This window comes from Plantactinospora sp. DSM 117369, assembly GCF_053764795.1.
Window position 1 is genome coordinate 6179226 of the sequence record NZ_CM132446.1, and the last position, 115343, is coordinate 6294568.

Annotated in this window: 84 protein-coding genes (2 of these 84 cut by a window edge); 40 read left to right on the plus strand and 44 right to left on the minus strand. The window is 71.3% G+C overall.

Going from position 1 to position 115343, the window contains the following annotated elements:
• From ACSMXO_RS26480 to ACSMXO_RS26495, 4 genes are all read right to left on the minus strand, one after another.
• A protein-coding gene (locus ACSMXO_RS26480) for an asparagine synthase-related protein (protein WP_455414244.1) crosses the window boundary here: on the minus strand, positions 1-1767 show its 5' portion. 45 nt of this gene lie to the left of the window's left edge; 1767 of the gene's 1812 nt are visible here — the first part of the coding sequence; its start codon is at positions 1765-1767; its stop codon lies off the left edge, out of view.
• Between the two features lie 58 nt (positions 1768-1825).
• Entirely contained in the window at positions 1826-1960 is a 135-nt protein-coding gene (locus tag ACSMXO_RS26485; protein ID WP_346257024.1) for a keywimysin-related RiPP, read from the minus strand.
• Between the two features lie 74 nt (positions 1961-2034).
• A complete protein-coding gene (locus tag ACSMXO_RS26490; RefSeq protein ID WP_455414245.1) occupies positions 2035-3831 on the minus strand; it encodes an ABC transporter ATP-binding protein in 1797 nt (598 codons plus the stop codon).
• 764 nt (positions 3832-4595) lie between these two features.
• A complete protein-coding gene (locus ACSMXO_RS26495) occupies positions 4596-6488 on the minus strand; it encodes a rhamnogalacturonan lyase (RefSeq protein WP_455414246.1) in 1893 nt (630 codons plus the stop codon).
• Between the two features lie 676 nt (positions 6489-7164).
• Between ACSMXO_RS26495 and ACSMXO_RS26500 the strand changes: the two genes are divergently transcribed.
• Together ACSMXO_RS26500 and ACSMXO_RS26505 are read left to right on the plus strand one after the other, a co-directional pair.
• Entirely contained in the window at positions 7165-8631 is a 1467-nt protein-coding gene (locus ACSMXO_RS26500) for a glycoside hydrolase (protein ID WP_455414247.1), read from the plus strand.
• A gap of 317 nt (positions 8632-8948) precedes the next feature.
• Entirely contained in the window at positions 8949-10466 is a 1518-nt protein-coding gene (locus tag ACSMXO_RS26505; RefSeq protein WP_455414248.1) for an RICIN domain-containing protein, read from the plus strand.
• A gap of 67 nt (positions 10467-10533) precedes the next feature.
• Here the strand turns inward: ACSMXO_RS26505 and ACSMXO_RS26510 are convergent, their stop codons facing one another.
• The gene (locus ACSMXO_RS26510; RefSeq protein ID WP_455414249.1) at positions 10534-10827 is read right to left on the minus strand and encodes a hypothetical protein; all 294 of its coding nucleotides are present in this window, start codon (positions 10825-10827) and stop codon (positions 10534-10536) included.
• On the minus strand, positions 10824-11918 hold the full coding sequence (locus tag ACSMXO_RS26515; protein WP_346257032.1) for a type VII secretion target: 1095 nt from the start codon (positions 11916-11918) through the stop codon (positions 10824-10826). The genes ACSMXO_RS26510 and ACSMXO_RS26515 overlap by 4 nt, the downstream gene beginning before the upstream one ends.
• Before the next feature lie 275 nt (positions 11919-12193).
• Here ACSMXO_RS26515 and ACSMXO_RS26520 point away from each other — a divergent pair, with 275 nt between their 5' ends.
• Genes ACSMXO_RS26520 through ACSMXO_RS26530 form a run of 3 tightly spaced genes read left to right on the plus strand, consistent with a single transcriptional unit; the run spans position 12194 to position 15109 of the window.
• Positions 12194-13351: a sensor histidine kinase gene (locus ACSMXO_RS26520; RefSeq protein ID WP_455414250.1), complete on the plus strand. Its 1158-nt coding sequence runs from the start codon at positions 12194-12196 to the stop codon at positions 13349-13351.
• Positions 13344-14477, plus strand: a complete 1134-nt coding sequence (locus ACSMXO_RS26525) for a hypothetical protein (RefSeq protein ID WP_455414251.1) — start codon at positions 13344-13346, stop codon at positions 14475-14477. Before ACSMXO_RS26520 ends, ACSMXO_RS26525 begins: the two co-directional genes overlap by 8 nt.
• Complete coding sequence (locus tag ACSMXO_RS26530) at positions 14450-15109, plus strand: response regulator transcription factor (protein WP_346257035.1); 660 nt, start codon at positions 14450-14452, stop codon at positions 15107-15109. Before ACSMXO_RS26525 ends, ACSMXO_RS26530 begins: the two co-directional genes overlap by 28 nt.
• Positions 15110-15230: 121 nt before the next feature.
• Here ACSMXO_RS26530 and ACSMXO_RS26535 read toward each other — a convergent pair whose 3' ends face one another.
• Together ACSMXO_RS26535 and ACSMXO_RS26540 are read right to left on the minus strand one after the other, a co-directional pair.
• A complete protein-coding gene (locus tag ACSMXO_RS26535; RefSeq protein WP_455419313.1) occupies positions 15231-15845 on the minus strand; it encodes a response regulator in 615 nt (204 codons plus the stop codon).
• Positions 15846-15886: 41 nt separating this feature from the next.
• The gene (locus ACSMXO_RS26540) at positions 15887-17248 is read right to left on the minus strand and encodes a sensor histidine kinase (RefSeq protein ID WP_455414252.1); all 1362 of its coding nucleotides are present in this window, start codon (positions 17246-17248) and stop codon (positions 15887-15889) included.
• Positions 17249-17356: 108 nt separating this feature from the next.
• On the opposite strand from ACSMXO_RS26540, the gene ACSMXO_RS26545 reads away from it, so the two are divergent.
• Complete coding sequence (locus tag ACSMXO_RS26545) at positions 17357-18286, plus strand: ATP-binding cassette domain-containing protein (protein ID WP_455414253.1); 930 nt, start codon at positions 17357-17359, stop codon at positions 18284-18286.
• A complete protein-coding gene (locus ACSMXO_RS26550) occupies positions 18283-19071 on the plus strand; it encodes an ABC transporter permease (RefSeq protein ID WP_455414254.1) in 789 nt (262 codons plus the stop codon). Before ACSMXO_RS26545 ends, ACSMXO_RS26550 begins: the two co-directional genes overlap by 4 nt.
• Positions 19072-19229: 158 nt before the next feature.
• On the opposite strand, the gene ACSMXO_RS26555 is transcribed toward ACSMXO_RS26550, so the two are convergent.
• Positions 19230-19385 carry a hypothetical protein gene (locus tag ACSMXO_RS26555; protein ID WP_432882769.1) on the minus strand — a complete coding sequence of 52 codons (156 nt, stop codon included), beginning with the start codon at positions 19383-19385 and terminating at the stop codon, positions 19230-19232.
• Positions 19386-19473: 88 nt separating this feature from the next.
• Positions 19474-20490, minus strand: coding sequence for an alcohol dehydrogenase catalytic domain-containing protein (locus tag ACSMXO_RS26560; protein ID WP_455414255.1), 1017 nt, complete (start codon positions 20488-20490; stop codon positions 19474-19476).
• A 408-nt stretch (positions 20491-20898) separates the two neighbouring features.
• Here ACSMXO_RS26560 and ACSMXO_RS26565 point away from each other — a divergent pair, with 408 nt between their 5' ends.
• From ACSMXO_RS26565 to ACSMXO_RS26580, 4 genes are all read left to right on the plus strand, one after another.
• The gene (locus ACSMXO_RS26565) at positions 20899-21873 is read left to right on the plus strand and encodes a DUF5937 family protein (protein ID WP_455414256.1); all 975 of its coding nucleotides are present in this window, start codon (positions 20899-20901) and stop codon (positions 21871-21873) included.
• Between the two features lie 190 nt (positions 21874-22063).
• On the plus strand, positions 22064-23350 hold the full coding sequence (locus tag ACSMXO_RS26570) for an epoxide hydrolase family protein (RefSeq protein WP_455414257.1): 1287 nt from the start codon (positions 22064-22066) through the stop codon (positions 23348-23350).
• Positions 23351-23682: 332 nt separating this feature from the next.
• Positions 23683-24516, plus strand: a complete 834-nt coding sequence (locus tag ACSMXO_RS26575) for a hypothetical protein (protein ID WP_455414258.1) — start codon at positions 23683-23685, stop codon at positions 24514-24516.
• Positions 24517-24594: 78 nt separating this feature from the next.
• Positions 24595-25083, plus strand: a complete 489-nt coding sequence (locus ACSMXO_RS26580) for a hypothetical protein (protein ID WP_455414259.1) — start codon at positions 24595-24597, stop codon at positions 25081-25083.
• A gap of 124 nt (positions 25084-25207) precedes the next feature.
• On the opposite strand, the gene ACSMXO_RS26585 is transcribed toward ACSMXO_RS26580, so the two are convergent.
• Complete coding sequence (locus tag ACSMXO_RS26585) at positions 25208-25624, minus strand: MerR family transcriptional regulator (protein ID WP_455414260.1); 417 nt, start codon at positions 25622-25624, stop codon at positions 25208-25210.
• A gap of 79 nt (positions 25625-25703) precedes the next feature.
• Here ACSMXO_RS26585 and ACSMXO_RS26590 point away from each other — a divergent pair, with 79 nt between their 5' ends.
• The 4 genes from ACSMXO_RS26590 to ACSMXO_RS26605 all read left to right on the plus strand — a co-directional run bounded on the left by ACSMXO_RS26590 (position 25704) and on the right by ACSMXO_RS26605 (position 28463).
• A complete protein-coding gene (locus tag ACSMXO_RS26590) occupies positions 25704-26465 on the plus strand; it encodes a methyltransferase domain-containing protein (protein WP_455414261.1) in 762 nt (253 codons plus the stop codon).
• A gap of 140 nt (positions 26466-26605) precedes the next feature.
• Entirely contained in the window at positions 26606-26806 is a 201-nt protein-coding gene (locus ACSMXO_RS26595) for a hypothetical protein (protein ID WP_455414262.1), read from the plus strand.
• Between the two features lie 139 nt (positions 26807-26945).
• The gene (locus ACSMXO_RS26600) at positions 26946-27782 is read left to right on the plus strand and encodes a class I SAM-dependent methyltransferase (RefSeq protein ID WP_455414263.1); all 837 of its coding nucleotides are present in this window, start codon (positions 26946-26948) and stop codon (positions 27780-27782) included.
• A 42-nt stretch (positions 27783-27824) separates the two neighbouring features.
• Positions 27825-28463, plus strand: coding sequence for a TetR/AcrR family transcriptional regulator (locus ACSMXO_RS26605; protein ID WP_455414264.1), 639 nt, complete (start codon positions 27825-27827; stop codon positions 28461-28463).
• Positions 28464-28570: 107 nt separating this feature from the next.
• On the opposite strand, the gene ACSMXO_RS26610 is transcribed toward ACSMXO_RS26605, so the two are convergent.
• Entirely contained in the window at positions 28571-31432 is a 2862-nt protein-coding gene (locus tag ACSMXO_RS26610; protein WP_455414265.1) for a helix-turn-helix transcriptional regulator, read from the minus strand.
• Between the two features lie 305 nt (positions 31433-31737).
• Between ACSMXO_RS26610 and ACSMXO_RS26615 the strand changes: the two genes are divergently transcribed.
• The 4 genes from ACSMXO_RS26615 (at position 31738) to ACSMXO_RS26630 (ending at position 40584) form a co-directional block, all read left to right on the plus strand.
• A complete protein-coding gene (locus tag ACSMXO_RS26615) occupies positions 31738-35106 on the plus strand; it encodes a glycosyl hydrolase family 18 protein (RefSeq protein ID WP_455414266.1) in 3369 nt (1122 codons plus the stop codon).
• Between the two features lie 751 nt (positions 35107-35857).
• Positions 35858-37372 carry an MDR family MFS transporter gene (locus ACSMXO_RS26620; RefSeq protein ID WP_455419314.1) on the plus strand — a complete coding sequence of 505 codons (1515 nt, stop codon included), beginning with the start codon at positions 35858-35860 and terminating at the stop codon, positions 37370-37372.
• A 20-nt stretch (positions 37373-37392) separates the two neighbouring features.
• Positions 37393-39546: an RNA polymerase recycling motor ATPase HelR gene (helR, locus tag ACSMXO_RS26625; RefSeq protein WP_455414267.1), complete on the plus strand. Its 2154-nt coding sequence runs from the start codon at positions 37393-37395 to the stop codon at positions 39544-39546.
• A gap of 348 nt (positions 39547-39894) precedes the next feature.
• Complete coding sequence (locus ACSMXO_RS26630) at positions 39895-40584, plus strand: macro domain-containing protein (protein WP_455414268.1); 690 nt, start codon at positions 39895-39897, stop codon at positions 40582-40584.
• A gap of 431 nt (positions 40585-41015) precedes the next feature.
• On the opposite strand, the gene ACSMXO_RS26635 is transcribed toward ACSMXO_RS26630, so the two are convergent.
• From ACSMXO_RS26635 to ACSMXO_RS26675, 9 genes are all read right to left on the minus strand, one after another.
• A complete protein-coding gene (locus ACSMXO_RS26635) occupies positions 41016-41984 on the minus strand; it encodes an extracellular catalytic domain type 1 short-chain-length polyhydroxyalkanoate depolymerase (protein ID WP_455414269.1) in 969 nt (322 codons plus the stop codon).
• A 51-nt stretch (positions 41985-42035) separates the two neighbouring features.
• The gene (locus ACSMXO_RS26640; protein WP_455414270.1) at positions 42036-43772 is read right to left on the minus strand and encodes a hypothetical protein; all 1737 of its coding nucleotides are present in this window, start codon (positions 43770-43772) and stop codon (positions 42036-42038) included.
• Complete coding sequence (locus ACSMXO_RS26645) at positions 43769-44746, minus strand: hypothetical protein (RefSeq protein ID WP_455414271.1); 978 nt, start codon at positions 44744-44746, stop codon at positions 43769-43771. The genes ACSMXO_RS26640 and ACSMXO_RS26645 overlap by 4 nt, the downstream gene beginning before the upstream one ends.
• Entirely contained in the window at positions 44676-45458 is a 783-nt protein-coding gene (locus ACSMXO_RS26650) for an alpha/beta fold hydrolase (protein ID WP_346257076.1), read from the minus strand. The genes ACSMXO_RS26645 and ACSMXO_RS26650 overlap by 71 nt, the downstream gene beginning before the upstream one ends.
• Entirely contained in the window at positions 45455-45742 is a 288-nt protein-coding gene (locus tag ACSMXO_RS26655; RefSeq protein ID WP_346257077.1) for an acyl carrier protein, read from the minus strand. The genes ACSMXO_RS26650 and ACSMXO_RS26655 overlap by 4 nt, the downstream gene beginning before the upstream one ends.
• Positions 45743-45773: 31 nt before the next feature.
• Positions 45774-50312: a beta-ketoacyl synthase N-terminal-like domain-containing protein gene (locus ACSMXO_RS26660; RefSeq protein ID WP_455414272.1), complete on the minus strand. Its 4539-nt coding sequence runs from the start codon at positions 50310-50312 to the stop codon at positions 45774-45776.
• 2 nt (positions 50313-50314) lie between these two features.
• Positions 50315-57055 (minus strand): SDR family NAD(P)-dependent oxidoreductase, encoded by a 6741-nt coding sequence (locus tag ACSMXO_RS26665; RefSeq protein ID WP_455414273.1) that lies wholly within the window; start codon positions 57053-57055, stop codon positions 50315-50317.
• Between the two features lie 317 nt (positions 57056-57372).
• Positions 57373-58536, minus strand: coding sequence for a hypothetical protein (locus tag ACSMXO_RS26670; RefSeq protein WP_455414274.1), 1164 nt, complete (start codon positions 58534-58536; stop codon positions 57373-57375).
• 650 nt (positions 58537-59186) lie between these two features.
• Entirely contained in the window at positions 59187-60809 is a 1623-nt protein-coding gene (locus ACSMXO_RS26675; RefSeq protein ID WP_455414275.1) for a sigma-70 family RNA polymerase sigma factor, read from the minus strand.
• A 615-nt stretch (positions 60810-61424) separates the two neighbouring features.
• On the opposite strand from ACSMXO_RS26675, the gene ACSMXO_RS26680 reads away from it, so the two are divergent.
• Positions 61425-62825 (plus strand): non-reducing end alpha-L-arabinofuranosidase family hydrolase, encoded by a 1401-nt coding sequence (locus tag ACSMXO_RS26680; RefSeq protein WP_455414276.1) that lies wholly within the window; start codon positions 61425-61427, stop codon positions 62823-62825.
• A gap of 108 nt (positions 62826-62933) precedes the next feature.
• Here the strand turns inward: ACSMXO_RS26680 and ACSMXO_RS26685 are convergent, their stop codons facing one another.
• The 6 genes from ACSMXO_RS26685 to ACSMXO_RS26710 all read right to left on the minus strand — a co-directional run bounded on the left by ACSMXO_RS26685 (position 62934) and on the right by ACSMXO_RS26710 (position 71036).
• Positions 62934-63755 carry a hypothetical protein gene (locus ACSMXO_RS26685; RefSeq protein ID WP_455414277.1) on the minus strand — a complete coding sequence of 274 codons (822 nt, stop codon included), beginning with the start codon at positions 63753-63755 and terminating at the stop codon, positions 62934-62936.
• 27 nt (positions 63756-63782) lie between these two features.
• Entirely contained in the window at positions 63783-64808 is a 1026-nt protein-coding gene (locus tag ACSMXO_RS26690) for a hypothetical protein (protein WP_455414278.1), read from the minus strand.
• Positions 64805-65224 (minus strand): hypothetical protein, encoded by a 420-nt coding sequence (locus ACSMXO_RS26695; protein WP_455414279.1) that lies wholly within the window; start codon positions 65222-65224, stop codon positions 64805-64807. Before ACSMXO_RS26695 ends, ACSMXO_RS26690 begins: the two co-directional genes overlap by 4 nt.
• 8 nt (positions 65225-65232) lie before the next feature.
• Complete coding sequence (locus ACSMXO_RS26700) at positions 65233-68235, minus strand: ATP-binding protein (protein WP_455414280.1); 3003 nt, start codon at positions 68233-68235, stop codon at positions 65233-65235.
• A gap of 4 nt (positions 68236-68239) precedes the next feature.
• Positions 68240-70270 carry a hypothetical protein gene (locus ACSMXO_RS26705; RefSeq protein ID WP_455414281.1) on the minus strand — a complete coding sequence of 677 codons (2031 nt, stop codon included), beginning with the start codon at positions 70268-70270 and terminating at the stop codon, positions 68240-68242.
• Between the two features lie 73 nt (positions 70271-70343).
• Positions 70344-71036: a hypothetical protein gene (locus tag ACSMXO_RS26710; protein WP_455414282.1), complete on the minus strand. Its 693-nt coding sequence runs from the start codon at positions 71034-71036 to the stop codon at positions 70344-70346.
• Between the two features lie 191 nt (positions 71037-71227).
• Between ACSMXO_RS26710 and ACSMXO_RS26715 the strand changes: the two genes are divergently transcribed.
• Entirely contained in the window at positions 71228-73534 is a 2307-nt protein-coding gene (locus ACSMXO_RS26715; protein WP_455414283.1) for an ATP-binding protein, read from the plus strand.
• A gap of 88 nt (positions 73535-73622) precedes the next feature.
• Here ACSMXO_RS26715 and ACSMXO_RS26720 read toward each other — a convergent pair whose 3' ends face one another.
• Together ACSMXO_RS26720 and ACSMXO_RS26725 are read right to left on the minus strand one after the other, a co-directional pair.
• On the minus strand, positions 73623-73805 hold the full coding sequence (locus tag ACSMXO_RS26720) for a hypothetical protein (protein ID WP_455414284.1): 183 nt from the start codon (positions 73803-73805) through the stop codon (positions 73623-73625).
• 219 nt (positions 73806-74024) lie between these two features.
• Complete coding sequence (locus ACSMXO_RS26725; protein WP_455414285.1) at positions 74025-74528, minus strand: mycothiol transferase; 504 nt, start codon at positions 74526-74528, stop codon at positions 74025-74027.
• Between the two features lie 168 nt (positions 74529-74696).
• Between ACSMXO_RS26725 and ACSMXO_RS26730 the strand changes: the two genes are divergently transcribed.
• On the plus strand, positions 74697-75425 hold the full coding sequence (locus ACSMXO_RS26730) for a class I SAM-dependent methyltransferase (RefSeq protein WP_455414286.1): 729 nt from the start codon (positions 74697-74699) through the stop codon (positions 75423-75425).
• 96 nt (positions 75426-75521) lie between these two features.
• Here the strand turns inward: ACSMXO_RS26730 and ACSMXO_RS26735 are convergent, their stop codons facing one another.
• Positions 75522-75752: a hypothetical protein gene (locus ACSMXO_RS26735; RefSeq protein ID WP_455414287.1), complete on the minus strand. Its 231-nt coding sequence runs from the start codon at positions 75750-75752 to the stop codon at positions 75522-75524.
• An 89-nt stretch (positions 75753-75841) separates the two neighbouring features.
• Here ACSMXO_RS26735 and ACSMXO_RS26740 point away from each other — a divergent pair, with 89 nt between their 5' ends.
• Positions 75842-77191: an RNA-guided endonuclease InsQ/TnpB family protein gene (locus ACSMXO_RS26740; RefSeq protein WP_455414288.1), complete on the plus strand. Its 1350-nt coding sequence runs from the start codon at positions 75842-75844 to the stop codon at positions 77189-77191.
• 117 nt (positions 77192-77308) lie between these two features.
• Here the strand turns inward: ACSMXO_RS26740 and ACSMXO_RS26745 are convergent, their stop codons facing one another.
• Entirely contained in the window at positions 77309-80713 is a 3405-nt protein-coding gene (locus ACSMXO_RS26745; RefSeq protein ID WP_455414289.1) for a discoidin domain-containing protein, read from the minus strand.
• A gap of 380 nt (positions 80714-81093) precedes the next feature.
• Here ACSMXO_RS26745 and ACSMXO_RS26750 point away from each other — a divergent pair, with 380 nt between their 5' ends.
• On the plus strand, positions 81094-83079 hold the full coding sequence (locus ACSMXO_RS26750) for an outer membrane protein assembly factor BamB family protein (protein ID WP_455414290.1): 1986 nt from the start codon (positions 81094-81096) through the stop codon (positions 83077-83079).
• Between the two features lie 145 nt (positions 83080-83224).
• Here the strand turns inward: ACSMXO_RS26750 and ACSMXO_RS26755 are convergent, their stop codons facing one another.
• On the minus strand, positions 83225-85930 hold the full coding sequence (locus ACSMXO_RS26755; RefSeq protein ID WP_455414291.1) for a hypothetical protein: 2706 nt from the start codon (positions 85928-85930) through the stop codon (positions 83225-83227).
• Positions 85931-85997: 67 nt separating this feature from the next.
• Positions 85998-86321 (minus strand): STAS domain-containing protein, encoded by a 324-nt coding sequence (locus ACSMXO_RS26760; RefSeq protein ID WP_346261793.1) that lies wholly within the window; start codon positions 86319-86321, stop codon positions 85998-86000.
• A 199-nt stretch (positions 86322-86520) separates the two neighbouring features.
• On the opposite strand from ACSMXO_RS26760, the gene ACSMXO_RS26765 reads away from it, so the two are divergent.
• Both ACSMXO_RS26765 and ACSMXO_RS26770 read left to right on the plus strand, forming a co-directional pair.
• Positions 86521-86874, plus strand: coding sequence for a hypothetical protein (locus ACSMXO_RS26765; protein WP_346261794.1), 354 nt, complete (start codon positions 86521-86523; stop codon positions 86872-86874).
• A gap of 415 nt (positions 86875-87289) precedes the next feature.
• Positions 87290-87598, plus strand: coding sequence for a hypothetical protein (locus ACSMXO_RS26770; protein ID WP_455414292.1), 309 nt, complete (start codon positions 87290-87292; stop codon positions 87596-87598).
• Between the two features lie 135 nt (positions 87599-87733).
• Here the strand turns inward: ACSMXO_RS26770 and ACSMXO_RS26775 are convergent, their stop codons facing one another.
• On the minus strand, positions 87734-88813 hold the full coding sequence (locus ACSMXO_RS26775) for a glycoside hydrolase family 19 protein (RefSeq protein ID WP_346261796.1): 1080 nt from the start codon (positions 88811-88813) through the stop codon (positions 87734-87736).
• Positions 88814-89129: 316 nt separating this feature from the next.
• Here ACSMXO_RS26775 and ACSMXO_RS26780 point away from each other — a divergent pair, with 316 nt between their 5' ends.
• From ACSMXO_RS26780 to ACSMXO_RS26795, 4 genes are all read left to right on the plus strand, one after another.
• Positions 89130-90107: a hypothetical protein gene (locus ACSMXO_RS26780; protein ID WP_455414293.1), complete on the plus strand. Its 978-nt coding sequence runs from the start codon at positions 89130-89132 to the stop codon at positions 90105-90107.
• A 94-nt stretch (positions 90108-90201) separates the two neighbouring features.
• Entirely contained in the window at positions 90202-91527 is a 1326-nt protein-coding gene (locus ACSMXO_RS26785; RefSeq protein ID WP_455414294.1) for an MFS transporter, read from the plus strand.
• A 144-nt stretch (positions 91528-91671) separates the two neighbouring features.
• Positions 91672-91794 (plus strand): hypothetical protein, encoded by a 123-nt coding sequence (locus ACSMXO_RS26790; protein ID WP_455414295.1) that lies wholly within the window; start codon positions 91672-91674, stop codon positions 91792-91794.
• Positions 91795-91819: 25 nt separating this feature from the next.
• Positions 91820-93787 carry an ABC transporter ATP-binding protein gene (locus ACSMXO_RS26795; RefSeq protein WP_455414296.1) on the plus strand — a complete coding sequence of 656 codons (1968 nt, stop codon included), beginning with the start codon at positions 91820-91822 and terminating at the stop codon, positions 93785-93787.
• 354 nt (positions 93788-94141) lie between these two features.
• Here the strand turns inward: ACSMXO_RS26795 and ACSMXO_RS26800 are convergent, their stop codons facing one another.
• The 4 genes from ACSMXO_RS26800 to ACSMXO_RS26815 form a co-directional block, all read right to left on the minus strand.
• The gene (locus ACSMXO_RS26800) at positions 94142-94342 is read right to left on the minus strand and encodes a hypothetical protein (RefSeq protein WP_346261801.1); all 201 of its coding nucleotides are present in this window, start codon (positions 94340-94342) and stop codon (positions 94142-94144) included.
• Between the two features lie 163 nt (positions 94343-94505).
• Positions 94506-95993 carry a chitinase gene (locus ACSMXO_RS26805; protein WP_455419315.1) on the minus strand — a complete coding sequence of 496 codons (1488 nt, stop codon included), beginning with the start codon at positions 95991-95993 and terminating at the stop codon, positions 94506-94508.
• A 154-nt stretch (positions 95994-96147) separates the two neighbouring features.
• Positions 96148-96804: a maleylpyruvate isomerase N-terminal domain-containing protein gene (locus ACSMXO_RS26810; RefSeq protein WP_346261803.1), complete on the minus strand. Its 657-nt coding sequence runs from the start codon at positions 96802-96804 to the stop codon at positions 96148-96150.
• 155 nt (positions 96805-96959) lie between these two features.
• Positions 96960-98009: an LLM class flavin-dependent oxidoreductase gene (locus ACSMXO_RS26815; protein WP_346261804.1), complete on the minus strand. Its 1050-nt coding sequence runs from the start codon at positions 98007-98009 to the stop codon at positions 96960-96962.
• Positions 98010-98413: 404 nt separating this feature from the next.
• Here ACSMXO_RS26815 and ACSMXO_RS26820 point away from each other — a divergent pair, with 404 nt between their 5' ends.
• Positions 98414-99346 (plus strand): lysophospholipid acyltransferase family protein, encoded by a 933-nt coding sequence (locus ACSMXO_RS26820; protein WP_455414297.1) that lies wholly within the window; start codon positions 98414-98416, stop codon positions 99344-99346.
• 108 nt (positions 99347-99454) lie between these two features.
• On the opposite strand, the gene ACSMXO_RS26825 is transcribed toward ACSMXO_RS26820, so the two are convergent.
• Entirely contained in the window at positions 99455-100252 is a 798-nt protein-coding gene (locus ACSMXO_RS26825) for a CehA/McbA family metallohydrolase (protein WP_455414298.1), read from the minus strand.
• Between the two features lie 278 nt (positions 100253-100530).
• Here ACSMXO_RS26825 and ACSMXO_RS26830 point away from each other — a divergent pair, with 278 nt between their 5' ends.
• Positions 100531-100914 carry a cellulose binding domain-containing protein gene (locus ACSMXO_RS26830; RefSeq protein WP_455414299.1) on the plus strand — a complete coding sequence of 128 codons (384 nt, stop codon included), beginning with the start codon at positions 100531-100533 and terminating at the stop codon, positions 100912-100914.
• Between the two features lie 146 nt (positions 100915-101060).
• Here the strand turns inward: ACSMXO_RS26830 and ACSMXO_RS26835 are convergent, their stop codons facing one another.
• Positions 101061-103541, minus strand: a complete 2481-nt coding sequence (locus ACSMXO_RS26835) for a M14 family zinc carboxypeptidase (protein ID WP_455414300.1) — start codon at positions 103539-103541, stop codon at positions 101061-101063.
• 499 nt (positions 103542-104040) lie between these two features.
• Positions 104041-106230 carry a HEAT repeat domain-containing protein gene (locus ACSMXO_RS26840; RefSeq protein WP_455414301.1) on the minus strand — a complete coding sequence of 730 codons (2190 nt, stop codon included), beginning with the start codon at positions 106228-106230 and terminating at the stop codon, positions 104041-104043.
• Positions 106231-106623: 393 nt separating this feature from the next.
• Here ACSMXO_RS26840 and ACSMXO_RS26845 point away from each other — a divergent pair, with 393 nt between their 5' ends.
• Together ACSMXO_RS26845 and ACSMXO_RS26850 are read left to right on the plus strand one after the other, a co-directional pair.
• Positions 106624-107337: a hypothetical protein gene (locus ACSMXO_RS26845; protein ID WP_346261810.1), complete on the plus strand. Its 714-nt coding sequence runs from the start codon at positions 106624-106626 to the stop codon at positions 107335-107337.
• A 471-nt stretch (positions 107338-107808) separates the two neighbouring features.
• Complete coding sequence (locus ACSMXO_RS26850) at positions 107809-108045, plus strand: preprotein translocase YidC (RefSeq protein WP_346261811.1); 237 nt, start codon at positions 107809-107811, stop codon at positions 108043-108045.
• A gap of 68 nt (positions 108046-108113) precedes the next feature.
• Here the strand turns inward: ACSMXO_RS26850 and ACSMXO_RS26855 are convergent, their stop codons facing one another.
• The gene (locus ACSMXO_RS26855; RefSeq protein WP_455414302.1) at positions 108114-108911 is read right to left on the minus strand and encodes a nitroreductase family protein; all 798 of its coding nucleotides are present in this window, start codon (positions 108909-108911) and stop codon (positions 108114-108116) included.
• A 317-nt stretch (positions 108912-109228) separates the two neighbouring features.
• Here ACSMXO_RS26855 and ACSMXO_RS26860 point away from each other — a divergent pair, with 317 nt between their 5' ends.
• The 6 genes from ACSMXO_RS26860 to ACSMXO_RS26885 all read left to right on the plus strand — a co-directional run bounded on the left by ACSMXO_RS26860 (position 109229) and on the right by ACSMXO_RS26885 (position 113414).
• Entirely contained in the window at positions 109229-109351 is a 123-nt protein-coding gene (locus ACSMXO_RS26860) for a hypothetical protein (RefSeq protein WP_455414303.1), read from the plus strand.
• Between the two features lie 169 nt (positions 109352-109520).
• Positions 109521-111185: a glucuronyl esterase domain-containing protein gene (locus ACSMXO_RS26865; protein ID WP_455414304.1), complete on the plus strand. Its 1665-nt coding sequence runs from the start codon at positions 109521-109523 to the stop codon at positions 111183-111185.
• A gap of 804 nt (positions 111186-111989) precedes the next feature.
• Positions 111990-112367 carry a DUF2089 domain-containing protein gene (locus ACSMXO_RS26870; protein ID WP_346261816.1) on the plus strand — a complete coding sequence of 126 codons (378 nt, stop codon included), beginning with the start codon at positions 111990-111992 and terminating at the stop codon, positions 112365-112367.
• Between the two features lie 77 nt (positions 112368-112444).
• Complete coding sequence (locus ACSMXO_RS26875) at positions 112445-112624, plus strand: hypothetical protein (RefSeq protein WP_455414305.1); 180 nt, start codon at positions 112445-112447, stop codon at positions 112622-112624.
• Positions 112625-112637: 13 nt separating this feature from the next.
• Positions 112638-113060 (plus strand): SHOCT-like domain-containing protein, encoded by a 423-nt coding sequence (locus ACSMXO_RS26880; protein ID WP_455414306.1) that lies wholly within the window; start codon positions 112638-112640, stop codon positions 113058-113060.
• 231 nt (positions 113061-113291) lie between these two features.
• Positions 113292-113414, plus strand: a complete 123-nt coding sequence (locus ACSMXO_RS26885) for a hypothetical protein (RefSeq protein WP_455414307.1) — start codon at positions 113292-113294, stop codon at positions 113412-113414.
• A gap of 120 nt (positions 113415-113534) precedes the next feature.
• On the opposite strand, the gene ACSMXO_RS26890 is transcribed toward ACSMXO_RS26885, so the two are convergent.
• Together ACSMXO_RS26890 and ACSMXO_RS26895 are read right to left on the minus strand one after the other, a co-directional pair.
• Entirely contained in the window at positions 113535-114737 is a 1203-nt protein-coding gene (locus ACSMXO_RS26890; RefSeq protein WP_346261820.1) for a fumarylacetoacetate hydrolase family protein, read from the minus strand.
• A 408-nt stretch (positions 114738-115145) separates the two neighbouring features.
• Positions 115146-115343: the 3' portion of a GntR family transcriptional regulator gene (locus tag ACSMXO_RS26895; RefSeq protein WP_455419316.1), read on the minus strand. 198 nt of this gene lie beyond the right edge of the window; only the last 198 of its 396 coding nucleotides appear in the window; its start codon lies beyond the right edge, outside the window; its stop codon occupies positions 115146-115148.

Below are 115343 nucleotides of genomic sequence, written 5' to 3' on the forward strand. Positions count from 1 at the left end.
GCAGGCCAGAGTCTGGTCGAGGTCGTACCAGGTGCGGTCGTCCGGATCGCGAACGGCCGCGCGCAGTGCATCGGCGTCCACGAGGCCGTGTCCGGCCAGCCGCGAATTGTCGGCGAGTGCGAGCAGGTCGTCGCGGTACTGGTGGGCGCCACGGGCGGCGGCGATCGAGGTGTCGGCCTTGGTGTCGCGCGCCAGCAGAGCCGGTGACAGCACTCCCTGCATGGCGGCGCGGATCAGGGGCTTGTAGTCCCGGGGTGAGGTGATGTGTGCGGGGTGCGCCGCCAGGCATGCCTCAAGGACCTGGTCGTCGAGGTACGGCAGAGCCGCGGTCACCCCGGCCCGGCGGGTCGATTGGGCGAGGTGCCGGGCATTTGCCGCACCTGCGTACACCCCGGCGAGCCGGCCGTGTAGCCCGCGGTCGCCGGAGAGCGGCACTGCCGCGGCCGCCCGCTCGCGCAGTGCCTCGCCCAGCCCCGCCCTGGCATCCGCGGTGAGCCACGGCGCGGCCGCGACCGGTGCTCCCCAGCCGAGGAGCGGACGCACCCGTGCGATCTCGGCACCGTCAAGGTCCTCGCCGAGCGACGCCATCCAGCGGCCGTACGAGCGCCTGTCCACGACCGCCCGCAGCGTGTCCCGGCGTCGCCACCGGTATGCCGCGCGCAGCAGTCGCAGGTGACGAAGAGCCTGCCACGGATGCGTTGCCAGCAGGGTCAGTTGCATCATGGGGTCGGCGGTGAGCAGTTCGTCACCGCCGAACCCGGTGAGACGGGTACGAGCGCCGTGCGCGGCAGCCCGGCGGGACACGGCGAGGAAGCTCGCTCGGTACAGCACCGCGGCGGTCGGCTCGTCGAAGCGGTCCTCCGCCCGGAGGATGCCCTCGTACGGTAGGGGGTTCGCCTCGCCGTCCACCACCTCGTGGGTCACGGAGCCGAGTTCGGCGGCGGCCCGGCGGGCCCACGGCAGGTCGTCGTCGAGCGGGTCCGGGCTCACGCACGTCAGCCCGACCACCCGGCTGCCGCTGCCGACGGCCAGCGCGCACAGCGACGTCGAATCCATGCCGCTCAGGTCGCTCGCTATCACGTCGTGGGCGCCCGCGCGTACGGCCACGGCGTCGGACAGCGCCCGACGCAGCCGGTCGGCGGCGGTGGTCAGGTCGAGCACGGGTTCGGGAGCGCGCCATCGGGTCACGATGCGCGGTGCCGCGGCACGATCCAGAAGTAGCCGCCCGTCCGGAGGTACGGCGTGCACTCCGCGCCAGACCGGCTGCCAAAAGATCGGCCAGGGGGCGTACGGGGCAAGCATCCGCAGGGCAAGCGCCTCGTCGTCGACCTGCGCGCCGCCCAGCCCGGCCAGTACGTCGGCCCGGTCGCCGGCGGCGGTCTGCTCCCCCACGGAGACGAAATAGACCCGGCGGTATCCGGACAGGCTGCCGTGCACCGCCGTCCCCGCCGGGGTCGCGGCGAGCGCGTGGAAGCTTCCGGGCAGGCCCTGCAGGGCAGCGCACATCTGCGCGGCGTCGCGGGCGCCCGCACCGCGTCGTTCGAGGTCATCCGTTGAGAGACGGTGTTCGCCGAGCGCGACGAGGCGGCGGTCGCCCAACTCGGCCACCGCCACCTCGTCGTCCGTCCACCGGCCGAGCAGCCATGGGCGTCCGGAGGCATGGGTGAGCATCCGCAGCCCCGTGGCCCGCTGCCGGAGCGGCTCGGCGAGCGCGCGACCGGCCTCGGTGTCTGGGACGACCACGAACCACGAAAGCCCGGATGCCATGTCCGGAACGGCCACCATGGGCACTACCCCTCTGTCTCGGTACGGTGGGCTCGTGCCGTCAGCTGCAGATCGAACGCGGCTTCTGGGTGACGAACGACTCCCGGCAGCTGGTGAAAAGGCTGCCAGCCGTCTTGCGGGCGAAGCTGCCTTCCTTCGACAGGGTGGGCCGCTCGTAGGCCTTCTTCTTCACCATCTCGATGTACCTCCTCGGTGTGAGTCGGGCTCCGGCGTTCCGAGCCCGTCGTGCGAGCACTATCCGAGGTGGATCTATACTGCCGCGATATCGGAGCTTTGTTTCCGCACCTGCGCACCGGCTCCGGTGAGCAACTGGGTCGCGGCCAGCCCGCGGTAGAGCTCGCAGCCGTCCACGAGGTCGGCGTGCGTGCCTACCGCACGAATCCGGCCCGCGTCCAGCACGACGATGCGGTCGGCCCGGGTCACCGTGGACAGCCGGTGCGCCACCATCACCACCGTGGTGGTCCGCGAGACGGCGGCGACGATCTCACCGAGCGCACGTTCGTTCATGGCGTCGAGCTGCGAGGTCGGCTCGTCGAGCAGCAGCAGCCCCGGTCGGCGCAGCAGGGCACGGGCGATCGCGATGCGTTGCCGTTCCCCGCCGGACAGCGACGCACCGCGATGGCCGACCTCGGTGCCGAGGCCGTCCGGCAGCCGCCGTAGCAGCGGGACGAGGCGGGTCCGTTCGAGGACCTCCGCGAGCCACGGCTCCGGCACGTGTGCCGCGCCCATCGTCACGTTGTCCCGCAGCGTTCCGGACAGGACCGGAGCGTCCTGCTCGACGTAGCCGATCCGGGCGCGCAGGTTGGCCAGGGGCCATTCCCGTACGTCGCGGCCGTCGATCTCGACCCGACCGGTGGTGGGATCGTAGAAGCGCTCGATCAGCGCCAGCAGGGTCGTCTTCCCGGCACCGGAGGGCCCCACGATGGCGGTGAGGCCGGTCGCCGGCAGCCGCAGGTCGACGTGCTCCAGGATCGCCGGGCCGCCGGGCCGATGTCGCAGCGAGACGTCCCGGAACGTCACCGTCACGGGCGCCGCGGCGCTGCCCGCCGGGGCGTCCACGGGCCGGTCCAGGTCCTCGGCGGCGAGTTCGGCGATCCCGTCGATACGCCGGACCGCTGCGAGGCCCGCCTGTAGCCCGGTGAAGCCGCCCACCAGCTGGGTCACCGGGCCGCCGAGGTAGAAGAGGTACAGCAGGAAGGCCACCAGAGACGACACGGCGAGACCGCCGGCGGCGACCCGCGCCCCGCCCACCCCCAGCACCACGATGAAGGCGACCTGGACCGCGAGGCCGGTGGCGATGCCGGCCAGCGAGACCCACCGCGCCGCCTGCCGCCCGCGCCGCCACGCCTGCCGGGCCGCGTCGTGCACCGCGGCGGCCTGCCGCTCCTCGGCGCCGTTGGCCTTGACCGTCCGAAAGGCGCCCAGCGTACGCTCGAGGACCGCTCCCATCCCGCCGACCGCCTCCTGCGCCTGTTCCCCGGCGCTGCGGATCCGCGGGACCAGGGCCAGCGTCACCGCGGCGAGCATCAGCAGCACAGTCAGTACCACCGTGAGCAGGACCGCATCGAGCCGCGCCATCAGGACCACCGCGCCCGCGATCTGAAAGGTCCCCGCCACCAGGTCGATCACGTTGCTGGTGGCCGCCGCCCGCAGTTGCGTGGTGTCGCCCGTCGCCCGCGACAGCAGGTCCCCGGGCTCGGCGCCGTCCACGACCGCGACGCGCAGGCGCAGCAACCGGGTGACAAGCCGCCGGCGCGCGGTCAGCACGACGCTCTCGGCGGTCAACTCCACGAGGTACATGCCCCAGACCCCGACGATCACGCTGAGTACCAGCAGCGATACCAGCAGCAGCATCGGCTGGTGGTACGGGGTGCCGCCGGTCAGCGCGTCGATCAGGCTCTTGACCACCATCGGCTGGGCGAGATTGGCCAGTCCGCCGAGGAACATCAGGACCGCTCCGCCGAGCAGTCCACGGGCGTGCGGGCGGACGTAGCTCAGCAGGGACGCCAGCGGCGCCCGGCCGGCGGCACGGGTGATGGGAAGCATGCCGTCGTCCTCACCGGGTGTCGGAGGTGCCGGTCGGGATCGGCGCCGGCCCACCGACACCCTCCGGCGTGGCCCGATACTCCAGCTATATCGGAGCCTTGTGGCGGCGGACCGCAACCACCCGCCCGGCGATCACGCCGCGCGCCCTCCCAGCCTGATCACCATCTCGCGCAGCCCGGCAGGCAACCCTGCCGCCCGGATCCGTCGACCGGCCGACGGATCCGGGCGGGCGCCTGCCTGGCGGCGGCCAGGGCCAGGACGGGGTGGCGAAGTTGTACGACCCGGTGGTGTGCAGGACGGCCTTCTTGAGCATCGCCACCGGACGGCCGGTGCGCACCTTCCCACGCGGGCTGCCGTCGAGGTCGGTGGGCTGGAGCAGGCCGTCCCACTGGGGGATGCTGACGCACAGGGCATCCGTGCTGACGCGCAGCGGCGTGGGGGTGCGCCCGGCCAGGCGGTCGGTGATCGCATGAAGGCGCACGCCGCCGCCAGCCCACCGGGTCCGCAGCCCATCCGCAGCACCTGCCCGTCGCGGGTGTGCGGCGGCGCCATCCCCGATGCCGTAGACCTCCGGGTGCGACTCCGAGCGCAGAGTGCCTGCGGCCGCGCTCGTCCACGGCCAGTCCGGCCTCGCGCGCCAGCTCCGGTACCCGGAACCCGGCGGTCCACGCCACGGTTTGAATTCGGTGGAATGGCGCCAAGCGCGACCTGTGTTGACCGCCGGTGGCCGGTTCTGCCCGGTCACCGGCGGTCGGGGTGCTTCGCTACCCGATGGCGAAGCTGGGGTGCGGCGGTTGGTTGTAGGCGGTGTTCTGCCAGGCGACGGCGACCCGGTACTGCCGGTCCTGCATCAAGGAGGGCCGGGCGATGCTGGTGGAGTCGGTGGTGGAGTAGATGCGCAGCGCCGAGTTGTTCGACGTACGCCAGATGACCTCCTCCCGCCAGTCACCGAGGATGTCGGCGGAGAGTGCCGGGGTGGACTTGGTGCCGTTGTTCGAGGCGACCCCGGATCCGGTGAGCAGCCGGGTGTCGCCGCCGGTCCCGTACTTGTCGATGTGGGTGCCGTCGAGCAACTCCCGCTGCGCGTCGCCGTCCCACCAGATGACGAAGTTCGCCGAGGACGGGTTCCGGCCGATCGAGGCGCCGGAGCTGTTGTACAGGTTGCCCATCTGGGTGCCGGAGCCCCAGAACTCCGCGCCGGGGCTGCCCGCGTAGATGTCGGCGGCCACGCCACGGCCGGGTCCCTCCGCTCCCCCGTTGTTCGGCCGCTGCCAGATGACCTGGCCGTTGCTGCCGGCGTGCACGTCGGCAGCCGGCTGACTGCCGGACTCGTGGATGGTGAACACCTCAAGGCCGGCCCGGTTGGGGATCAGGTCGCCGACATGCATCGCGTCGCCGTGCCCGAAGCCGGTGGAGTACATCAGGGTGCCGTTGTCGTTGATGGTGGCCGCACCGTAGACGATCTCGTCACGGCCGTCGGCGTCGACGTCGGCGATGGACAGGTTGTGGTTGCCCTGCCCGTACGCACCGCCGCTGCCGGAGTCGTAGGTCCAGCGCCGGGTCAGACTGCCGTTGCGGAAATCCCACGCGACGATCACGGCCCGGGTGTAGTAGCCCCGCGCCATGATCAGCGACGGTCGCTGCCCGTCAACGTACGCGGTGCCGGCCAGGAACCGGTCCACCCGGTTGCCGTAGTTGTCTCCCCAGGAGGAGACGTTGCCGCGCGCCGGCTCGTAGTTCACGGTGGACAGTACGGCGCCGGTCTGGCCGTTGAACATGGTGAGGAACTCCGGGCCGGCGAGGATGTAGCCGCTGGAGTTGCGATGGTCGGCGTTGGCGTTGCCGATCACCTGCCCGGTGCCGGAGCGGGTGCCGTCGGCGGTCTTCATCGCCACTTCCGCGCGGCCGTCGCCGTCGTAGTCGAAGACCTGGAACTGGGTGTAGTGAGCACCGGCCCGGATGTTGCGGCCGAGATCTATCCGCCACAGCCGGGTGCCGTTGAGCTTGTAGGCGTCGATGTAGACGTTGCCGGTGTAGCCCGACTGTGAGTTGTCCTTGGCGTTGGACGGGTCCCACTTGAGCACGATCTCGTACTCGCCGTCGCCGTCCAGGTCCCCGACGCTGGCGTCGTTGGCCGAGTAGCTGTACGACTCACCGCTGGGCGTTGAGCCGCCGGGCGGGATCTGCAAGGGCACGTCACGTGAAGTGGCGAACGGTACGACCTCGGGCTCGGCCGCGGAGCGCAACTCCACCCCTGCGCTGATCGGGCGGACGGAGTAGGTCGCTTCTGCGGGCGCACCGGCGTCCAGGTAGCTGGTGGCCGTGGTGATCGGCGTGGGATTGATCCTGACTGAGCCCCGATAGACGTTGAAGGCGGTGCCGGGCGGATCGGTGCGCAGCAACCGCCAGGACACGAAGTTGCCCCGGTCGGAGCGGATGGCGATCACTCCGCGGTTCAGCTTCTCCGTCGTCGCGTGTGCGCCGGCCGGCGCGGAAGCGGCTCGGCCGGGGAACGGGCCGGTCGCGGCGTGCACGCCGCTCGGGGTGACGATGCCGGCAGCCGCGACGGTGATGGCGGTTGCCGCGGCGAGCACGAGCCGCGGAGCTGACCGGACCTGGCACAGACCGGTCGGGGGGCGGTGGTTGATACGTTTCATTGGGACCGTCCAGGTAAGGGGTGCACAGGAACGCGCACCGAGGGATGTGCGTGGCCTCGTACCGGGCGATGCTCGTGACGTTCGATGTTGCGCTGTTTACAGAGGACGACGGCCGGCGTTGACAAGAACGGCATCGTCCTTGAGCGGCGTCGGCCCACCGGCCACGACTGTTAGCGCTAACAGATGCGACGACGCTCCGGACGAGGCCGCCCCGCCCGCCGCGCACCCCGAGCCCGGTCCCGAGTCCCCCGCCGCCCCTGGGTCGGCCTACAGGACAGCCGCCACAAGATCGGTCAATACGCTTACATAGACGAATGTAAACATCGAGTGTATGCGCGTCAAGTGCTCTCCGGCGGACCAGCCAGGACAAACACCGCTCCTCCGCCGCCGGGCGGGGCACTTATGCCGGCACCCAGGAGCGAGCACCGTAACCGTTCACGATCACAGAGTCCCCTCCCCGACCGGCCCGAGGCGCACCGTCGTCAACCTTGACATCGCAGTTACAAGCGTCAACACTTCAGCACAAGCCCGAAACAACCGCCCCCGACAGAACCAGGCGAATGTGAACGCTAACATCAAATTGGCCTGATCCGCGGCCCGGCCGGGTCGGCGCCGACAGGCTCGCCACGTTCCCGTCTCGGCACCTGGCGGTGTCCCACAGCCTGCTGGAGGACCCATGATCAAGCGCAGGACGCTGCTCGTCGCAGCGGGCGCAGGAGCGATAGGTGGCGCGACCACCGGCGGCCCAGCCCGCGCCGACGCCACGATCGCGATCGATCCTCGCGCCGACCACGGCGGGTGGGAAGGTTGGGGCACGTCGCTGGCCTGGTGGGCCAACGTGTTCGGCGACCGGGACGACTTCGCGGACATCTTCTTCACTACCAGATCCGTGGCGTACAACGGCGGCACGCTACCCGGCCTCGGACTGAACATCGCCCGCTACAACCTGGGCGCCTGCAGTTGGAACAGCGTCGACGGCGAGACGATGGTGGCCTCCCCCAACATCCCCCGCTTCAAGCAGATCGAGGGCTTCTGGCAGGACTGGCACAACGAGGACCCGGCGTCGTCGGCGTGGAACTGGAACGTCGACGCCAAGCAGCGCGCCGCGCTGGCCAAGGCGGTCCAGCGGGGGGCGATCGCCGAACTGTTCGCGAACTCCCCGATGTGGTGGATGTGCCTCAACCACAACCCGTCCGGCGCTGCGGACGGCGGGTTCAACCTCCAGTCGTGGAACCACCGTCAGCATGCCCTGCACCTGGCGGTGACCGCACGCTACGCCCGCGACCGCTGGGGCGTCACCTTCCGCACCGTGGATCCCTTCAACGAACCGTCGTCGAACTGGTGGCGGGCCGACGGCACGCAGGAAGGGTGCCACATCGACGCCACCACGCAGCGCAGCGTGCTGGCCAACCTGCGCACCGAACTGGACCGGCAGGGCCTGACCGGGATCGCCATCTCGGCGTCCGACGAAACCAGCTACGACCTGGCGCGTACCACCTGGAACAGCTTCGACGCCGGCACCAGAGCAGTGGTACGGCAGGTCAACGTGCACGGATACCAGGGCGCCGGTGGTCGACGCGATCTGCTGTACAGCGACGTGCGCGCCGCCGGGAAGATTCTCTGGAACTCGGAGGCCGGCGACAGTGACGGCACCGGCATCACCATGGCCCGCAACCTGTGCCTGGACTGGCGCTGGCTGCATCCGACCGCGTGGTGCTACTGGCAGGTGATGGACCCGAGTGCGGGCTGGGCAGCCATCCAGTACGACTTCAACACCCTGCGCGCCGGCACCGTGCAGCCGAAATACTACGTACTTGCCCAGTTCACCCGGCACATCCGCCCCGGCATGCGGATCATCGACACCGGCGTGGACTACGCCGTCGCCGGGTATGACCCCGCCGCTCGCCGGCTGGTCATCGTCGCCGTCAACACGGGCGCCGCCCAGACCCTCACCTTCGACATGTCCGGCTTCGGCCAGGTGACCGGCGGCTCGGGCGGCCTGGTGCCGCGCTGGTCCACCGTGCCGGCCGGTGGTGACCGCTACACCGAACGCCAGGACGCCCGGGTCGACGGCAAACGGGTCAGTGTCGCCTTCCCCGCGGCATCGGTGCAGACCCTCCAGGTCGACGGCGTCACTGTGTAGCCCCGCGACCGGACCTCGACCGATCACCGGATCGCACCGCGACGAGATCTCAGGGATGGCCATGGACCAGTTGCAGCGGATGAGGTGCGACACCCGCGACGAACGGGCACGGTGCCTCGACCAGTACGCGACGTCGCCGTGGAGTGCCCGGATCCCACCGCCGGTATCGGCACCACGATGCCGGACGTCCGAACCCACCGACCATCGCCGTCGCACAGTCAGGGTTGACGCCGCCCTGCCGTTCTGTGCCGCCCATGACGCCCGGACCGGGCCATCGCAGCGCTCCGTTCGAAGCGTCCCGTCTCCAGGAGTTGAACATGTTCGTCGTTGACCGGCCCGCCGGCCTGGACCGTCGGCCACGTCGCCTCGGCGCCGCGCTGGCCAGCACGGTGCTCGTCGCCGGCCTCATCGCGCTCATCCCCGGCCAGCAGGCCAGCGCCGCCGCGATCGACCCGTTGGCGTACTACCAGCTCGTGTCCCGGCACAGCGGAAAGGCGGTCGAGATCGCCGGCCAGTCCACCGCCGACGGGGCGGCCGTTCAGCAGTGGGCCCGGACCGGTCTGACCAACCAGCAGTTCCAGTTCGTCGACGCCGGCGGCGGTTACTACAAGTTGCGTGCCCGGCACAGCGGCAGCCTCGTCGACATCTCGGGCGCCTCCACCGCCGACGGCGCCAATGTCGTGCAGTGGCCCGACAACGGCGGTACCAACCAGCAGTTCCGGGTCGTGGACACCGACAGCGGGTACGTCAAGCTCGTCAACCGCAACAGTGGCAAGACCCTGGAAGTGTGGGACTGGTCGACCGCGGACGGCGGCCGGATCTCGCAGTACACCGACACCGGCGGTGCAAACCAGCAGTGGCAACTTGTCCGCACCGACGCGCCCGTGCCCACCACCTACGCCGGCTACCTGTTCAGCTACATGACCGGCGAGGGTAGCGCCAACGGCGAGCAGATCTACTTCGGGTTGAGCCAGGGCAACGACCCGGTCCGGTGGCGCCAGCTCAACGGCGGACAGCCGGTCCTCACCTCCAACGTCGGCACCAGGGGTGCGCGGGACCCGTTCATCATCCGCTCTCCGCAGGGCGACCGGTTCTACCAGATAGCGACCGACCTGCGCATCTATGGCGGCGGCAACTGGGACGCCGCGCAGCGCACCGGCAGCAAGTCCATCGTGGTCTGGGAGTCCACCGACCTGGTGACCTGGAGCGCCCCCCGGCTGGTCCGGGTCTCGCCCGACACCGCCGGCAACACCTGGGCGCCCGAGGCCTACTACGACGACAGCATCGGCCAGTACGTGGTCTTCTGGGCTTCGAAGCTCTACGCCGCCACCGACCCGAACCACACCGGCAGCAGCTACAACCGGATGATGTACGCGACCACGCGCGACTTCCGCACCTTCAGCCCCGCGCAGGTCTGGGTGGACAAGGGCTACTCCACCATCGACTCCACGCTCATCAAGCACAACGGCACCTACTACCGCTACACCAAAGACGAGCGCAGCTCCTCCCAGTCGGCGTGCGGCAAGTTCATCCTGGCCGAGCGGTCCACCACGGTCCTCAACCGAAACTACTCGTTCGTCCGGGAGTGCATCGGCCAGGGCTCGCTGAGCCAGGGCGAGGGACCGCTGGTGTTCAAATCAAACACCGAGAACCGGTGGTACCTCTACATCGACGAGTACGGCGGCCGAGGCTACATCCCATTCACCACGACCGACCTGGCGACCGGCCAGTGGAGCATGGTCTCCGGCTACACCATGCCGGGGCGGCCCCGCCACGGCACCGTCCTCCCGCTGACCCAGGCCGAGTACGACGGCCTCGCACGACGCTGGGGGTGAGGAGCGCACAGCCGTCGGGTATCTCCGGGCACCGAGGTAGGCCGACGCTCTGAGCCACGACGCCGGCTCAGCGCTGGTCCTGGCGGACGCCACGGGCACGGTCCTCGCTGGCCGGATCGGCATCCTGGACATGATCGCGCCAACGGGTCAAGTGATCGAAGTGTCGGCTCAGTACGCACGCGTACGCCTCGGATCGGGCAACCTCGCGTAGGCTGACCTGTTCCTCCAGGACCTCTCGGGCGAACCTCCGCATCTCCTGGTCCGGCGCGCGGTCCCGGAGTTGGCGTAAGCCCGCCAGCAGCACTCGGGCGGCCTGCTGGTCGCCCCCGGTCATCGTCACCAACTCGTCGTAGACGGTCACGGTTGCCTCGGGTGGTCGTACGGTTGGGCGGGCAGCTTCAACGACTTGAGCGCGTCCAGGTCGGTCAGGGCCTTCACCGCTCCGGCGATGGCCTGCAGAGCGGTGGTGGCGGCCTGGATCTTGCCGGCTGCCTTCTGGATCAGCTGCTGGATGCGCAGCACCTGTGAGGCGGCCAGGGTGCCGCCGGCCCAGCCGCCGATCCCGGACCAACTCGTCAGCACACCCAGCCCGGCGCCGAGTCCGCCGACCAGCACCGCGTCGGTGATCGCGCTGATGATCCCGGCGACCTGGTTGGCGAGCAGCCAAACGCCCTGCGCGGCCTCCTGGTACTGCGCGGACACCTCACGCAGCACGGACTGCGCTCGGTGGCATGCCGCCGCCACCTCGACGAAGTACGCCGTCGCGCCGCTCGCCGCGTTGCCGGTCCAGTACTGGTCGACCTCGTCCGTGGCGTGCTGGATATTGCGGCCCACCTCGGCCAGACACGCACCCAACCGGTCCAGGGCGAGGCCGTAGCGGGCCAGCGCTCGCCAGTCACCGGTGAACGGTGTGGTCAGCGATCTGATGACGTCGTAGCCGAGGGTCTCGCGGAGCAGCCAGTTCAGCCAGGATGCCGGACTGACAGGTTCGAAGACCGCGTTCAGGTCGAGGTACCCGTTGCCGACGCTGGCTTCCGGTTCACCGGGGTCGGTCAGATGGTGCGTGGGGTCGCTCCCGGCGTACAGCGGCCCGGGCGGGACCGCGGCCGTCTCGCGCCAACCCGGCGGCTGGTACCACGCCACGGGCGCGGCGTAGCCGCGGTCCAGTTCGGCGGCGGCGGCAATGTCGGTGTTGACGTAGTAGTGCGCGGCGGAGAACAGCTCGAAGGCCGACTCGCTCAGCAGGTCCTCCAGGTGGCGCAGCGCGTCGACGAGGTCGTCGCTCGCGCTCTCGTGGGCGGAGCGAAAGAGGCTGATCAGCCCCTCTTCCTGCCAGCTGAAATCGGCGTATCCGTAGATGTAGGACCGGGCCGCGAACACATCCCGGCCGAGGTCGCCGATGCGCGAGGCGAACGATTCAAGCCCGGTTGCCTCAACGCGCAATGTGCTCATCCCGCTCCCCGCGTCGCCGTGCCTGGTTCGTCCTCGCGTGTCGAGCCGGCGCCGTGAGCCGGTGCACGGTGCCAGCCAGTGCCTCCGCATCCGGTACACCACCGACCGGGCGGCGCAGTCGGCCCGGCGGCAGCGCCGCCGAGGTGGCGTATCACGGCTATCAGGGTATTGACGTGCGGACCTGAGCTGTGTCAGGTGAACACCCCACATGTTCATTCTCGGTACCGTTGGCGGCGTTAGAGTGTCTGCCGGCCTGCCTGACAAGCTGAGGGGCGGTGGGCACGGTTCCAGGCTTCGGTGGTGTGGTGAAGGCGACCGACGGCGGGGAGTCGTTGGTGCTCCTGTCGCGGTTCGGCCGGCGCTTCGCGGCCGTTGTCCGGGTCGCGATCTTCGGGCCGGTCGCCGTCATCGGGCTGCTTCGTGCCACGGACGAGCACGTGGCGTCGACGGCACTGGTGGTCGGCGGCGTCGCGGTGTGGAGCGCGGTGTACGTGTGGTGGCTGCTCCGACGCACGGACCTGTGGGGAGCCGGGGTGGACGCCGCGGTCATGGCCCTGGTGTGCCTGAGCATCTTCTGGACCGACGCGGCGGAGCACGAGAACATCGGTTGGATACGCCTGCTGGTCAGCTTCGCCTGCGTGACCTATCAGTGGTATACGCCGCTGGCGTACGGCATTGCGGCGACCGCGATGGCTGCCGGGACGTTGCTTGCCGTCGTGCTGATGTCGGGTGCGGCGGCGAATGTGGTGCACGCCGCGATCTGGGTGCTGGCGATCGCGACGCTGTCCCGGGTGGCGTGGCTGCTCGTGGAGCAGGGGGCCCGCAGCGCGGATCGTCTGGCCCAGGACGCGGAGAACGCGCGCAGGGCGCACCAGGTCGCGGCCGCGGTCCGCGCCGACGAGCGGGAACTGGTCAACGCGCTGCACGACACCGCTGCCACGACTCTGTTGATGGTGGGCGGCGGTGAGGTGCGGCCCGGGAACGACTGGCTCGTACCACGGGCCCGGCGGGACCTTGAGATGTTGCGTGCGTACGGCGAGCAGGTGGATTCTCACGCCGATCTGGTGCAGCTCCTAGGGGCGGAGGTGGAGGCGGTGAGCCGGCTGCCGGTACACCTCTCGACCCCCTCGGAACTGCGGGTGCCCTACCGCGTCGGCCGCGCGCTGGCTGACGCGGCGCGCGAGGCGATGAACAATGCCGTCCGGCATGCCCGCGCACCGGAGATCAGGGTGCGGCTCAGTGGAGGGCCGGCCCGGTTGCGGCTGGATGTCGCCGACGATGGCGCGGGCTTCATCCCCGAACAGGTGCCTGCCACCAGGCGAGGTCTGCGGGACTGCATCAGCGGCCGCTTGGCCGCGATCGGCGGTACTGCGACGGTCACCTCCCGGCTCGGCGAGGGCACGCTGGTGCGGCTGGAGTGGCACGGTGGATGACGATCCCCGGCAGGCGATCGAGCGAGCCACCCGCGCCCAGCTGATCGCTCGGCTGCGGGTCGGGGTCCTGGCCGTCGCAGCGAGCGGTCTGCTGCTGCTGAGCCTGCCCAACATTCTGCGGCACTGGAAGCTGTACGAGCCGGCGTGGGTGCAGATGTGCGCGTTCGCCCTGCTCGCCGGGCTACTGTCCGTCGAGGCGGTACTGGTGGCCCGTGGCCGACTCTGGCCGGTGGCGTGGCGATGGCCGGCCGTGGCGGTGGTCCTGCTCTGTTCAGCGCTGTCGTACGCGGCGCTGCCCTACGGCCACGCGGCCCTGGCCGGTGACTGGATCTTCGGCGAGGCGACCTGGGTCGGCCTGGTGATCCTGCTGAGTCAACCGCTGCGGGTCCATCTCGGATTTCTCGGCGCCCACTGGGGCGTGGCGCTGGTGAACGTCCTGTTGTCCAGCGACGGCGATCGGGCCATGCTCCTGCGGTTCGCCACGGGGTCGATCGGGGTCATCGGCTACCCGATGTGCATGGCGATAGCTGCCGCCGCGTTCCGGAACATCGCCGCGTCGGCGGCCACCGCCACCTGGGAAACCGAGCGGATATCGGTCGCGGAGGCCGCGGCGGCCGAATCACACCGACGGCGACAGCAGCGGCTGGCCGACCTGGACCACAGCACGATCCCGTTGCTGGAAGGGCTGTCCAGCGGACGGCTCGACCCCCTCGACCAACAGGTCCGCCGCGCTTGCGCCATCGAGTCGGCCCGGATGCGGCGGTTGTTCGCCGAGGTCGACATCGCGCAGAACCAGCTCTTGCACGAGCTGCGGCACTGCGCGGATGTCGCGGACCGCAGAGGCGTACTCGTGGAGCTGGACGCCCGAGGCCAATGCCCGGACCTTCCGCTGCCGGTCCGTCGCGACCTCACCGAGGCCCCGCTCACCATGCTGGCCACGGCGGCGTCGTGGGCGCGGGTCACCGTCATCGGCACTCCCGACCTGGTGTCGGTCAGCGTCGTCGCCGACTGCGGCCAGGTCGACCTGCCGCGGCCCGAGGTGCCGGGGGTACGGCTCGACACGTTTCGTAACGAGGAGAAGCTGTGGGTGGAGGTGCGATGGCGGGCGGACCCATCACGGCAGTGATCGTTGACGACCATGTAGCGATCGCCGCAGGCGTGCGCTACTGGTGCAGCCAGGCGCGGCCACCGATCGAGCTGATCGACGCGCAGGCCCGGTTGGCAAACGTGTGGACGGGCCCGGGCGCAAAGGCCGACGTGGTCATCCTCGACCTGGAACTGATGCCCAAGACGCCCGCCTTCGGCGAGCTGAGCCGGCTTGTCGACCACGGTCGCCGGGTCATCGTCTACTCCCAGCACACCGACAGCCGTACCGTGCTCAAGTGCGTGAACCTCGGTGCGCTCGCGTACCTGACCAAAACCGAGGGGCAGGAGCACCTGGTACCGGCCATCCAGGCGGCCGCGAACGGCAAGCCGTACACTGCGCCTTCGCTCGGCGGAGTGCTGATAACCGACGATGATCCGGGCCGCCCCCGGATCTCCCGTCGCGAGGCCGAGGTGTTGCGCGCCTGGTTCGCCTCCTCCTCCAAGGAACTCGTCGCCGCCAGGCTGAACATCAGCGTGAAAACCGTGGACACGCACATCGAGCGGGTACGGGTCAAGTACGCCAATGTCGGCCGGCCGGCCCGTACCAAGAGCGACCTCGTGACCCGAGCCCTCCATGACGGCCTGATCACACTCGACGAGCTGGACGAGTAAGCCGTCACGAACTGGACAGGCCGATTCGACAAGTATCGACCGAGTCACGCCGGTCATCCAGGCAGAGGTTCTCCCCGGAGGAGTCGGACCCGTTCCAGGCGGCCGGCAGTGCGCGACGTGGTTACGACAGGCCAGCCTGGTGGGCGAGAATGGCGGCCTGGACCCGGTTCTGTGCGTCGAGCTTGATGAGGATCGAGCTGACGTGGGCCTTCACGGTTCCCTCGACGACGTGCAGGGAGCGGGCGATCTGGCTGTTGGAGTGTCCGGCGCCGAGCAGCGCGAGAACCTCGCGTTCCCGCTCGGTCAGCGACCCGACGCGCCGTGCCGCATCGGCGGCCCGGCGGCGGTGGCTGTCGCGGTAGGTTCCGATGACCTGCCGGGCGATGGCCGGCGAGAGGAAGGCGGCTCCGTCGCTGACGGCGTGCACCGCGGCGATCAGTTCGCGCGGGTCGGCGGCCTTGAGCAGGAACCCGGCGGCGCCGCCGCCGAGCGCCCGGGCGATGTACTCCTCCTCGCCGAAGGTGGTGAGCATCACGATGCTGGTGGCCGGTACCGTGGCGGCGATCTCGTCGGCCGCGGCGAGTCCGTCGAGAACCGGCATCCGGATGTCCAGCAGCGCGATGTCGGGACGGTGGGCGCGGCACAGCTCTACGGCTCGGCGTCCGTCCGCGGCCTCGGCGACGACCTCGATACGGTCGTCGGTGTCCAGGATCGCCCGGACACCGGCGCGGATCATGGCCTCGTCGTCGGCCAGCAGTACCCGGATCGGGGTCACCGTTACACCCTCTCCATCCGGTCCTTGGCGACGAGTACGTCTTCGCTGAAGCAGAGTCGGTAGAGGCCGGCGGCCTCGCTGAACAGGCTGGCCCCGGCTTGGAAGTAGGTGCAGGTCGAGCCGGCCGGTTTGGGTGGCTCGTTCAGGATTCGCGGCACCGGGTCGATGTCGCGTGGCGGCAGCTGCGGCTGGATCTGCGCACGCGTCTGGCCGAGCCGCAGGTCGTGGTACAGCTCGTCGGAGAGCCCGGTGCGTGACACGGTGTACATCTGCAGGAGGACGAGGGCCGCGACGAGCAGCAGCGCGGCGCCGAGGGGAAGGGCGGCGGACTGCATCTGCCGGCGGCGGGTGAGCCGTCTCGTGCCTTGCAGTTCGAACCCGGCGGGACCGTCGTCGGGCCGCGATCCGGCGTCGTCGGGGAGCACGGCGGTGACAGCCCAGCCGCCGTCCGGCCGGGGTCCGGCCTCGAGCCGGCCGCCGACCAGCCGGACCCGTTCGTCCAGCCCGATCAGCCCCTGCCCGCTGCCGGTACCGTCGCCGGGCCGGGCCGGTGCCTCGTTCACGACGTCGATCCGGGTGCCGGCGTGCTGGCGGGCAATGGTGACGGTGACCTGCGCACCGGGTGCGTGTCGGGCGGCGTTGGTCAACGACTCCTGGACCACGCGGTGCACCGCCTGGCTGGTCATCGGCAACCACGTCGGACCTGGTCCGTCACGGCGAAGCCGCACCGGCATGCCGGCCGTGACGGCGCGACGGACCAATTCGTCAATGCTCTCGTCGGCCGGTTGCAGATCGGCGGCGGCATCGGCGTTGCCGAGTACCCGGAGGATGTCGCGCAGCCGTTCGGTGGCCCGGACCGCGCTCGCCCGCAGTTCGCCGGCGGCGTGACGGTGCTTGTCGGTGAGGTCGCCGGCCAGCTCCAACGCACCGCTGCGCAGCGCGATCAGGGCCAGTTCGTGTCCGAGCGAGTCATGCATGTCCCGGGCGATCGTCGCCCGCTCGCGCAGCCGGGCCTGTCCCGCGACGATCGTGCGCTCGCGCTCGCCGTGCTCGGCACTCAGGCGCCGGTAGCGGCCCACCCACCACGGCAGCACCGAGACGACGAACAACAGCAGGACCAGCGAGAGCCAGTACGACAACGGATCGGTGGAGCGCCACAGCGCCACCCCGAGCCCGGCGGATGCCGCCGCCGTGAAGACCCACAGCGCGACCGAAAGCGAAGCCATCCGCCGCCCGGCCACGAAAGCCGGCACGATCGCCACCAGGGGCAGCCAGGCGCCGGTGGTGAAGACCTCCGAGACCGAGGCTCCGGCCGACACGATCAGCAGCGGTGTCCACATCCGGTCCGCCCGGTCGTAACGCACCAGGCCACGATACATACGCCGGTGCCGGCGGCACCCTTGACGAAAGTCAGGGGCCGGCCTGACGACAGACCGATGTCCGGCAGGCCGGTTCCTCGTAGCGTCCGGGACATGATCAGAGCCCAAGGACTGCATAAACGGTACGGCGGGAAGGTCGCCGTCGATGATCTCTCGTTCGATGTACTTCCGGGTATGGTGACGGGTTTCCTCGGTCCCAACGGGGCCGGTAAATCCACCACCATGCGTCTGATGCTCGACCTCGACCACGGCGGCGGCGAGACCCTGTTCGACGGACGCCGGTTCGGCACGATCCGGCATCCGATGCGCCAGATCGGTGCCGTACTGGAGGCCAGGGCGTTCCACCCGACCCGCACTGCCCGGAACCATCTGCGGATGCTGGCCGCCGGCGGCGGGATCCCGGCGGCCCGGGCGGACGAGGTGTTGGAGTTCGTCGGGTTGGCGGAGGTGGCCCGGAAGAAGCCGCGGAGCTTCTCGCTGGGCATGGCGCAGCGGCTGGGGCTGGCGCAGGCCCTGTTGGGGGATCCGCAGACGCTGATTCTCGACGAGCCGGCCAACGGGCTGGACCCGCACGGCATCCACTGGCTGCGCGACATATTGAAGTCGCTGGCGGCGCAGGGCCGCACCATCCTCGTCTCCAGTCACCTGCTGTCGGAGATGGAGCTGATGGCCGACGAACTGGTGGTGATCGGCCGCGGAAAAATGATCTACAACGGCGACGTGGACGGGTTCGTGAAGCAGTTCACCCAGGCGACCGTGCAGATCCGCAGCCCCCGGGCCGACCGGCTCGCCCAGGCGCTGAAGGGCACCCACGGCGTCGAGGTCGACGTCGCCGATGACGGTACCCTGCGGGTGTCCGGGGCCGACGCGGCCGCCGTGGGCGAGATCGCGTTCGCCAACAGCATCCCACTGCACGAGTTGACCACCCTGACCGCGTCGCTGGAAACGGCGTTCATCTCCGCCACCGGCGCATCAGAGGAGTACGTCGCCCGTCAACTCAGCTCCGCCGGCGGTGCCGCATGATCGACGCGTTGCGCTTCGAATGGGTACGCCTGCGTACCATTCGCTCGACGTACTGGCTCGTCGGCCTGGCCCTGCTCGTCAACGCCGCGGTGGCGCTCCTGGTCAATCTGGCCACCCGTAACAACCCGCTGGACACCGACATCGTCGGGGCTACCGTGACCGGCGGAGGCACCGCCTCGCCGCTGCCGCTGCTGGCGGTGTTCATGGCCGCCGTCGGCATCCTCGCCACCGGTCACGAGTACCGGTACGGCACGATCCAGCCAACACTGACCACCATTCCGCGACGAACCACGGTCCTGACCGCCAAGCTCGCGGTCGTCGCGGCGGCGGCGGTGGCGGTGGCGGTCGCGTCCATGCTCGTCAACGTCGCCGTCGGCCTCGTCTTCTGGGGTGAATTCCCCGAGCTGACCGAGCAGCCTCTCGGTGCGGCGCTACCCGGCTACGTCCTGCTCGTCGTGCTGTGGGCGGTGCTGGGCGCCGCACTGGCCCAGGTGTTCCGCAGCGTGCCGGCGGCACTGGTGGTGATCCTCGTGACGCCACTCGTCGTGGAACAGACGATCTTCAGGCTGTCGCTCGTCCCCGCGCTCGACTGGCTCGCACCCATGATCAAGTTTCTGCCGTTCTCCGCCGGCCTGCGGCTGGTCGACCTCAGCGGAACCGCCGCTCTTACCGACGCCGACAACTTCGACCTGTTCGGCCGCTGGGCAGCCGGTGGCGTCTTCACCGCCTTCGTCGCCATCGTCCTGACCGCCGCCTGGACATTGTTCGCGCGCCGGGACGCCTGATGGGAGCTGTCGGGTGAGCCATCGATGACGGCCCGATCACCTAGGAGCGCCAGGAAGGTGGCCTGGATGGAGTTCAGTCCCCTCTCGCACCCAAGCTCCCGAAAAGGACGGCCGGCCCGCCCGGGGCACCCGGAGGCACTCGGATGCGACGGGCGAGGTCACCGTCCCGCGGACAACGAGCGGCGGCCCGGCGGCTGGCGGAGTCCGCCGCAGCTCGGACGCCAGTCCGCCCCGTCCCGACTGTCCACCGTCAGACCAGCCGCCGAGGCCAGCCCGAGCCCGAGCAGGAACAGCAGGAGCAGGAGAAGGGACATAACATCGCCCGCCTCAACTATTTCGTTGACTGAGTCAACGGTATCATCGAACCGCGCCGATCGGCACCCCGGACTGGAAACGCAGGCATCATCGACCGAAGGTGATGACCGACCGCTTGCCGGAATGGCCCTCGGCCATGTTGTCGAGCACCGTGTTGGCGTCGTGCAGCCCGATCGGGGTGATCTCGGGCAGGATGTTGTGCGCCGCCGAGAACGCGAGGGTGTCGCGGAGGTCGTGCGGGGAGCCGGACGGATTGACCATGACGTGCAGCCGGTTGAGGACCATCGTCTGGGTGGGCAGGGTCAGCGGCTCGGGGTCGTACCCGCAGAGCACGAGCCAGCCGTCGGGCGCCAGACCGGCGAGCGTCGCCGCGGCCGCCGAGGTGGATGGCGTGGCGTTGAGGACGAGGTTCGCACCGCAGCCGTCCCAGGCCCTGAGGGCCTCGGCCGGGTCGGTCTCCTGGGTGGCGATGAACTGCTCGGCGCCCATCTCCCTCGCCGCCGCTTCGCCCCGGTTCGACCGGCCGATGACGGCCACACGGGCTCCCATGGCGACGGCGTAGCGGGTCGCCAGCGCGCCGACACCCCCGGTGCCGATGACCGCGACGCGGGAGGTGGCGGTGATCCCGCCCTGCCGCAGGCTGTTGAAGGCGGTCAGGCCCGCGCACATCAGCGGGGCCGCGGCGACCGGGTCGAGCCCCTCCGGCAGCGGGGTCACGAAGTCGGCCTTCAGCACCGCGTACTCGGCATAACCGCCGTCCATCATGATGCCCGTGATGCGCTTGCGGGGGCAGAGGATCTGCTCGCCGCGCACGCAGTAGTCGCAGTGCCGGCAGGAGTCGCCGAGGAACTGGGCGCCCACGGACGTGCCGACCTCCGGCCACGACACGCCGGGGCCGGTAGCGGCCACCACGCCGGTGATCTCGTGGCCGGGGACGACCGGGAAACGGGCGATGGGCCAGTGGCCCTGGAGCAGGTCCAGGTCCGTGTAGCAGATCCCGCACGCGGTGATCCTGACTACGACCTCGCCCTGTCCGGGTTCGGGTACCTGGCGTTCGGCGACCGTGAGCGGCTCACCAACTGCGGTGGCAATGGCCGCAAGCATGGGCAAACCTCATTCCTGTCCGGATAAGCGGTCGGATGTCCCCTCCCACGACGACGGGGCCGCGCACAGCGGAGATCCGGCCACTCACGCACGAAGCCCACGCCTACCCGCTCGGCCAGCCGAGACACCTGGACCGTCACCGCGTCAGGTCGTGACAGGGCGCTATGCGGGTTGGTCGCAGGAGGGCGGGACGTCGAATACCCTGATCACGGCTGAGCTGCCACACATCCGGTACTTCGCCGGGTACGACTGCGGCCACCTACGCTGCCAGCCCCCCGCGCGGGCGTCCGCACGTCCGCCTCGTACGTGGTCGAGGACGGGCGACCCGGCGCGCGAAGGTCCAGCGTCCGGAACGCCTAGGCTGGCAGGGTGATCCGGCTGCGGATGGGTCTGGCTGACGTGGCCAGAATGCGGTTTGCGTTCTCGCCGCTCGCCGAGGTGATCGAGAGCCTGTACCAACTGTCGTCGGGGCGGGTGGCACCGCTGCACCAGGGCTGGCTGGCGGCGACGCGGGACGGCCTGCGCGGGGTGGACATGGCGCTGTTGGGCGCGGTGGTGCCGGCGAGCGCGTACGTGGCGGACTTCCTGTTCGTGGCGGCCACCGATGCCGGCACCATCGACGACCAGCTGCGGCTGGTTGCCGAGTCGCCTGTGGCGGGAATCCGTGCCGACCTGGCAGCGGTGTGGGAGCGGAAGCCCATGCCGGCGCCGGCCCAGGCGTTGGTTGCCGACGGGGCGGCTGGCGCGCGACGGTTGGCCGACGAGCTGTGGCGGTACTGGTCGGTGGCGATCGAACCGCATTGGCGGGAGCTACGCGCGGTGCTGGAGGACGATGTCGCGTACCGAGCCGGCCGGCTGACCGGCGGTGGCGTCGACGCGCTGCTGTCGAGCCTGCACCCGGAGATCAGTGTGCGGGGTGACATCCTGCGGATCGACAAGCCCCGACACTCGGTGGAACACGACCTGGCCGGTGCCGGGCTCGTGCTGGTGCCGTCGGTCTTCGCGTGGCCGAACCTGGTGGTGGACAAGAGCCCCGACCGACCGGCGAGCCTCATCTATGCCTGCCGAGGAGTCGGCGCGCTGTGGGGAGGCGAGTCCCGGGACACCGACTACGACGACCACGCGCTGGGTGCGCTGCTGGGTCACAGCCGCGCGGCGATCCTCAGCTGTCTCACGCTGCCGAAATCGACCACCGACCTCGCCCGTGAACTCGGTCAGAGCGCACCGTCGGTCAGCTTCCACCTGTCGGTGCTGCGCCGCAACGGCCTGGTGACGTCGTGGCGGTCCGGGCGCCGGGTGTTGTACCGGCGTACGCCGCTGGCCAGCGTACTGGTCACCGGCGGTGGTCCCGGGTTCGAGCAGGGCTGGCCGGATCCCGGCTGAGGTGTCGGCGGCGGCGCCGGATTCCAGCGCCATCGAATCGTTGGTGACCTCCGGGCAGGGCTGCCACGGTGAGCGGACGCAGGCATCCGACGCGCTACGGTGCCCGGTCGAGTCGCAATCTGGTGTCGATGGTGACCATCACCGCAGGCCGTCGCCCTTGCCGATCACTGGAACAAGGAAGGCAGGAATCGTGCGGAACGAAGATACGCGTGGCCTGACCCGTCGTACGGCCTTGCGGGCGGCCGCGACGGTCGGCGCCGTCGCCGGCCCGCTCGGGCTGGTGGGAACAGCGGCATCCCCGGCGTCTGCCGAGCCCGGGGCGACGTTGCCGGCGGCCACCACCGAGGTGACACCGTTCCGGTTGTCGGTGTCGGACAGCGCGCTGCGCGATCTGCAGCGGCGGTTGGCGGCGGCCCGGCTTCCGGAGCGGGAGACCGTTCCCGACGGGTCCCAGGGCGTGCCGCTGGAGCGGGTACGCGGCCTGGTCGAGCACTGGCGGACGCGGTACGACTGGCGTCGGGTCGAGGCGCGGCTGAACGGGTTCGGCCAGTTCCGCACCCAGATCGACGGGTTGGGGATCCATTTTCTACACGTACGCTCCCGGCACGCCAGCGCCGTACCGGTGGTGCTGACCCACGGCTGGCCGGGTTCGGTGGTGGAATTCCTCGACGTGATCGGGCCGTTGACCGATCCGACGGCGTTCGGCGGGAGTGCCGCGGACGCGTTCCATGTCGTGGTGCCGTCCCTACCGGGCTTCGGGTTCTCCGACAAGCCGAGCACGACCGGGTGGAACATCCAGCGGATCGCTAAAGCCTGGGCGGAGCTCATGTCCCGGCTCGGCTACCGTCGCTGGCTCGCTCAGGGCGGCGACCTGGGCGGCTCCGTAACGCATGAACTCGGCAAGCTCGGGCCCAGCGGACTCGCCGGGATCCACCTCAACTTCTTCCCCGTGTTCCAGCCCCCGGTCAGCGACCCTCCGACGCCGCCGGAGCAGGAGGCGCTGGACAAGCTGCGGCGGTTCTTCGACGACGGCGCCGGCTTCATCTACCAGCAGTCCACCCGCCCCCAGACGCTGGGGTACGCGTTGACCGACTCTCCGGTGGGGCAGGCGGCGTGGATCTACGAGAAGTTCATGGAGTGGACCGACAGCGACGGCAATCCCGAACGGGTCCTCGGGGTCGACCGGATGCTCGATGACATCATGCTGTACTGGCTGCCCGGCACCGCCGCCTCCTCGGCGCGGATCTATTGGGAGGACGCGCGGGCCGCCGGCACGGCCGACGACTTCACGGTCCCGGTCGGGTTCACGGTCTTTCCCCGCGAGATCATCCCAACTCCGAGAATCTGGGCCGAACGCGTCTACAAGTCCAGGCTCGTCTACTTCAACACGGTCACCCGTGGCGGCCATTTCGCCGCGTTCGAACAACCGGACATCCTCACCGAGGAGCTGCGGAGGTTTGCTCGCCTGATCCGTTGACCACCAGGCACGGTATCGGGCCGCTGAGCATCCTCGGTGGCAGTCGGCCGACGACCGGCCGACCGGGTACGACCGTCGCGGGGTGGGCGCCCACTTCCGTACCGCCCCGCGACGGGCCGCCCCCGCGACGGGCCGTCCGGTTGGGGCATCCCGCGACGGCCTGTTCCGAGATGTCGCGTCGCGATGTGGTCGTTCCTGTCCGGCTCTGGTGGAGACGGTGCCGGGACGGTTTCCCCCGGCAGACCGTGTGCGCCGTGGTAGCGGCGGCCGTAGTGCGGCGGCGGTAGCGTGTTGGGCTGATACCCGGACCCGTGGCTGAGCTTGGAGGGCGGATGGATCGCGAGGCGGCGGCCCGCACGGTGTGGGAGGCGGACCGGACGATCGCCCGGCTGTGCGCCAGGAGCTACGTTCAACAGGTGTTTCCCGGAGCGGTACCGCTCTGGGGCGGGGACGGCGAGCCGACCGAACCCGACGAGCTCGACGCGGTCTGGCGAGTGCCGGACGACGACGGCGCGCGGCTGCTCGTGGTCACCGCGCTGGCCGGCGAGTACACGCTGCCACGGCGGCAGTTTCCGGGTGGCACGACGGTGGTCGCCGGCACCCGCGACTACCTGCGGCACGCCGCCGACCGCCTCCGCGAGCACGGGTGGGGCGATCTCGCCGGGGCGATCGAACAGGACATGTACGCCGACCGGCTGTGGTACTTCGAGCTGACCGCCGTACTGGCCGTTGTCGATGGGGAGCACCGGGTGGAGACCGTCGAGGCCCGGCAGTACGACATCAGCGACGCCAGCCTGCTGCATGCCCTGCTGGCGGCGATCCGCGCCGGCGACCGCGGCGCGGTGGAGCGGTTGCGGCAACCGTTCGGTGAGAACCTGCTCAAGGCTCTGGTCGAGGCGTACCCCTCGCTGGACGACTGGACACAACGCGCCCACCTGATCCGGGCAGTTTCCGGCAACCACGATCCAGTGGTCGCCCCGGTGATGGCGGCCATCCTCGACATCCCGGACGACGCCGGTGGGCCAGGCGACCCCGACATGGCGCGCGAGGTCCGGGCCATCGGGCTGAGCATGTTGGAGACCGGCGGCTCCGTCGAGCGTTTCATGCGCTACTACGAGGACGACGAGGCCGCCGCCGCGTCGATCGCCCGGTACCGGGCCGGGTAGCCGCGACTCCTCGCCCCCGACCGGACCAGTCAAGATCTGTAGCGGTAGGAGCAACGCCAGGAGACGTAGAATGTCGTGGTGAGCGAATCGGACCGTGAGCCGGTCCCGTGGACACAGGTGCACCTGACTACTCGGCGCTCGGCTCGCTGGGAGAGGATCGTCACCACCTCGGCGCTCGGGGGCACGCTCATCGGGATCGGCGTCTTCATCGTGAACAGCGATGCGTGGTGGCAAACGCTGCTCCTGGTCGTGACCGGCCTGATCCTGGCGGTGATCGGGCTCGCTGCGTGGTTCTCCGCGGGCCAGGCTGCCGAGGCCACCGAGAAACTGCGGGCCTCCGGGGTCAGAGCACGCGCCGAGATCCTCTCAGCGGAGGAGGAGCACGGCGGCGACGACATCGTGTACCGGCTGGATCTGCGCATCGTTCCGCCCGGGGTCGAGGCGTTCGAGGTTGCGCACCGATGCACGAAACACGTCTGCAGGCAGGCTGCGAAGCAGACCCCTCCGGCCCACCTGACTGCCCTGGTCGGCCCCGACGAGCGCACCTGGGGCATCGTGCACCGTTGACCGCACGTGCGCGGCCGGGCGGCTGCCGATCTCGAAGGTCGGGGCTGGGCGGTCTGGTCGCATGCGGTGGTGTCAGACTTTCCCTTAGCAGGACCGGCGCTTTCCCCTATCGCCGCCACCGGGGTCAGGGGTGGTCAAGGGCCTCGGCCAGGTCCACCCCGTCCAGCCGGGCCAGCACCATCTCCTGGAACCGCGGGCACGACTGGTAGTCCGGGTGCCGGCAGCGCAACCCGTGCTCCAACAGCGTCTGCGACAGCGCCAACCGGGCCATCCGCGCCCGTACCTGGGCCAGTTGACCGCGTAGCACCTCCCGCCGCCGGTCGCGGTCCGGGGCGGTGAACAATTCCCGCAACTGCTCAAGGCTGAAGCCGGCATCCTTGCCCAGCAGGATCTCCGCCACCCGGGTCACGTGCGTCGGCCCGTACACCCGCCGGCCGGCCACCCGCCGGGCCGGGGACAGCAGGCCCACGTCCTCCCAGTGCCGCAACACATGCGTGGCCAGCCCGAACCGGGCCGCCAACTCCCCGATCGTGTATTCCACCCACCACCACCCCAGTTCAGGTCCACCTTAACAGGCGCCGGGTTGACTTCAGGTCAACCTGAAGTCGCACACTCGGACCATGGCCGACACGCACACCGCCTACACCGACACCGACACCCTGATCCGGGTACTCGACGCCGCCGACGCCATGCCCGGTGCCGCCGAGCTGCGCGCGCGTACCTATGAATTGCTGCGGCTGGCGCCGGGCGCGACCGTGGTCGACGTCGGCTGCGGCACCGGGCGGGCCGTCGCCGAACTGGCCGGACAGGGCGCCACCGCGATCGGCGTGGACCCGGATCCGGCGATGCTGACCGCCGCCCACACCCGGTTCCCCGACATCGACGTACGCGCCGCGGACGCCGCCGACCTGCCGCTGCCCGACGGGCAGGCGCGCGGGTACCGGGCGGACAAGGTCTACCACATCCTGCCTGACCCGCAGGCCGCGCTGGCCGAAGCCCGCCGGGTCCTCGCCCCTGATGGACGGATCGTCCTGCTCGGCCAGGACTGGGACACCCTGGTGATCGACTCCAACCAGCCCACCCTGACCCGCCGCATCGTGCACGCCCGCGCCGACACCCTCCCCCACCCCCGCATCGCCCGTGCCTACCGCACCCTGCTCCTCGACGCGGGCTTCCAGAACGTCGAAATCGAGGTCCACACCACGGTGTTCACCGACACCGCGATTCTGCCGATCCTCACCGGACATGCCACCGCCGCACGCAAGACGGGGGCCATCAGCGACGACCAGGCCCAGAACTGGATCGACGAGCAGACCCACCGCGCTCGGGACGGACGGCTGCTGGTCGCCATCCCGATGTTCCTGGCTTCCGCCACCCGCTGAGCGCCCACCCGCCCGGGGCGCTACCTCCCCGCCGCCGAGGCTTTCTCCCTCGTTCACGTCGAGAAGCAGGGTGACCGACGGGTGCGCGACCATGGCGATGTCCACCAGTGCTGGGGCACGGTCCCGGTGGTGAACTGCACGTGGTGGACGTCGACGGCACGCCGTCCGGGCGGGGAGCGGGCCGGGCCCACCGCGATCCGCGTCTGGCGAGCAGTCTTCCCGAGCGGGTGCTGGCCGCGCTGACCGATGCCGGCCTGACCGGGGTCGCGGAAAACGGTCGTAGGAGGAGCCGGCTCGGCGGCGTCGTCTTCTACCGCGCCGCAGCACGCCGAGAGAAGTAGGCCCTGGCCGTCCTCCGGGTCGAGCGATCCACCCCTGGCCGTCAAAATTGTCGCCCCGGGGTTGACGTGTGCTCCCTGATGAACCATTCTGAACGCATGTTCATGAACGCGTGTTCATGTAGATGACGGGGAGGTACCGGTGTCAGGCATCGTCAACACCGCCCAGGCGCAGGCGTGGAACGGCTACGAGGGCGAGCACTGGGCCGCCCACCACGACCGCTATGACGCGGTGAACAGCGGCTTCAACGAGTACCTGCTCGAGGCGGCCGGGATCGGCGAGCGAGATCGGATACTCGACATCGGCTGCGGGAACGGTCAACTGACCCGGCTGGCGGCCGGTCGAGCCCCGCACGGGTACGCAACCGGTGTCGACCTGTCAGCTCCGATGCTCGCCAGGGCGCGGGCCCGCGCGGCGGCCGAGGGTGTTCCCAACGTGACCTTCGAGCAGGGTGACGTGCAGGTCCACCCGTTCCAGGAGGGCGCCTTCGACGTCGCGGTCAGCCGGTTCGGCGTGATGTTCTTCGCCGACCCCGTCGCCGCCTTCGCCAACATCCGTCGCGCGCTGTGCCGGGCGGGCCGACTCGGGTTCCTGTCCCTGACCGAACTCACCGGCACCGACCTGGGCACCGTGCTCGACGCGATGGCCCCGTACCTGCCGCGCCCGACCGGCGCGGATGGCAGCGGACCCACGTCGTTGGCCGATCCCGCGCGGATCCGCCGCCTGCTGGCTGACGCCGGATTCCAGGAGATCACCTGCACGCGCGTCGAAGCGGACCAGATCTGGGGTCGGGATGTCCCCGACGCGGTCGAGTTCCTCACCGGCTGGGGACCGGTCAGGTACCACATGACGCAGGTCGACCCCGAGGCCGCGGCGCACGCTCGGGACGCGCTCACCACCGCGCTGGGCTCCTTCGCCCAGCCCGAGGCCGTCCGGCTGCGCGGCACGGCGTGGCTGGTCACCGCCGCCGCCCCGTAACCTTCTCCTGCCCGATTGGTTCACTGACCACGATGAGGCCGGATGTCACCGAGAAACGCGGCAGCACTGCGCCACGCCGACGACGGGCGAAGCCTACGTGAGCATCTGATCGCCATCACCGAACGCATGATCTCCGCACAGGGTACGGCGGGACTCACCGTGCGGGCGATCGCTCGGCAGGCGGGTGTCGCCGACGGTGTGCTCTACAACTACTTCGCCGACAAGGAGGAGTTGCTGGCAAACGCCCTACGCGCGCATGTCCGCACCGTCGAACGAGAGCTGGGTGACCTCCCCGAACCCGGTACCAACACCGTCGAAGCCAATCTGCGCGCCTACCTCGGCTACGGCCTGGCGCTGCACCGGGCGATGCTGCCCGCGTTCGCCGGGTTGCTCGCCCAGCCCACGGTCCTCACCAAGTTCGCGGAGTTGGACGGGCATGGCGAGGACTGGCGCGACCGGCTGGCCCGTTACCTGCACGCGGAGAGAGACCTGGGCCGGCTCGCCGCGGACGCCCAGCTCGACGCCGCCGCTGCAATGATCGTGGGCGTCTGTCACGAGACAGTGCTACCCGCGTTGTTCCAGCACCAGGCGACAGTCGCGGAACCACCTTCGGTCGGATCCATCGTCAGCACCGTGCTCACCGGAATCGGGCAAGGAGAAAGCACCCCCGGACCGCCCTGAAGTCCAACCCGGACGAGGTGGTTCGCGTCTACCGGTCGGGCGATCGGCGCGAAAGGGGCCTCTCGACGTGCCTGTCGCCGGCTTCAGCCGTCGCCCCTGGCCAGGTTTCAGTGCTGGACGGCGTCGGCTTCGCGGCGGAGTACCTCGCGGGCGATCTCCAGTCGGCTGCGCATGCCGAGCTTGCCGAGGATGTGCGAGACGTGGGTCTGCACGGTACGCCGGGACAGGTACATGTCCTGCGCGATGACCGGCGTCGAACGACCTTCGGCGATCATGGCGGCCACCCGGCGCTCAGTCGGGGTGAGGGCCTCCCAGCCCGCGGTGGGGCGCGGTGGGCGTACCCCTCGGATGCCTCGCCGGATGCCGTGCCGGCGTAGCCGGCTCTCGGCGCGACGGATGTCCCAGGCAGCACCGAAGCCGTCGTAGAGGTCGACCGCCTCGTTGAGGACGAGCCGCGCCTCAGCCGCGTCGCCGCGGCCGGCGAGCACGTCGGCGAGATCCTCCAGGGTGCCAGCCAGCGGCACCGGCGGTCCGACCGCCCGGTAATGGGTGGCGGCCGCGCGCAGCGGCGCGGGGTCCCGGTCGAGCAGTCCCCGACAGCGGTGGCTGGCCGCCGACGCCCGTGCCGGCGGGTCTTCCGCCGCAGCCTCCGACTCGCAGGCGCGCAGCGCGGCCGTCGCGGCCGCGTGGTCGCCGACGTCCAGGGCAATCCGTACCAGGTCCGGCAGCCACTGGTGGGCCAACGTCATCTCACCGGGCCGCCGGGTCAGCATGCCCGACAGAATCGACAGGGCAGCAGCCGGCTTCCCGTCCTGCTCGGCGGCGAGCGCGTGCCCGGCGAGCAGGAAGTCAGAATTCTCCCGGTCCGAGATCGTCACGACGGGGAGGTCCAGTCCGGCGCGCAGGTGCTCGTCCGCCGCCGACCGCTCGGCCCGCCGGCCGGTGATCATCGCGGCGACACCGTGCCACAGCAGCATCGGCCCGCGCTCGCGCAGACCGGAGTAGGTGAGTGTGGTCGCGTCCAGGTCGACCGGGGCCAGCGCGGCCATCGCGTCGTCCCACTGGCCCAGCCAGTAGAGCAGCACGGCGGCGGTCAGCGCCGACGTCACCTGGCCGGAATCGTTCGTATGCTGGATCAGCGCCCGTCCGCGCCGAAGGGCCGCCTCAGCCTCTGGCCAGCGGTCGAGGTTCTGCAGGGTGAAGGTCCGAGCATCGAGCGCGTACGTTCGCAGGTTCGCCAGCTCTGGGTCCTCCGCCAGCACTTCGAGGGCGCGATCGACGTAGTGCAACGCGGCGGCGTGGTCCCGCCGGACCGAGTGGCTCAACCAGAGATCGATCAACGCGTAGCCCATCGAGAGCGGGTCGGCCGCCTTCTCGCCAACGTCCAGAGCCTCGCGGGCGGTGGCGTCGGCGGCGTCGAGGTCCCCCGTGCTCGCGCGTTGGAACATTGCGAGCGACGCGAGCAGCCGAGCCCGCCACCGGTCGGGCTGCTCCGGCCAGGCGAGCGCGCGCCGCACCGCGGTCACGGCTTCGTCGTTGTCGCCCGCGCTGAACAGCGCCCGGGCCAGCACCCAGTGCATCTCGGCGCGGTGCTGCGGCTCCACCGTGATCGCCAACGCCTGCCGAGCGCGTGCCGCGGCATCCACGTGCCGGCCCATCCGGAGCAGCGTGCGGGCGAGGCCGACGAGCAGGTGCTGCCGGTCACTTTGGTTGGGCAGCGCCGGGTCGAGCGCTCGCTGGAGCAGCTCGACCGCGATGTCGGGCGCCCGCGCGGCCAAGGCCGGAGCGGCCTGAACGAGCCAGCCGCGCGCCCAGTCCCGGCCGGGGTGGTCCGAGGCGATCAGTTGCTGCGCCACCCGCAGCGGGTCGGCACCGGCTGCGGCCAGCGCCTGGGCCGCCTCGCCGTGCAGCGCCGACCGCAGCGCGGCGGGCATGCTCTCGTAGAGAGCCTGCCGGACCAACGGGTGCCGGAACGCCAGCTCCCGGCCCACTCCGACGAGCAGCCCGGATACGACCGCCTCCTGCACGCCCGCAGCCAGCTCCGAGGCGGGCACCCCCAGCACCGCCGCCAGTTCCGTGACCGAGAACTCGCCACCGAGCAGGGACGCCGTACGCAGTATCCGTGCGGTCTGCGCGGGGAGGGCGCCGAGCCGATCGCTCAGCGCGGCCGCGTACGAGGGCGGGATGCGGTCGAGCACGGTCTCCGGTACGTCGCCGGAAGGCCCGACGAGCTGCTCCCGGACCAGCGCCTCCACCAGTTCGCGTACGTGCAGCGGGTTACCCATGGCCCGTGCGGTCAACCGGGTCAGGGTCGGCCCTGGCAGCACGCCGATCAAGCCGGCGACCAGGGCCGTGACGTCGGTATCCGGCAGCGCGCCGAGTGAGATCACGGTGCCCCGGCGCCCGGCGGCCGCCCGCAACTCCCGCACCTCCTGCCGGCCGGGCCCCATCCGGCAGACGCCGACCAGCAGCAGCGGAAGCTGCTCGGCCGCGATGGCCAGACGGTGCCACACCAGCAACGACGCCTCGTCCGCCCATTGCACGTCGTCCACGACCAGCACGGTGGCGGCCACCGTACACATCTCGTCCACCAGTGACACGAGCATCTCGACTGCGGTGTGCGCGATGTCGTCCGCCTCGAACAGTCCCGGTCGCCGGTCCCGCAGGAACTTTGCGATACCCGCCCGACGGGGATCCGGCGAGCCTGTCCGGACCTGCAAGCAATCCACCATCACGCCCAACGGGAAGCGCTGGGAAAGCTGATCCGCCGTGCCCCACAGCACCTCGTGCCCGCTGTCGCGGGCGGCGCCCAGCGCCGCCGCCACCATGGAGGACTTGCCGATGCCGGCCTCACCCTCCACCCACACCACGGAGCCTGCACCGCGCCCCAGCCCCTCGACCGCGGCGCCGAAGACCGCCAGTTCCTCGTCGCGTCCAACCCAGACATTCGGTCGATCGACGGGAATCACTTCGACACGATAACGCCTCACGTCATGATCAAGACGTCCCACATGTCGTGAGCACGACATGGGGGGACTCCTTGATCCTGGGTGAGGACGGGTGCGTCATCTGACGTATGGGCTTATCAGGCCGGGCGATGTCTCGACCGACCGGTGGCGTCACTGCGCCGATGTCTGACCCGTATTACTACCGGCACGATTCTCAAATGTTGAGCAGCAGAGGATGGCCGTTAGGAACAATGGCGACATTTCCCCACCGTGTGCGGTCAATTCCAAGAATTCTGACGCTAGTGCTCGTCCTCGCCTTGCTGGCCGTGTCCGAGCCCGTCGGTCTAGCCCGTCCCGCCGCGGCGGCGACGACAATTCCGTCCACCGCGGCGGAGCGTGCCGAACTCGCCCGGTGGTGGGCGCCGGTGCACTTCCAGGACGTCGACACCAGCGGCGAGACCTCATTCGGTGGCGAGTCCGACTACATCACGTCGTACGACTTCGACGGCGACCTCAACGGCCGCAACAACTGGGAGAACGCCAGCGAGCACCCGCTGGCCGCTCGCGTGTACTACTCGGTGGTCCAGACACCGAGCTTCTCCTACCTGATCTACATGTTCTTCCACCCCCGCGACTGGGCGGACGCCGCTCTCGACGACTACGAGGAGGACGCGACCGAGCACGAGAACGACTCTGAAGGCGTCCTGCTCGTCGTGGCCAACGACGGCACCGCGCACGGCGCGCTCAAGGCCGCCATCACCGTATCGCACAGCGACTTCTACTCCTGGGTACCCGAAGGCAGCGACTTCGCCAGCGGCGGGGAGGACGTCGACGGTGTGATCGCGACGACGAGCAACCCGCACGACGACGACGATCATCAGCGCCCGTGGACGGCCCAGCAGGCCGGCACCCACGCCGCGTGGGCCATGGGTGCTGAGCGGAAGCCATCCCCCGACCTCGGAGACCAGTACCGGAACGGCGACGGCGTCCTCTACTACCCCGGCTCCACCGCCGAGGTGCCCGACGGGCCCAACGACCGGGACGTGCAGTACACCCTGACCGACATCTTCGCCCCGGACGGCATGTGGGACAACCGCAACCTGACGACGTTGTTCGCCACGCCGAACAATTTCGCCGGCGACGACGGCGGCAACCCGCACGGCGCCGTCTGCGGCGAAGGCGGGGTGGCAGGACCGGCGGACGGCGACTGCCCCACCGACGCCGCCAGCCCGGCGTGGGCCTGGGACGACTCCGATGACGTCCCGGGCAGGGGGTACCTGGCTACCAACCCGGCTGAGCTGGTCCACAACTACTTCAACTGGCCGGGCGAGCCCGACTCCGCCGACCTCGACTACACCTGGAACGCGTACAACGGTGTCACCCCGCCCGACCCCGCCGAGCTCAACGGCGGGGTGGGCGACCCGATGGAGGCGCACGCCGGTGGCGACGACGGCGGCCCCAAGCCGCCGACCGGTGCCCAGCACACCTGCCGACCGGACGGCCTGCCCCCGACCGCGGGCGTGGACACGCCGTACTGCGACGTCTATGACTCCGCTGGCCGGGAGTGGCTCGGCCAGGACCGGTCCCGGCGGGTAATCGGCTACTTCAACGGCGGCCGCACCGGCGCCGACGGCACGCCGCACTACCTGGTCAAGAACATCCCATGGTCGAAGGTGACGCACCTCAACTACGCCTTCGCGCACATCGAGAACAACCGGATATCCGTGGGCGCCGCCGGCCCGAACAACCCGGCCATCGGTATGACCTGGCCCGGCATCCGGGGCGCCGAGATGGATCCTGGCCTGCCGTACCAGGGGCACTTCAACCTGCTGACCAAGTACAAGGGGCTGCACCCGCGGGTGAAGACGCTGATCTCGGTCGGCGGCTGGGCGGAATCACGCGGCTTCTACGCGATGACCACCAACGCCGACGGCACGGTCAACCAGGGCGGGATCAACACCTTCGCCGACTCGGTGGTGGACTTCCTGCGCCAGTACGGCTTCGACGGGGTGGACATCGACTACGAGTACCCGACCATGCTGGACCAGACCGGTAACCCGAACGACTGGGATGCGGCGCGGTCCCGGCGGCCGGGACTGCCGGCCAGCTACACCGCGCTGATGAAGACGCTGCGCGAGAAGCTGGACCGGGCCGCTGCCGCAGACAGCAGGTACTACCTGTTGACCTCCGCGTCGTCGGCGTCGGGCTACCTGGTCCGGGGCATGGCCAACCAGCAGGCGCTGCGGTACCAGGACTTCACCAACCTGATGTCGTACGACTTCCACGGCAGCTGGAACGACGTGGTCGGACCCAACGCCCCGCTCTATGACGACGGCAAGGACGCGGAGCTGAAGGACCTCTACGAGACTCCGGAGTACGACGGTATCGGCTACTTCAACACCGACTGGGCGTTCCACTACCTGCGCGGCGCGATGCAGGCGGGGCGGATCAACATCGGTATTCCGTATTACACCCGGGGCTGGCGGGGCGTCACCGGTGGCGAATCCGGCCTGTGGGGGACGTCAGCGGGGACCGACTGCGCGCCCGGCACCGGCCTCGTCCGGCCGTGCGGCAACGGCGCCGTCGGCATCGACAACATCTGGCACGACAAGACCGCCGAGGGCGAGGAGCTGGGTGCCGGCGTCAGCCCCATGTGGCATGCCAAGAACCTGGAGAACAACGTCATGCCCGGGTACGCGGACAACGTGGGCCTGACGCCGGACGACGACCCCTCCGACGAGATCACGGGGCAGTACGTCCGGCACTGGGACGACACCACGAAGACGTCCTGGCTGTGGAACGACAGCAAAGACGTGTTCCTGTCCACGATGGACACCGACGGCATCGACGCGGTCGCCGACTACGTGATCGACAAGGGCGCCGGCGGCGTGATGATGTGGGAGCTGGGCGGCGACTACCACTGCCCGGCGAGCGTGACCGGCCAGAATCCGTGCCGCCTGGGCTACACGATGACCAACAAGCTGCACCAGCGGCTGGCCGGCGTGAGCGCGTACGACGCCAGCCGCAACACGGGCAGCTCCGTGACGATGCCGTCCGCGGCGATCGACGTCACGGCCGACCTGGTCGGCTACGGCTCCACGGCCACGGACCTGTGGCCGATGCAGCCCACACTCCGGATCACCAACAACACCGGCGTCACGATCGGCGGCGGCAAGGACGTCGAATTCCGCTTCGACCTGCCCACCTCCACCCCGCCCCTCATCAAGGACGGCAACTGGCAGACCGGGGCGCAGGGCGGCACATGGCAGGTGGAGCCCGGGCACACCGGCCCCAACGCCGGCAGCGGGCTGAGCGGCGACTTCCACCGGGTCGGCGTGAAACTGGACTACTGCCAGATCATCCCGCCGGGAAAGAGTCTGGACATCCCGATCATCTACTACCTCCCGGCCACCGGACCCGTGAACACCACGCTCGGGGTGGCAACCCAGCGGTTCGCGCTCCTCTCGGAGCACAACCGGGGATCATCCGGGACGGCCCCACCGGCGGGCGGCTGCTCCGCCTCCGCATGGGACGCGAGCAAGGTCTACGATCCGGCGACCCAGCCGATCGAACAGACCACCGTGAAGTACGGCGGCCAGGTCTGGCAAGCCAAGTGGTGGACCCAGGGCAACATCCCGGGTACCGGGGTGGACGCGGACCACGAGCCGTGGAAGCTGATCGGCCCAGCCGGCTGACCCCGCCACCGTGATCTGTGCGGCGTCCCTCAAGCTGGATAGCGGCTTGAGGGACGCCTTGATCATGGGGTCCCTGCCTGAACCACGCGCATACCGGCTGCTGCTTTCCTGGCTGCACCGCAGCCCTGGCGAAGCCGCTCTGCGAATCGCCAGCGAGCCTGTCGGTTTCCCCACCAGCTGATCCGGGTGCCCGATCGTGCCGGATCCGCGCACGCCTTCCGCCCTGCGATTTCCGGCGTAGTCAGATCAAGCAGCTTCGGGGTGGCGATGGCCGCGCTCGGGGTGGCCGATGTGAATCCGATGCCAGTCGATGCATGAGCGGCGGAGGACTGCCCACTCCTTGCCCTTCCTAACATATAGCGCACCCTGGGGCTTGCCGCAAGACCCGGGTCGTGCTGCAGAATCGCTGGTCGAAGCCGGAGTCCGCAGGAAACGGGGGGTCACAGATGCGGATGTCGGTGCCGAAGGTCCGGTCGCACGGCGACCGCGCAGCAGAAGTGACACGGGCGCGGGCGACCTGACCCCGCCCAGCCCCTAGTCCGGCCCGAAGCGATCAAGACCCGCCACCGGGCGGGTACCAACAGCGCCTCCGTCCCGGCCCGCGTGACCGCGCGGCCGTGATCCGTCGCGTCCATGAAACACCTGACCGTCAGGAGAATCGATGACCGTTCCCTCCGAGCTGGCCTCGTCCGGGACCCCGGCGACGGCCACGCCGGACGATTCGCCCGAGAGGATCGAGCCCTCTCCGCGGATGTCGCACGCCGAGGTGATCCAGGCGCTGTCCGGCCTGATGCTCGGCATCTTCGTCACGATCCTGGCGTCGACGATCGTCTCCAACGCGCTGCCGCGCATCGTCGCCGACCTCGGCGGCACCCAGTCGGTCTACACCTGGGTGATCACCACCGAACTGTTGTCGATGACCGCGACCGTGCCGCTCTGGGGCAAGCTGGCCGATCTCTACAGCAAGAAGCTGCTGATCCAGCTCTCGCTGAGCCTCTTCGTGGTCGGCTCGCTGATCGCCGGCCTCGCGCCGGACGTCACGCTGCTGCTGATCAGCCGGGTCGCGCAGGGCGTGGGCGCCGGCGGCATGGGGGCGCTCGCGATGATCGTGATGGCCGCGATGATCCCGCCACGTGAGCTGGGCCGCTACTCCGGCGTCTTCGGCGCGGTGTTCGGCGTGGCCACGATCGCCGGCCCACTGATCGGCGGGATCCTGGTGGACACCTCGTGGCTGGGCTGGCGCTGGTGTTTCCTCATCGGCGTCCCGTTCTCCCTGGCCGCGATCGCGCTGCTGCAGAGGACGCTGCACCTGCCGGTCGTCCGCCGGCCGGTCACCATCGACTGGCGGGGAGCGTTCCTGATCATGGCCGGCGTCTGCGCCCTGCTGATCTGGTCGAGCCTGGCCGGTCAGCATTTCGCGTGGGGCTCGTGGCAGACCGCGGCCTTCACCGGCGGCGGCCTGCTCCTGCTCGCGCTCGCCGTGCGGACCGAGTCGCGAGCCGCGGACCCGATCGTCCCACTCGGCCTCTTCCGCAACCGCACGGTCACGCTCGCCGTGGTGGCCAGCACGCTGGTCGGCGTGGCGATGTTCGGCGGCACGGTCTTCCTGTCCCAGTACTTCCAGGTGGCGCTCGGTAAATCCCCGACGGTAGCCGGCCTGATGAGCCTCCCGATGATCTTCGGCGTCCTGGTGTCCTCGACCGTCGCCGGACAACTCATCACCCGATTCGGCCGGTGGAAGGCGTATCTGGTGGTGGGCTCGGTCGTGATGACCAGCGGTTTCCTGCTGCTGAGCACGATCGACGTGCGGACCGGCATGGTGCCGCTGGCGGCGTACATGCTGGTGCTCGGGGTCGGCGTCGGCATGCTCATGCAGAACCTCGTACTCGCGGCGCAGAACGACGTGCCCGCCGCGCAACTCGGTGCGGCCACCTCGACGCTCACGTTCTTCCGCAGCATGGGCGGCGCGATCGGGGTGAGCGCGCTGGGCGCGGTGCTCACCGCCCGGGTGACCTCGCTCTCCGCCGACCACTTCGGTGCGGCCGCGATGGAGGGCGGTGCCAAGGTGCCCGACCTCGAGACGCTTCCCGCACCGGTACTCGCCGCGATCCGCGACATCTACGGCACGGCGACCTCGGACCTGTTCCTGGTCGCCGCGCCGATCGCGTTCCTCGCCGTCCTCGCGGTGGTCTTCATCAAGGAGAAGCCGCTGTCCACCCTCAGCGGCGACGAGCGCCTCGCCCGGGAAGCCGCCGGCCGCAGCTGACCTCACCTCGGAGCCAAGACATGAACCAGCAGACCACCACCGTGTTCAACCTGCCCGGCACCCTCGCGGCCAAGGCCGACCCGACGCTGATCGCCGACGACGAGCAGCATTTCAGGGCCATGGCGGAGAGCCTGGAGCAGACGTACACCGACCTGTCCGCCCGGCTGGACGCCGCACGCAAGGCGCCCGCCGGCAAGGGCCGGCAGGCGGTGGACCGAGACCAGGAGGTTCGCCGGCTGACCGCGCGGCTGCGTACGCTGCGCCGCTTCAGCCTGGACCTGTGCCTCGGTCGCATGGTCGGCGCGGACGACGCCGAGCCGGTCTACGTCGGGCGGCTCGGCCTCACCGACAGCGACGGCCGCCGGCTGCTGGTCGACTGGCGCTCCCCCGCGGCCGCGCCGTTCTTCGGGGCGACCCACGCCAACCCGATGGGCCTGGCGAGCCGCCGCCGGTACCGGTGGACCCGTGGCAGGATCACCGACTACTGGGACGAGGTGTTCAACCCCGACGGCCTGCAGGGACACGCCGCGCTCGACGACCAGTCCGCCTTCATCGCCAGCCTGGGCGGCAACCGGTCGGCCCGGATGCGGGACGTGCTCGGCACCATCCAGGCCGACCAGGACGCGATCATCCGGGCCGGATCCCAGGGCGCGCTCGTCGTCGACGGCGGTCCGGGTACGGGCAAGACCGTCGTCGCCCTGCACCGCACCGCGTACCTGCTCTACTCCGATCCCCGGCTCCGTCACCGGCGCGGCGGCGTACTGTTCGTCGGCCCGCATCAGCCGTATCTGGCGTACGTCGCCGACGTGCTGCCCAGCCTGGGCGAGGAGGACGTGCAGACCTGCACGCTGCGGGACCTCGTACCCGAGGGTGCCGCAGCGGTCGCCGAACCCGCCCCGGAGGTGGCCGCGCTGAAGTCGTCCGCGGACATGGTCAAGGCGATCGAGGCGGCCGTACGGTTCTACGAGGAGCCGCCCGCGAAGGGGATGACGGTCGCGACCGGGTGGTCCGACATCCGGCTGAGCGCCGACGACTGGGCAGAGGCGTTCGAGGCGGCCGATCCGGGCACGCCACACAACGAGGCGCGCGAGCAGATCTGGGACGCGCTGCTCACGATCCTGCTGGAGAAGTACGACGGCGACGAGCCGGAGGCCCAGTTCCGCGCGTCGATGGAGCGGAACCGGGAACTGCGCGCGGTCCTCCACCGCGCGTGGCCACTGCTCGATGCTCCGAGCCTTGTCGGCGACCTGTGGTCGGTCCCCGCCTACCTGCGCAAGTGCGCCCCATGGCTCAGTACGGACGACATCCGCAAGCTGCAGCGCGCGGACGCCCAGGCATGGACGGTGTCCGACCTGCCGCTGCTGGACGCCGCGCGGCAGCGGCTCGGCGATGCGAAGGCCGCCGAGCGCCGGCACCGGCATGACGCCGCCGTCTCCGCCGGCCGCGAGCAGCTGGCCCGGGTCGTCGACGACCTGATCGCCTCCGCCGCCCACGACGACGGCGAGGGCCTGATGACCATGCTGCGCCAATCGGACCTCCAGGACGCCCTGGCCGACGGCGTCGCGCCGCCGCCCGCCGATGCCCGGGACCTGCTCGCCGGCCCGTTCGCGCACATCGTCGTGGACGAGGCCCAGGAGCTCACCGACGCGGAGTGGCAGATGTTGCTGCTGCGCTGCCCGTCGCGCAGCTTCACCATCGTCGGCGACCGCGCCCAGGCCCGGCACGGGTTCGCCGAGTCGTGGCAGGACCGCCTCCGGCGGGCCGGCCTCGACCGGATCGAGATAGCTTCGCTGAGCATCAACTACCGGACGCCGCAAGAGGTCATGGCGGAAGCCGAGCCGGTCATCCGGGCCGTGCTCCCGGACGCCAACGTGCCGACCTCGATCCGCACCAGCGGCATCCCGGTCGTGCACAGCTCCGCCTCGGAGCTGACCCCGATCCTGGACACCTGGCTCGCCGCGCACGCCGAAGGGATCGCCTGTGTCATCGGCGATCCGGCATTCCGCGAGACGGCCCGCGTCCGGTCGCTGACCCCGGAGCTCGCCAAGGGCCTTGAGTTCGACCTGGTCGTCCTCATCGACCCGGAGAGATTCGGTGAAGGTATCGAGGGAGCGGTCGACCGCTACGTCGCGATGACCCGGGCGACCCGGCAGCTCGTCATCCTGACCACGTGACCGCGGTGACCGCGCCGGTACCCGCGCGTGTCTTCAGCAGCGAACGACCGACGCTGCCCGTGGCGCCGGTTACGACGATCAGGATCAGTCCCCCATCGTCATGCATGGGTCGCCTCCGGCCGGGACGACCTCGTCGTGCCTGCACAGCTGCGGTGCGGCGCGGGTCGGCTACCGGATCACCGAACCCGGATCCAGCCTCGGCCCCTCTTCGCCCACCTCGCGGAATGGGCCGACACCCACCCTGACGGGGTCGAGCAGTCGCGGCACGCTCGCGACATCACCGGGCAGACCGGGACGCGCCTGCGCAGTCCCGGGCGCGGCCAGGGCGGGGAGAGGCTCAGTCGTGCGGTGAGCCAGAACTGTTCGCTGTGCTCTTCGACCGGTACCACCCGGCGATCCACCGGCTCTTCGCGAGCCGGCTCGGCCCGAGGCATCGCCGACGACCTGGCGGCGGAGACCTTCCTGGCCGCCTTCGGCAACCGGCCCTTTCCGTTGCCGGGTAGTGACGGGGTGGACGGAAACGGGCTCGACGACAGAGTGCGCCGGTGGGAGCATCACCGGGTGGTACCACTGCGGATCACCAGAGGCGATGCGACGAGTCCTCAGGCCAAGGGACCAAAGATCATTGCCCACATATGCAACGATCTCGGTGGCTGGGGCAAGGGCTTCGTTCTGGCGGTCTCCCGCCGGTGGCCGGAACCCGAACGTGCCTACCGGCAGTGGCACCGTGAACGCTCCGGCAACGACTTCGGCCTTGGCGCTACCCAGTTGATTCAGGTCCGACCCGACACCTGGGTGGCCAACATGGTCGCCCAGCGCGGGATCCGTACCGGCAGCAGCGGGCCACCGATCCGATACGGCGCCGTCGAGCGTTGCCTGAGTGCGGTCGCCGAGCACGCTGCGCGGCTGTCCGCTACCGTGCATATGCCGCGCATCGGTTGCGGCTTGGCCGGTGGCCGGTGGGAGCGCATCGAGCCGCTCGTCATCGCCACCTTGTGTGACCACGACATCGCCACCACCGTCTACGACCACGATTGACCGGTCGACACCCCGCTGGCTACACGCTCATCGCGGGACAGAGTGAGCCGGATCTTGTAGCTCCACCCGCTGGCGTGGACGGCCTCTCGCTGCTGCGACTGACACGCGCGGCGGCACTGCCCGCCGCTTGGTTGGGTTGGTGCCGGAATGTCCATTCCAGGCAGAGCTGGACCAGCTCGAGGAGGAACAGCTCGAGGACGGCGGCTGGATGCCGTCACGTGCGCGGATCTCATTCGCATCGAACCTTTCTCAACCTCCCCTCCCGGTGCGGTCGGCCGCAAGGTCAGACGCGGTGCGTGAGCGCCGCGCGGTTCGGGTTGAAAGAGGTTCATTGGATGGTCCCTCGTCCTGTCCCGCATAGCACCCTTCGCACCCGCCGGCCGGTCTGCACCGCACGCCCCGGCACGGCGGCCGGCGGTGGGCGGCACCACTCAGGGTCCGGGGTGGGCGCTGAAGAACGCCCAGATCACCGCCGTACCGTCCAGGGCCGGTGACGGCGGGTCGAGCAGTGCCCGTGCCGCCGCACCGCCCGGCCCCGGCTGGCCCGGCCACTGGTGGCCGGCCCCGGCGATGGTGACCAGGGTGACGCCTCGCCCGTCCGGGCAGGTGGCGGCCGAGGTCGTCACGGCGCCCGCGACGCTGACCGTAGCGGGTTCGCACCCGGCAACCCGCCGCCAGGTGTCGATCAGCGCCGGTACCGGTGGGCCGGCGGTGTCGGCCGGCATCGCCCCCTGGCCGCCGTTGTCCCGCCGGCCCGGCCCGCCGCCGTAGGGGATGGTGCGGTCCGCCGTGCCATGGAGGTGGATCACCGACATCGGCGCCGGCGCCGGACACGGGCCCAACAGGGTGGCCGAGGTTACCCCGATCGCCGCGAACAGGGTCGTGTCGCAGCCGAGGCGGTACGCGAGCATTCCGCCGTTGGAGATCCCGGTGGCGTAGATCCGGGCCGGGTCGACCGGCGTCCCGGAGGCGATTGCCGACACCATCCGCTCGACGAACCCGACGTCGTCCACGTTGGACCGGGCGGGCGGGCCGCAGCAGCCGGGACTGACCGCCCAGGCCCGCCGGATCCCGTCCGGGTACGCGACGAGGAATCCCGCGCGGTCCGCCGCGGCATCCCAGCCGTACGACGACTGCGCCTGGCCTCCGCTGCCCAGGGCGCCGTGCAGCATCACCACGAGCGGTGCCGGGGCGGACCGGGCAAGGGTGGCCGGCCGGTACACCCGGAAGGTGCGCCGCTGGCCGTCCACGGTGATCGCGTGCTCGCTGGTGCCGGCGGGCAGTCCCTCGGGCGCCGCCCCGCCGGACGGTGCCGGCGGGGATCCGCCGGGCCGGCGGGGCGGGTCCGCCGACCAGCAGCCGCCGGCCAGGAGCAGCGCGGCAAGCACCGGGGGCAGCACGGACCGGACCCGCCGGTGCCATGCCGGTCGGCCAACCATGCCGGTCCCGCCCTACCCGACGGTCATCTCGATCAGCTCCCAACCGCCTTCCGGAACGGCGTCGTTGGGATCGGTGCGCAGGTTCATCGGGTTGGCCATGCCCAGATACAGCCTGGACCCGTCGGCGAGCATGTTGCGGATCCCGTAGTTGAGATAGTTGCCGACCCCGACCGTGTCGACCGGCGTCCCCGGCCCGTCCGGAGTGCTGAACATCCACAGGTCGCCGCCGTAGTCGTTGTACTCCCCCATGTCGTGGCCGCACCGGCCGCTGCCCAGCCGTCCCTTGAGCAGGTAGCTCCAGTCCATCGTGCCGACGAACAGCTTCCCGCCGGCCACGGTCATCTTCCAGAGGTAGTTGTTGTATCCGTTGCCGATGCCCTGGGAGCCGTACAGCGGGGTGTAGTTGGTCGGCCTGTTCACCCAGCCGCCGACACCGGCGTTCGCCGCCGGGTCGTACGTCGACAGCTCCGAGGCACCGTAGAGCAGGTCGACCTGCTGGTTCGTGGCACCGAAGTCCCGTCCCCGGAACACCACGGCGGCCCGCAGCGAACTCTTGAGGAGCTGGCAGTTGGCCTCGTCGCTCGGCTGCGGGTACCGCAACCGCAGCGCGAACGCCGACTTCAGCGGCACGTGCATGGTGCCCCAGTAGAGGTAGTCGCCGAACGCGGCCAGACCGCCGAGTCCGTAGGTACCGGCGATCACCGGGTCCGGCTCGTACATCCGCGCGTGCCAGACCTGCCGCCAGCTACCCGCGTCACCCGCGACCAGCCCCGGCTGGCCGTCGGCGAGCAGCGGGCTCATCCACAGGCCGGCGGTCTGCTGCGGGGTACTGGCCAGCGCGGTCGACCACGAACTGACGTAGATCCGGCCCTTGAAGTAGGTGAGGTCGGCGGCCTGCGCCGGCAGGTTCGCCACGGTCACGAAGCTGAACGGGTTGGTCAGGCTGCCGGTCCAGCGCAGCACCTGGCCGCCGTCCTCACCGTTGCGCCCGATTCCGACGCCCGCGTACAGGGCGCCCTCGGCCACCACGAAGTGGCGGATGTTGCCGTACGCGGTGAGGTTCGTCGACCCGAGGAAGGCCCCCGTGGTGCCGTTGAACGCGAACAGGTTGATGCTGTTGTTGAGTCCGGGGCCACCGAAGAGCACCACGTTGTTGAAGGCGCCACCGGCCCGCAGCCCGAGCGTCGCCCGCAGCCGGAGCTGGTCGGCGGCGGACGCGTTCTCGATGTCGGTGGTCTTGCGCACCACGGTGCGGGTCGTCTGGTCGAAGTAGAACACCTCCGGCCGGCGCTGGTCGCCGACGGCCGCCGGCACGATCGGGTTCTGCTTGACGATCTGGCTCTCCCCGTACTCGCACACGTAGTCCGGGATCGCGACGGGTTGCGGCTCGCCGAGCGTCGCGCCCTGCACCACGCAGTGCACGTTCGCGCCGGTGCCGAACCACACCCGGGTGCCGACCTGGGCCAGCCCCCAGACGTACGCCTGGTTGACCTTCGGCTGTCCCTGTGCGCACGGCGGTCCGGCCGGGTAGACCACGCCGATCCCGTTGAAGCACTCGTCCGGACGCGCCTTCGCGATGAGTTGGTACGGCAACGTGCTCGTCACGGAGGCGCGCTGCCCCGGCTCAGGGTCGGCCGGGGCCGGAGTGGCCGTGGCCGGGGTGGCCGTGAACGGCAGTGTCAGCAACAGCACGGCCAGCACCGCGCCGAGCCGGTGTCGTCGGGTCGGATATCTGCGACGGATGTTCATGAGACCGTTGCTCCTCCCTCGATCTGATGGCGGGTGCTGGGTGCCGGCGCAACGACCCGTTCCGAGGCGACGTCCGCCCAACCGGCCCAGTCCGCGAACTCCAGGAACCGGCCCAGCCGGCCCAGTTCCTCGACCGGTCGGGCGACCAGGTCCTCGTACCGCATGGTGAGCAACCGTCGGGGCGCGACGTCGGCGAGGGCCTGCTCCACCTGGTTGGTCAGGAACGCGCACAGCCAGAGGTAGCGGCGCACGTCCTGACCCCGCTCGCGCAGTGCGGCGGCGGTCAGCCGGTCGGGAAGCAGCGGCGCGAGATCCGCCGGCACCGACTCCGGCTCGGCATAGAACGGGTCGACCCCGCAACGGCCCAGGAACTCCGCCCGGAGCTGGATCATCTGGAACGACGAGTGGCGGCTCATCGACCGCGCCGTGTCGGGCGTGTTGCGGGTCAGATAGACGAACCCGGCGTCCGGGAAGGCCCGCAGCAGGTACGGCGCCAGATAGCTGGAGCCGCCGGAGCGCTCGACCCAGCGCCGCCGTCCGGTGAGCACGGTCAGCAGGTCGAGGAACATCTCGTGGTGCCGCCCCACCGGCTGGCGCGGAAAGCCCGGCACCCGCGCGGCCAGCGCGTCGAAGAGCGCGTCCGGGTTGTCGGAGATCTTCGACAGGGTCACCGCCAGGATGCCCGGCAGCGCGGTCAGCTCGCCGGCCCAGCGGCCGTCCGCCGGGTACCGCACCTCGCGGGGCAGCAGGCCGATCCGGAACAGCGCGGCCAGGTCCGGCTTGGGACTGCTCAGCAACGCCCAGTATTCGGCACCCGCGAGCACCGCGTCGCTCTTCGTCGCCGGTACGGTCGACATGAAGAACTCCTGCACCGACAGCGTGTCGGAATGATCGGCGATCAGGTCAGAGAGCAGTGTCGAGCCGCAGCGGCCGTTGCTGATGATGATCCAGCGCCCCGAGATCGGTGCGGTCATCCGGATGCCTCCCCTCCAAGGTGTCCAACCAGGGCAGGACGAGCTCGCGTACCGCTGCGGGCGCGTCGACGAGGACGGTGTGCCGCTGCCCGGGCACCACCGCCATGCGTGCCTGCGGCAGCCAGTTCCGGATCCGCGGCAGGGCTGCGGCGAGACCGGACTCCGCGCCGTACACGCAGAGGACCGGGCAGGTGATCCCGGCCAGTTCCGCCGGATCCGTCGGCCGGCTGCTGCCGAGGTCGGCGGCGAGCGTCGAGGCGCCGTACCGCTCGCGGGCGGCGGGCAGCTCCAGCCGGCGGTGGGCCCGCGACAGCCACTCCTCGACCGGCGGTGCCGACTCGATCGCGACGATGCCGCTGACCCGCTCCGGGTGCCGCAGCGCGTACCCGAACGCGACCGTCCCGCCGAAGGAGTTGCCCAGCAGGCAGACCGGGCCGGTGACGCCGAGCGCCGCCAGCAGGCCGGCCAGGTCGTCGACGAAGTCGTCCAGCCGGTACCCGGTCGCCGGGCGCTCGCTGCGGCCGTGTCCCCGCAGGTCGTACATCACCACCCGGCGTCCGGTGTCGTTGACCGCCCCGGCCAGGGTGAAGTACCAACTGGCCAGCGTGTCGACGCCCAGGCCGTGCACCAGCACCGCCGGGGCGGCCCGCTCGGCCACCGGTGCCAGCACCTGGACATGCAGGGAGATCCCGTTCACCCGCAGGGTCGTCATGTGCGTACCGGCGGGTCGAGGGCCGCCGCGATGTAGTCGACGAGTTCCCCGACCCGCAGGTCGCGGATGGAGGCGAGGTCCAGGCCGGCGACGAACTGGGCCAGGTTCACCGCGTTGCCGTACCGGGCCTGCAACCGGCCGGCGAGCGCGACGATCTCGATGCTCTCGATGCCGAGGTCCTCCCGGAACGTGGTGTCCATGGTGACTTCGGCGTCGATGTCGTCGCGGACGGCGCGCAGCATGTCCGTGACCTCGGCGAGGATGGCGACCTGTGCCGGCATCATCCGGTACTCCCCCTTGTCGTTGGCTCGTCCGTCATTCCGACACCGGCCCCCAGGTCCAGCTCACGACGTAGCGCCGCGCCGGAAGGTCGTCGGGGTTGGCCACCGTCCGGTGCCCGACCCGGTAGGTGCGGTCCGAGACGGCGACCGTGGTCTCGTCGGGCGTGGCCGCCACCACGGTGCACCGGTCCGCGGTGCCGTTCGGACCGGCACCCTCCGCCCTGGCCACCGCCTCCTTGGCCGTCCGGGCCCGGGTCAGCCAGGTGGCCCGGTCCCCCGTCGCGGCCACGGCCTCCAGCAGCGCGGACTCCGCCTCGTCGAACCCGGTGGTACGCTCCGGCGACTCGATGATCTCGGCGACGTCGATGCCCATCGCCGGCGCGCCGGGCGGTGCCGTCCCGGCGCGTGGCCGGGCGATCGCCACCGCCATCTCGGCGCACTGGGCCAGCGACACGTCGCACTCGGGCATGCCCCGGCCCGGTCGCGGATCCACCCGGGACCGCCCGTCCGGCTCGTCGCGGACGGTCAGCTCGATCGGGTACACGTCGACGTGGCCGTCCTCCCACAGTCGGAACCGCACCGCGTCCTTGGCCGCGATCCGGCCGAGCAGCCAGCGCTTACGGGTCGCGGGGGGCTGCCGCTCGAAGTCGGCGTACGCGGCGCCGCCGAGAATGCCGCGGGCGGCCATGGCCAGCGTCACCGGGTCGGTCCAGGCGTCGAAGGCCATGGCCCAGCCCTCCGGCTGCCGCTGTGACATCGGGTACCGCTCCGGGAAGCGCTCCGCCGGGCGGGCCGAGGGGTGGCTGTCGAAGCGCCGGTCGACCGCGCCCTCGATCACGGCGTAGACCCGGTCGCCGTCGACGAGCTGGGTGTCCGCCACGAGCTGGGTGTCGTCGATGGAGCGGACCCGGGCGACGCAGGTGAACGCCTTCCCGGCCGGCGGTGGTGGGCCGAAGAACCGGATCCGGCCGAGCGCCACCGGCAGCGCCACGGTGCGCCACGGCTGGGTGGTGATCAGCCAGTTGCCGATGAGCTGGAGCGCGTTGTCCAGCAGCGCGCCGGGCGGCGACGGGGTGGTCACCACGCCCCGCACGTGCATGTCGCCGAGCGCGTGCACCTCGCTGACGCCCTGGAACATCGGTCCGTGGAACATCAGCCGCTCGGCGTACATCTGCGCGGCGCTGATCGTGGGCGGCCGTTCGGTGCCCGGGTCGTAGCGCAGCGGCGGAGGCGGGTCGGTGGGATAAGCGTCGGCCACCTCCACCACGGCCCTGGCGAACGCGCCGAGCGAGACCGCGTACCGGCCGGGGCCGTCGGGCTCGACGGTGACCTCGACGTCCTGCGGGGGCGCGGCGATCACCCAGCGGTGGAACCGGGCGTCGCGGACCGCGACCGCTCGTGCGCCGGGCGCCGCCCGCTCCACCGCGTCCATCATGTGCTGCACGACGGTGGTCGCCGGTACCACCGGCCAGCGGTCCTCCGGGTGCGGCCAGTCGTCGGGCTGGACGAAGAAGCAGTGGTGCCGCAGGTACGGCATGTCGTCCAGGGACACCCGGAGGATCTCCCGGTACGACGATGTCCGGCTCGCGGCGTCCAGGACGCTGACCGCGCTGTGTGCCGTGTCCTTCAGCAGCGCGGCCAGCTCGGCGGCGGCGCTCGAACCCCCGGCCAGCCGTTCGAGGGTGCTGAGCACGTCCGCCCCGCCGGATGCGGCGGCGCTGTCGCCGGACGCGCTGACCTGCCCGGTGCGGTGTCCGGTGACGCCCAGCAGGCCGTTCGCGCCGGGGCCGAGCCGCACCAGCGGTCCGCCGAGGTCGAGCCGGACCGGTGCGCCGCGACGTACCGGCGGGTTGCTCGCCGCCGGTCCGCCACCCGAGGCGGGCGGCGTCGGCCAGGTACCCGACGCGGCGCCTGCCGGCGCGGACGGGAGCGCGGAGAGGTCCGGGTCGGCGCCCTCCACCCACAGCGCGGTGGCCACCCGGCGGAGCTGGGCCAATCCGCTCCGGGCCGGCACGTTGACCGGCATCGCGAGGTGATCGCGCCCGCGCAGGTTCTCCGCGATGACCGAGCTGAGTTGTCCGACTCCGACCTGTAGGAAGACCCGGATTCCGGCGTCGTGCATGGCCGCGACGGTGGCCCGGAACCGGACCGGTTCGACCATGTGTCGGGTGAACAGCGCCGACACCTCGGCCGGATCCGACGGGTACGGGGCGGCGATGGTCGCCGACCAGACCGGGCGGGACGGGGTACCCACGTCCCAGCGGCGCAACGCCGCGCCGATCGCCTCCAGCCCGTTCGCGAACGCCGGGGTGTGGAACGCCGACCGGAACGGCAGTGGCTGGCAGATGACGTGGTTGCGGCGCAGCTCGGCGACGAGCCGCTGCACCTGCGCCTCCGGCCCGTTGACCACGCACTGGCTGGGCGCGTTGTCGTGCGAGATCAGTACGCCCGGGTGGTCGCGGAGCAGCGGTTGCACCTGCTCGACGCCGGCACCGACGTACGCGAAGAGGTAGCCGGCCAGCTCGACCGCGTCGGCGTTGAACAGGGCCAGGAACTCCTCGACGGACGCCGTGCTCATCTGCCCGGTGGTCGCCGCCGCCGCCCACTCGCCCAGGCTGTGCCCGGCGACCGCGTCGGGCAGCACGCCGACGCGCCGCAGGGCCGCGTCGAGCAGCCGGCCCACCTCGATCACGCAGACCCCGTGCTGGCCGAGATCCGGTACCGACCAGTCCCGGTCCGGGAGGCCGAAGTGTGCCGCCACGTCGTCCACCCGAGGGGTGAACTCCGCTTCCAGGCCAGGGAAGACGAACGCGAGCTGCCCGGCCGTCGGGCCGGACAGCAGCGGTTCCGGACTGAACCAGACGTCGCGACCGCCCCGCCACGCCCGGCCCAGCGCGACCGCGCGCCGGGCGGTGCCGAGCCGGTCGGCGGTGGGGCCGACGATCCCGATCCGGCACCGCTGCCCGGCGGGGTCGGCGGCGGCCCGGGCGCGGACCCCGGTGGTGTCGGCGGCGGCCAGGGCGCGGACCTCGGTGGTGTCGGCGGCGGCCAGGGCGCGGACCTCGGCGTCGTCGGCGTCGAGCAGCCGGCGCAGCGCCGCCGGGTCGGGTGCGGCCAGCCGGAGTACCTGCTCCGGCTCCTCGACGGTCAGCCTGGCCGGGGGCGTGCCGCGCCGCAGCGGCGGGTCCGGTGGTTGCTCGACGATGATGTGCGCGTTGATGCCGCCGAAGCCGAACGCGTTCACCCCGGCCCGGCGCGGGCCGGTGCCCTCCCACGGAGCCGCCGTCGGCAGCGGCCGGAACCGCGTCCGCGCCAGCTCGGGCCGGGGACGGTCGCAGTGCAGCGTGGGCAGCAGCACGCCACGGTGTACGGCCAGCACCGCCTTGACCAGCCCGGCGATCCCGGCGGCCGGCATGGTGTGGCCGATCATCGACTTCACGGAACCGATCACCGGCCGGGTTCCGCCCCGGTCCGGACCGAACACCTCGGCCACGGTGGCCAGTTCCGCCGCGTCGCCGGTCGGGGTACCGGTGCCGTGCGCCTCCAGCAGCGCCAGCGCGTCCGGCGCGGTCGGGTCCAGCCCGGCCGCCTGCCAGGCCCGCCGGATGGCGAGTACCTGGCCGGAGGTGGCCGGGTTGAACATGCTGGCCGAACGGCCGTCACTGGACACCCCGATGCCCCTGACCACGGCGTAGACCCGGTCACCGTCCCGGACCGCGTCGGCCATCCGCTTGAGCACCACGATGCCGGTGCCCTCGCCGATCAGGAGTCCGTCGGCGTCCCGGTCGAACGGCCGGATCTCGCCGCGCCGGGACAGCGCCCGGAGCTGGCTGAAGACCGACCAGAAGCTGATGTCGTGTACGTGGTGCACCCCGCCGGCCAGCACCACGTCCAGCCGCCCGCGGTACAGCTCGCTGATCGCCTGGTCCACTGCGATCAGCGAGGAGGCGCAGGCCGCGTCGAGGGTGTACGCGGCGCCACGGAAGTTGAACCGGTTGGCGATCCGCGACGCGGTCAGGTTGGGGACGAGCCCGATCGTGCCCTCCGGCTGGTGCGGCCCGAGCCGCTCGTCGAAGAGCTGCCGCACCAGGTCCAGCCGGCCGGGCTCCAGGTCGGGCAGCAGCTCGCGGAGTGCCATGGTCACCTGGCTGGACATCCGCACCCGCTGGGCGTACCGGGCCTGTGCCGGGCTGAGGATGCCACCTCGGCCGAGAATCACCCCGACCCGGTCGCCGTCGGGGAGCCGGTCGAACCCGCCAGCGTCCTCGATCGCCGCGGCGGCGACGTCCAGCGCGATCAACTGGTCCGGTTCGATGTCGGGGACCGAGGCGGGCATGAGGCCGTAGCGCAGCGGTTCGAAGGTGGCGAGTTCGTCGACGAACCCGCCGCGCCGGCAGTACAGCCGGTCCGGCCGGTGCGCCTGGTCGGGGTCGAAGAACTCCGCGTCCCACTTGTTCGGCGGTACGTCGGTGATGGCGTCCACCCCGTCGACCAGGTTGCGCCAGTAGTCCTCCAGGTTCCGCGCCCGGGGCATCAGCACGGCCATCCCGACGATGGCGATCGGCCCGGTCACGGCTACCAGCCCGAGGCGGTGTAGACGACCGAGCCGACCGTGGCGTCACCCCAGGCCAGCTCGCGCAGCAGGCTGAGCACACCCTCCTCGCGGTCGATCAGCGCGATGCCGCGGCGGGCGTACTCCTGGCTCAGCTCGGCCGTCACCATGCCACGGTGCCCGGCCACCGGCGCCCACGGTCCCCAGTGCACGGTCAGGCACCGGATGCCGGTACGGGCCGCCCACCGCCCGCCGATCGCGGCCATCGCGTCGTTCGCGGCCGCGTAGTCGCCCTGGCCGCGACTGCCGAAGGCCGCGGCGATGCTGCCGTAGAGGACCACGAACCGGGGCGCCCGGGGCAGGTCCTCCAGTGCCTCCAGCACACCGCGCACACCGTCCACCTTGGTGCCGAACACGCGGGCGAAAGACTCCGGGGACTTGTCCGCCAGCAGCTTGTCCTCGATGATGCCGGCGGCGAACACCAGGCCGTCGATCCGGCCGTACTCGCTCTGGATCTCCTTCAGCAGCCGGTGGGTCGCCTCCTGGTCGCGCACGTCCAGGGTGTGGTAACGCACCTGGCTGCCGAGATCACGCAGTTCGCGGACGGTGGCCTCGACCTCGCGTCCGGTGATGATGGCCTGCGCCATCCGGTCGATCTCGGCCGGCGAGCGCAGGCCGCGCCGGGACAGCGCCGCGCGTATCCCGGCGAGGTCGGCGGCGCCGGCCGTGTCGGGCTCCTCGGGACGGTCCGGCGGCGAGGTACGGCCGACGAGCTGGAGGTGGCAGCGGGTGGCGGACGCGAGCAGCCGGGCGAACGAGGCCGTGATGCCCTGCGCACCGCCGATCAGGACCACCACCGAGTCGCTGCCGAGGCCGAGCGCCCGCGCTTCCGCCACCCCGTCGGCCGCCGGCCCGGCGCCGCCGCCGGACGGGCCGGGCAGCGGTTCCGCGACCAGGTCCACGGTGTACCGGACGCCGTCGTCCCGGCAGACCACCGGCACCTGCCCGCCGGCCAGGAGCTCCTCGACCAGTTCGGCGGCCAGCCGCTCGGCCGGCGCCGAGCCGTCCACCTCTACCAGCCGCGCCGACACCGCCGGGTACTCCCGGTTGATCGTCCGGAACAGACCCGGCAGGCCGTCGGTCCGGGTCCCGCCGGCCGCGGCGGCGGCCAGCAGCCAGCGGGGGCCGGCGGCCAGGGCCTGTTTGACCAGCGGGAAGACCGCCGGCAGCAACTGCCACCCGGTGGCGGTCAGGCCGTCGAGCACGACCAGTCCGTCCAGCTTCCCGGCCGCAGCCAGCTCGTCGGCCGGGAGCGGCCGGTCCTCCTCCAGCGCTGCGCTCCGCACGGTCGCACCGCGCTCGCGGAGCATTTCCACCACCCGGTCCGGCACCGGCCCGGCACCGGTGACCAGGAAGGTAGCGCCCGACAGGTCGCCTTCCGCCGCACCTGCCGGTTCCGTCAGGGCCAGCCGGCGGGCCACCATCCGGGTCGGCGCCGCGATCGGATGGTCGGGCCCGGTCCGCTCCGCCGCCTGCGGGGAGCGTGGCGACCCCGGTGGTTCCGGTGGCCGAACGGACGTGCTACCCGCTGATGCGGTGGCGGCGACCTTCTCGGTCAACCACTCCACCATGGCGCGGACCGTGCGCGCCTTGACCAGGTCCTCGAGCGCGGCCTGGTCACCGCCGGCCACCGGCAGCCGCAGCCGGGTGGCGACCTCTCCGGCGACCTCGGCGCGCTTGATCGAGTCGATGCTCAGGTCGGCCTCCAGGTCGAGGTCGAGGCCGACCAGGTCGACCGGGTATCCGGTGCGTTCGCTGATGACCGCGAGCACCGCGCCCTGGAAGTCCAGCTCGGCCGGGGGCGCCGCCTCGACCGGCTCCGGTGCGGGTTCGGCCGGCGCCGGTACGGCGACCGCCGGCGACGCCGCCAGCTCCGCCTGGGCGGGCTGCCAGACCAGCCGGCCGGTGTTCCCCGGCGCCCCGTCCGAGAGGTACGCGAGCATGACGTCACGCTGCGAGGCGATCAGCTCGCGGGCCGTCCGCAGATATTCGGCAACCAGATCGTCGCGTCCGCCAGCCGCTGTGGTCATCTGCAACTCCTCGACGCGTCGGGGTGGCCTCATGCCACCGGGCAGGCAGTCGCCGTTGGCGTCCCGGACGAGCTGACCGTCGACCGTCCAGGTCGGCCGGGCCGGAGACTCGCGCTCCGGGGCACCGTCCGCGTCCCGGCCCCGGAACAGCCAGCCGGTCTGCACCGGTACGCCCGCACAGGCCAGCTCGGCGAGCGCGAGCAGGAAAGCCCGCAGCCCCGCACCTGGCGCACCGTCACACGCGACGGCCAGGTGCGGGCGGTCGCCCAGCACCGCACCGACCAGCCGGGTGAGCGCCTGACCCGGACCGGTCTCGACGAAGGTCCGCACCCCGCTGGCGTACATCGCTTCGATCTGGTCCACGAACCGCACCGCCGCGCCGACCTGCGCGGACAGTTCGCGCCGGACCCCGTCGGGGTCGTCCGGGTAGCGCCCGGCGGTCCGGTTGGCCCAGACCGGAATCGCCGGAGACGTCACCGGGGTCCGGGCCAGTACCTCGGCCAGCCGCTCGCCGGCCCCGGCGACCAGCGGACTGTGGAACGCGCACCCGACCTGGAGTCCCCGGGCGGAGAGTCCGGCGTCGGTCAACGTCGCGACCGCGGCCCGGACGGCCGGGCTGGGTCCGGAGATCACGACCTGGTCCGGTGCGTTGTGGTTGGCGACGACCACGTCGTCGACGCCACCGTCGGCGAGGATGTCGCCGACCTGCCGCGCGGTCCCCGCGACCGCGGCCATCGTGCCCGGGTCGGCACCGGCGGCAGCCAGGATGGCGTCCGCCCGCTCCCGGCTGAGGTCCAGCAGGGTCTGCTCGTCGAAGGCGCCGGCCACGCAGAGCGCGACCAGCTCGCCGTAGCTGTGCCCGGCGGCGGCGTCCGGCTGGACGCCGAGCCGGCGGAGCAGATGGTCGACGGCGAGACCGCAGATGCCGAGGATCGGCTGCGCGGCACGGGTGTCCCGGACCCGGTCGGAGAGCTCGCGCCGGGCCGGCTCGCCGAACGCGCTGGGCGGGCAGAGCAGCCGGGACAGCTCGCCGCCGAGGTGAAGGTAGCGCCGCAGCTCGGGAAAGCTCACGAACAGGTCGGCCAACGCACCCGGCCGCTGGCTGCCCTGCCCGGGGAAGAGGAAGGCCACCGTGCCCCCGGTGGGCGGCCGGGACGGCTGGACCAGGCCGCTCCTCGGGTCGTGCTCACCGGCCAGCGCCCGCCGCAGCAGCGTCGCCAGCTCGTCCAGGTCACGGGCGACGACGGCGACCTGGACCGGGCCGCTCCGGCGGTCGGACTCCCGGGCCAGCCGGGCGGCCAGGTCGCGCAGCCGGACGGCGGGTACCCGCGGCGCGGCCAGCTCGCCCGCCAGCGCCGACACCGACCGGTGTGCCGCGGCCCGGTCGGCGCCCCGGAAGCAGAAGAGCTCCGCAGGCCACTCGTGCCGGGTGTGGCGCGGCGGCACCGTGCCGGCGTGACCGCTGAGTACGGCGTGGTAGTTGGTGCCGCCGAAGCCGAAGGCGCTCACCCCGGCCAGTCGATCCGCGGGGGCCGCCAGCCATGGACGCGACTCGGTGTAGAACGCGAACGGGCTCAGCTCGGGCTGCCAGGCCGGGTTGGGCCGGCTCAGGTTGATCGTGGGTGGACAGACTCCGTGGTGGAGCGAGAGGGCGACCTTGATCACGCCGGCCAGACCGGCGGCGCACTTGGTGTGCCCGATCTGTGACTTCACCGAGCCCAGTGCGCACTCTCCGGCCGCCGCACCCGCGTCCGTGAAAAGCCTGGTGAGGGTCTCCAGCTCGGTACGGTCGCCGACCACCGTGCCGGTGCCGTGCGCCTCCACCAGCCCCACCCGGCTCGGCGAGACCCCGGCGCTGCGGTACGCCCGGTCCAGCGCCCGCCGCTGGCCCTCCGCACGCGGCGCGGTGAGGCCGAGGGCCCGGCCGTCGCTCGACGCGCCGACGCCCTTGATCACCGCGTAGATGCGGTCGTGGTCGCGCTCGGCGTCGGCCAGCCGCCGCAGCACCACGCAGGCCACCCCCTCGCCCAACGCGATCCCGTCGCCCGAGCTGTCGAAGGTGCGGCAGCGCCCGGTCGGGGAGAGCGCGTGGGCCGAGGTGAACATCAGGAAGTCGTTGATGCCGTTGTGCAGGTCGGCCGCGCCGCAGACCATCACGTCGCTGTCGCCGGTCAGCAGTTCCTTGCACGCCGCGTCGAGCGCGGCCAGCGAGGAGGCACAGGCGGCGTCGACGGTGAGGTTCGGCCCGCCCAGGTCCAGCCGGTTGGCCACCCGGCCGGCGATGACGTTCGCCAGTACGCCGGGGAAGGAGTCCTCGGTCACCGTCGGGAGCTGACCCTCGAGCCCGGCGGGCACCGCACCCAGATAGCCGGGGAGCATGGTACGCAGCGTCTGCGCGTGCCCCATGTCGCTGCCGGCCTCGGCACCGAAGACCACACCGATCCGGGAGCGGTCCACCGTGGACGACTCCGGCGGGTACCCCGCGTCGAGCAACGCCCGGTGCGCGACCTCCAGCGCCAGCAGTTGGGTCGGATCGATGCTGCCCAGCGCGGCCGGCGGAATGCCGTACCGGATCGCGTCGAAGGGTACCGGCCGGAGGAAGCCGCCCCACTTGGACACGGTGTACCGGCCGGCCTGGTCGGGGCCCACCTCGGGGCGGTAGTAGGTGTCGACGTCCCACCGCTGCGCGGGCACCTCGGTGATCGCGTCCTCGGCGTCGAGGATCGTCCGCCAGAAACCGGCCAGGTCGGGCGACCCGGGGAACACGCAGGCCATGCCGACGATCGCGATGTCCAGCGGTGCGGGTTCCCGCGGCTGCCCGGCCGGCTCCGGGGTGCCGAGTCCGGCGCGCAACGCCCGGGTCCGCTCGCGGTGGAAGGCGGCCGCGTCACCGGTCACCCCGGCGTGCAGGTCGGCGATGGTGGTCGGCGCGTCGCGCAGCACGGCGACCTGGCCGGCCATGAACAGCCCCTCGGTGGACTGGGTGTGCTCGTCGACCGCCACCAGGTCGTCGCCGTCGCGGCGGACGCCCTTGCTGGCGAGTCGCAGCCGGCCGACGTTGAGCATTTCCAGGTGCTGCCACACCTGCCGGCTGTCGGCTCCGGCGGCGGACAACTCGGCCTGGAGCCGGTGGAAGTCGTCCACGAACGGGCTGGGCAGGCACCGGGTGGCGTGCCCGGGTGCCGTCTCCAACAGGGCGGTGCCGGTCGCCGCCAACGCCTCGCGCTGGAACCCGGGCCGGATCGCGCCGCACTCGACCGCCTCCCGGGTGAACAGGTAGGCCGTACCCATCAGGACACCCATCCGCACGCCACGGCGGGCCAGCGGCGCCGCCATGGTCGCGACCATGGCGGCGGACCGCGCGTCGTGGACGCCGCCGGCGAAGAACACCTCCAGCCCGGCGCCGTCGCCGCCCGCGTCGAGGTGCTGCTCGATCACCGTGAGCTGGGCCTCCCAGAGTGGGAAGCTGGCCCGGGGACCGACGTGCCCGCCGCACTCCGCGCCCTCGAAGACGAACCTGCGGGCACCGGCGGCCAGGAACTGGCGCAGCAGACCGGGCGAGGGCACGTGCAGGAAGGTCGCGATGCCGTCGGCCTCCAGCACGGTCGCCTGTGCCGGCCGCCCTCCGGCGACGATGACGCAGGTCGGTCGAATCTCCCGGATCACCTCGAGCTGCGCCGCCCGCAGCTCGTCCGGGACGAACCCGAGGATGCCGACCCCCCAGGGACGGTCGCCCAGCACGGCGGCGGTCTCGCGCAGCAGGCGCCGGGACCGTTCCGCGTCGGCCAGCGCCAGCGCGACGAACGGCAGCCCGCCGCCGTCCGCGACCGCTGCCGCGAACGGCGCCTCGTCACTGACCCGGGTCATCGGACCCTGCGCCACCGGGAACCGCACGCCGAGCGCGCGGGCCAGCGGCGCTCCGGAGGCCAGCAAATCGGGAGCGGCGTCGTCGGCGATGGCGTCGCGGATCGCCGCCCTGACCCCGCGTACCGCGGCGGCGGCGTCCGGCCAGCGGCGGGCGAACTCCGACGCCAGTCCCCCGTCCTGGCCGACCTGGAGCAGGTCACGGGTGCCAGGTCGGGGAATTCCCCGTACGTGTCCATGAAGGACGGTTTCCGAGCCGTCCATCCGGCGGATGGCGGCGATCGTGTCGTCCGGCAGGTCGGCCTCGGGCATGAGCGCGAGCTGGGTGTCCAGCACCACGCCGCGGGCCCCGCCGATGACGCAGGCCGCGGCGGTGCGCGGGCCGATGCCGCCGCAGACCCAGACCGGCAGGTCCAGGGTGTCGTCGGCGAGAATCCGCTGCATCAGGACGAACGAACTGAGTTCACCGACCCGGCCGCCTGCCTCCGATCCGCGGACGATCAGCCCGTACGCGCCGGCCGTGGCGGCCCGGCGGGCCTCGTCGAGGTCGGTGACCTCGACGAGAACCCGGTGCCGGGCCGCCTCCTCCGCCCAGGGCCAGGGTGAGTCCGCTGCCACGATGATCGTGGAGAGCCTGCCGGCAGCCGCGCGCTCCACATCGGACAGGGGAAATTCGCAGCCTGCGGCCACCCGGATTCCGAACGGTACGGAGGACAGTGACGCGGTTTCGCGCACCGCCCGCAAGCCGGGTGTGTTGTCGACAGACAGGTCGAGTACGCCCAGACCGCCGCCGGCACCGACGGCGGCCACCAGACGTGGACTGGGTGCGAAGACGGTACCTGGACAGATGGCAACCACTAGCTCATCACTACACACCGCATGCCCCCGAATGGTGTGATTACTTCAACGGCGATCCGCACTAGGTGGACAAAGATCCGCTGCTGAGCTGGCCATCACTTTATGGGCGTCAATATCAATCGGACAAGACCACTTGGCGACGACCTTTCGCCGTTTTGGTGATCTTTCTCGATCCCCAAACACCTGGGGATTCCCGGTCATCGGCGGGGCGTCGCAGAGTATCTGCACCCGCTATGTAACATTTCGCAGATGCCATGCAGTCGGTTGCCTCACCACGACACGGCGTTCGCCATGACGTGTTGCTGGTCAGGGTCGTAATAGGACAACATGAGGTGGCTCGCCGTACTTAGCTCCGGATGCCCGAAGAACGCGTAGCACCAGGATTCGGCACTCGACGCGCAGTCTGCGATCTGTCGCTCTTCGCCGACGCTCCAAGGGCCGGTCGGAGAACTGGCGCGCCAGATCCGGTAGTGGCCGCCGATGCTGGTCTGCTCGATGGCGGCCAGCCCGTCGGAATAGGCGCGAACGTCGAGGAAAAACGGCCGGGCCCCGGACATCACCGAGTCGGCGGCGGCGATGTCGCTGGTCCAGCCGTCGGTGGTCCAGTAGCGGTAGGCCAGCGGCCGGGACCAGGCGGCGACGCCGCGCCACAGCGTGCGGGCCAGCACGGTACGGCCGGTGCCGCACGTGCCGAAGCCCGAGTCGTCGCAGTGGAACGCGTAGACATAGAGGAACCCGTCGTCGGCGAAGATCGGCGAGCCGAGCTGCCGCTGCCACTGGAGGTCGTCGGTGGCGCCGGTGGCGAAAACGCGATGATGCGCCACGAACGTGTTGCTCGCCGGGTGATAGAAGCTGATCCCCCAGGCCTGCGTCGTCCACACCCAGGAGCCGCGGACGCAGACGTCGGAGTAGGTGAGCGCGACGAGTTCACTGCCGTCGTACCCGTTGATCAGCCGGGCCGGCCCCCGGGTCGCCCCACTGAGCCACGACGCCGCGTACGAGTTGGTGCCGGCCGTACCGCACGGCCTGCCGTCCGGGAGCACCAGCCCGGTGGGCGTCGGGAGGAATGGGCGTGGGGCATCGGTGCGCGGCGGCACCGCCGGCGAGGCGGGCGGGGTGGGCAGCTCGCTCAACTGGTCCGGCACCGCTCCCGGGGCGTACGGACCGGTGGCGGCCGTCGTCCCGCCGATGAAGCCGAAGGCCTCACCCGCCGGGTCGAGGAACACGGTGTCGCAGAAGAGCCAGAGCGCCTGGTCGGACTGGTCCGGCAGGACGACGCTGTAGCCGCAGTCCCGTGCGGCGGTGTTACCGGTGGCCGTTTCGTAGTGCGAGGTGACCCGGGCCGGCGGCGCTGCCGCGGTGTTGGCGGCCGCCGGGATGCCGGGCCAGAGCGGCAGGATGGCAGCGACGCCGACGACGATCAATCGTTTCACTGTGGACTCCTTCCGGTAGGAGGGGCCGATGGTAGTCCAAACAACGCCCCTGCCGTTGTGCTTGTAGAAGGGGCGCCCTCCAGGGTGCCGATGTTCGACGGCCTGGAGAAACCCGCTGGTTGCGGACCTGGGTCCGCCCGTCGACGGAGAGCTGGGCGGCGCTGATGGCGGCGTTGCCGTACGGCGATGTACATCGCACGACATCCATGGGTCTTTCCCCTTCTGTCGCCTGGGTGTGCGGGGAGGCGACTGTGTTAACGCTAACAACCACGGCGCCAATGGCCCGTCACATCGAACGGGACCGGATGAAACCGCTCCGGCGGACGTACGCGATATTGCCAGACCGGTCACGGCCTGCACGGGTGTTGGAAGCCGGTTCGGGGTCCAGGCATTGACGCCTGACACCCGAGCGAGCCCTTCCGACTCCGACGTCTGACGGTGGCGACCGATAACACTTCGCACCGAAGATGGCCGGATCGGCCACAATCAAAAATCTCACAGCGTTTTTCTGTTATCGGCGGCGGCACCGGACGGTCGCGATGGCGGCCGGGGCGGCCGGGCTGTCGATCGTCGCACCGCCGGCGGACGGCGCCCGACGAACAGCCGGGGACGCGGGACCGCCCGGGGGGAGGCCGACGGCGAGCGCGGGGTTACCCGGCCAGCGGAGGCCGGGTCCGGAAGGAGGCGTCGGCACGGAAGTCCGGGGTGCCGGTCGACTGGTCCACCCACAACTGGAGGTTGCGGTGGCGCAGGAACCAGCCGGGATAGTTGGACGACTCCAGCGACACGGAGCCCGGTACCACGCCCTCGCGCACGCAGAAGGTCGCGTCCCCGCGGAACAGTCGGGTGCCCACGTCCGGGTCCAACCGCACCCGCCAGTTCAGATGCCGCAGGTACCGCCCGTCCTGGGCCCGGAAGGAGACACAGCTACTGTCGGCCAGACCGGGGACCGCCTCGAACGTCGCACGTTGCCGGGCTGTCCCCTCGCTGTCCGGGCCGACCCGGGCCAGTACGCCGAGGTCGTCGGCCGTGGTGGCGAACAGCCCCACCTGGTTGACCGACTCCATCGACGCGCTCCCGGACGGAAACGGCCGGGGTTCGACGCTCGACGGCGTGCCGCCGGTCGGGCTCGGGCGCCGGGGAGTCGGCGTGCTCGCCCGCGGTGCCGACGTCGGCGCGACGGTGACCGCGGGCACCGACGACGGCGCGGCGGCAGTGGGTGTCGACGGCGGCGCGGCGATGCGCACGGGTGGCCGTGGTTCCGGCGCCGGCCAGGTCGCCGTGGTGACCGTGGCACCGGCGACGACCGTACCGGCGGCGACCGCCGCCACGATGGGATGCGCCCCGATCAGGTGACCGAGCTGGCCGACAAGCCCGGCCTTGAGGCTCGCGCCGACCGCCCCGGAACCGCCGACCCCGCTCCCGCCCGAGACGGCCGCCGTCGACAACGCGCCGACGACCCCGGCCGTCACCGTGCTCTTGCCGACCAGCGCCGCCGCCAGGGCGGCGGGAACCGGGACCAGCGCGAGGCCCACGAGCAGGCGCTCCAGCGCGACCAGATCCTCGGTACGGCGCTGGCAGATCGGGCAGGACCGGGTGTGCCGCGCAATACGTTTGCGCCACAGCGGGCTCGGCCGGCCGTCCCAGTCGACCAGCACGGCCCCGAGACGGTCGCAGCCGGGTCTGGCGTCCAACGCGGCCACCAGCGTCCGGCTCAGTTCCAGCTGGTGGCGCATCCGCTGGACGCGCACACCGGCGTGCGCCACGCCGACGCCGAGCGATTCCGCCAGCTCCGCCCTGCTCAACAGGCCCGCGGTCTCCAGCCACCACAGCGACAGCAACGCCCGGTCCTCCGGATCGAGCCAGCGACTGGCCCGTACCACCTGCCGGCGCTGGTCGGACAGGTCCAGACGCAGCAACGTCAGATCCTCGAAGTCCGCGTCGGCGTCCGGCTCCGCGGCCACCTCGTCCAGGGGTACGGCCCGCTCGGCGGCGCGGCGCTGCCGCTGTAGTTGCGTGCTTACCTGGCGCAACGCGACCGCCAGCAGCCAGGGTCGGAAGCTCTCCGGCGTCCGCAGCGTCCGCAGCTCGCGCAGGGCCCGGAGCATCGTCTCCTGCACGACGTCGTCGACATCCGGATCGCCGCTCATGGCCCTGCGCACCAAGGTGTACACGATCGGCAGATAGGCGGCGGTGAGCTCGTCAAGCGCCTGCCGGTTCCCGGCCTGCGCGGCGACGACCAGGCTCGCCTCGTTGGTACGGGTAGCTCGCATATCCCATCGCTGTCCCAGGACCCGGGGTGGTGGTGGATCGGGGCCGGCGTCCACGACCAGGAGACGACTCGGCGAGCAGCGGCACGGGTCGAACCGCCACACGCCGAGCACATACCTGGCAGTCGCCGCGCCGGTGGTGTGGTGGTTGACTGTGATGGACGGCGGCGACTGAGTCAAGAAACTAGCCGTACCTGTCCGGCCACCGGTCAGGAAGCGCGAGCCCGACCTGAACGCCGAAACCCGGTACGCCTTATCCGGATCCGGGACGGATTCACAGACTCCTCGCTGTCGACCAGAAACAGGAAGCGGCGGCCCGAGGACGAGCGCCTGGCCCATCGTTCGGACGACGTGGCGCATTCATTCAACACGCCGGAAATCACCTCTTGCGGTCCCTAGCCCGGTAGCGATATGTTACCGCTAACATCGATGTCGACCCATGGGCACGGGTGCATACCGCACCCGGGGGACACCGATCCTGCCGCGCGCCGCGCCACCGGTCGAATCACACGACGCGGATATGCCCAGCCGCCCCTTGCGCCACACGCGGGCGGATACCAGCGCGACTGTAAGGAGTCTTCAGTGCGTCAGACAGCCAGACTACGAGCAGGCTTGCTCGTGCCGGTCATCGGAATGGTTGCCGCCGCAGCCGCAGTGGTCCTCCCCGCGCACGCCGCTGCGGCCGGCTGCTCGGTGAACTACTCGATATCGTCCCAGTGGTCCGGCGGGTTCGGCGCCAATGTCACCGTGACCAACCTGGGTGACCCGATCAACGGATGGACCCTGAACTGGACGTACGGTGGGGGTCAACAGGTCACGCAGGCGTGGAACGCGTCGGTTACCCAGAGCGGCGCCCAGGTCACCGCGAGGAACGTCAGCTACAACGGCGCGATCGCCACCAACGCGAGCGTGTCGTTCGGCTTCAACGGATCGTGGACCGGCAGCAATCCGGTGCCCTCGACGTTCACCCTGAACGGCACGACCTGCACCGGCGGCGTCACCAACCCATCAACCAACCCGCCCACGAACCCGCCCACGAACCCGCCGACCAACCCACCGACCGGAAGCCTGCCCACCAGCTTCCGGTGGAACTCCAGCGGGGTACTGGTCGGGCCCAAGAACGACAGTCGCCAGATCGCCGGCATCAAGGATCCCTCGGTCGTCTACCACAACGGCCGCTACCACGTCTTCGCAAGCACGGCGAAGTCCGCGGGCTACAACCTCGTCTACCTCAACTTCACCGACTGGTCGCAGGCCAACAACGCCACCTTCCACTACCTCGACCAGGCACCGCTCGGCACCGGATACCGGGCCGCACCACAGGTGTTCTACTTCGCACCGCACCGACTGTGGTACCTCGTCTACCAGACCGGTAACGCCTCGTACTCCACCAACCCGGACATCAGCAACCCGAGCGGCTGGACGGCGCCACGGCACTTCTACAGCGGCATGCCGCAGATCATCCAGGACAACATCGGCAACGGCTACTGGGTCGACATGTGGGTCATCTGCGACAGCGCCAACTGCCACCTGTTCTCCTCGGACGACAACGGCCACCTCTACCGGTCACAGACCTCGGTGGCGAACTTCCCCAACGGCATGAACCAACCGGTGATCGCGATGCAGGACGCCGACCGCAACCGGCTCTTCGAAGCCGCCAACGTCTACAAGGTGGCCGGCCAGAATCAGTACCTCCTGATCCACGAGGCGATCGGCAGCGACGGCCGCCGGTGGTTCCGATCCTGGACCGCACCTGCCATCGCCGGCCCCTGGCAGGCACTGGCCGACACCGAGAGCAACCCCTTCGCCCGCGCCAACAACGTGAACTTCCCCGCCGGCGCCTGGACCCGGGACATCAGCCACGGCGAGATGATCCGCGACCAGGTCGACCAGACCCTCACCATCAGCCCCTGCAACATGCGCTACGCCTACCAGGGCATGGACCCCAACGCCGGAGGCGACTACAACAGCCTCCCCTGGCGCCTCGGCCTACTCACCCAGACCAACTCCACCTGCTGACGGCTGTCCGCTGAGGAAGCCTCCGTACACCCCAGCGGTAAGCGCACAGCCGACCGCAGGTCCGCCGGCGGCCCCGCACCACGATGGGCGGGGCCGCCGGGTCTGTGACTAGGAAGGGCCGGCAACCGGGGACCACCACACCCGACCGGTGTCCGGGTCGGTTTCCAGACCCGGCGGGCCCGTGCGGGCACTGATGCCGTACACCTCGCGGCCCGTGCGGTACTCCCACCCGCAGACCGCCACCATTGCGGCGGCGGCCGCCCCGGACAGGGCCAGCGACGCCGGTTGCACACCCACCAGGACGAGTTCCACCGCTACTGCGCCGAGGCAGAGCCACGGCGCGGCGAGCGCGGGCAGCAGCGGATGCCCGTCGGCCGCCGCGAACACGTTGCGGTGGATCTGGAGTACGCCGCCCAGCGTGAACGGCGCCAGACAGGCCGCCCCGAGCAGCAACAGCACGGTGGACACGCCGGGCCGGCGCAGATCGTCGTGGACGAACCAGATCACCAGCAGCAGAACCCCGGCGGCGGAGAGCCAGCCGAGCCCCACGACGAACGGGCGGCGCAGTAGCGTCCGGGCGTACGCCCGGTCGCCATCGGAGCGCACGAGGAGGTACGCGCCGGCCGCCGCGACGCCCGGCGTCCCGAGCACCGGGCCGAGCACGGCCTTCGCCAGGATCAGCGGCCAGACCCGGGCACCGAGGGTGGCGGCGCTCGCCAGGCCGGAGCAGACCACCACCGCGCCGAGGGCGAAGCGGAGCCGTTCGGCGTTCGCCAGCGCCCAGTGCCCGTCGACCCTGCGGGCGAAAAACCGCCAGCCCAGCCCGAACAACCAGCCGGACACTCCCCACGGCAGGGTACGGAGCTGGGCGCGGGCCAGCGGGCGTGACACGGTCAGCGCGATGGTGAACGCACCGGGCAGCTCACTCACGGCGTGGCCCGCACGGGGGACGATCCGTCACTGTTCCGGCCGGCGCGGCTGCTCGCCGCGATATCCGGCCTCGTACGGGGGATACTCCTCCGGCGTTGTAGGCGTTTCCACCGTCGGTTCCGCTGGCGCCGGTGTGGGCTCGACCACCGGTCGAGTCTGGTCGCCGCCCGGCTCACCCCGATACCCGGCTTGGTAGGAACCATCCGACGGCGGGTCGGTGGTCACCGCGACCAGCGGCGGTGGTGCCTCGTCCAGCGTGGCCGTCTCCTCGACCACCGCCCGGCTCTCCTCGGCGCGGCGCTCGTTGACCTCGGCGACCAGCTCCTTGACCTGCGTCTTGAGTTCGGCCACCACGCCGCGAAGCTCGGCGGTGTCCATCTCGGACAGCTCGGGTAGCTGGGTCGGCAGGTCGTGCCCGTGCCGGAACTGGGCGTCGAGGACCTGCACGCTCTCGTACAGCTCGGACACCGCCTGGGCCGGTGCCGGTAGCCGCGGCGCCGCCTCGTCGGCGCTCTCCGATCCCTGGCCCGGGCCGGCGGACCAGGGCCGGGTCATCACCACGTCCATCGGGTCGGCGAACGGCTGGAACTCGCTGGCATCGGGCATGCTCGGCCCGCCCGGTGTCGACTCGTCCGGCTCCAGGAGCGGTCCGCGGTACAGCCTCCCGGCATGCTCGACCCAGGCGGCCACCTCCTGGGTCTCCGCGTCCAGGTACCACTCCGGCGACGGTGGCATCTGGTACGCGTCCTTAATCATTCCGGTCGCGCCCTCGACGAGATCGCCACCGACCTGGACGGTGGCTTGCCCCTCCTGCGGCAGGCCGGCGGCGGCCCCGTCGGCGAGCTGCCCACCCACCTGGGCGGCATCGTGCAGCAAGCCGGCGGTCTCCTGCGCATCCTTACGCAGGTCCTCGACGAAGGTGTCGCTGGGCGGCTTCGGTTCGTCCGTCCAGGGCTGCTGGGGCAACCGGGCCAGATAGTCGATCCCTTCCTTCTGTTGGTCCTGCCGCTGCTCGTCGAAATCGTCGGCCTGGGCGAGTCCGATCATCGTCACCAACCTTCCTTCGTACGCAACTGGTCGAACTGCTCGGCGAGGATGAACTCCTCGGGCATGAGTCCGCTGTGCGGGTGCCCGTCGACAAAGTTGAGCGCCGAGGGCGAGTCCGGGGGTGCCAGGCTCGACGTGTCGTAGCCGTCGACGGCCGGACCAGCCCCGCCACCCGGCCCGGGGTGCCGGTCGGCTGGGCCGAGGTAGCCACTCGGGCCGCCGTCGGCGAGGAACTGCTCGTCGTACGGGTCGAACCCACCGGGCCCGGTCGGTCCGCCCTGGTCGATGGTGGGGATGTCCTCTTCGAGGAGCCCTTCGTCGTACAGGTCGACGGCGCGGGTGGCGACCGCTTCCAGGTCGGTCGCGGTGGCCAGGGCCAGCCGCCGGTCGGCGGCGACGATGTCGTGGTCTGGCGAGTCCATCCGTCCTCCTACTCGTCGCCGGCCGCCGGCGTGTCCGCCGGTGCCGAACCGGTCTCCGCTCGGGACGTCCCGGCCCGCCCCGCCGGCTGACCGGCGGTGCCGGGCGCCGGTGGCAGGAACCGGCCGACCAGCCAGGGCCGTTGCAGGGCGAGGAAGCCAGCCGCCTGCCGCAGGCGGCGGCGCGGGTCCGGCTCGTCGCTCAGCCGGTCGACCGCGACGGCCCAGCGGGCCGGGCGGGACGTGCCACCCACCCCGGTCCACATGGGCAGCCGGCTCTCCGGACGGGCGTGGAGCTGTGCCAGCTGCTCGGCAGGGGTGTCACCGGACAGATCCAGGCCGCGCCGCCGCCACTGGCCGGTGTCGGCGTGCGGGCCGTCCTGCTGCCCGGCCCGCCGCAGCGCCCAACCCACGTCCACCCAGCGGAAGGCGCCCGCCTGCCAGTGTGTCTCGCCGGCGCACCGGGCGTCCTCGGCGGCCGGGCCGAGCAGCCAGCCGCGCAGCCGGTCGGCGAGGTGGCCGGCGAGCGCCTCCGGCTGGTACGCCGACGCGAGGACCTGGTATCGGACCTGGACCGCCTCGTGGGCGAGCTGGGCCGTGGCACAGGTCAGCGTCGCCTGGTCGGCGCGACCGCGTACCGAGGCCAGCCATCGGGCGTCCGGCACCGGTTCCGCCTCGCCGACGACGTGGGCGGCGGTCAGCACCTCGGCCCAGAGCACCAGCCTCGGCTCGTCCCGGACCAGTCCGGCCGCCGTGACCATCCGCCGCACGGTGCACGGCTCCGCGCGGCAGGACACCGGGCAGCCGCCGAACGCCGGCCGGGCGATCGCGACCCGGCGGGTGGCGGCCGCGGCGTCCTCGCGCTCTTCGCCCAACGGGATCCCGACCAGGACCGGACGATCCATGCCGTCGGCGAAGACGGCGGCCCGGCCGGGCGGCAGCGTCACGACGTACTGCGACTGCTCCGGGTCCAGGTTCATAGTGGCGCCGACGGCGAGCCGGTCGTCGGCGGCGGGCAGCCGGTGCACCACCTTCAGGGCGGTGTTCTTCACGACGTCCGGCAGGATCTTCGCGGGGATCTGCTCCGCGACCACGATGCCCTCGCCGTACGCGCGGATCTCGGCGAGCAGGCCGGCGAACAGCTCCACGGCGTGCGCGGCCGGGCTCCCCTCGGGTACGCGTTTGAGCAGCCGGTGCGCCTCCTCGATCACCGTGACGTGGCGCAGTCCGCGCGGGGCGCCGTCCCTGGCCGCGCGTACCCGCAGGTGCTCGACGATCCGGATCAGCACCGTACCGATGAAGAACGCCTTGTCCTGGTCGTCGCCGATGTCCTCCAGTTCCAGTACGACGTTGCGGCGCAACAGGTCCGCGAGGTCCAGCGGGTGGCCGCCCTCGAAGAACTGGCCGGGCGTGCCGAGGCGCAGGCTGCCGAGCCGTACGTCGACGAAGCCGCGTACGTCGGCGGCGATCCGGTCGCTGTAGCCGATCTGGCTGACGACCTCCCGGGCGGCGCGCTGCAGGTCGCCGAGGGTGGGATAACGGGGCCGGACGGCCTGGTCCCGGGGTTCGCTGAGCGGCAGCTCCCAACCCAGTTCCTCGTAGCAGCGCACGATCGCCTGGCTGAGTACCTGTGGAAACGGCTCGTTGGCCTCGAACGCGGCGAGGAAGAGTGCCCGTACCAGGTCGATGTGCGTCTGCATGGGGAAGCCCGGCTCGGGTTCGAGCGGGTTGAGCGAGGCCGGCGCGACGTCCACCTCACCGGGCCGGATCACCAGCACGCCGGCGTCTGGAGGCAGCCGCCCGGCCATTCCGGCGTACTCGGCCTTGGCCGGCTCGATCACCAGCCACGGGACGCCCGCACCGTGCAGCGACTCCAGCAACGCACGCACGGTCTGGGACTTGCCGGCGCCGGTCGCGCCGCAGACGAACGTGTGCCGGTTGAGGGTCCCGGCGCCGACCCGGAACTCACCGGCCGGCAGCAGCGCCCGGTCCAGCACCGTACCGAGCACCAGTGACCCGGCCGCCGTGCCGGTCCCGGGCGGGACGGACTCGGACGAGGCGGTCCCCGGCGCGACGACGGATTCGGACGGGACGGTCTCCGGCGTGACGTCGAAGGTGTTCGGCCGGACGATCCGTACCCCCGGAAGCTCCCGGTGCGGTGGGCGGGCCACCGCCGCGACCACCTCGGCCGGCGCGGCGAACGGCGCGTGCAGTGCGGTCACCCGGCCGGGTGCGGCCCACGCCCCGTCCAGCCCGTCGGCCACCTCCGGCAGCGGGCGCAGGGCGTACGGCAGTGGGGCGGTGGCCGCCGCCCGGCAGAGCAGGGCCGCGACGCCGCGGGCGCGGACACTGTCGGCGGCCCCGACGAGCACGTGTACGTCCCACAGCCCGGCCGGCTCGGCCCGGGCGAGTTCGCGATAGCGCGCCTCGGCCTGCTCCAGCTCCATCCGGCCGGTCTCCGAGACGCCCTGGCGGTCCCGCAGCCGCGGAATCGCGTACGCCAGCTCGCGCAGTCTGCCCCGGGCGTCTCCGTCGGCAACCGGCTCGGCGACGACGAACCAGGCGAACGGAGTGTCCACGAGCTGCGTCACGCAGTCCTCGAAGACGGACGCCCTGGGCAAGGACCGCTGCCCGGTCGCGGGGGCGGCCAGCGTGTCCACCCCACCCGCGCACCGGACCCAGGCCGGCAGGGAGCGCAGCGTGCGCCCGGCGGCACCGTCGGCGAGCGGCACCACCAGCCCGCCCAGCGGATACAGCGTGCTCCGGTACGGGCCCGTCGCGCCGACCGCCGCGAAGCCGCCGGTCAGCACCTCGATCGGCGCCCCGGGAGCCGGACGCACCCAGGCATGTAGGACGGTGGACCCGAAGGCGTGCGCCTGTCCCAGTGCGGGCAGCAGCGTGACACGTGTCCCCGCCAGTTCCCGGTCCGGCGCGGCAACCTCCAGGGTGGACTGGATCGCGACCAGCCGGTGTACGGGTCGCCCCTCGTCCAGGAGCGGGATTCCGCCGGACACCGGGTCACCCGGCCAACGAGCGACGCGGCTCGTCCTGCACCCGGCCGGCGGTGACGATCCACGGATTGCAGTCGCCGAGCCGGGCTCGCGGCCCCTCTCGTCGTTCCGGGTCGACGACGAACAGCGCAGTCTCCGGCAGGGTCTGTAGCTGGCGCGGTTCGACGGTGAGCTGATAGTTGCGCTGCCGCCCGACCGACTCGTTGAACGACGTGCTCGTCCCGTCCGACGTGCCGTGGGACGTACTCTCCGAGGTGCCCTCGGTGACGCTCCGGCCGGACGTGCGGCTGCCGTGGCCGGCGCCGAACGTACGGCTGTCCGACCTCGTCTCGGAACGGGACGTGCCGTGCGTACGGGTGGTGCTGGTGGACTCGCTGGTGCCGGTGCCGGCGGCGATGGTGAGCTGGCTGACGACGAACCGGTGCTCGCGCCCGATGAAGTTCGTCGCCGCCTCGGCCTCCTTGGCGTTGCCCACCCGCATGAGGACCACCGGCCCGCCGCTGCCGAGCAACTGTTCGGCGTCCTGCCGCACGTGCCGGAAGAGATAGACCAGCCGGATGTCACGGCGCCGCGCGATGCGGTCCAGCCGTTCGAGTTGGGCGCGCGGGACGAGGTCCGCGCCGGCGACGACCAGTGCCCGGCGACCGCCGGCGCCGCCCGTTCCGTGCTGCGCGTGGGCGGCTGCGACGTTGAGCAGCAACGGGGCGAGCATCTCGGCCGCGAGGTCACCGGCCGCCTCGTCCACCTCCACGACGGAGATCTCGACAGTGCCGTCGAGCACCGGCGCACCGGAGTGGGCACCGAAGCGCAGCAGCGGGTGTAGGCGTGCCTCGATCGCGCCGATGCGATCCTCGAGAGTCTTCCGGGACACCTCGCCGAACGCCTCGTGCAGTCGCTCGTACTCGTCGACGGTCAGCACCGAGCCTGGGCCGGGAAACGGCTCCTGGCGCAGCAGCGTACGCAGCCCGGCGCAGACCCGGGCGATCGTCAGCTCCGGCGCGAGGATGTCGCACACCTGGCCCACCACCCGCATGTCCAGGGTGTGCCGCTCCGGGGACGCGGTCGGCTCCGCCGCATGCGCGGCCACGACGAGCAACTCGGCGACCTCGCGGCCCTCCAGTCCGGCCAGCAGGTTGAGGCCCGGGGCGTCGGCCGGCAGGTTCAGCCGCCGTACCGACCGGTTGTGCGCCTCGGCGAGCAGGACCAGCGGCCGCCCGACCCCCTCCCTGGTCAGGTCGAGCAGGCTCAGCCGGGCGCCCGCCCCGACCAGGGAGGCGCCCATCGTGAGCAGCAGGCAGCACCAGCCGCGCGGGGTGCCCCCGTACACGTCGACCCGGCCGTCGTCGTGCGGGCCCAGCGGAAACCAGAACGGCAGGCCATTGATCTGGTCCTCCGCCTCCTCCCGGGCCGCCCGTCGGCGGGCCGCCCAGGGCCCGGCCTCCGCCTCGTACCGGTCCAGCGAGTCGCGGACCGCGCCGAGCCAGTCCCGGTGCCCGGCCGCGGCGCGTGACCGGGCGAGTGGCCCGACCGCCAACCACAACAGCACGCCAGCCAGCAGCAGGCCCAGCACCACGTCGGGCCCCATGGACAGGTAGTGCAACGGCTCCTCGGCAAACGGATGCGCCTCGAGATACCGGGCCCCCGCCGCCTGCTCCAGGCGGGTCTTCGCCGGCTCCGGCACGTCCGGCACGCTGAGCGCTCCGGACACCCTGGCGAAGGTGTAGAACCCGGCGACCACGTACGAGATGGCCAGCACGCCGATCGCCAGTCCGAGCAGTACCCGCAGCGTCCTCGCGCGGCCACGGGCCCGGGCCGCGTCGGTGGCCCAGGCCGGCGGCGGCAGGTGGCAGACGGGCTGCGGCAGGTCGGGTGGCACCGCCACCGGCCCCGGCGGCCGGAACTCCCAGCCCCACCGTTCCGCCGAGGCGAAGATCCGGGCGGGCAGCTCCCCCGCCCGCCGGATCGCGGCCGCCCCGACCGGCACCGCGGTGGACAGCGTCCGGGCTCCCATGCCGTCTCCCCACTGCACTTCGGTCACGAGCACTCCTCGCGTCGCTCGTCGGCGGCCTGGCATGTCGGGCTGAGCTGGCTGACGCCGTCGCTCTGCTCGGTCATGCCGGCCCGCCCAGGCCGAGCGCGGACAGCGGTGGCGCGGCCGGTGGTCGGCCGGTGGGCTCGTCGAGCCGCTGTGCACGAAGCCAGTCGATGCGCTGCCGCGCGGCGGCCGCGGCGGCATCGGCCACGTGGTCCTCCTCGCCGGTGAACTCGTACTGGCAGGCCCAGCACCAGCGCTGCCGTGGCTCACCCCAGCGGGCACAGCGCGGACACCTGCGGTGTCGCAGCGCGAACGTCAACTGTTCGAGCTCGAACGCGATCGCGGTCGCCTGGACGACCCGGCGCTGGGCATCCGCGTGGAACCGCGGCAGCGCCGCGTCGGACAGCGGTACACCGCCGAGGCTCCTGGCTCGGCGTACCAGGTACAGCAGCGTGCTACGGAGCAGCCGGCGGCCCGGCGAGAACGGGGACCCGCTCCGCTCGCGGCCGATGGTCACGGCCACCGGATGGGACGCGATGGCCGCCCGTGCCAGCCAGACCGGCGCCGTCGGATGCCGCCAGCTCTGGTAGTACGACCGCGGGCCGTCCCCGGCCCGGGCACCGCGGTTCGGCGCTTCGCCCGGCAGCCAGCCCTGCTTGCCGAGCGCCACGTCGACCAAGCCCAGCACCGCCGCCAGGTCCACCGACGGAAACTGCAGGTGGAGGTAGCCGGACCGGATCTCCCCCGCGCCGGAGGCCGGCCGCACCACGGGCAACAGCGGAAACGGCTGCCCTACCACGCTCTACCCCCTCCACGACACCCGATCCACCGTCGGCACGGTGCACAGTCAACCAACCGTCACGGTCGACTTGCGTTCTTCAGACCGATTGCGGAACGCTTCCAGCACATCCGATTCACCGCGCCGACTCCGCGCCACCGTCGCCTCCGCTGGAACTGGTGATGACCGAAGCCCTGTACGCCGCGCTGGGCACGGCGCTACGCCGCTGCCGCCGGCTCGCCGGCCTGTCGCTGCGGGTACTCGCCCGCCGGTTGGGCCTGCGCGCACACAGCGCACTCTCTGATTACGAGCACGGCCGGCGCCTGCCGCCGGAGGACCTGCTGCACCGGTACGAGCGGGTCTTCCCGGAACACGCCGCGACACTGCGCCGAAAGTGGCAGGAGGCGCTCGCGGCCAGGGCCGACGGCGAGTCAGCTAGCAACGCCGCCCCGGCCGGTCCGGTCGAGTCTCCGCCGGCCGGTCCGCGCCCCGCCCAGCTTCCCGCAGACCTGGCCGACCTCGTGGGCCGCGACGACGACCTGGCTGTGCTGTCGGCCGCCGCCGCGCGGGCGCCGGCCGTACTGGTGGTCTCCGGACCGCCGGGCGTGGGCAAGACCAGTCTCGCGGTGCACCTGGCGCACCTGCTCGCCCCGGACTTCCCGGACGGGCAACTCTTCGTCGACCTGCGCGGCGCGGACGAGCGGCCGGTCGCGCCGGCCGTCGCCCTCGGGCAGTGGCTACGCGCACTCGGGGTCGCGGACGCGGTGGCGCGCAACGGCGACGCCGAGCTGGCCGGCTGGTACCGGTCGCTGCTGGCCGGCCGCCGGATGCTCGTCCTGGTCGACAACGCCGCAACCGAGGCCCAGGTCCGGCCGCTGCTGCCCGGCTCCGCCGAGGTTCTGGTCATCGTGACCAGTCGCAACCCGCTGACGGGTCTGGACGGCACGCTGCACCATCCCGTCCGACCACTGTCCGAACAGGACACCACAGCGCTGCTCGGCAAGATCGTCGGGGCCGCCCGGATCGCTGCCGAGCCCGCCGCCGCCACGGAGATCGCCCGGCGGTGCGCCGGACTGCCACTGGCCGCCCGGATCGCCGGCCGCCGACTGGCCGCCTGGCCCGGATGGCGACTCCGCGACTGCGCCGAGGCGCTGGCCGACCGGCACCAACGCCTGGACTGGCTGGCCGGCGGCGACCGCGCGGTGCGGAGCAGCTTCGACATGTCGTACCGGATCCTGCCGGCCGACGCCCGCCGGCTCTTCCGCCGCCTCGCCCTACTGCCCGTACCGGAGTGCACCGTCCCAGCCGCCGCTGCCCTGACCCGGACGGTGCCCTCGGTGGCCGAGGGGCTGCTGCGCGGCGTCGAGCAGGCGGGCATGGTCCAGCCCGGCACGGCGCCCGGCCGGTACCGGATCCACGACCTGCTGGCGCTCTACGCCCGGGAGCGCCTGATCGTCGAGGAAGAGCCAGACCAACGTCGAGGCGCGGAGGAGGACCTGCTCGGCTGGCTGCTCGGCACGACGGCGGAGATGGCCGCCCGGCTCGCCCTGGACGACACGGCCGGCGGCGCCCCGCGCAACGGCCGGCGGCGCACCACCGACCACGCCAGTCAGCAGCAGGCGATCCGGTGGCTCGAGGCCGAGCGTGCGGCGATTCTCGGTGGCGTACGGCGGGCCGCCGCGCTGAACCGCGCCGATCTCGTCCACCCGCTGGTCCCGGTGCTGCCCTGGTTCTACGATCTGCGCTGTCACTGGCGCGACCTGCGAGAACTGGCCCGCACAGCGCTCGGCCTGGCCCGCCGACAGGGCGCCGCCGTTCCGACAGCGGTGGCCCTGAACGCGCTGGCGCTCGCCTGGTACCAGTTACGACGGCCGGCCGCGGCACTGCGCTGCGCCAGCGAGGCGGTCCGGGTGGCGCGCGGTGCCGGCACCGTCGAGGAGGCGTGGGCACTGGATCGGATGGGCATGGCCCTGTCCGAACTGGGCCGGTACGCCCAGGCCGCCACCGTACTGCGCCGGGCTGCCGCGCTGGCCCACGAGTACGGCGACTGGTGGGAGGAGGCGGCCGCCCTCAACCATCTCGGCCACGCGCTGACCCGATCGGATGGTTCGGCACAGGCGCTGCGGGAGTACGGCCGCGCGCTGCGCATCTTCCAGGCCCTCGGCAGCACCGGCAGCGAGGCGATGACCCGGGTCGGCCTCGGCCGGGCGCTGACCCACACCGGCCGGGCCCTCGACGCCATCGACCAGCACCACGCGGCCCTCCGCCTCTTCACCGAGGTGGACGACGGCTGGGGCGCCGCGTACGCCCGGCACGAGCTGGCGATCGCCGTACGCGAGACCGGCCGGCTCCACGACGCGGCAACTCTGCTCGACCAAGCCGCTGCGGCGTTCGGCGCCCTCGGCGACCGACGCCACGAGGCAGCGAGCCGGCGCGCGCTGGACGGTCTGGCGGCGATCACCGGAGCCGGAGGAGGCCGGACCGGGTAATCGGCCGTGGCAGGCGGACGCGGAGGTGCCGGAGCCCCGGCCCGATGGTCACCGGACCGGGACTCCTTCCTGTTCCGGGTCGGCTCGGTCAGCCACGGTAGAGCGGGTTGCCCAGCACAGCCTCGTTGAGCTGCCCGCCGGTGAGCACGTCGAACGCGCGCACCACCGTCCGGTCCGGATAGACCGCCACGGTCAGCACGGTCGGCGACTCGGGCCGGTCGGTCGCCGAGGCCGCGTCCCACGGATTCTCCGGGCTCGGCGCGAACTCCATCGCGAGCCCGCCCGTGTTGATAGCGGTGCCACCAGCGCCGCGGCGGTGGTCAGCAGCGGGTACGGGTCCTGCGCAGCGACATCTCGCCTCCACGGCGTGGGGAAAGGTAGCCACACCGTCTCGAACTCGAAGATCATCGACAGTCCGGTGAACGGCATGCGCAGGCCCGCCGTCCGAGTGATGAGGATGTGCTGACTCCGCCCGGAACCCGCCCGGCGGTCAGTGGGGCAGCATGCCGCGTACGTAGGCCGCCTGCCCGAGGTGCTCCAGGTCGTCGGTGAGCACGCTGACCAGGCGGGCGCCGAGGCTCACCGGCGGATCCCACGAGGGGTCGACGATCCGGTCGAAGTCGTCGTCGGTGAGTCCGGAGAGGAACTCGACAGTCCGGTCGTGCACCGCGTCGTAGTAGCCGAGCAACTGCTCCGGCCGGACCCGTACCGCCGCGACGTCGGCGCTGCTGTGTCCAAAGCCGGTCGCCGACACGTCGAACGGCAGCCCGAACTCGTCGGACCAGCCGGCCGCCGTCCAGACCTGCTCCGTCCCGGCGACGTCGGCGACGTGGTCGTCCTGGATCCGGGTCAGGTGCCAGGCCAGCCAACCGATCGAGTTGGCCTCCGGCGTGGGGCGGTACCCGAGCTGCTCCGTAGTCAGCCCTTCGACCGTCGCCCGCAGCTCGTCGCGTACCCGGCCGAACCCGTCACCGAGCAGCTGTGCACCGTTCACGTCTTCGGCTCCCTTCGCGTGGCGGGCCCTCTCGACCCACTCAACCACGCATGCGGCCGTCGTGCTCGTCGACACCCTCACCCACGCCGCCGCTACCGGCTGAGCGGCCGGCTGGGGCCAGCCTGCCGCCGCCGATACCCAGTTCTTAGGAGCGTGAACAATAGCGTCATGAGCGACCAGGACCGTCCGCCCCGGCCCCTTCCCCCGGCCGCCGAGCGCCCGCCGGTGCTCGCCAGCCTGCGCTACCACGAGCGCGCCGCCGAGCTGACCGGCCGGCTACAGGACGAGATTTTCACCTACATCCACCGCACGAACCTGTGGGGAAGCTCGGAATCCACCTCGGGCGAGGGCTCCGAACTGGGCGCCACGGCGGTGCTCCGCGTGGAGATCCCCGCGCTGCTGCGACGGCTCGGCGTGAAGGTGATGCTCGATGCACCCTGCGGCGACTTTGGCTGGATGCGGCACGTCGACCTGACCACGCTCGACCGCTACATCGGCGCCGACATCGTCGCGGATATCGTCGACCGCAACAACGCTCGATACGCCGACGAGCACCGGCGTTTTAAACTGCTCGATCTGACCCGCGATCGCCTGCCCCGGGCCGACCTGGTCCTGTGCCGCGACTGCCTGGTACACCTGACGTACGACCAGATCCGGCGGGCGCTGGCCAACATCAAGGCCAGCGGCGCCGAGTACGTGCTGATGACCACGTTCGTCGAGATCGACATCAACGCCGACGCCGCTACCGGCGACTGGCGCCCGCTCAACTTCCAGCTGCCGCCGTTCTGCCTGCCCGAGCCACTCTGCGTGATCGTGGAGGGCTGTACGGAGGCCGGCGGCGCCTACGCCGACAAAACACTCGGCCTCTGGCGTGCCGCTGACCTGCCCGTGGCCTGAGATCGTCTTACCGGCGCACCAGCCGGCATCGCCGTTGCTGGCCATCGGCTTCTCCGATCGAGCCCTGGCCGCGGGTCGGTGCTGGTCAGCCCGGCCTTAGACCGGTGGGGTGACGATGGTCAGCGCGGCGCCCCGGCTGACCCAGTCGTTGTCGCGTTCCTTGATCACCTTTGGACGCGCCCGGTAGGCGTGCGCCAGGTCATCGTTCGCCACCGGCCCGGCCACGAACGAGCCGTCGCCGCGGTTGACGAACGTGGTGACGAGGCCGATCTTCGACGCGTCGGGGTCCCGTTCGCACGTCCGCCGCCGGTGCACCGCCCGCCGCACACGACGGGCGGTGCACCGGAAGCCGGCTAGTGCGGTGTCCAGTAACGTTTGCCGGGTTTCTGTCGTACCAGTCGGGTTGGCTGTGGGTCATGCCTCGTCGTCGGGATCCGGCCGCTGCTGTGGTGGTGTATCGGACCGCACGGGTGGGGTTGCGGTTGACGTCAGGTCAGCGGCGGCGGTGTTTCGGGCTGCTCCGGTCGGCCGGGGACGTGTGGGCGTGTGTGTTGGAGGTCAACGCGTGGCGTCGAGTCCGTCGGGACGTCCCGTTGGCGGGTTATCAAGAGTTGTGTCGGGAGTTGGCCGCTGCCGGACCGGGGACGTTCGGGGACTTGGACTCCACGGGCGCCCGGTCGGTGTTGCGCCGCTTCTCCGACGCCTGGTTCGCGGCGGCGAAACGCCGCAAGGACGGCGACGCCGCCGTCCGGTTTCCGCGTCGTCGCCGGTTCTTGATGCCGGTGCGCTGGTATCACGGGACCTTCACCCTCGACGACCGTCGGGTCCGTGTCCCGACCGCACGTGGGACGGCGCCGTTGTGGCTGCGGCTGGCCCGGCGCCTGCCCTACCCAGCCGAGCAGGTGCGGTCGGTCACCCTGCTCTGCGAGGGTGGTCGGTTGTTCCTGGATGTGACCGCCGAGATCCCGGTCACGGAATATCCGGTCGGTGAGGGTCCGCACCTGGGGCGGGTAGCGGGGGTGGATCTGGGGGTGATCCATCCGTACGCGGTCGCCGGCCCCGACGGGCAGGCCCTGTTGGTGTCCGGCCGCGCGATCCGGGCCGAACACCGCCAGCACCTGTCGGATACGAAGCGGCGTCGCCGTGCTGTCTCCCGTCGGGCGCCGGGAAGGGGGCAGCGGGGGTCGCGGCGGTGGCGGCGGTGGCGGCGGTATCGGTGTCGGGCGCGGGTGGTGGAGGGCCGGCATCGGCGGCGGGTCCGGCAGGCCCAGCACGAGGCGGCGAAGACGGTGATCGGCTGGGCTGTGGCTCACCAGGTCGGGACCCTGCGGGTTGGTGACCCTCGTGGCGTGCTCGACCTCCAGGCCGGGCGGCGGCACAACCTGCGGTTGCGGCAGTGGCAGATCGGTCACCTCATCCGCATCCTCCACGACAAGGCGACCCTGGCCGGGATCAGAGTCGTTCTGGTCGACGAGCGGGGAACGTCGTCGACCTGCCCCGCCTGCACCCGGCGGATACCGAAACCCCGAGACCGGAACCTCACCTGTTCGTACTGCGAATTTGCGGGCCATCGTGACCTGGTCGCGGCGGCCATCATCGCCACCCGGACTCCGGGCGGCGGACCTACCACCCCACCCACCCCTGCTGCCGCTGTGCCGGTGGTGTCGGGTGGGGTGGTCACGCACCGTCGAGCCGGCCGGCACCTGCCCGGTGCCGGCCGGTCCCGACGTGACCCCCGCCGCCCACCACAACACCCCGGGGCGTGAGGGTCGGTTGGCCAGCGGTGGCCCGCCCCACCAACCACCGGGTGGGGAGTCGCTCGCCGTCACCGGCGAGGATCCACAACACCACCGGAAACCCGGTGAACGTTAGTGGACACCGCACTAGCTGAGCGGCTCGACCCAGATGTTCCGGTAGAACAGATTGGGGCCGGGGTCGCCGTGGTCCTGGAGGCGGATCGGGCCCACCGATGGCCCCTCCGGTGCTCCGCCGCCGGTCGGCCCGGTGATCTCGGCGTTGTCGTGCACGGTGACGCCGTTCCACACGACGGTGACCCGGGCGTTCTCCGTCTTGGCCCCGGAGGCGTCGAACCGGGCGGCGCGGAACGTCACGTCGTACGTCTGCCAGGTCTGCGGCGCGGTCGCGGCGTTCACCCTCGGCGCCAGCTTCTCGTAGATGGCGCCGCACTCGTTGCTGGCCGGGGTGGTATCGCCGTACGAGTCGAGCACCTGCAACTCGTACCGGTCCTGCAGGTAGATGCCGCTGTTCGCCCGGGCCTGCCCGGTGACGTCGGCCGGCAGGTTCGGCAGCCAGAACTCGATGTGCAGCTTGACGTCGCCGAAGCTCTGCCGACTCCGGATGTCGCCGCCGAGCACCTCCACTCCGCCGTTGCCCAGCGGCCAGGTCGGGTTGGCCCCGTTGGCCTGCTGGAAGTTGTCCATGTTCGTCCCGTCGAAGAGCGTGATCCGACCGGTGTTCCCACCGGGTCCGTACGCCTCGAACTCGTAGATCCGGGCCGCGTTGTCGGTGGTACTGGTCGGCGCGGTCACGGTCAGTCGCGCGTACCTGGCCTGGCTGGCCGGGATGTCGTGGGTGGTGACGTTCGCGGTGTTGCCGGTGACGTTCGCGACCGTGGTCCAGGCGGTGCCGTTGGTGCTGACCTGGACGGCGAAGTCGCGGGTGTTCCAGGCGGCGTTCTCGCCACCGGCGCCCGCGTGCCGGACCACGAACCGGTGCACCGTCTGGGTGGTGCCGAGGTCGACCTGCAACCACTTGGTGGCGCCGAGAGAGCACCACTTGTCGCTGTTGCCGCCGCTCACGCTGCCGTTGACCGCCTGCGACGGTCCCTCGGTGCCGGAGCAGGAACTGTCCGCCGTCGCCGGCCGCCCCAGGGCGAGGTTGCCCGATGCCGGGGCGGCACCGCCGTACACCTCGAACTCGTAGATCCGGGCCGCGTTGTTGCCGTCGCTGCTCGGGGTGGTGATGGCGAGGCGGACGTACCGGGCCTGGGTCGCCGCGAAGGTGTGCGTGGTGGTGTTGGCGGTGTTCGCGGTGACGTTCGCGACCGTCGTCCAGGCGGTGCCGTTGGTGCTGACCTGGACGGCGAAGTCGCGGGTGTTCCAGGCGGCGGCCTCACCGCCGGCACCGGCGTGCGCGACGACGACCCGGTTCACGCTCTGGGTCGAGCCGAGGTCGACCTGCAACCACCGGCTGGATCCCGACGAGCACCACTTGTCGAGGTTCCCCGAGGTGGTGGTCCCGTTGACGGCCTTCGCCGGGCCCTCGGTCGCCGAGCAGGAACTGTCGGCCGTGGCCGGCTTGCCCAGGGCGAGGTTGACCGGCGGCACCTGGCCGGGGATGGCGTTGAGGGTGTACCAGACCTCGGTGCTCCACAGCGCCTGGCCGTCGCTCGCGCTGAACGGCCGGGGCGAGCGGACGTGTACCACCCGGCCGGCCTTGAGCCCGTTGACGACCAGGGTGACCTTCTTGCCGTCCGCCGACAGCGTCGCCGAGGAGACCGACAGCGTCTCCTCGTCCACCTTCGGCCCGCCGTAGGCGGCGGTCGGGACGTACCGCCACTGCTTGACCCGGTACTTCGAGGCCAGCGCCGTCGCGGTCGCCGCCGAGAGCGGCTTGGTGTACTCGATCTCGAAACCGTTCGACCGGGCCCGCATCGCCAGCATGTCGAAGGTGGCGCTGCCGTTCGGGGTGATCTTCTGCAGGCCGTAGCTGAGCTTGCCCTCCTGGCCCCAGTTCCCACCGCCGTGCAGGCCACCGGTGTAGAGGGCACCGTCCGGGCCGACGCTGACCTCGGAGACACCGGCCTCAAGCCCCTGCGTCATCCGGAACAGCGCGCCCTGGTACTCCCCGTTGACCTTCTCCAGGTACGCCCGCTGGAGGCCGCCGTACGTCACGTCGCCGATCGCCATCTGCCCGGCGAAGGGCCCCTGGGTCATCATCACCGGCGTACTCGGCGAGTTGCCGATCTCGTTCTGCGGGAACCAGATGACCGGCTGGGTCACCGGGTTGTTGTCGAACGGCCCGGCCGGGTTGAGGTAGTGGTTGAAGAACCGGTCCTGCTTGATGTGCAGCAGCTTGGAGGCCGGCTGGTAGCCGCCCTGGTTGTCGGTGACGAAGAGCCCGTTCTCGGGCCCCCAGCCGATGCCGTGCGGGGTACGCAGCCCGCCCGCGACGTACGACACCGCGCCGGTCGTCCGGTTCACCTTGATGGTCGTGCCCCGGTTACCCGCCGGCTGCGGGTTCGTGGTCGCGCCGCCGTAGTTGATCGACACCGAGAGGTTCAGGTAGAAGAACCCGTCGGCGTAGAGCAGCCCGAACCCGAACTCGTGGAAGTTCTGGCCGAACGGCCAGGTGGCCACGGTGCGGTAGTTGTCGGTCACCCCGTCGCCGTTGGTGTCGTTCAGCTCCGTGAGCCGGTGCTTCTCCGACACGTAGAGCTTGCCGTCGACGTAGGTGATGCCCATCGGCTCCTGGAGCCCGCTGGCCACCCGGGTCCGGGTCACCTGGGCCGGGCTGGTGTTGCCGGTGACGTTGCCCAGCAGCCAGACCTCGCCGGCGGTGGTCAGCGAGCCTCCCCAGGTGAGCACCGCGAGGCGCCCGTCCGGCAGCCAGTCGAAGCCGGTGACCTGCGGCTCGAAGCCGCTGGGCCGCAGGTTCGTCAGCGTGAAGCCGGGATGTACGGCGGTGAGCGGCAGCCCGTCACCGGGCGCGTCACCACTGGCCTCGCACTCTTTGCGGCCGGGCGCGGTCACCCGGACGACCCCGGCGTCGGTGCTCAGCACCGAGTTGGGCACGGTGACGAACGACGTCGAGCCGGGTGTGCGCCACTGCAGCGTCAGCTGCTGGCCGCCGTCGCGCTCGAAGTGCTCGATCCGCAGCGAGTGGTAGCCGGTGGTGAGGTCGACCGTGCCGTCCTTCGGATCCGGTCCGTGCAGCCCGTCGTGGTCGACGACGACCGCGTCGTCGATCAGCAGTCGCGACCCGTCGTCGCTGAGCAGCCGGAAGGTGTAGCTGCCGGCCTGGGCGATGTTGATGTTGCCGAGGACCTGGGCCAGGAAGTAGTTCTCGAAACCGAAGTCGGCCGCGCTGGTCCAGTCGACCACCGGCATGAGCTTGTCGATGTTCGGGGTCTGCGCGGCCTTGAGGGTGCAGAGGTTGTTCAGCGGCACCTGAAGGTCGAAAACCCGCAGCGTGACACCGGGCTCCTGTGGCGGCGGCGCGGCCGTGGCACCGCCGGCCGGCAGGCACACGGCCGCGACGGCGAGCACGGTGGCGACCGTGCCCAGAATCGATGTGCGCGCTCGTCGGGATGGTAGGAACACGTTTCCTCCCAGGGGTGAGCGGGACGACGCCGCACCGTCACGGCGTGGCGGACCGCTCGGCGGCGCGCACCGTGATGGCCGACGGGAAACCTCATACGTCCTGAGCTGACCGGGCACGCCGCTGCCTGGCGAGGCAAACCCTACGATCGTTACGTTTGGATGTCTAGATGTTTCGTCCCAACGACTCTAACTTTCAGATAGCTCGACGAAAGTACGGACGCACCGAACAGGCCCGTCCAGGCCCTCGGCGCCGGACGGCTCCGGCGGTCCCGGATCGCGACCGCGTCTTGTCGGGTTCGTGACGGTGTCCCGGAAGGCTCTGTCCGATGCGGAACCTCGATCTCGGACTGCGCTGGCTCGGCCATCCCGGCACGGTCGCGGCCACCGTGCTGCTGCTGGTCAACGACCACCTCCTCAAGGCGTGCTGGCCGGGCCCGCTGACCGGCAAGGTCAGCGACTTCGCCGGCCTGGTGGTGGCGCCGGCCGTGCTCGGCGGTGGGTTGGCGGCGGCGTTCCCGGTCCGTCGCGGGCGGCTGCTCGTCGCGGCCTGCGTGATCAGCACCGGACTGGGATTCGCACTGGTCAAGCTGACCGCACCGGGCGCCGCACTGGCCTCCGCGGTGTGGTCCTCGGTAGCCGGACCCTCGCGGGTGCTCGCCGACCCCACCGACCTGGTCGCCCTGCCGGCGCTCGGCCTGGCCTGGTGGATCGGACGGCGCACGGTCGTCCGCCGCACCGACGGCGACCGGCCGCCGGCCGGCACGCCCCGCCGGCTCACGCCACTCGGCCTGGTATGGGCACTGAACCCTTTCGCACCCAGACCGCGCGGCCCTCACGCACCGCGTCTGACCTTGCGGCCCACCGCACGGCACGGGGAGGTCGAAAAGGGTTCACCGGCGGCGCGCGTGCCCGCACTGCTCGGACGGGTACGGGTACTGGTCGCGGTGCCGCTGGCGCTGTTCGCCGTCGCGGCGACGACAGCGGGCGGGGAACCGGACGCGGACCCGACAGTCGGGGTCGCCCAGCGGGAAGCCGCCTGGAGCACGTCGCTGCCCAGTTCGCTCGGCATACCGAGCGGCGCCGCGGTCTCCGGTGACCGGGTCGTGGTGGTGACCGAGCCGGGCGGGATGGCCGTGCTCGACCGGCACAGCGGAGTGTCGCGCTGGCAGCGGGAGGCGTCGTCCGGGTCGCAACAGTGGCGCAGGATCCAGGTCACCCGGGACGCCGTACTGATCTTCCTGGACAACGCGGTGCAGGTCCTCGACCTGGACACCGGCCGGCTGGCCCGGGAGACGGCACCGGTGACCGGCGCCGCCGCGAGCTGGACGACCCTGTTCCTGAGCACCTGCGAACCGCGCTGCGCCATCCGGGCGTACGACATCGGCAGCGGTCGGCTGCGCTGGACGCACACCAGGCAGAGCCGTTCGCGCGGCGCCGACGTGCCGGCGTACTGGACCGAACTGTCGGCCGATCCCGCGGAGGCGGCGCCGGCTCGCCCGGGCCGGCTGGCGGCCGACCGGCTACGCCCGCTGACCGCCGGGGAGACCCGGGTACTGATCGCCGGGCAGTACCAGGGCAACGGCGCGTACCGGACGCTGGCCCTGGACGCCGGCACCGGCAAGGTCCTCTCCGAGGGAGCGACGCTCGCCGACGGTGAGCGGTTCACCGTCGGCGACGACCGCAGCTACCTGCGCTGGCGTACGGCCGACCCGTGCGAATTCGCGGTCACCGGGTACGACGTACGGGGCGGGGCGGCGAAGTGGACGGCCCGGATCCGGCCACCCGGCCGCGACGTGGCCACGCAGCCCTGTGATGCCTGGGTTCCGCAGGTGGCCGCCGGGGCGCTGCTGGCGGCGACGCCGGAGGGGCGACCCCAGGCACTCGACCTCGCCACGGGACGGGTCCGGTGGAACGGCGACAACGGCACCTCCCCGCTGGCGACGGTCGGGGACGTGGTGGTGACGCGCCACGACGGGCAGCGGAGGATTGCCGGCCACGACCTGGGCACCGGCGACCGGCGGTGGATCTCGGAGCTGCCGGAAGACGGCGACGGCGGCCCGGAATGGGTACACCGGACGCTGGCTGCCGGAGAACGGCTCGGCTACCAGACGACGTACCAGCCGGCCGAGGGCCCCGAGCGCGAGCTGACCTGGGTCCGACACGCGGTCACCGGTCGGGTCGAATGGGTCGGCAAGGGCAGCAACGAACTACTGGGCGCCGGGGGCGGTGCGCTGGTGACCCGGGGGCTGTGGATCCACGGAGATCCGCCGGCGGACCGCTCCGCCATCCAGGTCCGGCTGTTCACACTCTGACCGCCCCACCGGCCGGTCGAGGGCGTTCGCGCTACGGCACGCGCCGCCGAGGTCGCGGCCCGCCACCTGACGACGGCTGCTTCGGCGTGCGTCCCGACCCGAGCGGGTCCGGGCCGCACCCCGCGGTGCGGCCCGGACCCATCGGTCAGCCGCCGGTCACCACACCGGTCAACACCGTGCTCGGTACCGGCCCTTCCGGCATGTCTGCGAAATGCAGCTCGACGAACTCGTCCGGTTCGGCCACCGAGTCGGTGATCGTCGGTACGGTGATCTCGCCGGTGGTCGCGGCCGGCTCGATGAACAGGTACGGCGCCAGCCAGGTCTGCGACAGCGGGCGTGACGGCTGCACCGGCTCCAGCGAGAGCAGGGTGAACCAGTCCGGGTCGACGTCCGTGGTGGACAATTCCACGCCGCTGGCCGGAGCCTGCGGCAGGGTGTACGCGTAAATGCCCGTCTCGGTCGGCGCCGACGAGGAGAAGCGCCAGGTCAGCGTCTCGCCCTCGGCGGCGCGGGCGGAGGCGGACTCGATGGAGAGCGTCGGCTCAGGGTCGTCGTTGACGGTCGAGATTCCGCCGTAGTAGCTGCCGATCACGAAGCCCCGCTCCGCCTTGGCGGCCAGGGTCTGATTCTCGGTGTAGTTCCACACTGTGTCACCGGTGACGTCGATCGGCACCCGGATGGTGCGCTGCCCGGGCTGGACGGTGACCAGCCAGGAACGGCTCGTGAACGTCGTGTCGTCGGACTGGAACAGCCGCACGACACCGCCGCCGTCTCCGGTGACGGTCACCGGGATCTCGTACGTCTTCGTGCCGGAGTCGCCCTCGGCGACCCGCAGGGTGCCGATGTCGAGCCGTGGCAGGCGTTCCGGGCGCGCGTGCGGGGTACCCGGCTGCCAGCCCCACGCGTCGAGCAGCCAGGCCCGGCCCGGCCCAGTGCGCGGGGTGAGTTCGATGGCGGCCAGCCTCGCGGGTGCGTCCTTGAGCGGCACCCGCACCTCCTGGCCCCAGTACGAGGTCGTGTTGTCGGTGCCGGGCAGGCCGTCGATCCGGACCTCGCCCAGCGTGCTGCGGCGGCCGTCCGTGCCGACGACGGTGACGCCGAGCCGGGTACCGGTCGTGTTCGGTGGGACGATCACGCGCAGCGCCAGGTCGCGGGCACCGGCGACGGTGACCGGGCGGGCCGGGGCCAGCCGGATCCGGCTGCCGGCGGCGGACCAGTTCAACGCTGCCGCGTACCGGCCGGGCTCGGGGACGGTCCAGAGGAACGGCACGAAGTGCGCCCGGAGGGCGTTCCGGTCCTCCGGGGGGATACAGGAGCGCTCGGGGTCGTCGGTTACCTGGTCGCAGATCCGCGCGCCGGCGGACACCGTCATCGACGGGTCCGGGGTGAGCAGCCGGGTACGGTTGGCACCGAGCGCGTGGCCGAGCACCCGGGCCGGGTCGGCCGACGGTGCCCGCACGCCGCTGCCGTCGAGCAGCGGCCGGACCCGGTCGTCGCCAGCGACGAACAGCCGCGCGGCGGCGGCGATGTAGGTCGCGCCGACGGTCTGCTGCTGCGCCGCGGTGAGTCGGGTCCCGGCGCCGGGCGAGCAGACCGGGTCGGGCTCGTCACCGGCACGGAAGTCGTCGACGGACGGTGCCACCGACTGCCCGGGCGTCCACTCGGTGTTGAAGAAGTTGTGGTTGGCGCCGACCACGTACAGCGCGCTGCGCAGCGCCCGGCTGCCGCTGACGTCCCGGGTCTCGTCCACGAACATCTGGCCCTGCAGGTCGGAGACGTCGCCGTCGCAGCCGGGCAGGATGGTCACCGACGGGACGTCCGGCACCGGGTCGTGGCCGAAGATGGTGGGGCCGATGAGCAGCAGTCCGCGTACGCTCCAGCGGACTTTGCCGTGGTAGCCGTCCTGCGCGGCGGGCGGCGGAGTGAGCGAGTCCATCGTCGCGCGGCTGACGCCCTCGCCGCCGCGGGAGTGGCCCACCAGGAACACCCGGGACAGGTCGGCGCGCGGCGCGGCGCGCACGATCGCCGGAGCGTCGGCGCGTCCGGCACCCGCCCAGTCGGCCCAGTTCGCCAGGTGCAGCCGGACGAGCGAGGAGCGTGCCTGGGCGCCGCCGTCCTCGGCGTCCCAGTCCTGCCCGTTGACACCGTTGGCCGAGATGGACACGGTCAGGTAGCCCTGCGAGGCGAGCAGCCGCTGGGCCTGTAGGTAGCCCCGGTGGCTCGGGATCGGGTCGGTGCCGGCCGGGCACGGCCACTCCTGGGGCACCTCCTCGGCTCCTCGGTAGCAGAAGGTGTGCCGACCGTGCAGGAACAGGGCGAGCGGCCGGGTGCCGGACGCACCCTGCGGGGCGACCACGACGGCGCGCATCTCGACCTTCTCCGGGAAGTCGGGCAGCTTGACGGCGGGCAGGTCGTATTCTCCGGTGACGGACCGGTACGGCCCGGCGACGCCGGGATCGACGGCGCCGGCCGGCTGTGGGGCCGGCACGGCGGCAATCGGCGCGGTGCGGCGAGGGCTGCTGTGCGTCGGGGCCTGGTCGATCCGCCTGCCGGCGGCCCGCACCGTCAGTCCGCCGAACCGGACGGACCCGCTCAACCCGAGGCTGAAGGTGCGACCGTCCGGGTGGGGGCGAGCCCGGCCGAGCCGCTCGTCGCCCGACCAGAACTCCACGGCGGCGTCGCCGATCGGCACCCAGCTCTCCGAGCGCCACGTCAGCTTGCCGTCGGTCACCGACCAGCCCGCGGCCGCCGACCGCGGCGAAGGGCTTCCGGGGGGAACCGCCGCCGCCTGCCCGGCCGCCCCCGTCACCAGCGTCAGGGCGAGCACGGCCGAGATCAGGAATCTACGCATGCAACCGTTTCTATCGCAGGCGTGCAACGTCGTCAGGCAGCGCGTCGGCCACCTGTTCGGGCCGATCTCACCGGGTCTGCCGGAGACGTTGCGGCGGGACCCCGGCGGCGGCGAGCCGGCTGGCTATGACCGCGGACCCGGTGCAGAAGGAAACAATGACATTGTCGTCGTCCCCGACGTGGCAGGCGGCGGCGAGCGTGCCGACGCCGATCGGGTCCAGGGCCGACACGTCCGACAGGTCCACCATCACACGCCACGGCCGGATCTTGCGGACCGCACGCACGAGAATGTGCCGCAGTTCGGCGGCGCAGTCGATCCCGACCGGCCCGTGCGGCTGCACGACGAGGGTGCCGTCCCCGACCGTCGACACCTCCACCAGGGTGTTGGGCACTGGACCGCCCTTCTTCACCACAGACTGTGTGATCGCCCACCTTATGAAGGCGGAAAGCAGGTGTCGAGGACGGCGCAAGGATTGCGCCTATATCGATATCGCGCCGTGCCGCCAGACGCGCTCGTGCACGCGGTGGACAGCGCGTCCTTGATCCTGATGGCTGATCCTCGGATCACTCGTGACCGGATCCTGCGACATATTGACGTCCGTCGAGAACGTGAGGATCCTCTTGGGGCATCCGTCCCTTCGAGAGAAGAAAGAGGCAGTACCCGACATGAACTTCCTCTTCGCCGTCATCATCGGTGTCCTCATCGGCCTCATCGGCGGGTTCGCGCTGAAAGGCCGCCAGGCCAACGCCATCTGGCTGGCGCCCGCGCTCGCCGTGGCCGGCGCGCTGGTGGCCGCCGTACTCGCACTGCTCTTCGGAGACGACCGGCAGTACGGATGGAAGGAAATCAGTCTGCAGATCGTGCTGGCGATCGCCGGCGTGGCGCTGACGTACCTGCTCGGCAACCGCAAGTCGCCCGGCAACCCGGCGACCTCCACCCAGTAGTGCGCGCGACCTGGTCAGCGCCCCGGTGAGCTGCGGCGGTCCGGCCCGGGCCACGTCGGCGACATCCCCGGCTACGAGACCAGGGGCGCGGTCACCGACGACGGCCGGGCCGCCACCAGGCGCCGCGACGCGCCCCGATGACCGCCGATCGGCCGACGCCAAATCGCCCGACCGTCGCCGTACCCGCCGAGGTGCGGCGATTCGGTGCCCGTGGGCAGGAAAGGGGACAGTCCAATCGGCGCCCGGCCCCGGACCGCTCAGGCCGAAGTGATGATCGGAGGCCCGAGGGCGTCGCGGGTATCCGCTGGCATCCTGGACTGGTGGCACCACCCCCCGACTCTCCCGCCCAGATCGCCCACCGCCTACGCCGCGCCGCCGCCGACCCGCCGACTCCGCGCGCGGGCAGGGCCGGCTGATGCCCGACACCCCCGACCCGAAGCTCGTCAACCTGGCGATCGACTCGCAACAGGCCCTCGAGGAGCTGGCGCTCCACCTGCGCGGCGACGTGCGGGTAACCGAACCGGCAATCCTGCTCGCCATCCTGCAGAGGATCGGCTCCGGACTGGAGGAGTGCATGACCGAGCTGGCCGGTGCCGCCGCCACCGCCGGGCAGACCGGACCGGCCGACGCGTTGCGTAAGGCCGTCGCACACCAGAACCGTGCCCTGACGTCGCTCAACGGCGCGGTCGCGACGATCCAACCGCAGCCGAGAACGCGTATCTGAATTCTGGACCAGTCGAACGCGTCCTGCGTCCCCGAGGCTGGCAGGCACCGGCGTCGATCGTCCCGGGTAACTGTCCGGGGCGCCGGTCGGGCCTCGTCGCCCGCGTGCCGACGGGTGACGAGGCCCAGCCGTGGATCAGCAGTGGAGATTGGCGCCGGCCGGTACCCCGAGGATGCCGACGAACTGCTGGTACCTGGTGACGCGGCTCTGCACCTGGGCGGGGTTCCCGCCGTTGCATTCGATCGAGCCGTTGATGCTGCGGATGGTCTCGCCGAACCCGGCGCCGGTGGCCATCGCGTGGTGGGCGGTCATGCTGCCCGGCCCGTTCTGGGTCATCCAGTACCAGATCGCGGTCTTCCAGGCCACCGCGGCGTCGTTCTGCACCAGCCAGGGGTTCGTCAGCAGGGGGAGGCCGAGGGCGTTGCCGGCGGCGTTGTAGTTGAAGTTCCAGCTCAGCTGGATCGGCCCCCGCCCGTAGTAGGCGGCCTGTCCGGCGGGGCAGCCGTAGGGTTGGCCGGGGTCGCAGTAGTGCGGGTAGTTCGCGGTGTTCTGCTCCACGATGTGCACGAGTCCACCGGTCTCGTGGTGCACGTTCGCCAGGAAGGCCGCGGCCTCCTGGCGCTGGACGGTGGCGCTGCCGGTCTTGGTGAACGCCGGGTACGCGCTGAGGGCGGCGACGAGTCCGGAATACGTGTAGAAGGAGTTGCGGCTCGGGAACATCTGGTTGAACTGCGCCTCGCTGACCACGAAGCCGCCGGGGCCGGTGGGGGGCGGATTGGTCGGCGGTTGGCCGCCGCAGGTGTACGGCTCCCAGTACCAGGTGCTGACCACGGGGTCGTAGCCGGGGTTGTCATGCTCGGCGATGTAGTACAGGCCGTTGGTGTACCGCACGATGCTGCCGGTGGCGTACCAGGTGCCGGCGACCCAGTTGGGGTGGTCGCAGCTTCCTCCTGGTGGCGGCGTGGTGCCGCCGTCACAGGCGCCGAGGTCCTGCCAGACGCCGGTGGTGCCCGGCGGCGCCTCGTTCTGGGTCCACCATTTCGCCTGGTAGTTGCGCCCGCTGCGGGAGACCTGGTCGCCGCCCCAGTAGACGGCCGAGGACTGCCACGGCGCGGCGCAGGCCGCCGCCGATGCCGGGGTCGACGGGATGATCGCCATGAGTCCACTCGCGGCAACCAGCGTCGCGAGCGCGACGAGGGCGCGCAGTCTCGACATGTGGTCACTCCTTCCTGGGATACCTCGGGCCGATGGCGGGCCGCACATCGATGGAGGTGACCGTAACATGTTCTGTTCGTAAACCTTACTAATCTTTTTGTTCACAGTCCTTACTAATTGCTCGCCGCGCCGCGCGGGACTCGATTGCCCGCCGAGCCGGCGGCCCTGAAGTGCCCAGCGCCACCGGACCGGAGATCGCGCGGATCGGCGCGGCGCGGCGCAGCCGAGACTCGTGGGTCGGATTCCATCGTCCACATTCGATAGGGTCTGCACGCCGAACCTCCACGAGACCCACTCCGCACACCCAGGAGCGTGCATGCGCAGTCGCATCACCACCCTCGCATCGTTGGCGGCGACGGCCCTCCTGGCCGCCATGCTGCCGGTCACCAGCGCGCGGGCGGCGGCCCTCCCCCTCGGCAAGGCCAACTTCACCATCGCGGTCGGCGGCCTCAAGGTCGCCTCGACCGAGAACTGGGTTCGACTCGGCCAGTACACCTTCAGCCCCGACGGCACCGTCAGCGAGCGCCACTGGCACTGGTCACAGCGGGTGCGGGTGGCCCGGGCGTACACCGAGTTCACCGCCACCAACTGCGCCGACCGCGACTGCCGGGTCGCCACCGCGGGTGGCTACCAGTCGACGGGCGCGTCCAAGACCCTGACCGGCACCTACTCCGTCTCCGGCAGCACCCTGCGCGTCAACTGGAGCGGCGGGCAGTGGGAGGAGTGGACACTGACGACGAAGGCCGGCGGCGCGCTGGCCAATGTGGAGCTGAGCGCCAACAACTTCGGCGCCACACACGGCTTCGGCAACGGCAGCAACGCCGGCTGGGACGCCCGCCGGCCGCTCTCCGCGATCGCCACCACGGACTGGTCCCGGTACGTACACCGCTACCACCTGTGGAAGACCAGCGAGGCCAGCGCCGCCCCCTACATCGACACCGGTGACGGCAGCCCCTTCTGGCTACGGAGCTGGAACGTCTGTTCGGGCGGCCAGTGCATCGCGGGGGAAACCGGCGCGGCGGGCACCGCCACGGCGACGGAGTACTACATCGCCCCGGCCAACTCCCCGACCGGCCACCGCCGGGACACCCTGTGGGGGTGGCGACTGAAGCACGCCATGGATCGCGGTGAAACCTGCTACACCGGCAACTCGCACGTCAAGCCGATGCTCCAGGTCGTCGACGACAACGGCGTCTTCCACGGCTGGGTGGGCGTGGAGGCCTCGCTGAACCAGACGGTGCCCGCCCAGGGTGCCCTCGCCGATGACATCGGTGTCTTCCGGATTCTCGACTGACGAATCTCTCTCAACCCCTGCCGGGTTCGGTGTCCGGCGACCGACCGGAAACCCGGTCGACACCGGCAGCACCAGTGGTGGACCATCACGGTTCGTGAAACGCCTGCTCCGCCGGATGGCGCTCGACGTCACGCCGTTGCGCACGTCGCGGGACTATCGACTCCTGTTCGCGGCGAGCGGGGTGTCCGGGTTCGGGTCGTTCATAACGTACGTCACCATCCCCTTCCAGGTGTACGCGCTGACCGACGATCCGCTCCTGGTCGGTCTGCTCGGCGTGTGCGAACTCGTACCCCTGCTGGTGATGGCCTTCGTCGGCGGCGCCCTGGCCGACTACCTCGACCGCCGCGCGCTGGTGCTGGGTGCCGAGGTCGCCTTCACCGCGCTCTGCGGCGTGCTGCTGGTCAACTCGCTCTTCGACCGCCCGCACCTCTGGCTGCTCTACGTCATCGCCGCGCTCACCGCCGCGATCGACGGCATCCAGCGGCCGGCGCTCGAAGGACTCACCCCGCGCGTCGTCACGCTGGACGAGATCCCGGCGGCCAGCGCGCTGAACTCCCTGCGGATGCAGATCGCACAACTCGGCGGCCCGGCCGTCGCCGGCCTGCTGATCGCGTCGGTCGACATGCCGTGGGTCTACGCGGTCGACCTCGGCACGTTCGCCTTCTCACTGATCTGCCTGTATCTGGTCAAGGCCGTGCCGCCTCCGCCGGCCGCCGAGCGCCCCTCGCTGCGCTCCGTGGTGACCGGCCTGCGCTACGCGCGAAGTCGGCCCGAACTGCTCGGTACCTACCTCGTGGACATCAACGCGATGTTCTTCGGGATGCCACAGGCGCTGTACCCCTTCATGGCGAGCAAGCTCGGCGGCCCTGCGGTGCTCGGCCTGCTCTACGCGGCACCCGCCGCCGGTTCGCTGCTCGCGACGGTGACCTCCGGTTGGACCGGGCGGGTGCACCGGCACGGGCTGATGGTCGTGATCGCCGCCGGGCTGTGGGGCGTGGGGATCATCGGCTTCGGCCTGACCGACTGGCTCTGGCTCGCGCTCGTCTTCCTCGCGTTCGCCGGTGCGGCCGACATGGTCTCGGGCATCTTCCGGATGACCATCTGGAACCAGACCATCCCGGATCACCTGCGTGGCCGGCTGGCCGGCATCGAGATGATCTCGTACGCCACCGGGCCGCTGCTCGGCCAACTCCGCTCCGGCGTCGCCGCCCGTTTCATGGGCATCGGCGGGTCGATCGTCTCCGGTGGTGTGCTCTGCGTGGTCGGCACGCTGGCGCTGGCGGCGGCCCTACCAGCGTTCATCCGCTACGACGGGCGGGACGGGCTCGCCAGGAAGCGGGCCGCCGACGAGGAGTGGACGGCCCGGGCAGCATCGATGGTCGCCGCAGGCGCGACCCCGACGTCCACGCGGCCCGGGTAACACCGGGACGCCGGGCACCGACGGTGACCGCAAGGGGTGCCGCGCGGTGTCAAAGATCTGTCGGAGTTGGTGTTCGCGTCTACCGACAATTTCCGCGCCCGGCGCTGCGGGCGTGTCGGGCGGAGGGCGTCCTACGGTCCATCCATGCCCTCCGGTCGCCTCGGCTTCACCATCACCCGGCCCGGCAAGCGGCCGACAGCCGGGCTGCCGCTCACCGACCCCAGCAGCGGGTACGACTCGGCTTCTCCCCGGGGCGGCCGCTTGTAGCCAGTTCATGATCCGGAGGTACCCCATGCCCACAACCGACCACCGCACACCCGCCCCGCCGGTACCGGCGAAGACGGATTCGGTGCTGCCGGAACTGCGGGAGATGTGGTGGGAGACCGGAGTGCGGGCGCGGGCACAGGCGGGCCTGTTCGCCGTCTTCGCCGAGTTGCCCCGCCTGGTCTGGGCCGCGCTGGTGGTGAGCTGGCGTGCCGACCGGGTCCGGACGTCGGTGGTGGCGGCGACGACAGTGGCCGCGGGGATGATGTCCGCATTCGGGCTCCTCGCCGCGCAGCGGGTGCTGGTGGAGCTGTTCGCGGGCGGCCCCACCGGCGACAAGGTGATCGCCGCACTGCCCGCGCTGGTCGCCCTCGCCGCGGTGACCGGGCTACGGGCGGGGATGGCGACCGCGATGGGGTACGCGCAGAACGGGCTCGCCCCGAAGGTGGACCGCGAGGTGGAGCGGCGCCTGTTCGAGGTGACCACCGCCGTCCGGCTGGAGGCGTTCGACGCCGACGCGTTCGCCGACGACATGGAACGCGCCTCCCGTGGCGCGGGCTCCACCACCGACCTGGTGCAGTCGTCGATGAACCTGCTCGCCGGGCTCGCCGGGCTGCTCGCCGTGGCGGTTGCCGTCGTCGTGGTCCACCCGTTGCTGCTGGTGGCGCTGCTGGTCGCGACGGTACCCAACGCGTGGGCGTCACTGCGCGCCGGTCACCTGCGCTACCAGACCTACGCGGCCGGCTCGGTCCGCCGGCGCCGGCTGTGGCTGCTGCACCGCCTGATGGCCGAGCGGGCCTCGGCGCCGGAGCTGCGCTCGTACGGGCTGCGCCGGTTCCTGCTCGACCAGTACGACCGGGTGATGGGCGTGGAGACGGCGATCCAGCTCGCCCTGGCCCGGCGGGTCACCACGACCACCACCGTCGGGGCGATGGTCGGCGGCGTGGCCACGGCCGCGGTCTACGCCCTGCTCGGGCTGCTGCTCGTCGACGGGCAGATCCCGCTCGCCGCCGCGGCGACCTGCGTGATCGCCGTGCAGTCCGCGCAGCGCTCCCTGTCCGTGGTCACGTTCCAGGTCGACCGCGTCTACACCGAGGGCCAGCACTTCCGCGACTACACCGGCTTCATGGCGCGCGCCGCCGACTACCTCCCGCCCAAGGCCGTGGTGGCCCCGCACGCCGCGGCCGGTGGTCGGCTACGTGAGATCGCTGTCGAGGCGGTCAGCCTGCGCTACCGCGACCGGGACAAGTCGGCCGTCGATGGCGTGACCCTCACCATCAACGCGGGGCAGACGGTGGCGTTCGTCGGGGAGAACGGCTCCGGCAAGTCGACCCTCGCCGCCATGATCGCCACCCTGCGCACGCCCACCGGCGGGACCATCCGCTACAACGGCCGGCCCCTGCCGGACTGGGACGTCGACAAGCTGCGGTCCCGGATCGCGGTCGTCACACAGGACTACCACAAGTGGCCGTTCACCGCCGCCACGAACATCGCCATCGGCGACATCTCCAGCGATCCGGACCAGGACCGAATCGGGGCCGCTGCCGCCCGCGCCGTCGCACACGACATGATCTGCGAGCTGCCGCACGGGTACGACACGCTGCTCGACCGCACCTTTGCCAACGGGCAGGATCTCTCCGGCGGGCAGTGGCAGCGCATCACCGCAGCCCGCGGCTTCCTGCGCGACGCCGACCTGCTCATCATGGACGAACCATCCTCCGCCCTCGACCCCCGCGCCGAAGACGCGCTGTTCCAGGCGATCCGCGACCGGCAGGGCCGGGCCACCACGATCCTCATCACCCACCGGCTGGCCAACGTGCGGCACGCCGACCGCATCTACGTCCTGCACCACGGCCGGCTGGTTGAGGCCGGCACCCACGACGAACTGATCGCCGCCGCCGGCCGGTACGCCGAGCTGTTCTCCCTCCAGGCCGCCGGCTACGACACCAGCGCACCCACCACGGCGGTACTGCACCGGCAGGCCGCGTCCGCGTGAAGGTACGCCGGCATCCCCACGACCCTGCCGGCCGCCGGGACCGCGCCGTGGTCGCCGGGAAGCCGTGTGCGCCGTGGTCGCCGGGAGGCCGTGGCTGCCCAGGGCGTCGGCCAGCCCGGCGGGGCATGCTCGTCGGAGACGGCGACGGAGTGGGTTCCTGCCATCGCCGTCCGGCCCGCCACGTCCCCGGCTCCGCCGCTCGCGATCGCCGCGCTGAGTTTGCCAGGCAGCGCGACGACGCCGAGCCGCGGCATCGCGATCAGCGCGATCCCGTACCGCCGGACCGGGTCATTCCCGGCGCTGGATCCCGGTACGGATCACGGCGCTCGCGTCGCATCTGTGGAGGTACCGCGATCAACGACCGAGCCCGACAGACCTGCGGGCGTTCTCGCTGACCGACTTCACCAGGAGTGAGCCGAGCAGGAAAGCCAACGCCTGGCGATCAACCACCATCGCGAGTTGCGGATAGAGTCGGTACGGCGTCTTCACCTTGGCGCCGTGGTAGGGCGGCAACGCCTGGATGAGTTCGTCCTGCGCCTGGGCAACGACCTGCAACCGGTGTTCGTCGTCCGATGGTGCGGAAGTCTGACCGTCCGGCCACGGTAGAGTCACGATGACCCGCAGCGACGCCTACCAGGACCCCGACGACCAGACCGCGAGGCGCCCTGCGTTCAGCCTCGACCGGCCCGGACAGCGCTGACGGTCTGACCGGGGAAGCTCAGGACAGCGAGTTGAGGAACGGCTCGTGGGCGTTCCTGAACTCCCAGCCGTAGTAGCGGTCCCAGTTGATCGACCAGGTCATCAGGCCCCGGAAGTTCGGGTTGGTGCCGCTGCGCGGGGTGTAGCCGCCACAGGAGGTGCCGCGTACCAGGCAGGTGACCGCCTGCTGCACGCCGGCCGGCGCCACGTAGCCGTTACCGGCGCTGGCGGCGGCGGGCGTACCGAACGCGACCTGGTCCTCGCGTAGCGGCGGGAAGACGCTGGCGGCGTTTCCGGCGACCGGGAAGCCGGCGAGCAGCATGTCGGTCATGGCGATGTGGAAGTCCGCGCCGCCCATGGTGTGGTACTGGTTGTCCAGTCCCATGATCGGTCCGGAGTTGTAGTCCTGCACGTGCAGCACCGTGATGTCGTTGCGCAGGGCGTGGATCACCGGCAGGTACGAGCCGGCGCGCGGGTCCTGCCCACCCCAGGGACCGGAGCCGTAGTACTGGTAGCCGAGCTGCACGAAGAAGGTCTCCGGCGCCATGGTGAGGACGAAGCCGGCGCCGTAGCGCTGCTTGAGGGCCCGGATCGCCGAGATCAGGTTCACGATCACCGGGGTGGTCGGATTCCGGAAGTCGGTGTCGCCGGTGTTCAGCGACAGGGAGTGCCCCTCGAAGTCGATGTCCAGCCCGTCAAGCCCGTACCGGTCGATAATGGCGCTGACCGAGCTGACGAACCGGTCCCGGGCCGCCGTGGTCGTCAACTGCACCTGGCCGTTCTGCCCGCCGATCGAGATGAGCACCTTCTTGCCCTGCTGCTGCTTGGCCCGGATCGCGGCGATGAACGCCGCCTCGGTCTCGACGCCGGGGCATTCGCCGGCCGGGCAGAGCTGGAAGCGGATGTCGCCGGAGGTCACCGAGGTCGGTTCCCCGAAGGCGAGGTTGATGATGTCCCAGTCAGCGGGCACGTCCGCCATCCGGAGGTATCCGGAGCCGTTGGCGAAGCTGGCGTGCAGGTATCCGATCAGTGCCCGTTTCGGCAGCCCTCCGGTGGGCGGGGTGGTGGGCGGCGGAGTGGTCGGCGGCGGGGTCGTCGCCGGCGGGGTGGTCGTGGGTGGCGTGCCGGTGCCCCCGCAGGAGGCCCCGTTGAGGGTGCAGTCCGTCGGCGTGCCGGCGCCGGTCACGACGAAGCCGAACGACGCGGAGGCGCCCGGGGCGAGAGTGCCGTTCCAGGACCGGTTGGTGAAGGTGTACCGCTGGCCGGAGGAGGTCAGCAGGGCGTCCCAGTAGGTGCCGACGACGCTGCCGGCCGGCAGGTCGAACGCGACGGACCACGAGGTCAGCGTGCTGGTGCCGCCGTTGCTGACGGTGTACTTCCCCTCCCAGCCGGCCCCCCAGTCGGAGGTCTTGACGAACGTCGCGGTGGGCCCGGCGGCGAACGCGGGCAGCGCGACGGCCACGGCGCCGCTGGTCGCCAGCACCGCGGCGACGGCGGTGAGCAGCAGTGTTCTGGAGCGTCTCATGGGGTCCTCCGGAGGCGTCACTGGGCATACCCGACCATCGACAGGGTGGTTAATTATTAGGACTATTAACAGTTCCTGTCCAGACCCTGGCGGCACACCCGTCCTGCCGCGCCGACGATTCCGTCCACCCAGACGATCACTTGAGGACGAGCGGAAGTTTCGCCGCCAGTTCACCCAGTTCGGCCTCTTCGGCGCCGGTAGGGGCACGCCGGCCGGTGCCGACCAGCAGCGCGTCCTCGTCCGAGAACCCTGCGGGGAACGCACTACCGGCTAGCTTTTCCAGCGTCTCGCGCGACCGGGCGAGGCCCTCGGCGGGCGGCTCGCCCGCGTACTCGACGTGCGCGATCAGGTCGAGATGGTGCAACGTCCACTCCAGGACGTACGCGGCCAGGTAGTCACGCACGGTGAGCACCTGACCGCGGGTGCTGACCCGGAGGCCCGGGTCGGCGAGTTCGGCGGCCCGACCGGCGGCCGAACCCACGTCGTCGAGGTGGAACTTCAGCAGCCACGGCTCCTCGTACGCGGCGGCCAGCCGGACGATCAGCGCGTCGAGCGGGTCGTCGCCGGTCGGCGGTGTCTCGGCGACCTCCCAGTAGGTGACCGCGTCGCGGGTCGGTTCGGATTCGGCGGGAGTCACGAGGGTAATCAGGACGTCCTGGGCATCGATGACGAGGTGGCACACCAGGTCCCGCACGAGCCAGCCGGTACAGCCGGAGGGCCGGGCGAAGGCCTCGTCCGGCAGTTCGGCGACCGCCGTGCGCAGCGCCGCCCAGGAGCGTGAGAAGAGGTCCACATCGGCACGATAATGCGGCGCCGTCCCGGTCGAGTCCCCCACGCTGCACGACGCCCGAAGCCGACCGGAACGAGTCCGAGCGGTAGGCAGCGCCGCCTGGATCTCGTCCGGTGCCACGAACGGCGGTCGGAAGGTTATCCGGGAAGCAGCGCCGGTCAGGCGAAGACCGGCATCAACTCGTCGTGGATCAGGCGTAGCTGACTGTCGACGTCGGCCACCCCGGGTACGTCGCGGCCGGTGAAGGATTTCACCAGGCCGGCGTCGGTGATCGCGCAGATCATATGGTTGACGCCGGTCGGGGCAATGTCCCTCTCGATCTTCGCCCGCACCTCGTCGGGAGTGCCCGCCAGGGACAGCTTCTCAGTGATCTCCGGACTGGTCAGCTCGATGCCCCGCGCGAGGTCTCCCGCTGCGATGGCCTTGGTGATCGGCACCATCTCATCGGGGTGCACGCCGTTGCGTTCGAGCTGCTCGCGCGGCATTGCGGAGGCGTACAGGCCGACCATGCTCCGCGCCGCCTCCTTGGCGGCAGCCGAGTCCGGTCCGACAGCGAAGACGACCCAGGCGCCGATGTCCAGGGACCGCCAGTCCTTGCCCGCGCGCTCCGCGCCGATCCTGAAATGCTCGACCGCGTACTCGTAGGCGGCACGCGAGTAGCTGAGCGCGTGGTGCACGCCGTCGGAGAGTTCGCCGGCAGCCTGGAAGGACTTCGGCCCTCGCATCGCACCGATCTTGACGGGGAGGTGCTGCTGGACCGGCCGGGCGAAGGTGAACAACCCGTCGTAGGAGTGGAATTCACCATCGCGGGTTATGGCGCCCTGGTCCAGCAGCGTACGGACGACCTCGACCGCCTCCTTGACCCGACTGAGCGGCTTGGTGGTGGTCCAGTCGATCTTGTATTGCGCCAGTACGCCGAAGTTGCCGCTGCCCAGCACGACCTCGGCACGGCCGCCGGTCAGCTCGTCGAGGGTCGCGGCGGCCTGCGCGATGAGGCTCGGTTCGCGGAGCGTGACCGACGACAGGCTCGGGCCCAGCCGGATCCGCGAGGTCTGGGCCGCAGCGGCGGCGAACAGCAGCCACATGTCCTTGTGCCACGGCTCGTCGGCCGCGTACACGGCGTAGAGGCCAAGTTCGTCCGCCAGCCTGATGGATGCGAGTGACTCGCTGATCGGATAATCGGGGAGCATGGCGTAGCTGAACTTCACGGTGGTGCCTCCTTGGCCGCGGGTCGTCGGCACACGTGGGGGAAGCAGTGCGGTTGAAGTACGTAGCCACCCAACCCTAACCATCACCTGTTCGACGTGTCGATTGTCGGAAGCTCCACCCACGCCCCGTCCCGCACCGAGGCGGCCTTCGCTCGGTCCGTCCCGGCGGCGACCGCCGACCGCCCCGAGCGGGGCCCCCGCCAGCCGACCCGGGGCGGACGGTCCGCCGCCGTGACACGGCCCGCGCCGCGACGACAGCGCTCGACGATGCCGAGCCCCGGCCGACGAGGCTGGCGGCGAATGAGCGAGGTTCACCACCGAGCTACAGAGATTTCAGGCATCCGCACTGTCTGCTTCGCCATTCGTCTTTGATGATGGAATTCCGGACGTAGGGAGGCGGCACGGTGTCATCCGTATACTGGCTCGCGCGCTCGGGAATTGCCGTCGTGGGTAGGACGCCGCGTCGGGTGAGGAACGGACTTGCTTCCACCGTCACCTCGGCGAGCTACCTGGGATGGCGCTCCAAGCGCCTGGTGACGCAGGAAAACATGGCGAAGGTCCTGGGTCTGCCCGCGTCCGATCCTCGGGTCAGGCGGGCCGCGCTGAGTTCCTGGAGCAACTACGGCCGGACGGCGGCATCACTGATCTGCCTGCCCTATCTGGACATGCTCGACGTCGACGCACGCACCCAGGATCTGACCCAGGGAATGACCTGGACAGAGTGCATCCGATCGGCGATGGCCCCCGGGAAGGGGGTGATCATCACTACCGGTCATTTCGGGAGTTGGGACCTTGCCGGCGCCATCGCCGCGCGCCACGTCCCGCTCTCCGCCATCGCGGACACGTTCAAGGATCCGCGACTGAACAACCTCCTTCAGGGACATCGGCGGGAGAAGAGCGTTGACATCATCCCGGTGTCGAGTGCCGTCCGTCGGGTGATGCAGGAACTCGTCGCGAGCAGAGCGGTGGCGATCGTCATTGACCGGCCGGTGCCCAGAGAACGGGGCGTGGAGGTGACGTTTTTCGGCCACAAGACCTACGTGCCCGTCGGTTCGGCCGCACTGTCGGTGAGATCCGGGGCGCCGATCATGCCCGGCTACGTCTGGTACGCACCGAACAACCGCTATTACATCCGGGCGTTCCCGCCGATGTTCCCGAACGCGGCGAGTAGCCACACCGAGCGGAAGCGGGAGATACGGCGCCTGGCGCAGTACATGTTCGCGTGCCAGGAAGAGGTGGTACGGCAGTGCCCGACGCAGTGGTTCATGTTCCGCCGATTCTGGCCGGCCGAGGCGGAGGTACCGGCAGCGAAGGCCCCGGGGGCGATGGCCGCGTAGCCGCACAGCGCTCGGCGAGGCCGCTTCCGAACACCATGCGTCGCACGCCTGCGGGTGTGCGGCGTGCCCGACGCAGGTACGTGGCAATGCCCGTGATCGGCGCCGCGATCAGCCTTGGGGCGCCCGGCGCTCGGCCCGGGACTCGCGGCGGCGACGGACCATCCGGCGCGGCGGGTCCACGAACCAACTCCAGGCACATTGTGCGACGTAGGCGGCGGGGTTGAGCCGGGCCGGTGGCTGCTCCTGCCCACCGGCCCGCACCCTGCGGTCGAGGATGGCTCGGCGCAGGTCGTCCGGTGTGGTTCCGGGAAAGCGCGTGTAGGCGGCACCGATGTGCTGCCAGAAATGCGCGTCGCTCGCACCGATCTCGGCCAGGCCCCACTCCTCGTTGGCCGAACGCACGGCGGCGCGTCGGGTCGAGTTGGCAGGGCTGGGATTGTAAACCTCGATCCCGTCGATCTCGTATCCCGCGGTGAGCAGTGCGTCGATCCTCCGGCGGCTCAGGCTCGGCACCAGTGTCCCGAGGGGGTGCGGCACGACCACCAGCCCTCCCTGCTCCTTGATGGCGTCGATGCTCTCCTGAACCGGGCGTAGCGGCTTGGGCGCCTTCGTGACGAAGAGGCCGAGGAGATGGCCGTGACGCGTCGAGACCTCGACTCCGGTGATCATCCGCACCGGGGAGTTCTGTTCGGCCAACAGTTCCTCGACCCGCCGCGCACCCTCGACATGGTCGTGATCGGTGACCGCGATCAACGTCAGTTGCCGGAGAGCCGCGGTCTGGACCAATCGCGCCGGGCTGATCCAGCCGTCGCCCAGGTTGGTGTGCATGTGCAGGTCGGCCCGGCCGAGACCGGCCGCCGGCAGCGTGCTGTCCACTCCGGGTGCGCTACTCCTCTGGTCGGGCACGTCACGATCGTAGGCGTACCGCCGCTCGGCCCGGGCCGCCGCCGAGGTCGTGCATCGGGCCGGGAGCCGGCGGTCGGTGCCGGGCGCCGCCGTGCCGGGACGGACAGCTTTCCGACATTGATCGACCTTGGCGGATCGGCGCTACCACGACCGGTCATCCGTCGCTCATCATGGATGTCCGGGTGTCGGGGGCACCCCGCCGCCGGCAGTAGCCGAGAGCGAGGACCGTCATGCGCAATCGTCCGTCCCGAGTGGCCCGTTGGCTCCGTATCCTGCTCGTGCCCGCCCTCGCCGCCGTCCTGACCGCCGCCTCCGGCACGGTCGGGTACGCGGCGGCGGAGCCGGCACCCGCCTGTGGCGTGCGGTACCAGGTCACCGGAGCGTTCCCACCGGCCATGCAGGCCCAACTGATCATCAGCAACCTCGGCCAAGCCGAGATCAACGGGTGGACGCTGCGATTCTCCTTCCCCGACAAGCAGCCGCTGTACTTCTTCGGAGCGGAGCTGGTCAGCCGGGGTGCGGACACCGTCACCACCCGGGACCTCGGGTACAACGCCGTGGTCCCGCCGAACGGCAGCGTGACGATCGGCTATCTCACCACCATTCCCGCCCCGACCCCGACCAACTTCGCGGTGAACGGCGCACCCTGCCAGGCCGGGTAGCGGCCGGTACCGCGGGCGGTCCCGCGACAACCGGTTGCCGGACGGCCCGCCGCACCTGCCGGATGGGACCGGGCCCCGACATGTGACCGACCACCGCCCCGTCGGCGCGGCGCATCCGCACCGACGAGGCGGCTGGTCACCTGGGCTTACCGCTTGACGATCCTGATCGTCGCCGTGCGGTACTTGTCGCGCCGCTCGTTCTTCGTCGGGTCGTAGTTGTTCTCGATGTTGCCGGCGGCGTCGACCGAGAACCACCGGAACGTCGTCGTCTCGGTCACGTGGAACACCTGCCCCGGCTCGCGGAACTCGGTCGCCTCGTAGCGCGGCGAGTCCAGGGTGGGCCGGCTGCCGTCCGTCGTGTAGTAGATGGTGGCCGGCTCGCTGGTCTCGAAGCGGACATCGACGGAGTCGTAGTACTTTCCGCCGCCGGGCAGCAGCCGGGACGTGGGGTCCTTCTTGTCCCTGCCCCACTCCGCCGCGATCCGGAACATCTCCATGATCCCGTTGGCGTACTCCATCGTCTCGGCGTGGCCGCTGACCAGCGCCGGATCCCCCACCCACGGCGGCTGGAACGAGCCGCCCTGCCAGTCGCCGGTGGCCGGGTTGTAGATCGAGCCGCCGACCTCCCAGCCGAAGGCGTAGATCCCGTAGGTGTGGTACAGGTCCTCGCGCACGTTGCCGGCCGAGGAGTAGAGGACGTCCGACGACCCGCCGACGTTCTCCGGCGTGACCACGGTCTCCCGGTGCGCCTTGACCTGCGACAGGATCCGGGCGGCCGACTGCCAGTAGAACGCCTCGTCACCCAGGGGCGGGCGCGGCGTGGTGATGCGGCCGTCCGCGATGTAGGCGCCGGGCTGCCAGAAGAGCTGGCCGCCGTTGGAGTGCACCGACATCATGAACTTGATGTTCGAGTACTTCTCGACCAGCCAGATGATGTTCTTCGACTCGGGCTCGGAGAGCTCCTCCGGTCCCTGGTAGGTGTTGCTGACGCAGTCGGTCGACCCACCCGCGTAGCCGTCGTGGCCCGAACCGACCCGGTAGTTGCGGTTCAGGTCGACGCCCCAGGCGTTACGCCGGGCCGGGTCGGCGTTCTCGTCCGGGCAGTGGTTCGTCATGTTCCGTCGCTGCGACGCGAAGTTGTAGAAGCTGTAGTTCGCGCCGTCCGGGTTGTTGGAGAGGATGAGGAAGATGTCGGTGTCGTTGACGATCTTCTTCGTCTCCCGGTCGGACCGGTAGTTGTGCACCAGCCGCTCGGCCGTCTCCAGCGTGGTCGTCGCGGGTACCCACTCGCGGGCGTGGTCCTGCGCCTGGATCAGCACACCCGGCTTCTTGCCGTCGCGGTGCTTGCCGATCCGCAGCACCGGGATCGTGGCCGGGCCGCGTGGCACCTCGCCCTCCGGTGCGCCGGCACGCTTCTCGTCGAGGAAGTCGGTCAGCGCGACCGGACCGGCCGTCGGGGCTACGATGCCGGTGCCGGCGTTCGTCCGGTACGGGTGCGCCCGGTCGATGAGGCCCTGCGACCCGGTCTCCAGGGCTGCGGCCACCGCCGCGGCGGTGCTCGCGAGCCCGCCCGAGGCGTCCTTGCCGAGGAGGACCCGGACCGCCTTGCCGACGACCTCGACGGCGAGCGGCAGGTTCGCCCCCGGACGGTCCACGAACTCGACGGTGATCTCGTTGCCGCCCTCGTGGCCCCACGCCGCCGAACTGACGACGACCGCCTCCTGCCCGGTACCGCCGATGGTGGCCTGCGCCTTGCGCTGATAGCCGTTCGTCTTGTTCGGTAGATAGACGATCTCGGCGATCTCCGGGTACTGCCGGGCGATCTCCTCGGCGCGGCGGTAGAGCTGCTGCGGGTGCCGGTAGCCGTCCACGAAGTCCGACTTGTAGCCGGGATTCGCCGTCAGTGGCGGCGGAGCGTCCTCAAGCCAGTTGGAGACGAAACCGGTCGTGACGCCGCCGGTCGAACTCGTCACCCGGATCTGCTTCGGGCGCGCGTCGAGCTTGAACAGGTTCCGGTGGAACATGTACTGCCCGGAGTCGACGAACCGGCTCATCGTCCGGGCGAAGCCGAACGGCGTGCCCCGGCCCGAGTCGTTCTCGAGCTGCATCGTGACGACCGGATCGGACTGCTGCCCTTCGGTGGTCCGTGCCTCCACGTAGAGGAAGCCCTGGCCCTTGGTGGTGAACCAGTCGGCGCGGACGACCCGTACCGTCTTTTCGTGGTTGACCGGCTGGACGGCCCGCGCGCCGAGGGCCTGGAGGCCGCCGTCGGCCTCGTCGCTCCACGCGAAGCTCTCGCCGTTGCCGAGGATGGTGACGCCCATCGCCTTGAGTTCGGCGACCTGCCCGGCGGTCACCACCGCCTCGCCCTCGATGCCGGCCGGCACGCGCCGGAGCCCGTGCTCAAGGTCGAAGCCGGCGGCGACCACCTTGTCCAGCATGTCGGCGCCGGTCAGCTGGATGCGCACCAGGCGTACCGACTCCTGGTCCTCAAGCTGCGATCGTCCGGCACCGCCCGTGGCTGCGGACTTCGCCGGATCCGCGCCTGCCGGCGCCGTCGCCATGAGGACCGTCCCGACCAGGGCGGGCAACGCGAGCAGCGCGATGCGCAGTCGTCTGCGTCGCATGCTCCCTCCTTCTGTTTGCGGCCTGTGGTTGATACCGGGCCGGCCCCAGGTCGGGGCGGCCCGATCCGTTCAGCACGGTCGTGCTGAGCTCGCCCACGGTGAGCCGTGGTACAACGCGGTCGCCCACCTGCAAGAGCATGGTGCGGCCTGTGAGCGGGCTGGGTGCGGTGAGCGTATGCGCATTTTTCGCATCGACGGGTGGCGCGAACCGGATCTTGAGCATTACTTGAGCTTGTCGTCCCGCCGTGGCCACGCAGACTAATGCATGTCCTATCTGGACCTTTCCGTCTTCGCTGCGACCGGAGCCGGATCAGCGGCGGCCTTGAAGACACTCTTCGGGATGTAGCAAGGGCACCACGGGCCCGACCGGAGCCGCTACCGGGTGCTCGGATCCGCCCTCTCGATCTTGGAGGGTCGGTACACCGTCGCCGTCCGGTGTTTCCACCGCGTGACGGTCGTGCAAATCCGGTGCTTCCGCCCGGTGCCACTGGGCCCGGCGTCAGGTGCGGGCCGGCGACGACCCCTCGATGACCTCGACGGCGCGATGGACGGCACGCCGGCACTCCTCGTCGAGCCGCCCGACATTGTCCTCGGCGCTGTAGTAGACCAGGGTGTCGTCCCGGTCGGCCAGGCTGCGGAGCGTCGGCAGCGCCGCCGCCGCGACCGGTCCGAACGCGGCGAGCAGGTCGAGGGCCTGCACCAGGTCCCGCTGGCCGGGCCGGTCGGTGAGGACGGCCAGCGTCGGCTCGACCAGCACCTCCGCCTCGCCGGTGTGTCGCCAGAGTGCCCGGGCGGCCGCGATCCGGGCACCGCGTCGCACGGCCGGGTCGGCGAGCAGGGCGCGCAAGGTGTCGACCCCAGCGGGGCCGCCCAGCTCGGCGGCGAGGTCGGCGGCCTCGCCCCGGGCCTCGGTCCAGCCGGCCCGCAGCACGGCGGTGACCAGCGGGAGCGCGCTGTCGGGTTCCCCGGTCCACCGCCAGAGCAACCGGGCGAGCGCGACCTGCCCACTCTGGCCGGTCAGGCTGCTGGCCGGCTCGGCGGCGACGGCGACGGCGGCGAGCCGGGTCAGCAGGCGCCGGGCCGGCTCACCGACCTCGACGAGCAGGCCGACGGCCCGCCCGACCCAGCCATCGGTCTCAATCTCGTGCACGGCGGTGTCGAGCGCGGGTTCGGGATCGCCGGCCAGCCGCCACACCGCCCGGGCGGCGGCGAACCGGGCCGGGCCGTCGCCGCTGGCCGCATGGTCGCGCAGCAGCGGTACGGCCGGCGCGGCGGCGGCACCGACCGCGGCGAGCGTCTCCGCGACCTCGGCCACCGACTGTCCGGCACGAAGCAGGACGGTCAACTCGGGTACGGCGGGCGCGGCGGCCGGGCCCCAGCCGGCGAGGAGTCGGACCAGCCCGACACGTTCGGTGGCGTGCGAGACCGGCCAGGCGCCGTCGGACAGCCGGCCGAGCTGCACGGCAGGGTCGAACGGCACGTCGGCGGGCACCCGCGCCAGCCGGTGGCGGACCGCGTCGAGCAGACCCGGATCCGCCGGTACTCCGGCCGAGGCGAGCGCGGTCACGGCGTCGGGACCGGCGGTGCCGGCGGCCAGCCTGGCCGGCAACCGGTCGGCGTACCGGGGGTCGCCGATCTCGACCAGGGCGGCGAGCGCCTGACCGGCCGCGAGATCGTCGTCCCGGTCGACCAGCCCGGCCAGCGCGTCGGCGGCGACGGCGGTGGCGTCGCCGGCCCGGCGGAGTCCCCAGACCGCCGCCTCCCGGACCTCGGGGGCGGGGTCGTCGAGCGCGGTCGCCAGCACCTGCACCATCGGCCCGCGCACCGACCGGTACCGGCCGACCAGCCCGCCGCCGCAGCGGGCCGCCTTCTCGCGTACCGCCGGATCGGTCGAGGCGAGCAGTGCGGTGACCACGGCGGGCTGGTCGGCGCGGGCGAGATGGTCGAGCAGGTCCTCGATCGGATCCCAGTTCCACAGGTACGGTCCGACCTCGACGCCGTACGCGTCCTCGTCGCGGTCGAGCCAGGGGTCCCCGTCGGCCCAGCCCGCCCGTACGGCCGCGACCGCCACGTCGCCGGGCCACGGTGCCGGCGCGCGGGCCGCGGCCAGTGCCGCCGCGGCGCGTACGGTGGCCGGCCCGTCCGCGGCGAACGCCTCGGCGAGCAGGCTGGTGGTCGGGTCGAGGGCGGCCGCCGCGATGACCAGCGCTCCCCGGGCGTGGGCGTCGGTCTCGATCGGCCAGCGGCCGTGCAGGGCCGTCAGGATGTCGCCGGCCCGCTCCGGGCACTGCCCGAGCGCGTAGGCGGCGGCCAGCCGGGTCCACGGTTCGGCGGCGGTCAGCAGTGGAAGCAGCCGGTCGACCTGGGCGGTGACCGTGGCGCGGAGTGCGGCCAGCGCCGGAGTGTCGGGGTCGACGATGTCGGCCATGTCGCCGAGCAGGTGCGCGATGCCGCCTGGGTCCGTAGTGGCCGGATCGTCCAGCAGGGCGGCGAGGAACGGCACCGCCGGGGCGGTCGCCGAGCACACGTTGCCCTGGTGCAGGATGCGGGCGCGCAGCTCGTACAGCGACTGGAGCGCGTCCTCCTCGTCGGGACCGGCGACCCGGCGGATCAGGTCGGGCACGTCGCCGGCAGGGCCGTACGCGTGCGCCAGCTCAGTCCACGACACCCGGTCGAGTTCGTCCAGCACGGGGCGACGGTACACACCCTCGGCGTCCCGCGTCGCCGGCGTCCCGTCGTCCAGTCCGCCCTGGCGCTCTGCCCCACCGCGAAGATCGTCGAGACCGGATTGTCGGTAGGCTTGACGGGATTGCCGTGGTGCGCCTGGAATCCAGCGCCAAGGAGGCCCCGCCGTTCCCACAAGGGACAGCGGGGCTGACGCGGGACCCGGCCTCCGGTCCGGGCCGGATCCGCGCCCCGAGCCGCCGCCGGGATGGCAGCCCTCCTCGTCCCGCTCCGGGGGCTGCGACGGGCACTGCTGCCACCAGGATCGCCGAGCCGGGTGCGGCGCCGCTGTCCACCTCCGCCGGCCGGACCTTGTAACATTGCCGCGTTCTTCAGTCGGCTGCTGAAACGAGACGACATGCGGTGGTTCCGGCGTCTGCTGGGTAGGAGGCAGGTCCAGCACGATCCGGCCCGGCAGGAGGCACTCCTGTCGGACCTTCGACACCGGTTCGGCGCCGGCGCGCAGGTCCGGTTCGCCGACCAGGCCGACGCGGTCATTCGGTTGCTGGACGGCGACGACGGCCTGTTCGTGGCGGCCAGGGTCATCCGGGAGTTCGCCGACGCGGCTCACGCGGACCTTTTCGCCCAGGCCACCGAGCTGTACCGGCATACCGGTCGCCGGCTCGTGGTGGACCGCCGGAACTACCGGCCGCTGTGGCGGGAGGCCGGGCCGCAGTTGCGCTGGCCGCTGCTGGCGCTACCCTGCGGCTTCCACCCGTACGCGCAGGTGGCCGGGGCGGTCACGGTCGTCGGCGCCCGGGCGCCCCGGCTGGTGCGGATGACCGATCCGAGCCCGCTGCTACGACACGTGTTCGAGGTGCTCGATCTCACCGCCGCCGGCTGGGAGTACGGCCGGGTCCGGGCGGACGTCGACGCCGCCGCCCTGGCCAACCGGCTGATATCGACCGCCCAGCAGATCCGCGCGGCCATGGACGACCCACCCCGGCTGCCGCCCCCGGCCCGCGAGCTGATGCGGCGCAACAACAACATCGACGTCTATGACCACACCGGCCGCCGGGTGGTCAGCGCGATCAATCTGGGCGCGGAGATGAGACCAGCCCTGCTGGCCTGAGATCCCCGTCAGCCGGCGAGCCGCCCCGAAGCGTGCCAAGAACCGACCCGAAGCGGGGCAAGAACCGACCCCGAAGCGGGGCAAGAACCGACCCCGAAGCGGGGCAAGAACCGACCCGGAAGCGGGGCAAGCGCTGGCCCAGGCGCGCGCGGAACCGGTCGGCCGAGGCCCGGCTGTCCCCCAGGCTCGTGCCGGGGAGCGGTTGCGCCGTCAACGCACGAATGTCCCATTTCGGCCGCCGCCGAGCCCCATGTCTGGCCGGACACCCGGGGTCAGTGGCCACCCCGACCCACGCCGCGCACGCCCCCGGCGCCACCGACCACGATTCCGGCACCATGCGGCTCGACCGACATACATCTGCCACTGGTGGTGACTCGGAGTCCGCCGTGGGTAAGCGCACCGCGCGGACGGGCCCTCGGTAGGGCAACGGCAGGTGACTGCCGCGTCCGGGAGCGGATCGGGAGGACGGTCATGGGATACCGGGCGCGTCAGGGCGAGCAGCCGGTCGATCCGGACCGCGCCGAGGACGAGGACGGCCAGGCCAGGTTGACACAGGTGGTCGCCGAGACAGAGGTCCCGGCGCCGTCGGGTACGGACGAGAGGCCGGACATCGTGACCGAGGACGACAACTCCGGGGTGGCCGGCGGTGCGTCCGGCGGTAGCGGCGGCAGCTCGGCGACGACCGGGCACCCCGATTCGGTGCATTGAGCCGACGCGCTGAGCGCCACCCGCACCTGTCGCGGTCATCATCGGCCGGCGGCTGTTCCCAGGGCCGGTCAGCGCGACGGCAGGCCCAGGCGTTCCAGGATCTCCCGCAGCCGGTGCCGGCCGGCCATCGACGCCGGCCCACGGAGGCGGTCCAACACCTTGCCGCTCCAGTTGCCGGACAACCCGAAGCGGGCGTTGTACCCGGAGAGGATCTTGTCGTAGGTGGCGATGTGCGCGTCGGCGGTGACGGCGTCGTACTGCTCCCGGTGCAGGACGGCGGCCTGCGGCAACCGCGGCTTGATGTCGGCCTGCTCGGTGGGATCGGGCGCGCCGACGGCCAACCCGAAGGTCGCCACCGCGTGCGGCGGTAGCTTCAGTTCCGCCGCGACCTCGGCGGGCCGGTTGCGGATGGCGCCGACGAATACCGAGCCGAGGCCGAGCGACGCGGCGGCCACCACCGCGTTCTGGGCGGCCAGCGCGGTGTCGACGAAGCCGATGATGGTGGTCTCCAGGTAGTCGGCGGCGGCGACCTCCCGGTCGGCGCGTGCCGCCAACCGGCGGGCCCGGTCGAGGTCGGCGACCCAGACGAGGAAGAGCGGCGCCTGCGCGACGAAGGCCTGGTTGCCGGCGAGCCCGGCCAGCCGGGCCTTGCGCGCGGGGTCGCGCACCGCCACCACGCTCCAGGCTTGGAGGTTGGACGACGTCGGTGCGGATTGTGCCGCCGCGATCAACGCGGTCAGTTCGTCGTCGGTGACCTCGCGCGGCCCGAACTTGCGCACGGAACGGTGTGCGAGTTGCAGGTTGAGCACATCGCTGGCCACCGCGAGAACGGCGGCGGGGTCACCGTAGCGGGCCGCGGCCGTCATCGCGCCGTCACCCCGTCCGCCGATCGCCAGGTCCGGTGCGGGGACGGTTGGCCGGGGCGGACCCGGCGGGCGGGGCGACGGCACCGGGAGGGCCGGGGTGGGCGGGCATCATCTGCGCGATGGTGCCATGCGCGGCCCGGGTGGGCCGATCCGGTGTCCGGGATCGTTCTCCCGTTCGGGCGTGTGTGACGAGGTTCCAGCCGGCTGCTCGACCTGGCCGCCCGGGGCGAGGTGCTCGGCGACAACCTCTACACCACCCCGGCCGGTTCGGCGGCGGTGGCGCGGGCACGATCTGGCTGGTCGGTTCGGCGGAGGACGTGGCGAAGTCGCTGCGCGGGTACCAGCCCCTCGGCGTCACCCAGTTCGCACCCTCCGACACCCCCTACCTGCCGGAGATCACCCGCCAGGGCGACCAGCTCCTATCCCTGCTCCGGGGGTGAGCGCGGACACCTCGGGTGACCATCGAGTGACGGCCGGCGACAAGATCCAGTAGCGGCCGGGCGGCATTGACATGTTTCAGCGTCTTGCTTGAAACTTATCAATGTCGGCATCGGCGATCATCGATTGCTGTCCGCCGAGACCATCACCCCACCCGGAAGGAGAGCCCTAGTGGCCATCACCTCGGGCTGCTCTAAGATCCGCTCGACGGTCGTCACGCTCGCGGTAGCGGCGCTCGCGGTCGTCGGAACGGTAACTGTAGTAGCGAGAACAACCGCCGCCGAGGCCGCCGCCGACGTCGTCGTGGCCGCCTCGACCGTCGAAGACGAGGGCGCCGACTGCCCCGTGCCCGGCTCGGGCTCGTCGACATCCAACTCCAGGCTCCCCGACCCGTTCCGCAAGATGGACGGTACCCGGATCACCAGCAAGGCCGACTGGCGATGCCGCCGGGCGGAGACCCGGGAGCTGGCGGAGCGGCACGTCTACGGCCAGAAGCCGGCGAAGCCGGCCAGCGTCACCGGTACGGTGTCCAGCACCAACATCACGGTGAACGTGTCGGACCAGGGCAGGAGCGCGAGCTTCTCGGCAGGCGTCCAACTGCCGAGTGGCACTGGCCCCTTCCCGGCCGTCGTCGTCGTGGGCGGTTTCGGGGCGGACACCTCGACAATCCGGTCCGCCGGTGTCGCCACCATCAGCTTCGACCCCCTCGCGGTGGGTCGGGAGGGCACCCCCCGGAACAACAAGCAGGGCGCCTTCTACAGCATCTACGGTGCGTCCAGCAGCACCGGGATCCTGATGGCCTGGGCCTGGGGCGTGAGCCGGATCATCGACGTCATCGAGCAGTCCGGCGGCAACATCCTCCGGGCCGACGCGATGGGCGTTACCGGCTGCTCCCGGTACGGCAAGGGCGCGTTCACGATCGGCGTCTTCGACCAGCGCATCGCACTGACCATGCCGATCGAGTCCGGCAGCGCCGGCGTCGGCGCCTTCCGCTCTATCGCCACGGAGAGCGGAGCCCAGCCGCTGAGCAGCGCCTACTCCGAGCAGCCGTGGCTCGGTGACGCGTTCAGCTCGTTCACCGGCAACCCGAACAGCCTGCCGATCGACACCCACCAGATGGTGGGCATGGTGGCGCCGCGCGGGCTGTTCATCATGGACAACCCGCACGTCGACTGGCTGGGCGCCAGGTCCGGCAGCGTGGCGGCCCTGGGCGGCGCCGAGGTCTACAGGGCGCTCGGTGCGGGTGACAACATCACCTACTGGTCGGACGTCCAGGACGGCACCCACTGCGCCGTCCGGTCCGAGTGGCGCACCCCGCTGCAGCAGTACCTCCAGAAGTTCCTGCTGAAGACGGGCAACGCCGCCGGCACGATGCGGATCTCCAGCCGGAAGGCCGGCAACCTGGCCGAGTGGCGGGACTGGCAGACCCCGACCCTGACCGACGGCCCGGGCACGACGCCCACCACGCCGCCGACCAGTGGGCCGACCACGCCTCCGGTCACCACCCCGCCCACCACGCCGCCGCCGACCACGCCGCCGGTCACCGGCGCCTGCTCGGCGACGGTGTCGCTCAACCAGTGGACGGGTGGCTTCGTCGCCACGGTTCGGGTCACCGCCGGCTCCGCGCCGGTGAACGGCTGGACGGTCTCGGTCACCCTGCCGTCGGGCGCCAGCGTCACCAACGTCTGGAACGCCAACCGCAGCGGGAACACCGGTGCGGTGCAGTTCACCAACGTCAGTTTCAACGGCTCGATCGCCGCCGGCCAGTCGACCGAGTTCGGCTTCCAGGGATCCGGTGCCGGGTCGGGCATGAGTCCGACCTGCTCCGCCGGATAGCCTCCGGCGTCCGGGAGCTTTCCCGCGGGGGCCCGGTGCGGCGGCGACGAGCCTCCGCACCGGGCCCCGCCCGATTCCCCGCGTCGGCGGCGACTTCGGCGGTGCCGGGCTGGCCTGTTCCGGCATGGTCTTCCTCAACCTCGCCCGGGTCGACAGCGCGGTCATCCTGAAGGACGCGACGATCGACGACGGACGCGGCCCCGCCCTCACCGGTCGGCCTCCGGGCGCCCAGTCTGGTCGCCGCCGGGGTCAACCTCCGGCGGGGCTTCCGGGCCGGTTCGTCGACCTGTACGGCGCGACCGTCGCCGGTCCGCTCGACCTGACCGGCGCACGACTGTGGCAGCCGGCCGCGACCGCGTTGCCGGTACGGGTCGCGACCGTGGCCGGCGATTTCACCGCCGACACCGACACCGACACCGAGGTCGCCGGCACCATGGACCTAACGCCAGCTAAGGGCTGGTCGCCGACGCCTGATCTTCGTGCCGGTGACGCCGCCGACGGGTCAGGTCAGTCTCTACCACGTCACTGGCCCGGGCCACCCACGCGATCGAACCGGCGGCCGTACGACCAGCTCGCCGCCTGCCACCGGGCGGCCGGACGAGCGGTCGGCCCGGCAGGTGCTGCGGGCGAAGCTGCGCCGGGAGAGCCGGGTCCGCGACATCACCGGCGCCGGCTCGCGCATGTCGGGCATACCGCCTAAAAGGAGCTGCCATTGCCGGCGGGGCTCCCAGAGGGCGGCCCGACTTCAAGGAATTTAAGATCGACATCTTGAAAGTTAAAGACATGAGGGGTAGAACTTTAGATATGACAGAGCAGGCGATGGGCTGGCAGGAACTCACCAACCTGACCCGGGGTCAGCCGTTCGTCGTCGAGCGGGTGCGCCTGACAGGCAGCGGCGTCGCGATCGAGGGCGAGTTCGAGCTACCCCAACTGGCGCAGCTCAACGTCGAGGATCAGGTCTTCGTCACGGCATTCGTGCGGTGCCACGGTTCCATCAAGGAGATGGAGCGGATCTTCGGGGTGAGCTACCCGACGATCAAGTCACGACTGAACCGGATCATGCAGATGCTCGACTTCGTCGAGACCGATCCGGCGCCGTCGCGGGCCGACATCATCGACCGGTTGCGCCGCGGCGAGATCACCGCGCAGCAGGCATTGTCCGAATTCGAGGGGCGCACGTGATGCCGCAGTTGGTGACCGTACGGGTCAAACGCTCGGACGGTCGTCGCATCCGGATCTGGGTCCCGATCCTCCCCGTAGTGCTCGTGCTCCTACCGGTCGTGGTCCTGGCCGTACTGGTGGGGGCCGTGGCCTGCCTCGTGTACCGCGTCAGGGTGCTGCGGGCACTCGGCACCAGTTGGCGCGTCGTCGCCGCGTTGCCCGGCATCCGGTTCGACGTCGAGCAGGGCCGCACGGCTGTGCTCGTAACCATCCGATAGGAGAGAGATTCCGATGAACGAACAGCGCAAGGACATCCTCGACATGCTGGCCGAGGGCAAGATCACCGCAGAGGAGGCGGAGCAGCTCATCGCGGCGCTCGAACGGGGCCAGCCGCCGGCGGCGTCGAGTCTCGACGCCCGACCGCAGGGCAGGCCGAAATATCTGCGGGTTGTGGTGGACACCGTTGAGAACGGCGAGCCGGGGCGGATCAACGTACGGGTGCCGCTGCAACTGCTGCGGGCCGGCGTACGGCTTGCGGCCCTGATCCCGCCGCAGGCACTGGAACGGGCCAACGCCGAACTGAACAAGTCGGGCGTGCCGTTCGACCTGACGCAGCTCAAGCCCGAACAGCTCGAGGCGCTCGTGGAGCAACTCGACGAGATGACCGTGGAGGTCGACCAGCCCGATGCCAAAGTGCGTGTCTTCTGCGAGTAGGCGCCGTCCAGTTGGACGGACCCCCGAGAGGGTGCTGCAACACCCTCCCGAGGTCGTGCCCGATACAGCAGGGCACTGTTGAACTGCCAACCCGAAGTCTAGCCGCCAGTCGGCCGGGTCGAAATCTCCACCGGGAGCGGCGAGGTCCGCGTCCGGGCGATCGGCGCCTCCGGGGCCATCAAGAACTCCGGCGGATACCCCGGAACCCGCGAGGCCACCGACGACCCGCGGGTGAACTCGGCCAGCGGTGACATTGTCGTCGACGGCGTGCAGGGCGGAGTCCGGTGCGCCGGGATCGCGCTGGTCGGCTACATCTGGTCGCGGATGCTGTTCCGCCGGGACCCATCGAAGTAAACGCACCACCACATAACGGGCTTCCGCGCCGATCCGGTCTCGGCACCGGCGCGGAGGCCGTTGTGTGGAGCCGCCCGACCGAGCTGGCCCACGCCCAGCATGACGTGCCGGTCCCGGCGTTCAGAGCAGTCCCCTGCGGGCGAGACTGCCCATCAGATCGCGGACCCCGAAGTCCCAGGGGTCGCAGTCCTCGCTGTGCCGGACGCGGTTGACCAGGGTACCGAGCGGAGCCGAACTGATCCTGACCACGTCGTCGACCTTGTGCGTGAACCCCTCCCCCGGGCGGTCCCGGTCCTGGATCGGCGCGAACATGGTGCCGAGCATCAGGACGGCTCCGTCCGGATAGTGGTGGTGGGGGCCGAGCAACTGCCGTACCAGCGCCTCCGGGTCGCGCGACATCCGCGACATGTCCGAGAACCCGTCGAGACGGAAGCCGTCCGCACCCTCGATCTCCAACGCCACCTCGAGCCCGCGTACCCGGTCCAGGTCGAACCGGTCGTCGAAGAGCCGAACGAGCGGGCCGAGCGCGCACGACGCGTTGTTGTCCTTGGCCTTCGGCAGCAGCAGCGCGGACCGGCCTTCGACATCCCGCAGGTTCACGTCGTTACCGAGGGTCGCCCCGACGATCCGGCCGGTCGACGCGACGAGCAGCGCCACCTCCGGCTCGGGGTTGTTCCAGGTCGACGTGCCGAGTACGCCGACCGGCACGGCGGTACCCACGGCGGAGAGGATCTGCCCCTTGGTGAAGATCTCGGCGTCCGGCCCGATCCCCACCTCGAGGTACTGGCTCCAGACTCCCTCGGCGACCAGCAGCTCCTTCAACCGCGCCGCCTCCTCGGAACCCGGGGTCAGATCCTGGAGGTCGGCGCCCACCTCGGCGAGCAGCCGCTGCCGGATCTCCGCCGCCAGCGCCTGGTCGCCCCGGGCCCGCTCCTCGATGACCCGCTCGATCAGGGAGACCGCGAACGTCACCCCGGCGGCCTTGAGCGCCTGGAGGTCGACCGGCGCGAGCAGCCAGGGCCGGCCCCGGTCCCGGGCCGCCCGGCCCGTGTTGGCGAGCAGTTCCGCGAAGCCACCGACCCGCCGGCCGCCGATCCCGGCGACCACCTCGGCGGGTTCCGGCAGCTCACAGATGTCGCGGACGGTGGCGAACTCGGCGCTGACGTCGAAGACCTCACCGTCGCGGACCACCACCGGCGACGGCCCCCCGACGGCCGGATCCCAGATCCGGCCGACCAGGACGCTGTGCTCGGCATCGTCCGGCAACGCCTCGGCGGCGGTTCCGAACCAGTCAGCGGTCGGCTCGGGCGGTGGCAGGGTCACGAGGGTCTCCCAGGGTGGCGAGGGACCGCTCGTCTCGGGGGCGGATGTCGTCGACGGCGTCCCGGAACATGAGCATGGGTGCGGCGTGCAACGATACCTCCCGATCGGCTGAAGATCGAATTCGACGCGACGCCTGACCCGGTGGGGTGCCGACGTCACCCGCCACCGGGACGGGAGCTGGCCGGCGGGGGCCGTTGGGTCACGAGTATCACGTCGACCGCGACCGGGTCGAGGCCCGAGAACGGCTCGTTTGTTCAGGGCGGCTTTGATCCGGCCGAGGAGTTCCTTGCGGACGCGGGGGTAGCGGATGGTCACCTTGGTCGTGGGGAACAGCCCGAGGATTTTGTCGGGGTGGAGGCGAAGCCAGCCGCGATCATGCGCTGGGGCAGGCGGTCGGGTGCGGCCATGTCATGCTTCTTTCGGGTCGGGTGTGCCGGGGGATACTGCGATGCCCCTGGTCAGCGCCGCTTGGACGATGCGAACGGCCTCGTTGGTGTCGATGCCAATGCTGGCGATGACGGCGGCGTACTCGGCGGCGGCGCGGCTTGCCCGTTCGCGTCCCTTCTCGCCGGCGGCGGACACGAACGAGCCGGCTGGTCCGCGGGT

Coding starts and splice junctions, on each gene's coding strand:
- ACSMXO_RS26485 (WP_346257024.1), bottom strand. CDS start 1,960: ATGGTGAAGAAGAAGGCCTACGAGCGGCCCACCCTGTCGAAGGAAGGC.
- ACSMXO_RS26490 (WP_455414245.1), bottom strand. CDS start 3,831: ATGCTTCCCATCACCCGTGCCGCCGGCCGGGCGCCGCTGGCGTCCCTG.
- ACSMXO_RS26495 (WP_455414246.1), bottom strand. CDS start 6,488: ATGAAACGTATCAACCACCGCCCCCCGACCGGTCTGTGCCAGGTCCGG.
- ACSMXO_RS26500 (WP_455414247.1), top strand. CDS start 7,165: ATGATCAAGCGCAGGACGCTGCTCGTCGCAGCGGGCGCAGGAGCGATA.
- ACSMXO_RS26505 (WP_455414248.1), top strand. CDS start 8,949: ATGTTCGTCGTTGACCGGCCCGCCGGCCTGGACCGTCGGCCACGTCGC.
- ACSMXO_RS26515 (WP_346257032.1), bottom strand. CDS start 11,918: ATGAGCACATTGCGCGTTGAGGCAACCGGGCTTGAATCGTTCGCCTCG.
- ACSMXO_RS26530 (WP_346257035.1), top strand. CDS start 14,450: ATGGCGGGCGGACCCATCACGGCAGTGATCGTTGACGACCATGTAGCG.
- ACSMXO_RS26535 (WP_455419313.1), bottom strand. CDS start 15,845: ATGATCCGCGCCGGTGTCCGGGCGATCCTGGACACCGACGACCGTATC.
- ACSMXO_RS26545 (WP_455414253.1), top strand. CDS start 17,357: ATGATCAGAGCCCAAGGACTGCATAAACGGTACGGCGGGAAGGTCGCC.
- ACSMXO_RS26550 (WP_455414254.1), top strand. CDS start 18,283: ATGATCGACGCGTTGCGCTTCGAATGGGTACGCCTGCGTACCATTCGC.
- ACSMXO_RS26555 (WP_432882769.1), bottom strand. CDS start 19,385: ATGTCCCTTCTCCTGCTCCTGCTGTTCCTGCTCGGGCTCGGGCTGGCC.
- ACSMXO_RS26560 (WP_455414255.1), bottom strand. CDS start 20,490: ATGCTTGCGGCCATTGCCACCGCAGTTGGTGAGCCGCTCACGGTCGCC.
- ACSMXO_RS26565 (WP_455414256.1), top strand. CDS start 20,899: ATGCGGTTTGCGTTCTCGCCGCTCGCCGAGGTGATCGAGAGCCTGTAC.
- ACSMXO_RS26575 (WP_455414258.1), top strand. CDS start 23,683: ATGGATCGCGAGGCGGCGGCCCGCACGGTGTGGGAGGCGGACCGGACG.
- ACSMXO_RS26590 (WP_455414261.1), top strand. CDS start 25,704: ATGGCCGACACGCACACCGCCTACACCGACACCGACACCCTGATCCGG.
- ACSMXO_RS26605 (WP_455414264.1), top strand. CDS start 27,825: ATGTCACCGAGAAACGCGGCAGCACTGCGCCACGCCGACGACGGGCGA.
- ACSMXO_RS26620 (WP_455419314.1), top strand. CDS start 35,858: ATGTCGCACGCCGAGGTGATCCAGGCGCTGTCCGGCCTGATGCTCGGC.
- helR (WP_455414267.1), top strand. CDS start 37,393: ATGAACCAGCAGACCACCACCGTGTTCAACCTGCCCGGCACCCTCGCG.
- ACSMXO_RS26640 (WP_455414270.1), bottom strand. CDS start 43,772: ATGAACATCCGTCGCAGATATCCGACCCGACGACACCGGCTCGGCGCG.
- ACSMXO_RS26645 (WP_455414271.1), bottom strand. CDS start 44,746: ATGACCGCACCGATCTCGGGGCGCTGGATCATCATCAGCAACGGCCGC.
- ACSMXO_RS26650 (WP_346257076.1), bottom strand. CDS start 45,458: ATGACGACCCTGCGGGTGAACGGGATCTCCCTGCATGTCCAGGTGCTG.
- ACSMXO_RS26655 (WP_346257077.1), bottom strand. CDS start 45,742: ATGATGCCGGCACAGGTCGCCATCCTCGCCGAGGTCACGGACATGCTG.
- ACSMXO_RS26675 (WP_455414275.1), bottom strand. CDS start 60,809: ATGCGAGCTACCCGTACCAACGAGGCGAGCCTGGTCGTCGCCGCGCAG.
- ACSMXO_RS26695 (WP_455414279.1), bottom strand. CDS start 65,224: ATGGACTCGCCAGACCACGACATCGTCGCCGCCGACCGGCGGCTGGCC.
- ACSMXO_RS26715 (WP_455414283.1), top strand. CDS start 71,228: ATGACCGAAGCCCTGTACGCCGCGCTGGGCACGGCGCTACGCCGCTGC.
- ACSMXO_RS26720 (WP_455414284.1), bottom strand. CDS start 73,805: ATGGAGTTCGCGCCGAGCCCGGAGAATCCGTGGGACGCGGCCTCGGCG.
- ACSMXO_RS26730 (WP_455414286.1), top strand. CDS start 74,697: ATGAGCGACCAGGACCGTCCGCCCCGGCCCCTTCCCCCGGCCGCCGAG.
- ACSMXO_RS26740 (WP_455414288.1), top strand. CDS start 75,842: ATGCCTCGTCGTCGGGATCCGGCCGCTGCTGTGGTGGTGTATCGGACC.
- ACSMXO_RS26750 (WP_455414290.1), top strand. CDS start 81,094: ATGCGGAACCTCGATCTCGGACTGCGCTGGCTCGGCCATCCCGGCACG.
- ACSMXO_RS26755 (WP_455414291.1), bottom strand. CDS start 85,930: ATGCGTAGATTCCTGATCTCGGCCGTGCTCGCCCTGACGCTGGTGACG.
- ACSMXO_RS26770 (WP_455414292.1), top strand. CDS start 87,290: ATGCCCGACACCCCCGACCCGAAGCTCGTCAACCTGGCGATCGACTCG.
- ACSMXO_RS26775 (WP_346261796.1), bottom strand. CDS start 88,813: ATGTCGAGACTGCGCGCCCTCGTCGCGCTCGCGACGCTGGTTGCCGCG.
- ACSMXO_RS26780 (WP_455414293.1), top strand. CDS start 89,130: ATGCGCAGTCGCATCACCACCCTCGCATCGTTGGCGGCGACGGCCCTC.
- ACSMXO_RS26790 (WP_455414295.1), top strand. CDS start 91,672: ATGCCCTCCGGTCGCCTCGGCTTCACCATCACCCGGCCCGGCAAGCGG.
- ACSMXO_RS26795 (WP_455414296.1), top strand. CDS start 91,820: ATGCCCACAACCGACCACCGCACACCCGCCCCGCCGGTACCGGCGAAG.
- ACSMXO_RS26835 (WP_455414300.1), bottom strand. CDS start 103,541: ATGCGACGCAGACGACTGCGCATCGCGCTGCTCGCGTTGCCCGCCCTG.
- ACSMXO_RS26845 (WP_346261810.1), top strand. CDS start 106,624: ATGCGGTGGTTCCGGCGTCTGCTGGGTAGGAGGCAGGTCCAGCACGAT.
- ACSMXO_RS26850 (WP_346261811.1), top strand. CDS start 107,809: ATGGGATACCGGGCGCGTCAGGGCGAGCAGCCGGTCGATCCGGACCGC.
- ACSMXO_RS26855 (WP_455414302.1), bottom strand. CDS start 108,911: ATGACGGCCGCGGCCCGCTACGGTGACCCCGCCGCCGTTCTCGCGGTG.
- ACSMXO_RS26870 (WP_346261816.1), top strand. CDS start 111,990: ATGACAGAGCAGGCGATGGGCTGGCAGGAACTCACCAACCTGACCCGG.
- ACSMXO_RS26880 (WP_455414306.1), top strand. CDS start 112,638: ATGAACGAACAGCGCAAGGACATCCTCGACATGCTGGCCGAGGGCAAG.